Source organism: Flavobacterium sp. CAU 1735, from assembly GCF_039888695.1.
Lineage (GTDB): Bacteria > Bacteroidota > Bacteroidia > Flavobacteriales > Flavobacteriaceae > Flavobacterium.
The window spans coordinates 1-115,343 of record NZ_JBDQQQ010000006.1 but is presented as its reverse complement, the minus strand read 5'-3'; the positions used below and the strand labels follow the sequence as shown (position 1 = coordinate 115,343).

Below are 115,343 nucleotides of genomic sequence, written 5' to 3'. Positions count from 1 at the left end.
ACAGTGCGCACAATTGATATCGATATAAGAGCGTACGCGTAATTCCAATGGTTTTGAGGTGTCTTGCCAGTTGATGGTACTGGTAATATTGGCTGGATAACCGGCTTGTAACATTCCGCGTTCCATCCATTTTGTTAACTGATTTTTAGCGCCATCGGTATAGTTGTAAACAAAGTTGAGGTTTTGCGGTTTCGGTCCTATTGGAATCGCTTTTTCATCTTTTTTATGACAGGTAAGGCATTCTACGGATGATGGAATTCGGTAATTAGTTGACTTGGTTTGACCGTTTTCCGTCCAGGTTAGCGAACGGTAACTGCCATTCATGTCAAGGACAGCATCTGTTTGAGAGTCATTCCAGATATAATTGGCAAAGATCCACTGGTCGACACCTTCACTGTCGACACCTTTTTTGATCATTAATCGGGTTTCAATAATCTGCGTTTTATTTTCCGGTTGAACATTATCGTAATAGAAAGTTTTGATCAAAACTGTCCCAATCGGAAAGGTTACTACTTTTCCATCGCCATTATATACTGCTTTGGTATTTTCAGGCATCCATACAAAACGTTTTTTATGAGCATAATCTGTAAAAAGACCGCTGGCAATTTCATAGGGTAATACGCGATCATTTGGGGTATTATTTTTTAGTGCACCGGTAAAAAAATGATAGTCCGAGAGTTTTGGATAAGGCACTTGTGACAAATCAGCCGAAACAGGTGTACCTGTCGGAGTAGGTGTTGGGGTAATTTCTGTATAATCATCGTTGTCAGACTGACAGGAAAATAATACAAAAAGTCCCATTAATAGTAGTAGTGTAGGGGGAAAGTAGTTTTTTTTCATACAATTGTTAATCAAATGTTTATGTTTTGCCTAACAAATATAGCAGAATTAGCTATTTAATTTTTAATTAACAATAATTTTAAAAAATATTAATTTTTTTGTTAAAAATATTTTTTATTAGGTTGGCATGTTGTTTAATATATGGAATGTTCGTTTTTCTGTTTAGTCAAGAAGCGATACATTGTGATGTCTGTATATAATGCCATATTTATTTTTCAATGTTCGCTTTTTGTAATACTCTTTCATGGCTGATGAATAGGGCTGTGTTGTCTGTTTTGGTTATGGAATTGTCTCTTCTTGTGAGATTAGGTTTTTTTAACTTAGCCATGATTGATTTGTAAAATATTGAGTATGAGAAGAAAAATGATAATGAAAAAATACCTGTCACTACTGTTTTATGGTTTAACGATTACTTATGGGCTGAAATGCCAGGGACAGGAAGTGCTATTTTCAACATTGGATGCGGTTAGGAAACCAGCGCCACTTGACCCAAACTTATCATCAATTACGAATACAGGGGAATTGATTATAATGGATGATTTTAAATTGTCAAAAAAGAGTCAGATCACCCAGTTTACTTTTATCGGACAACTCGGGAAACCAACACCCGAAAACATAGCATTAATTAAAGGAGTACGGTTGTATATTCTTAGGGCATTTACGACGAGTCAGCCATTATCTGAAGCAACCAGTTTGAATTATTTTGAGCTGATACGGGAATACACTCCGGGATTGAAAATAACGCAGCAAGGAGATCAGGTTACTATTGGTATCGATATAAAATCGCTCGGATTTGATATGATACTTGAAGCGGGAACATATGGGATTGCCTTTGCGCCAATAATTGCTACAGAGGAGATGCCGCCCGATAAAGTATGGTACTGGTATCAGGGAACCGATTACGGAGCCGAAGCAGTAATATGGGATAATGGCGGTTGGTCGTCAACAAGTTTTGGATCCGTAGCTTTTAGTATTGAAGGTAAAGAAGTAACGTTGGGAATTTCAAAATCGGATATACAAACCGTTACTGCAAAGGTGAGTCCCAATCCTTCGTATGATGTTTTTAAAATTAGTACACCAAAAGAGATTGTTTCTGTTGTGGTGTATAATGGAAACGGGCAGTTGGTGTTACAAAACAAATCGAAGACTATTGATCTGTCTGCTTTTCCAAAAGGGATTTATTGGATAACAGTGATCTGTAACGATGGGGGGCAACTTCGTGAAAAATTAATTAAAACATAAAGTAAAATGAAAATAAAAAAAGTAAAAAATTGGGTAGTACTTTGTTGTAGTTTGTTTGTGGTAAATTTATTAAGTGCTCAGGAAGAGGTAATATTTTCAAGATTAGATGATATGAGAAAACTTGATGATTTTGCCGCCAGTATCTCAACAGTTAGTAATACCCAAAAAAGAATACTGACGGATAATTTTGATATTGAACATAAAAGTAAAATCACCCGATTTAATTTTGTGGGACAAATCGGTTTAATTGCTCCAGGGGATATGTCGCAGATTAAAGGGGTACATGTATTTATTTTTAAAAATATATTTGAGGAGGTCGATGGGAAATATCAAGAAATTCCGTTTTCAGGAACTTCTTTGGCACATTTTTATTTGGATAATGCCAACGCAGGTTTATTAAAAAAAGTTGAGAGAGAGAAAGTTCTTGTTTCGGTTGATTTGGATCTGGCTGGAAAAGAACTGATTTTGGAATCAGGTTCTTATTGGATAGCGTTTGCTCCGGTTATGGCTACTGATGGTTTGCCGGCTGATAGCGTCTGGTATTGGTATGAAGGAGATGGTGCTAGTTATTATGTTAGAAAATGGAATAATGGTGATACAGAATGGAGTCCTATTAGAAGTGGTAGCCCGAGGTCGATGGCTTTTAGTATCGAAGGTAAAGAAGTGGTATTAGGAATTTCTGAATTAGATATGCAAACAACTGTAATAACGGTATATCCCAATCCGTCTTGCAATATCTTTAAAATTAATACACCAAAAGAGATTGTTTCTGTTGCGGTGTATAATGGAAACGGGCAATTGGTGTTGCAGGACCGGTTGGAAACTGTTGATTTGTCGGCTTCTCCTAAAGGGGTTTATTTATTGACTGTGAGTTGTAATGATGGTACACAGGTTTTTGAAAAATTAATTAAAGTCTAAAATAAAATGAAAAAGATAAGATGTCGATTGTTGTTCTGTTGTATACTGTTTGCTACGGCGCTGTTGGAAGCACAAGAAGAGGAAGTGTTGGTTTCAACATTTTTAAGATTTCCTGCTGCTAAGCCGGATCGTTTAGTTGATAATATTTCAACAGTTACGAATACCGAAAAAAAAATCCTGGCAGATAATTTTAATCTTGAAAATAAAAGTAAAATCACCCGATTTAATTTTGTAGGACAAATAGGTAAAACGGCTCCCGGAGATATGTCCCTGATAAAAGGGGGACATGTATTTGTTATCAAAAGAGATCTTCATTGGGATATGTTTAAAATTCCGTTTTCGGGAACTTCTTTAGCTCATTTTTATCTGGATAATACCAACCCGGGTTTGTTAAAAAGGATTGAAGATGAGAAGATTATTATATCAGTTGATCTGAATCTGGCTGAAAAAGAATTGATCTTGGAATCAGGAGGTTACTGGCTAGCTTTTGCTCCGGTTGTAGCTACCGATGGTTTGTCGGAAGATAAAGTTTGGTATTGGTACGATGGTGATGGTAGCGGATTTGATACGCTGGTATGGCAAAACGGAGATACAGAATGGCATTTCGGTGATGTATCTGCTACAGCGTATAGTATCGAAGGTAAAAAAGTGACGTTGGGAATTTTAAAATCGGATATAGAAACCGTTACTGCAAAGGTGTGTCCGAATCCCTCGTATGATGTTTTTAAAATTAGTACACCAAAAGAGATTGTTTCTGTTGCGGTGTATAATGGAAACGGGCAATTGGTGTTGCAGAACCGGTCGGAAACTGTTGATTTGTCGGCTTCTCCTAAAGGGGTTTATTTATTGACAGTGACTTGTAATGATGGTACACAGGTTTTTGAAAAACTAATTAAAGTCTAAAATAAAATGAAAAAGATAAGATATCGATTGTTGTTTTGTTGTATGCTGTTTGCTACGACGCTGTTGTATGCACAAGAAGGAGAAGTGTTGTTTTCAACGTTTTTAAACCATCCTGCTACTAAGCCGGATCGTTTAGTTGATAATATTTCAACAGTCACGAATACCGAAAAGAAAATCCTGGCGGATAATTTTGATATTAAAAATAAAAGTAAAATCACCCGATTTAATTTTGTAGGACAAATAGGTAAAACGGCTCCCGGAGATATTTCCCTGATACAAGGGGTGCATGTATTTGTTTTCAAAGATGATGTTTATGGCAATAAGTTTAAAATTCCATTTTCGGGAACTTCTTTAGCTCATTTTTATCTGGATAATGCCAATCCGGGGCTGTTAAAAAGAATCGAAGATGAGAAGATTATTATATCAGTTGATTTGAATCTGGCTGGTAAAGAATTAGTTTTGGAAGCAGATTCTTATTGGTTGGCTTTTGCTCCGGTTGTAGCTACCGATGGTTTGCCGGAAGATAAAATCTGGTATTGGTACGATGGTCATGGTTTCGGATATGACATGCTGGTATGGCAAAGCGGAGATACAGAATGGGGTTACAGGGGTGATTTGCGTTCTACAGCGTTTAGTATTGAAGGTACAAAAGTGACGTTGGGTACTTCGGTATTGGATTCGCACGCTGTAGCGGCGATTTATCCTAATCCGACTGGTGGTGTTTTTACGATTACTCCGGGGCAAGGGATTGTTTTGACCGAAGTCTATAACATAACCGGGCAATTACTATTAAAAGGAAATTCGGATACAATAGATTTGTCAACTTACCCTAAGGGAATTTATTTAGTAGTTATTACGCATAAGGATGGCCATAAATCCAATACAAAACTAATTAAAGAATAAGATATCGGGATGTATAAACAAGAGTGTTTATTATTAGAGATACTAAAAAATATATAAGCCATGATAAAAAAAATATTAGTACTGACCCTTTTATTGCCACTATTTTCATTTGCACAACAGTTGCAATTACCGAAGTTTACCTATCAAGTTAACGAAGAAATCATTCTACACTATAAAAATTTTCCAGAAGCGGGAACGGATTGGATTGTATTTGGTAGAAAAGATACCGGGGAGGAGTTAAGAACTAGCGAGTTTCTGACTGGAAATGGAACGTGGTCCAATAGTGCCGGTGAACCGGGAACGTATTATTTTGGAGTGCAAAAACTTCGGGACGGTTCCCGTAATCTGGATGAAGTATATGATTTTGTTGTTGTAGCGGATTCCTCAGCCGAAGAATCGATAATATTTCAACGGAATGTTGATCCCGATGATATTTCGACGGGGTTTAAAGCAAGTATAACAAAGAGTGATCATGATAGTGTCTTTACTGACAGTTTTCAGACTTCGGAATCTTTTGATTTGTCAAGTATTACCTTTTATGGGTTTCAGGTGCAGGATTTTTCATTTAATTCCGGTTTAGGGGTATCTATATATAAAGACAAAGATGGATCTCCTTCTGGGAAACCAACGGTGGAAGGTGAGGATGTAGTCATGGATCTTTTGCTTCATGAGGATTCTAAAGCTATTTACCAACATCTGACTTTAATAAGTGATAATCCTGACAATCGTAAAGAACTTAATGATTATACTGTCGATGTGAAACGTGCACTTGAGTTGGATGGAGCGCCGGCAGTGACTTTGGAAAAAAATGTAAGATACTGGGTATCTTTTGCGCCGTTATTTTCAGATGGTTTGTCAGCAGAATGGTTTTGGAGATCATTAAAAACTGAAGCCGGTCCGTATGCAAAAAGATTTGATTTTGGATTAGACGATTGGGTTGCTTTAAAGGCTGTTAATTTCGCCTTTACGGTAAGAGGTGTTAAAAGTAAAAAACTTAAAAACGAAGATTTTGTCTTAAGTCAGATGAGGGAAATTAAGATACTACCGAATCCGTCCGAAGGTTTATTTACGGTATTGTCAGATCAGAATATACGCTCGTTAAAAGGGTATGATGTAATGGGAAGGTTAATTACCCGGTCGGAGACAAATCAGGTAGATCTTACTTCGAATGAAAAAGGAATGTATCTGCTAATTGTCGAAGACGACGAAGGAATGCAAACAACGAAAAAAATCATAAAAAAATAAGAGAGATATACAGACATATATTAGGCTTAAAACATACGATTTAAAATATAAATTAAACTGCACCCAAAAGTCAGACGCTATCTTTGGGTGCGGTTTATTCCTAAATATCATTTATCTTTTTAATGCCAGTGTAACGCCATAATCAGAAAGTCTGTCTAATGCTTCCTGGCTGGTGTGGTCAAAATTATTGGTGTGTTCAGCGTGTTCTTTCTTGGTCTTTATTCGTCGAAGGGAATCATAAAAACGACGCACTTCGTCCAAAGTGGATAATATCGGTTTGGGTACGGCAATACTATTACCATTATCATCTTGGGCTACCATCGTAAAATAAGAGGAATTGCTGTGTTTTATTTTTCCGGTCTGGATGTTTTGTGAAACAACCCGAATACCAACAACCATAGAGCTTCGGCCTACATAATTGACACAAGCTTTTAAGGTAACCAATTCGCCTACTTCAATCGGATTTAGGAAATCGACTGTATCAACTGATGCTGTTACACAATAGCGACCCGAATATTTCGAAGCACAGGCAAACGCAATCTGATCCATTAACGAGAGGAGATAACCTCCGTGTATTTTTCCGCTAAAATTGGAATGCGAAGGCAGCATCAGTTCGGAAATACTGATCCGCGAAGAGCTGATTTTCTTAGGTTCGGTACTCATTTTTATTCGGTTAGATCGTTGTTATTAGCACGGTTTAGGATGCTTTCGGGTAATGCCTTTTTGGCTTTGGCGCCCATCTTTTTTAATTTTTCTACACTGGTGATCAAGTTTCCTTTTCCGTCAACCAGTTTGTTCATGGCGCCCTGGTATTCGGTTTTGGCTTCGTCCATTTTTTTACCAATCTTGATCAGATCGTTTACAAAGCCTTCAAATTTGTCGTATAAAGCACCAGCCTGACGTGCAATTTCATAAGCGTTTTCCTGTTGCTTCTGATTGGTCCACATACTGTCAATGGTACGCAAAGTTGCCAATAAGGTCGACGGAGTAACGATCACAATATTTTTTTCAAAAGCCTTGTTGTATAAGGTAGCATCTTCATTTAAAGCGATTGCAAAAGCAGGTTCCATCGGGATAAATAACAATACAAAATCCGGACTTTCCATCTGATACAGATCATGATAGTTTTTACCGCCCAGTTGTTCAACATGACGTTTTATCGAGTTAACATGTTCTTTCAGGTAGTGAATTCGAGTCGTTTCGTCGTCTTCATTCACATAACGCTCGTAAGCGGTAAGGGATACTTTGGAATCGACGATCATTTTTTTACCGTCCGGTAAGTTGATCACAACGTCCGGCTGTACACGATTGCCTTCTTCAGTTACAAAACTTTGCTGTACTTCATATTCGCGCCCTTTTTCCAATCCTGATTTTTCCAGTACTTTTTCCAAAATCAACTCACCCCAGTTTCCTTGCATTTTGGTGTCGCCTTTTAACGCCTTGGTTAGGTTTAGCGTTTCTTTGCTCATCTGCTCGTTTGTTTCCCGCAGATTTAGAATTTGCTGACGTAAAGCAGCGTGATAGTCGATACTCTCTTTATGGGTGTCTTCAACTTTCTTTTCAAATAAGTGAATACGCTCCTGTAATGGGGATAGTATGTTTTTTAAGTTTTCCTTGTTTTGTTCGGTAAACTTATTGGTTTTTTCCTCAAGGATCTTATTGGCCAGATTTTCGAATTCTTTGGTGAATTTTTCTTGTAGCTGGTTTACTTCCTCTTTTTGTTCTTTGTTGCGTTCCCAAAGGTTTTCAAAGTCGACTTCTTTTTTGGAAAGCTGTATGGCTAATGCTTCTTTTTCGTTACGGATGTTTTCCTTTTCAGTCTGAACCAATGCCAGCTGTCGCTCAAACTGACTGCGTTCCTGTAAAAACTGTTGTTTGAGTTGTTCCTGTTGTGCTAACAGACCGTTAATGCGCTCTTCCAATCCCGATTTTTCCGATTGTGAACGCGCGCTGAATAAGGCTTTTCCAAGATAGATTCCGATAGCCAGTGCTAAAATAAATGCGGCGAGTAAAACTAGAGTTTGTAACATCGTTTGTTTTGTTATGTAATGGTTCTGTAAAAATAGCTATTTGTTTTTTAGGAATGCAAAAAAAGAAGTCCCGTTCTAACGGGATAAAATTGATCAAAATAAGATAAGATACCGGTACGGAAATCCGTATAAAAAAGGAAAGTGTTTTTAAGATATTGGGAGAGAGCAATAAGAATCCAATAAAAGTAACCTGTTACGGTAGTAGCTTTTTGGTTTCCAGTCCGTGTTTTAATAAAGCAATCAGTTCGTCTTTTTCCTGCAGGCGTTTTTCGTATTGTTCGATTAGCTTTTGGTACACTTCGTCCAGAGCGATCAAAGTATCCCGCAATTGTAGTTTATCCTTTTGTTTTTTAGCAGGAGAACCCTCTTTTTGTTTAGACAAAAAACTCTTAGGCTTTACCTCAAAAATCGTACTTAGCTGTTCAATATGCGAAGCCCACGATTGACTTTCTCCGTTTTCGATACGGGCATAAGCCGATTGTGAGATGTTGAGTTTTTCGGCAACTTCTTCTTGTGAATAACCGCGTGTTTTTCTCAAATGGCGAATTTTTGCTCCTACAGTCCGATTCATCTAATTACTCTTTTTTTAGGTCTTAAAAATATAAAAAATAAATATTATCCTATAAAAAACGGGTAAAATTACCCTTAAAACGAATAAGAACCTATTTTTTTACTTCCTAAATTTGAAAAAAACAAGATTTTTGGTCGTATCAAATGCGATTCGTTAGAAATTTTAATGGTTCAAAATGCATTGTTTTTTTAGGGTTGTTACCAGGTCGAAGATAACATTTTCGAAGCGGTAAAACCATTTTAAATACCGCAACCAATCAAATTTATTATACAATGAAACGATTAAATTTAAAAAAGAAAGTAGTTTCCGTTTTAACGGATAAGGAAAAAGCAAACATCCAGGGTGGTGGAACAAACGAAACATGTGCCAGCTTCGCAACGGAAGTAAAATGGACAGATCCGGAGCCTTGTGGTGTAAAATTAACAAGAAGGGATTGTGTAAGTATACAAATCGAATGTGTGACACATCACTATTGTCCGACCTATACTTGGGAAGAGATGTAAAAAGAGCATCGTAGCATAAATAGCGATTGCACACCATCGCATTTATAATTGTATAAATGCATTGTAATATGCAATAGTGTAAAATTGTGCTATTTAAACCGTTGGAGAATACCGGTTCTTCAACGGTTTTGCATTTAATAATGACCTTGAACCTACTTTTGTTTATGAATTTTGATAGTTATAAGGAACTGAATACAATAGCGGCGTATCTGCAAAATGAAACATTGCTTTTTCGTGATAATAAAGTCGCCCAAATCGCATTACATACCGGCTTACCCGGGATTATTCTTACGCTGACAGCTATCCGGAAGCAATTTCCGGAACTAGTAGATCCTGTCATTCTCACAAAATATATTGATAAAGTATATACTATACTTTCGGAAAGTGAAGCGTTTTATCCGTCTTTTAGCGGTGGTTTGGCTGGTTATGCATTCCTTTTGTACCAGTTAGCAGCAGAGAAACATATCGATATTGCCGATTATAAAGAAGTTATCGAAGAAATTGACGAAATTATCGCAGAGCATCTGGATGATAATCTCGATGAAGATCATGTGGATATACTACATGGTGCGATGGGAATGGCACTTTATTTTATTGAAAAAGGACAGGCGGATTATGCTGAAAAGGTAATCGACCGTCTGAATGTCACCGCTAAAAGAGAAGAAAATCGCTGTTATTGGAGTACGTTCGATTTTTTTAAAACAAAAACCTATAAAATTGATTTCGGATTGGCACACGGAAATGCCGGAATCCAATACTTTTTAGGTAAATGTATCAAACACAATATCCAAACGGATACCTGTAGAAAATTGCTGGAAGAAAGTCTGAATTTTTACCGCCACAATACGCAGGAATTAGGAACTATAAAATCGTATTATCCGACGATGTTGTTGGAAGAGGATTATCGAAACGGGACGACAAAACCGGAAACATCGAGAGTAGCCTGGTGTTACGGTGATCTTGGGATTTTATATACGCATTTATTATTGGCGGATGTCTTACAGGATGAGGCTTTACAGGCGGAAACGATAACAAAATTAAAACAGGTAGCCGGTCGGAGATTGATCGCTGAAACGATGCACCACGACGCCGGATTGTGTCACGGAACGGCCGGATTGGCATTGCTGTTTAAAAACAGTTACGACCGTACCGGCGAAATAATGTTCCGGGAAACCGCGGACTACTGGCTGCAAAAAACATACGATTATAAAACAGGAACCGATTCCGAAATAGGATATTGCCTTTATGATGGAGGCGAACGTAAGGAAAACGACAGTTCGTTGCTCGAAGGGCTTTCGGGAGTCGCTACGGCCTATCTGGCAACACTTTCTCCAATGGGAGCGCCTTTGGTTGACAAAGCGGTATTCCTTAGTTTGTAACGATTCAACACAATGTACATGGAACAAAAATCGCCCTATATAAACTTTGATAATTACGTCTTAAGAACACCTTTACTTCCAGTTGATCATTTTCTAAAACTGACTGCCGGAAAAGAGGTATCGGACGAAAACATAAAAAAACAATTTGAAAACCCGGTTGTAAAAGAAGCCGTTTTTCTGGCTTCGCCGGTTTTATACCGCGAAATAGAAAAATGGGTGTCGGGAAATAGTAAGGATCCAAAAGAGATCCAAAAAATTCGTCTCTCTTTCCTGAAATACCTGACCCGAATGGCTTCCCGATCGACTCCTTTTGGGCTTTTTGCCGGTTGTGGATTAGGAACTTTTGCAGAAGAAAGTGCTATCCGAAATACCGATTATACACAAAATAAACGCCATACCCGTTTGGATATGAATTTTGTGGGAGCGTTAAATCAATCGTTTACAACCAATCCGTCGATCCGGGAACAACTGCGGTATTATCCGAATTCCAGTCTCTATTTTATAGGTGATCATATCCGCTATGTGGAATGTCTGTATAAAAACGGAAACCGCATCCATCATCTGATCGAGATTGAAGGCTCGGATTATATTCGGGATTGTCTAAAACTGGCGCAAGCGGGTGTTTTAAAAGCGACACTGGCTGAGGCATTGGTTTCCGATGAAATTACCCAAGCGGAAGCAACGGAATTTATCGACGAGTTAATCGATAATCAGATATTGGTTAGTGAAATGGAACTTTCGGTTTCGGGCACGGAATTTATCGGACAAACGCTTAACATTCTTAAAAAAATAAAAGGAGCGGAAGCACAGGTGGCGTTATTGGAAGAAGTAGCTGTAAAAATAGACGCACTTGATCATACTTTAGGGAACGATCCGGAACGCTATCATGATCTGATCGAAACACTACGCCGGTTTGAAATCCCTTTTGATGAAAAGTTTATTTTTCAAACGGATATGTTTCTGAACGCCAGTCGGAATGTGTTGGCACAGGATTTAACGGTTCCACTACAAAAGGCGATCACCGTATTAAATCGGATAACGCCCAAAAATGAAAATCCGCAATTACAGCAATTTATCGAAAAATTCCGGCAACGTTACGAAGACCGGGAGGTTCCGTTATCGTTGGTATTGGATAATGAATTGGGTATTGGTTATCCGGTAAATAATTACAAAGGAGGAATCAATACGCTGTTGCATAATATCCGTGTGCCGAATGTTGGAACACAAAAACGAAAAGAAGTACGCTGGACGGCACTCGATAGTATTTTATATCGGAAAATGCAGGAAGCCCGGGAAAATAAAAGCAACGTAATCCGGATCGAGGAAGCCGATTTAAAAGGAACCGAAGCCGGATGGAACGATCTTCCGGATACCTTTTCGATCGTTGCTGAAGTGGTAAAAGGGGAAACCTCGGAGCAGTTGGTGATTCGATCGGTAGGCGGATCGGGCGCGGCCAATCTGATGGGACGTTTCTGTTTGGGCGATCCGGAAATGGACAAACATGCACGGACTATTATTCGGGCGGAAGAAGAACTAAATCCGGATAAATTAGTATCGGAAATCATTCACCTACCCGAAAACAGAGTTGGAAATGTGCTGATGCGACCGGATTTCAGACAATTTGAAATTCCGTATCTGGCAACTTCGGGTAAACCCTTAGAAAATCAGCTTCCGATAACCGATTTAAGCGTTTCGGTAAAAAGCGGCCGGATCGTATTGCGTTCCCGTAAGCACAATAAAGAAGTTTTACCGCGACTCACAAATGCGCATAATTACAGTTATAACGCATTGCCGGTTTATCATTTCCTATGCGATTTACAGGCGCAGGGTAAAAGAGGCGGTTTGTATCTGAACTGGGGCGTTCACCGCGACGAATCGAATTTTCTGCCACGAGTGGAATATGATACCATTATCCTGTCGAAAGCCAAATGGAAAGTATTGGGCAAAGAATTTGAAAAACTAAAAGAAATCGATACCATCTCCGGTTTGGCGGAAGTTACCCAATGGCGGGACGAACGAAAAATTCCGCAATATGTCTTTTTGGTTGAAGGGGATAATAAGTTATTATTAAATCTGGAAAACCTGACGTCCTTTCAGATGTTGGTTTCGGCTGTTGCGAAAAAAAGCGTGTTCGAGCTGGAAGAATTTCTGGGAACCGATGTGACGCTGGTAGGTGGAAACGAAACGGAGTATTTTGCCAATGAGTTTATCTTTTCTTTTTTTAAAACCGGATCTTAAAAAGAAACAAAATGGAGAACAATGTTAAAGCCTCGTTTCTTATAGGGGAAGAATGGCTGTATTATAAGATTTATACCGGTTTTGCAACAACCGATTCGGTGTTGTACAACCATTTTTATACGGTGGTAACCGGTTTGTTACGCGACGGATTAATCGACAAATGGTTTTTTATCCGCTATGCCGATCCGGAACATCACCTGCGATTGCGATTGCATCTTACGCAACCGGAGCATATCGGAATGGTAATTCTCGCTTTTCGGGATACCTTTCGTCATTTATCAGATCAGCATACGATCTGGAAAATCCAAACCGAAACCTACGAACGGGAATTAAGCCGCTATGGGGAAATGGTAATGGAAGAAACCGAAACACTCTTTTTTCACGATAGCGAATGCATTGTGAAACTGCTTACGGTATTGGAGCTTACCGATAATGATAATGAAAGATGGATGGTCGGAATGGCGGCAATCGATTCGTTTCTGGACGTGTTTGGTTATGATAGGGAAGCGCGGAAAAACCTGGTCGAACATCTTAGAGCAGGATTTTTTAAGGAATTCCAGGTAAATGCGGCGACTAAAAAAGACCTGAGTACCAAATACCGGAATCATAAAAATGAAATCGATCGTTTTATGAAAAGCGATCCCGATTCAAACGACCTAAAAGCATTGCTTCAGGAAAGAGATCATACGATTTTGGTTGCGGCGAATAAAATACGGGAAGCGTTGGAACCGGAACGTTTGGACGATGTGTTGGGTAGTCATATTCATATGATGATGAATCGTTTGTTTGATTCCAATAACCGTCAGTGTGAAATGATATTATACGACCTGTTGTGTAGTTATTACACCTCGGTATTGGCACGCGAAAAGAAAGCACAGTTAACGATTTCCGGCTAATCGATACGATTAAAAAAGTGTATTTTTGCCGCAAATACCACTGTTATGGCACACCATCATTTCCTGATCCACAAACCGCATGGCTATCTGAGTCAGTTTATTTATGAAAAGAAACGACATAAAAAACTACTGGGTGAACTCCATGCTTTTCCGGAAGGAACAATGGCTATTGGACGACTGGATGAAGATTCGGAGGGCTTATTGCTCCTCACAACCGACGGTATGATGAGTGAACGAGTGCGTAGCAAAACCGTAGCCAAAGAATACTATGCTCAGGTAGACGGAATCATCACGGCCGAAGCAGTCGAAGCCTTGCAAAAGGGCGTCGAAATCGGGGTAAAAGGAACGCGGTACACTACAAAAAACTGTGAAGCGAGGGGTATAACCGAATTACCGGATTATATAGGAGTGGGACGAAGAATCCGCGACGAACGACACGGACCAACCAGTTGGGTTTCGATAACGTTAACCGAAGGGAAATTCCGTCAGGTACGAAAAATGACAGCGGCTGTGGGCTTTCCAACGTTACGTCTCGTTCGCGTGCGAATTGGAACTATAACACTACAAAATCTCGAAGCCGGAGCAGTGCGCGAAGTAGCACATTTTGAATTGCCGGAATCACTATAATAGCGCATTTTTTTTACTAAAAAATCACCAGTTGATCATCCTAAAAAATAACGAGCAGTTTACGCGTCGGATTTGAATATTGGCTACATTTGAGGTTCCAAACAAAAAACAACAAAAAACAACAAAATTATGGCAAATGTAAATCCTTATCTAACATTCAACGGTACCTGTGAGGCGGCGTTTGATTTTTACCAATCGGTATTTGGTGGTGAATTCCAATACAAAGGGAAGTTTAAAGATATGCCTTCCGAACAACCTATTCCGGAATCGGAACAAGAAAAAATCATGCACGTAAGTCTTCCAATTGGCGGAACGGTATTAATGGGAAGTGATACATCTGAAGGTTGCGGCGGACATGCTGTTACAGCCGGGGATAATATTTCGATCTCAATCAATGCTGATTCGGAAGCGGATGCAAAACGTATTTTCGAAGGACTTTCAGCCGGAGGAAAAGTAACCATGCCTTTGGAAAAAACATTCTGGGGGGCTTTATTCGGAATGTTTACCGATAAATTCGGAATCCACTGGATGGTGAACTACGATTACGAACAAAAGGGATAATAAAACCTTGATCATTCTATAAAAAAAGACCTGTCAGGTTTCTAAAACCTGACAGGTCTTCGTATTAATTATAACCAGTCAGGTTTCCAAAACCGGACAGGTTTTTTTGTACTTTATTTAAAAATCTCATCAAAAAAGTCAAGCATGGCTTTCCAGGAACGCTTGGCTGCTTTTTCGTTATAGGCTACGCCTTTACTGTTATCGCTTCCGGCATCTTTATGCGTAAAACCGTGAACGGAATTGGCATAATACACCATCTGCCAGTCGGCTTTGGCATCGCGCATTTCCTGTTGAAAACTTTTAATGTCGCTTTCCGGTACATACGGATCATCGGCACCGTGAAGGATCAGTACTTTTGGTTGGATCAATCCGGTTTTTTCACCCTGTTCTTTTCCTAATCCACCGTGAAAAGAGACAATACCTTTTACCGGGAAATTTGCCCGTGCAGCTTCAATGGCTCCGGTTCCGCCAAAACAATACCCTATTACGGCCAGTTCTTTCGGATTGGCACCTTGTTTTACCAGTTCGTCCATGGCCAATCGGATGCGTTTTTGATATTCCGACGGATTCTTTTTGTAAAAACCGGCGCGTTCTCCGGCCTGTTTGGTATTTTCCGGTTTGTTGCCCACACCGTAAATATCGGCTACAAAAGCGTAGTAACCCAGTTTTTCCAATTCCTGAGCGCTTTCTTTTGCATTGGCATCAATGCCCATCCATGCAGGTAAAATCAGGACACCCGGTTTATTGGCTTTTGCTTTTTTAGGAGTGGCCATCAAACCCTGAAGGGCTTGTTTACCATCGGAATAATCGATTGTTTTGAGTTGCGCCTGAGCAATACTGCTGGTTAGCATTAATATCAGAGCAGTGGTTGGGGTTTTCCAGTTCATGATAATTTTTTTTGTTCGGTTAAAATTACAAAACCGAATTGGATTTAGCGAATGATAAACTTCCCTTTTTCGCTGTCGAATACAATGTTTTCGTCTTTAAAAAGCTGATCAAATATCTGATTCGCAATTAGGTTACACGGCGTATCCTGTAAAACGGTTCCCGGTAACATCACAATCATTTCATCGCTAAGTTGTATGGCCAGGTCGATATCGTGAGTGGAAAACAAAATACATTTTCCGGTTTCGTGTGCCAGTCGTTTTAAAAGTTGAAACAAGGTTACTTTGTGTAAAAGATCCAGATGGGTAGTCGGTTCATCCAGAATGATCAACGGCGTATCCTGAGCCAGCGCACGGGCTACGAGTACTTTTTGTAATTGTCCGTCGCTAATCTCATAATGTCTTTTATCGGACAGATGTGAGATCTGGGTGAGTTCCAAAGCTTTTTTAACCTGAGCGATGTCGTCATCAGAAAGCGTACCAAGCCAGTTGGTATACGGTTGCCGACCCAGTGCTACCAGTTCGAAAACACTAAGGTTACTCGGCGGTAGTTTTTCGGTAAGTACCAGGCTTAGATGTTGCGCCAGTTCAAGCGGATCGTAAGCGCTAATATTTTTATCGTTAAGTAAAACGGTTCCTTCCAACGGTTTCTGAATCCCGGTAAGGGTGCGTAATAAGGTCGATTTTCCAATACCATTACTACCGATTAACGTGATGAGTTTCCCTAATGGTAATTCCAGTTGCAGTTGTTCGGCGATAACGGTGGTGGCCTTTTTGGTTTTGTAACCAATGGTCAGACCGGAAGCTGTTAGGATGTTGTTTTGTAGGGTCTCCATTAGTTGATCATTTTGCGTTTTCGGAGTAATAACCAGATCACCACCGGAGCACCGATCAGTGACGTGATGGCGTTAATCGGTAAGGTCATTTCACTACCCGGCATTTGCGAAAGCGTATCGCATAAAAGCATAATCGCCGCGCCTAATACTAAAGTCGCCCAAAATAATATGGCATGATTGCTGGTTTGGAACAACAATTTGGCCATATGTGGCACGGCTAGTCCGACAAAAGCAATAGGTCCGGCAAAAGCGGTAATGCTTCCGGCCAATAAACTCGTGGCTATGATAATGATAAAACGGATTCTTCCAAAGTTGATCCCAAGGCTACGGGCATAATTTTCACCTAAAAGCAACGCATTTAAGGGCTTGATACTGATAAGACTTAACAGCATACCGATAAACACGGTGGTACAAAGTATTGTGATCGAAGTCCACGACAGGTTTCCAAGGCTTCCCAACGACCAGAATGTAAATTTTTGCAATTGTTCGGCGGTGCTGAAATACGTTAGTACGCCAACAATGGCCGAGGCAAAGTTTCCAAACATCAAACCAACGATCAGTATCGCCATCGTATCTCGTAACTGACGTGATACAAACAGAACGGCCATTAAAACCAAAAAGCTACCCAATGTAGAAGCGATTACGATGCCGTAGGAGGAAACCAGCAGATCGCGTAAAAAAACCGGTAAAATTCCAGCGCCCAAGATGACAAACGCCACTCCCAAACTCGCTCCCGAACTTAATCCGAGAACATAAGGTCCGGCCAGCGGATTGCGGAATAAGGTCTGCATTAGCAAACCGCTAATCGATAAGCCCATTCCGGCCAATATAGCGGTGAAGGCTTTGGGTAGACGGTAATTCAGGATAATATATTCCCACGATTTTTTACTGACTTCATTACCGGTGAGACTGTTTAGGATTTCCTTTAAAGGTACGGAAACAGAACCCGTTCCGATATTGATCAGAAAAAGTACGATCAGGGTAATTCCCAGTAATCCGAATAACAGTTTATGGCGGTTGGTAGCGATCAAATTACTTTAATTTTTGGAAAAAATACAGTTGGTAATCCGGTAGTAATTCCGGATGTACAATACGGATCATATCTTTTAAAACCAGATCCGGACGGGTTGGTGCCAGTTCAAAATACATAAAACCGCCTTTTGGACCTCTTTTTAAAGCAAATGAATAAACTTGTTTGTTTTTTAGTGCATTGAATTGTGCATAATGCGGATTGGCATCTAATAATTCTTTAATCGATGAATAATCGCCCGGCGCAATCCAGAAATCGGCATTCTGAGCCTTGTCAAAAACAGCTTCAAACGAAACGGAAGCACTTCCGGTTCCTTTGGAGTCTTTCCATAAATAATTGGCATTGGCATCTTTTAGGAAAACGGCCGCCCAACTGTCGCCTTGCGGTAAATACCAGGTATCCTGATACATCGCGCCGCTAAATACGGTAGGTTGTTTTGTGGTGTTTTTGGCTATGGCCTGTGCTTCGGTATAGTCTTTTTTGATGTTGTTAAACAGAGTTTCGGCTTCTTTGTTTTTTCCGAATAAAGCACCAATTAGTTTGATCCATTCGGCTTTCCCTAATGGGGTTTGCTCGGTCCAGTCGCCGTTATATACTACTTTTAAACCGGCTTTTTCCAGTGCGGAATACGTTTTATTATTACTGTCGATACTAAAACCAACGACAACACCCGGATCGAGGTCGATCATCACTTCGGTATTCAGACTTTCGTTTTTACCGACTTCTTTTACTTTTTTCGCATCGATACGCGCTCGTGTTTTTTCGGAAGAAATATAATCCGTATTCGGGAAACCAACCAGTTTGTCTTCCACGCCTAATAATTCCAATGCTGGGATATGAGTGGTTGAGGTTACCACAACCGATTGTACCGGTACTGCAATCGTGGTATATTTCTGAAGACTGTCCGGAATAATTCCACCTTTTTCCTGTAAAATATAGGTAAAACCTTCTTTTGCATCCGGCCACGGATTGGTCACTTTTACCACGCTGTATCCTTCGTACTGATAAAGGGAAAGTCCTTTGGCATATTCGATACTGTTGGTTCCGGTAGCCACTGTTTTTTCGGAAGTTTGTGGTTCTTTTTTACAGCTGGTTGCGGTTAGTAATCCCAGAGAAAGTAAAGCTAAAAGCGCTATTTTTTTCATAATATGGCGGTTGCGGTTTCTGCAAAAATAAATTTATTTTCGATGTATTTTTGTAGGATATGCAAAAAAAAGGTTTTAGGATTAGATAATTTCAATCTTACGACTATCTTTGCAACGTATTATGGTTATACTTAAGCGATTCGCTGAGTATATTAAAAGGGAATCAAGTGCCGTCCGGATTTATGGATATAATCTTGAGCTGTACCCGCAACTGTGAGCTTTGTTCTTCCGAAAAACCGGAGAATGCCTGTTGTTATGCTTCGACCACTGTAACGTATCGTTACGGGAAGGTGAACCACAGGACGCAAGCCAGGAGACCTGCCTTAGTAAATAATAATTAAAAGCTTTCGGGAAAAAAGGCTTGTTAAGACTATGAGATTAAAACTACTTTTCGCATTTCTGTTTTTGAGTCAGTTGCTATTGGCCCAAAACGATACTATTAACCTGAATGAAGTGATCGTTTCGGACGTTCAGCTACGTGATAATAATGTGTCGCAAACCGTTTTAAAACTAAACGATTCGATTATACAACAAAATCAACCGGCTTTAACTTCACTTTTAAATTATAATTCCGTGATCTATTTTAAAGAAAACGGATACGGAATGGTGTCGTCGGCTTCATTTAGAGGAACTACGGCGCAACAAACGGCCGTGTTGTGGAACGGAATCAATATCAATTCCCAGCTATTGGGTCAGACGGATTTTAATACGGTAACCACGCGCGATTTTAACTCCATTTCGGTAAAATCGGGTGGGGGAAGTGTGGTCTACGGAAGTGGTGCCATCGGAGGAACGGTTCACTTAAATACCGACTTCCGATTCCGCGAAGCCTTTCAGAATGAATTGTACCTGGGTTATGGTAGTTTTAATACGATCAATACACAGTACCGTCTGAATGCCGGAACTAAAAAATGGAATACGCAAATCAGTTTTAGTCGCAACAGTTCGGACAACGATTATCCTTTTGTCGGATCGGACGAAAAAAATACCAATGGCGAATACTATAATGCGACGGTCAATGCCAATATCGGTTATAAGATCAACGATAAAAACATCCTGAAACTATACAGTCAGTTTTACGAAGACGAACGGCATTTTTCCATTACTTCCGAAAATGCGATCCGAACCAAATACCGCAATGCCAACAGTCGGAATTTGTTGGTGTGGACCAATAGCGCAGGACAATTTACCTCGAATGTGAAAGCGGCTTTTCTAAAAGAACGTTATCAATATTACGACAATATCCAAAGTGATAACTTTTCGTTTGGGGAAGTGCAGACCTTTATCGCCAAATACGATGTGGTATATGCCATCACCGAAAACATAAAACTAAACGCCATTATCGATTATACGATCAATGATGGAGAAGGTGAAGGTATTGGTGAAGCCAAACGCAAAATTGGTTCCGGAGTAGTGTTGTTTAAGCATAAGGTATCCGATGCGTTTACCTACGAAGTAAGCGGACGAAAAGAAATTACCGATGCGTATCAAAGTCCGTTTTTGTTTTCGGCCGGAGCGACCTATGCCGTTACCAATTGGTATAAAGTAAAACTAAACGGTTCCCATAATTTCCGTATTCCGACGTTTAATGACCTCTATTGGAAACCGGGCGGAAACCTGAATCTTCGACCGGAAAGTGCCTATCAGGCTGACTTCGGACAAGAGTTTACTTTTGGTGGATTGCAGTTGACGGCTACCGCTTATTATATGAAAATAAAAGACATGTTGCGTTGGCTTCCTACGAGTGAAGGCTATTGGGCGCCGGTAAACACCGACAGAGTGCAGTCGTACGGAGCGGAAGTTTTATTGGATTACACCCATAAACTCGGATTGCATGAGTTGGGATTAAAAGGAACCTATGGCTATACGGTTTCGGAAGATGAAAATACGAATAAGCAGCTTATTTATGTACCCTATCATAAACTGACCGGAGCGGTATCGTATGCCTTTAAAAATTTTGGAGCCTATTACCAGACATTATATAATGGCGAGGTATTTACCTTATCGGACAACGATCCGAAATACATGGTAAAAGACTATCTGGTGTCCAATTTTGGGATTGATTACCGTATCGGAAAGAAAAACACCTACCGCCTTGGTGCGCAGGTTCGAAACCTGACCAATGAAAAATATGAAAGTGTTGCCAGTCGCTTAATGCCGGGCAGAAACTATAATGTAACCCTAACTTTAATTTTTTAAAACAAATGAAAATCAACAAATTACTTGGTTTAGGCCTTTTAACAGCTGTATTTTTTGCCTCTTGTACCGATGAGGAAATCGTTTACAAAGAAGCACCGGCTGCCGTGTCTAAAGGTGCCTACGAAAAAGGTGTCCTGGTAGTGAACGAAGGAAATTTCGGTTCCCCGAATGCAGAAATAAGTTATATCTCATCTGAATTCCCAACCTTATTCCAGAATAGTATTTTCAATACCGTTAACCCAACAAAAGTTTTGGGAAATACAGCACAGAGTATTGGATTTAACGGAGACCTGGCGTATATCGTTTTAAACGGAAGCAACAAAATTGAAGTGGTGAACCGTTATACTTTCGAAAGTGTGGCAACCATCCAAACCGGATTACAAAACCCAAGATATATCGCTTTTGCCAATGGAAAAGGATATGTAACCAACTGGGGAGATGCCGGAGTAACTACTGATGATTATGTGGCAATCGTAAACCTTACAACCAATCAGATTACAGGAAATATTGCTGTAGTGGAAGGACCGGAGCAAATCGTAGCCTATAATAACGCTTTATATGTAGCACATAAAGGAGGCTATAGTTTTAATGATAAAATTTCGTTGATCAATAGTTCTGATGTAGTGCAGACTACAATTACCGTAGGTGATGTGCCGTCTGTTATGGAAATAAACAATAACGAATTATATGTATTATGTTCCGGAAAACCGGCTTGGTCGGGTACCGAAACAAGTGCAAAACTGGTAACAGTAAACCTGGCGACCAATGCTTTGGCGCAGTCGCTTACTTTTGCTGCGGGTGAGCATCCAGCTCTTATGGATATCGAAGCAGGAAGCATTTACTTTATGAAAGGTAAAGGAGTGTATAAAAAAGATCTAGGTGCTGCGGCTTTACCAACAACACCGGTTTTCACTGCAACAGCAACTACTGTTTACGGTTTTGCAGCACAAAACAGTAAATTCTACGTAGGTGATGCTATCGATTATGTAGCAAACGGAAAAGTAACCGTTTACGACATGGCCGGAACACTTCAGAGAACGTATACCGTAGGGGTAATGCCAAACGGTTTCTATTTCAATAACTAATACGAATAACATCCGGTGATGAAAGGGTATAAAATAAAATGGAGCAGTAGTATAGCACTACTCCTTTTGTATTTCACTTTTGCTGCGTGTAGCAAAAGCGAAGACATTGTGGTGGAAACACCTTTGGAGGCCTATGATAACGGTGTTTTTATGCTGAACGAAGGTAACTTTATGACGCCAAATGCTTCGGTATCGTTCCTGTCGAATAACTTCCAGGACTTTCAGGCGAGTATTTTTCCAGCGGTTAATCCGGGTAAAATTTTAGGAGATGTAGCGCAGAGCATGGCGCTTTATGGTGATAAGGCTTTTATTGTGATCAACAATTCAAATAAAATTGAAGTAGTCAACCGTCATACATTTGCTTCTTTGGGAATGATTACCGACGGATTGAGTCAGCCGCGTTATGGTGCTGCTATCAACGGGAAACTCTATGTGACCAATGCTGTTTCGAAAAATGTGACAGTATACGATACGGAAACGTTTGCAAAATTAGCTACGATTCCGGTAAATAAAACGGTTGAAAAAGTAGTGGCTGTTAACGGAAAAGTATACCTTCAAAACGCTTCTTTCGGAACCGGAAATGAAATCACAGTGATCGATGCTGCTACGAATACCATTAGCACCACGTTAACAGTGGTTGATGGTTTGAATTCTATCGAAGCCAAAGGAACACAGTTATATGCGTTATGCGGAAATACTACCGAAACCAAATTATATGCAATTAATACGGCGAATAATCAGATTGTTGGAACCAGTACGTTTCCGGTTTCTCTGGCAAATGCCCGTAATATGGATATCGATGGAGAAGTGGTCTATTTTACCAAAGGTAATGGCGTGTACCGTGTAGGATTGAATGAAACGACAGTAAGTGAAACGCCAATTTTTACGGTTGCGGATAACGACTTTTCGACATTCTATGGTTTTGCAGCGATTAACGGACGAATTTATGTTTCGGACGCCAAAGGTTTTGTAGCCAGAAGTCAGGTTACTGTTTTTAGTACTACGGGAGCGATATTAGTACAAAAAGAGACCGGTATAGGAACAAATGGTTTCTATCTCAATAATTAAAACTGAAATTATAAAAGTAGGCTACCTTATATAGGTAGCTTATTTTTTAGGTGCATTGCATCGAAAATCAAAAAATAAATACAAAACAATGAAAAAAATACTACTTATCGCCTCGCTGGGGTTAACAGCAATTAGTAATGCACAATCCTATGCGCCACCGGCGGGACAGGAAGGATCAACGGCAATTGCGGCCGGTAGTTCTCAGTTTGTTGCATGGGCTACTGCGGCTACTGTGGTTCGCGGGCCACAAGATATCATTAATCCAAGCGGACCATTGGCAACTATCGGTTCCGCAGAATTGGCTACAGGCGCTGCCGACGGTAGTGGAATCGTAAGCTTAGGTGATGGTGGTAGTGCGGTATTGACATTTGCACAACCCATTGCCAACGGACCGGGATTTGATTTTGCCGTTTTTGAAAATAGTTTTTCGGATACTTTTTTAGAATTGGCTTTTGTAGAAGTGAGTTCGGATGGCGTAAATTTTTTCCGTTTCCCGGCACATAGCGAAACACAAACCGATACACAGGTAAATGGATTCGGAAATATAGACTGTCGTTATATCAATAATCTGGCCGGTAAATACAGAGCCAATTTTGGTACGCCATTCGATTTGTCGGATATCCCGAATAATCCGTTGTTGAATAAAGATCGAATTACACATGTTAAAGTAATTGACGTAGTGGGAACGATCGATCCGCAATATGCAACCCGCGACAGCTTCGGAAATATAGTGAACGATCCGTATCCAACACCGTTTGGTTCCGGTGGTTTCGACCTAGATGCAGTTGGTGTGATCAATCAGGCAACACTGGATACAAAAGATTTTACTAACGAGCTGTTTGCAATTTATCCGAACCCGACCAGTGAAATCGTAAACATTCGTTCCGAAAAAGAAACAACAATTGTGATTTACGATCTATACGGACGTATGGTAAAACAACTACAAAAAGGAGACCATAAACAGATTTCCGTGTCCGATTTAACAACAGGTACGTATCTGATTGTTTTGGAAAATGAAACACAAAAAGAAAGTAAAAAACTGATTATACGATAATCTGTTTATAAATGATCTAAAAGCCGGTGAACAATTCGTTTTACCGGCTTTTTTTATGATAATTTCAGACCGGATTTATAATTAGCAACAATAAAATAGGATCAACCGGAAAAATTGAAAACGGACAGTTAGACGATAGCAGCTTTAAAGATCGTAGTCAGTTTGTACAAGTGGATTTCTATTTTTTTAAATCGTCATAAATACTTGGAATTGTATCAAACTCCCAATCGGATCGAATAAAAGCGACGATACAAACAAATCGGAAAACTATAGACAAAAGATGTCGAAAAAAGGACAATGAGGTTTGGTGTAATTCTAAAGTGCTTATAGATAGTTTGTTATGGTTATTTTTGCTTAAAAACGTACTGCTAATACAAAAAGTAAACGTCTATAAAAGACAAATTCTGAATAAACCAGCCCCACGAAAGTCTTTTAAACGTTCAAAAGAAGATTTTGAGGAACGACAATTTAATAGTAACGAATAATTAATTATTGATCATGAAAAAAATAATTTTTGTTTTTGCTGTACAACTAATTTCTATTATTGGATTTGCGCAGTGCATACAACAAGTTAAAACGGGGAAGCATCATGTTGTTGTACTCGATGATAAAGGGTATCTGTGGACAGGCGGAAGTAACGATGGCGGAGAATTAGGTGATGGAACGGTAGAAAATAAAAAAAAATTCCATAAGATAGGAGATATGACATGGAAGCAGATTTTTGTTAGAGAGGATATAAATCTTGCAATACGATCTGATGGAACTTTATGGGGATGGGGAACTAATTTCTCAGGACAACTTGGTGATGGAACTAAGACATCGCGATTAAGCCCGGTTCAGATTGGAACCGATAACAACTGGAAATCGATTTCAATAGGACTCTATCATTGCATGGGATTAAAAACAGATGGAACTTTATGGGGATGGGGATTAAATAAAGACAAACAACTCGGATCCTGGATAACGAATTTTGAAGAGTTGTCGCCGGTTCAAATAGGAACAGATTCAACATGGACGAGTGTTTTTGCCGGAATAAAAGGTAATAGGGCTGTAAAAGAAGATGGATCGCTATGGAAGTGGGGATTAGTAGGAGAACCGGATCTGAAAAAGGTACTTGTTGATGGAATCAAACAGGTTGGAACGGAATACAATTGGAAACGTATTACGGGAACTGAAAGATATTTTTTTGGGTATAAAACAGATGGAACTTTATGGCGATGGGGAAGTAATGAAATTTCTTATCTGGGAGGTGAAAATGGAAACCTGATAAAGTTGAATGATACAAAACTTTGGGTGGAATTAGCTTACAGTGACTATGACGATCACGCTTTAATGATTAAAGAAGACGGTAGTTTATGGAGTGTCGGAGATAATGATTTTGGACAATTAGGCGATGGCACTACTGAAAGGAGAGAACATTTTATCCAGATTGGAAATGAGCATAAATGGAAAGCAGTTGCTGTTGGTGAAAATTTTTCGGCAGCTATTAGTGAAGATAACCGACTTTTTACCTGGGGAGCTAACGATTATGGACAATTGCTCGATGGTAAAGAATCTAATGATTTCTCGGCAATTTTTGATGAAGAAGCAGATAGAGTGTTGCCAAATCAAGTAGGTACAGAAGTATGTCTGCTAGGTACTCATGATAGCAATTTGAAAAAGAAGATAATGGTCTATCCGAATCCAACCCATCGCGATATAACTATCGACTTTGGAGAGGTACTATTTGAAGCCGCCACCGCTACGGTATATAACAGCCTCGGCCAAATCGTATCGCAAAAAATAATTCAGAAACCAACTGAAATAGTACCTATAGAAGGAACTTCGGGCGTTTATTTTGTTAAAATCAATTTTCCTAACGGGGAAACAATAAACCATACTGTTTTGAAAAAATAAATACTATAAACATATAAAACTAAAATAAAGTGCAATAAAGAAACAATTAGAGGTTGGTTTTAAGTGTTTTTTTATTGTAAAGCATGAAAAAATAGAAAGTTAATTGTGAATCACTCATAATTGATTTTGCTTCTGAAGCAGGTGGGAATCGTCTTTTCCACCTGTTTTTTTATTATTTTTAATAAATTTAAAAAACGGTTGTAACAAAACAAATCCGTGTTCGTCTTCATTATATAAACCAAAACTAACCAACCCCAAATTATGAATCAACAGGAGTTTATCAGAGTAATTTCTCCTTTTAAAGACAAACTGTTCCGGATGGCGAAACGTTTGCTTGTGAGTACTGAAGAAGCGGAAGACGCGACTCAGGAAGTTTTGGTGAAATTATGGAAAAATAACCACGTACTGTCGAATTATAATAGTGTAGAGGCTTTTGCAATGACAATGACTAAAAATTATTGTCTGGATCAGTTAAAATCGAAAAGAGCATCCAATTTGCAAATTGTCCACAATAACTATTCCGATGGTACGGCAAGTGCTCAGAAGCAACTGGAAGATAAAGATAGCTGGAATTGGGTCGAAAAAATGATGGAAGACCTCCCGGAACAACAACGGTTAATTCTCCAGTTACGAGATGTGGAAGAATATGAATTCTCGGAAATCGCTAAAATTATGGACATGAACGAAACAGCAGTCCGGGTAGCATTATCGAGAGCAAGAAAAATAATAAGAGAACAATTGGTTAAAAAACACAATTATGGAATTCAATTCAATGGATAGGTTAATCGAAAAATACTTTTCAGGTGAAACCAGTATTGCCGAAGAAAAAGAGTTGAAAAATTACTTTTCGCAACCGGATGTGGCGCCACATCACGAGCAGTATCGCGCAATGTTTGGCTATTTCGCCCAGGCAAAAGACGAACAGTTTACAAAAACAGTTCCACTAAAACCAGGAAAACGCAAATATGTGGCGTGGATTTCTGTAGCTGCGAGCGTCGCGCTTTTGTTTGGACTTTTCACCTTTCTGAACCAAAAACCTCAGGAACAGGACCTCGGATCATTTGAAAACCCGGAAGTGGCTTATAAGGAAACGCAAAAAGCACTCGAAATGGTGTCGCAAAATGTTAATCTCGGCGTAAAAGGTATGGGGTACATGAAAGAATACGAAAAAACCACCAAAACAATTTTTAAATAAAAACAACAAGTAACAAAAACAGTATGAAAACAATAGTTAAAAAAATAGTAGTAGCGATCGCCTTAATAATCATGCCAAGTATGGTATTTGCACAATCGCCTTTTGAAAAATTTGCCGATCAGGACGATGTCACGTCTGTAGTGGTAAATAAGAAAATGTTCGAAATGATGAGTAAAGTAAAAATGGATGCCTCCGACAAACAAACGCAGGTGTACATTAACTTACTAAAAAAACTGGACAACCTGAAAGTGTATACAACCACTAGTGCCAAACCCGCTTCGGAAATGAAAAGCAGTGTGACGGCCTATTTGAAAGCGAATCCGTTGGAAGAACTGATGCGGGTTAATGATAACGGTAAAAACGTAAAAATCTACGTAAAATCAGGAGCAACCAGCAGTCAGATTAAAGAGTTGTTAATGTATATCGAAGGCGGAAGCGGAAAAGGAAATGAAACCGTATTGATGTCATTAACCGGTAACTTCGATTTGGATGAAATTTCAGCCTTAACCGAAAAAATGAAACTTCCTGGCGGAGAGTCATTAAAAAAAGCATCACAGAAATAATATAAATCAAAATTCCTGTTCATCTTTGGTGAACAGGTTTTTTTAACATTAATACGGATATTATGAAAAGAATAGGAGCCTTATTGGTCGTACTTTCATTAGCACTGACCGGTTGTGAAACCAAACCGAGTTTACAGAAATATTTTGTAGAAAATACGGATAATAAAGAATTTTTAGCGGTTGATATTTCTCCGAGCATTATCAATGTGGATAAAGTGGCACTTTCGGCGGAGGAGAAAAAAGCGCTGGAATCCTTCAAAAAAATGAATGTACTGGCCTTTAAAGCCGATGGTAAAAACCAACAGGAATTTGATGTGGAACGCAGTAAAGTAAAAGAAATTTTAAAAGATCCGACGTATCAGGAATTGGTAAAAGCCGGAAATGGAAAAGATGGTGCTGCGATCTATTTCGTTGGCGATACCGACCATATCAGCGAATTTGTACTGTACGGATGTAAGAGCGATAACGGATTTGCCGTAGCGCGCATCATCGGAGATAATATGAATCCAAACGATGTAATGGCCTTATTCGGATTGATGAAAAAAGGAAACATCGATATGGAGCAGTTAAAACCATTACAACAGTTAATGGGAAAACCTTAAAAATAAAAAAAGCCCGTTAGGGCTTTTTTTATTTCTTTTTAAAATTTCTTCCATACCAGATTAAAAATCCGGTTACCGGGAGCATACCGCAAATAAAACAGGCAATAAAAGCCAGTATTTTTCCGGGAATTCCCAAAATCGCCCCCACGTGAATATCATAGTTGGCGGTGATGAGTTTCTCTCCAAAATTTTTAGCACTGTGATCCCGTTGTGATAACAGTTTACCGGTATACTGATCAACTTGTAAATTATGATTGATATAATATGCACCGTCTACTTGTTGTACATATACGTTGATCACATCTGTTGCACCGGCTGGTTTTCCATAATTATAGGCGCTTGCCGAGGGGTATTTTTCCCGACAGATTAGCAGTGTTGTATCCAATGCCGAAATTGTTCCCGGTTTTGTTACGACCGATTTTTCGGTTTTAACATCAGGTGGTGCGGTCGTTCCCGAACCGGCAACATAAACGATCGCCTGAAACCAGGTAAAAGCCCATACCATTCCGGTAAACGCAATTATAATCGCTATCGAAGCAATATAAAAACCCAGAATATTGTGCAGATCGTAATTTTTACGTTTCCATTGTGTAGTGGCTTTCCACTGAAACCAAACCCGCTGTTTACGAGCGGCTTTGTTTTTGGGCCACCATAAAATGATACCGGTAATCAGCATGATTACAAAAGTAAAAGTACCCCAACCGATAATGGGTTGTCCAATTTCCGTTTCCAATAGTAAGCTCCAGTGGAGCATTTTTACAATATTGAAAAAGTCAGTGGTTTCATCATAAACACCCAAAACCTTCCCGGTATACGGATTCACATAAACCGTCTGGTAATATTCGATATTCCCAAAATGAAAAATCGAATCGGGCTTGTCTTTTCGTTTATAACTGCGAAAGGTCCAGGCTTTATCCGGATCGTTATAGACAACAATCGATGCGTCTTTAATGCGTTCTCCAAGTTGCTGTTGAGTAGTTTCCCATAGCTGACTAACCGGAAGTGTCTTTTCGGCTTTTTCGGTTACATATAGTACATCTTTCCGAAGCCAATTGGAAATTTCTTCGTTAAATACAAAAATGCAGCCGGTTACGGAAAGAAAAAGTACAATGATGCCGGAAGCCAGTCCCAGCCACAAATGCATTTTTCCAATCCAATATTTAAAGTCACTTTTCTTCTTCTTTTTAGTCATCCTGGAAAACGTTTTTTAGCAATTAGTTTGGTAAGGTATAAACAGCACTATGCCAGATAAACTGATACTCTTTGCCTTCATAATTTCCGGGTGTTTCTTCTTTTTGAGTAGCTTCCACCACATATTGCGTTTTATACGGCGTTTTAAACGTTAACGTTCCGTTTTTGTCGGTTTTGATTTTTCGGGACCATTGATCCGGGATAAACAAATCGATTTCCTTTTCGGCAAACGGTTCGTTTTTATAGGTGATTTTTAGTGTTACTTCCCCTGCTTTTTTAGAAATGTCGGCTATCGATAAACCCGATGGATTTTGAGAAACACTATCCGTAAAACCATTTCCTACGGTTGTTTTGGCCGTAGCATGGTAATGGGTTTTAAAAATTCCGAAATTGTATTTGGTAAAATCAATAACCTCGATTTTATCGTTATCCAGAATAAAAGTATAGGTTCCGTTTGTTTTTGGCGTAAAGGAAGCCTTGTAAAAAAGATCGGAAGGTGTTACGTCCAGTTTTGTTTTGTCACCGTTTGGTGCGATTGCCCAAAGCGTGAAACGTTTCATTTTATTAAAAGTATCACTGCCTACTTTTTCGCGAACATCATGTCCGTATTCGCCAAAATAAACCCGCACTTCCTGTGGCGTATTGATTTTTCCTTTTGCGGTGGTTTCGATCCACATAAAATGGGCAAAGCTTTTGGTAGCACCCAGAATAAAAAGTGTAAAAATTAAAAACAGATTTCTCATAACATACGAGTTTAACGGTTAAAATAGAAAGGAGCCGACTCAAAGGAGTAGCTCTTTTTATGGGAAACCTGCCAAATCAGAAATCTGGCAGGTTATAGGATATGGCATTTTAAAAACACCCTGTATAACTAACTAAAAACAATTAGAATTTATAGGTCAATCCAGCCGTAATCGAACGCAATGTTTGTGGACTAACGGTTGACCATCCTGAATAATATTTTTCATTCGAAATATTATTCATTTTCAAAATGATATTGAATCGGTCGGCAGTATAGGATAAAGCCGTGTTAATTACCGTATAGCTCGGAAGAACAAAAGTTCCGATGTCCGCACGGTTTAATGTTTTTTGATCACTGGCATAATTTCCACCAAAACCAAAACCAAATCCTTTAATGCTACCTTCGGTAAACGTATAATTAGCCCAAAGGTTTACCATTGTTTCCGGACCGGCACTTTCGGGGCGCAATCCTAAATATCCTGATGTTTCAAGGTCTTTTGTTACTTCGGCATTGTTGGTGCTAAAACCGGCAATAATGTTTAATCCTTCTACCGGATTGGCCACTACGCTCACTTCAAGACCTTTACTTTTAATTTCGCCTCCCTGTGTATAGGTTGCCGGACCATTACCTACATTCATTACGATATTGCTCACCGTAATGTTGTAATAACTAACCGTAGCACTTAGTTTATTGTTGAAAAAGCTGGATTTAACACCAAACTCATATTGGTTTGCTTTTTCCGGATCGAAAGTACGGTAGCCTTCGCGCTCATTGGTTACCGAGTTGGTGATAGCTTGAGGTAATACGTTTTTAAATCCGTTCATATAATTGGCAAAAACGGATAATTTGTCCTGAATCGGTTGGTATAATAAACCGAATTTTGGTGAAAAAGCGGTTTGTCCTTTCTTTTCGTCTCCGACTTCCCCTATAAAATGATCCACACGCAAACTTCCCATAGCCGATAATGCAGGTGTAATATTGATCACATCCGAAATATAAGCGGCATAGGTTTCGGTTTCGGCATTCGATCGTGTAAAGTCGGTAGTTGCTAATGCGGTATCAGCAGCCAATTGTGTCAGGTTTCCGGTGTCTTGGCTATTGGATAAGGTTACCACACCCAAAGCGGCCCATCCGGCACCGTTGTCTTTTTGAATACCATTATAATAATCCAAACCTACGACCATACGGTTGCGTAAACCGGCAATTTTAAAATCGCCAATAAAGTTTTGCTGGATATCGGTACTATTGGTTTGTGCGTTTGCTTTGGTAATATAGCGGGTAAACGAATCGTCTGTTCCGCTGCTGTATAAATAGGAATAATAACCGTCAGATTTGGCTGTACTTCTGGAAATAGCCGTTTGTGAAGTCCATGAATCCGATAGTTTATATAGCATTTGCGCTTGTAAACTAAAGCTTGGATTGCTAATGGATAGTGCGTTTGACGTAAATGAATTTTTATAATTTTTGTCAAACAGTTTAATGTCGGTAAACGGAAGTGGTGAATTTCTATTTAGAAACAACATCGGTGCATACGATCCTTCCGAATTTAAAAATTCTGTATTGATCATAAATGTTAAACGATCCGAGGCTTTATAGGTTAGCGATGGTGCGATAAAAAACGATTTACTATAACCGGAATCCTGGAAAGTGTCTCCGTTTTGGTAAGCGGCATTAACACGTAAAAAGACATCGTTGTTTTTACCCAGTGGGGTATTTACATCGGCGGTTACACGGTTAAGTCCGTAGGTTCCGGCCTGATAGGACAATTCGCCTCCAAAGGTTTCATATGGTTTTTTGGTTACGACGTTGATCAAACCACCATAGGAAATCAGGCTGCTTCCGTATAACGTCCCGGATGGTCCTTTGATCACTTCAATGCTTTCGATATTTGAAAAATCAATTTTACCATTGTTGATATACGGTAAACCGTTTAACATGGTTGGTTGTACCGAAAAACCACGCATGGAAAAATATTCGGCACCGTCGCCACCACGTCCGGTCGATTCCCATAAACGGGTGATACCGGTTGCGTTTTTTAGCGCATCGTTAAAGTTGGTCACAACCTGTTCTTTTAATAATTCTGCCGGAATGGATACATAAACCTGCGGGTTTTCGATATCTTTTAACGGCATTTTCGATACGGTTGTACTGCTTCGTTTCGTGAATTTGTTTGTTTTTTTCTCGTTGATCACAACATCGTCCAATTCGTTTACGGCTTCTTTTAGAATGATGTTGGGTAGTGAGGTTTGTGCTGCGTTTAGGGTAACTTTTGTTTCGGTTCTTTTATAACCTACCATGGTTACGCGTAGGGTATAGGTTCCGTAATTCAGATTGGAAATGGTGTACTGACCTTCGTAATTGGTCGACGTTCCGATGGAGGTTTTCAGTACGCTTATACTGGCATTTGGAAGTGCTACTCCGGATTCATTTTGAACAACCCCTTTTATAGTTCCTTTGTTTTGGGCAAATGTTACTAGAGAAAATAGACTCCATAATAACACTAGGATTTGTCTGTTCATCTGACTATTTATTTAGATTCATTAAATTTTATTGCAAAATTAAAAGGCAAGCTCGGAATAGGCAAATTAATTTAGAATAAATAAATTATAATGTGTAAGTTGTTGTTTGTTAATTATTTGTGTTTTTTGTTGCGTGAATTTGCGTAAAAAATTATAAGATTTTTTTTCTAAAAATTGTAGTGTGAATTTTTGAAGTTGTGACGACAGTCTTCTTTTTTGTCGAGTGATGTTACTTTATTGGATTTATTAGGGTAGGAAAAAACTTTAAAAATAATTTGTTTTATAGGGTAGTTGTCTTTATATCACTTATTTGTGAAATAATTTTAAACTTTCAGTTTTGATATGAGTGCTAAAAAATAGCAGCATTATAAATGATAATTCCCTTATTTTTTTAGGGTGTTTACTTTATTTTCGGATATCAATCGGGATCGTAATAAATAAAATTGTAATTCATAAAAAAAATATACATTTGTAAAAAATAAATACTTGACAACTCAAATATATTTCAATGATAAATGAAGATTTGAATTTCTTACTTAACATGGCTAAAGTGCAATCGATAGTATCCCGAAAATTCGATTCGCTGAGTGTTCATGGTATCGGGTTTAGCGATTTTATGATACTCTATGTGCTATATAATGCACCCGGACAACGGATGCGCCGAATTGACCTGGCCGAAAGAATCGGATTAACGGCTTCCGGTGTAACCCGTTTGCTTGCTCCGCTGGAAAAAATCGGACTGGTGGGACGGGAAGTCAACGAACGGGATGCGCGGGTGAGTTATGTCGTGATTACCGAAAATGGTGAAAAGCTATTCGAAGAAGCAAAAGTAACCGCCGAACAAATTGCCAATACTTTACTACCGGCTAAAAAAGGAAAATCCATACAATTGATGGCGGAGTTGCTGGCCGAACTGGGAGGGAATCTGTAATCGGGTTTTAGCTAAAAAATAAAATGATAGAAAAGTTTATACTAATATGCATACAATTTCAATACATAATGTCGAATTGTGTTACACCGTTTTAGGTGAAAATAATCCGGAAAGTATCGTGTTGATTCCTGGTCTGGGTAGTCAGTTAATTCGTTGGGACGAGGCTTTTTGCCAGTTATTGGTTCAAAAGGGGTTTCAGGTAATCCGTTTGGATAACCGGGATTCGGGCGCTTCCGTTTATAAACCCGATTCTAAAAATGATTATGACGGTGATCTTGAAAAAGCGTTTGAAAAAGTGAAAAGGGAAGGGCCTCCGTATTCGTTAAACGATATGGCAGCCGATGTGATTGCCTTATTGGATCATCTGAAAATCGATAAAGCACATATAGCAGGACGCTCGATGGGCGGCATTATCGGGCAATTACTGGGAGCCAATTATCCGGAAAGAGTACGGTCGTTAACCATCATTATGTCAACATCTTTAAATCCGAATTTGCCACCGGTCGCACCGGATGTTATGGCTATGATGACAAAACCGGCGGTCGATGCATCCGTAGATCGCGAAGCCTATATTACGCATGCACTGACTTTTGCAAAGCGTATTGCAGGAACTGCTTTTCCATTGGATGAAGAACAGGAACGCAAGATGATTGAAACCGAATTAAAACGTTCCAAACCCGGGAATAGTGTTTTAAGGCAATTGCTGGCCATGGGTTCCTGGAGTTATCAGGAAGCGATTTTAAACAAAATAATGGTACCCACACAAATTATTCACGGTACGGAAGATCCGATTTTTCATCCGGAATGCGCAAGGGATTTAGTCCGTTCTATTCCGGATGCCAAACTTGAGTTGATAGAAGGAATGGGACATGCCATTCCACCGGAATGCTATACTGTTGTGACTGAATTAATTGTCGCGAATACTAAACGCCAAAAGCAATAGTCGTCTAAAACAAACGGCTGCAGACTATCTGTGTCTATAAAAATAAGTTTTTCTGTATCTGTAACTATTGGTAGTGCCTTTATAGCTTTGTCTTAGTAAATCAAATGTTATGAACCGTATCGTTACCGACAAAGCAGCGTGGAGTATAGCGGAAGTATATGCCACGGATATAAGACAATTAAAAGATTCCTTTAATGAATGGAACGGCCGGCCACAGGATACGTCGGTTGGAACGTCGTTCGGAATTCCGTTTTTACAACTGAAAAATAATACCAAGCCAATTGCTTTTGCTAGTCTGATCGTAAATGAAAATGGAGAAATAGGATATAAAATATATCAGAAATCTTCCGAAAATCCGAAAATACAAACAGAATGGGAACAGCAGGTTGCCATGGAATTTCTGGAAAAAAGAGTTGCTTTTAAAGATGCCGCTTCGTTACAATCGGGCATTTTATGCCTTTTAAACTGGCTGGATTATAGCTGTAATTAAAGAGTTTAACAATACATTTGTGAAAAGTAGTCCGATGAAAACAGAAGCGTTGTACCAAAAAATAGCCAGAACCATAGCCGAACAGATTCAAAGTGAAACCTTACAACAAGGTGATAAATTACCGTCGATCCGAAGTGCGCAAAAGCTGTATAATGTAAGTATTAATACGGTTAAACTGGCCTATCTGGAGTTGGAAAGTCATTCATTGATCGAACCAAGACCCAAATCGGGCTACTTTGTGAGTCAGACGTCACAGCGAAAACTGGCATTACCGAGTGTCACCCGAATTAAAGCTACGGAAAAGAAAGAAACCGCTCAGGATTTAGTCGACAAAGTTTTCGGAACGATAGCCAATGAAGACGTAACACAGTTTGCTCTGGGTATTCCGGGAAAGAATTTCCTTCCGCTGGCAAAACTAAACAAGGCGATTATCAAAGCGGTAAAAGATCGGGACGATAGCGCGACATCCTACGAACCCGTTCAGGGAAGCGAACATTTGCGTCGGGAAATTGCAAAATGGGCATTGGTATTGGAAGGCAAAATTACCGAAGAGGATCTGGTGATTACTTCCGGTGCGATCAACGCGATTTATAATGGTCTGATGGCTGTTACCAAACCGGGCGATGCTGTGGCGATCGAAACGCCGGCTTATTTTGGAGTGCTTCGGGCGATTCAGCTTTTGGGGTTACGGGCGATCGAAGTACCAACACATCCGGTTTTGGGTGTCGATCTCGATGCGCTAAAAGAAATCCTGCCACAGGTAGCCGCCTGTTGTTTTGTGACCAATTTTAATAATCCGATGGGATTCCAGATGCCGGATGAAAATAAAAAAGAACTGGTTCGATTGATCACTCACTATAATGTACCGTTGATTGAGGATGATATCTATGGCAATCTCTTTTTCGGAGCGGAACGTCCCAAGCCGTGTAAATACTACGACGAAGCCGGATTGGTAATGTGGTGCGGTTCGGTTTCCAAAACAATGGCACCGGGTTATCGGGTCGGATGGGTAGCACCGGGACAGTTTAAAGATAAAATTATCCGCCAGAAAATCGGACAAACGGTTTGTTCTCCTTCATTGTTTCCGGATGTTATCGCGCATTTTTTGGAACACGGACGATATGATCATCATTTAAGAACCTTCCGACAAAAATTGTATGCCAATTATCTGCAGATTCAGCGTGCGGTTGAAACGTATTTTCCGGATAATACCAAAATTTCGCAGCCAAAAGGCGGTTTTATGCTTTGGTTGGAACTGGACAAGCGGATTTGTACGGAAGATTTGTACGAGCAGGCTTTAAAGCAAAAAATGAATTTTGCACCGGGAAGAATGTTTTCGCAATACAATCAGTATAACAATTGTATGCGCCTCAATTATGCGATGGAATGGACCGATCGCGTTGAAAACGATTTAAAAAAACTGGGCACTATGGTTAAAAACAGTATTTAATAGCGGTGTCTTAGTTTCGTAAAATTTTCTCCATTGCTTTTCCTTTGGCGAGCTCGTCAATTAGTTTGTCGAGATAACGAACTTTCTGCATAAGCGGATCTTCAATAGTTTCGACCCGGTAACCACAGATCACGCCGGTAATTTTGGAAACATTCGGATTTAAAAGCGGTGCTCGTGCAAAGAAGGTTTCAAAATCGGTTTTGTTGTCGAGAAGCTGTTGTAAACTTTGCGGATCATATCCGGTAAGCCAGAATATAATTGTATCGACTTCGTCTTTTGTACGACCTTTTTTCTCCGCTTTCTGGATATAATGCGGATAAACACTCGCAAATGCCATTTTGTATACTCTTGAATTATCCATTGGAGTAATTTTTTTATTGCGTTTGTAAATATCGGACTTCATCGGGACAATTCTTTAAAAAAACTTTCGAAACCTTTATATAATTTTTGAGATAAAGTAAGATTGTTTTTGTCATTTTCCGAATTGTTAAAGCGACCGAAGATGTCGCTATCAAATTTTGAAACAATCAGAATTTCATTCACGGGTATGATTATACCTAGTTTTTCATCAATTTCCTTTTTTCGATTACTCTTGATATACTCTTTAATAACGTCGGTATATATTGTTGTAATATCGATTCTTAAATTATCTTTATTCCGATAGCCACTAAAGTTTGGGATTATCCGAATATGACTTTCTCCTAAAGGTTCTGAAATTTTAGTTACATATCCGATATAAACTTTATTGCTTTTTGTAGTGATCATTAAAAGTTTATTTTCGTCTTTTTTCTCCGTAATTGAAAACCAAAATATTCGATCCAATTGATTTCCCCATTTTTGAATGGTATAATCAAAAGCATATTTTCGATGAAAAATAATATTTAGAAATTTTCCTAAAGGATAGGACGCCAGAAAAATTAAGATGAAATGTTTTAATCCGAATACAATATTGTTTTTTCCAAGGACATTATCGATGAATTCACTGGTATTCTTTCTGTATTGTGGAAATGATTGAAGCGAAGCGAAAGAATAATAGTTCTGTAAAATGATATAATCAAATAAAAATGCAGTAATTGTTAGAATAACACTGACTATTAGTGAATTAAAAATTAAACGTTGTTTGTCAACTCTAATATTATAGTATTTTGTTAAATTAAAGGTACAAAGGAATATATATCCTGCAATTAAGGGTAAAATGATTAAATCGAGACGTGGCATTAATCAGAATGTGAAAAGTATTTTTTATTGACACTTTTATAATTTTTCACAGATTTATCCAATTTATCTAATAAGGCTAAAGCTTCTGCATCATCATTAAATAAATCCTCGCTTTTCATATAAAAAGCACCGGAAGAAGTTACTGTAACTTTTTCAATGTCAGAGTTTTTTTTTCTTTTAATCCATTCTGATACGATATTTTTGAAAATGCTCATATGCCTTGAATTTTAATTTACGTAAATATAAGGTATTAAAAAGTTTTATGCAATAAATTATTCAATAGGTTCACGCAATAAAAGCTGAACAAACCGGCTAAAGTCCAAATTTGTCCTGCTTTTACTTTTCCAAATATTAATGACTATTAAATAATTCCAACATAGTGGTTAATGCTTTATCAGAATGCATATGTTCACCGTTTTCAAGGGATTCCTGAGCGGCTTTGGCGGCTCTTTTCCGCATATTGGTTTCATAGGCGGCTATCGCTTCCTGTATGCTGTCGTATTCATTTGAAGTCAGGCATTCGCTTAATTCCAGCGCATCGAGCATCGCCATATTGGCACCTTCACCGGCAAATGGCGGCATGACATGAGCCGCATCGCCAAGAAGCGTCAGATTGGATTGCGCTTCCCAGGTCTGATCCAAAGGCATACAATAAATAGGACGCGGGATAACCGTAGCAGGACTTTCAAACAATTCGTTCCATTTGGAGTCCCATTCGATATATTCCGTTTGAAACCATTCCTGTAATTGTGCCGTATCGGAATAATCCAAACCATTGGTGGTCGCCCAGTTTTCCGGAACTTTAAGACTGGCGTAAAAGGTTAATTCACCATTGCCTTTCATCCCCATTAGCAGGCATTTTTCTTTTCCAAAAGCCATGATTTTGCCATCATTTAGTAAAGTATGTATAGTCGGAACCGCTTTTTCGGCATTTGGAATCGTAAATTCCACCATGGTAATACCGGAGTAAAAAGCCTTGATATCCGTAAGGTACGGACGTATTTTCGAATTGGCACCATCACCGGCAACAACAAGATCGGCATAGGCAGTCGCACCATTGTTAAAATACAATAGCCAGCCTTCGTGTTGTTTTTCCATTCGGATAAAATGACGATCCCAGATCACGGTTCCCGGTTGTAACGAATCCAAAAGCATGTTGCGTAGCGGACCGCGGTCGATCTCCGGTCGGAAATGGGCATGGCCAAAGTTTTCTTCCGGTTTGGCATCGTGATCACTATAGGCGATTTCGGCCTTTTCGTTCATGATCAGTTTTTTGTCGGCTCCGGGGCGGAAATTCTGTTTAAAGGCCTCGAATAAACCGGCTTTGTATACGGCTGCAAGACCCGATCCTTCGTGTAAGTCTAAAGGAGAACCCTGTAAACGGGCTTCCTGATTATAATCGCGTTCGTATACGGTGACGTTTGCGCCCTGAAGTTGTAACAGTCGGGCTAATGTTAGTCCTCCGGGACCACCGCCTATGATGGCGATTTGTTTATGTGCTAGTTTCATATCCTACATTTAATGTGGATACAAAGCTATCGCTGTTTTAAAACGGATAATAGTATAAATCGGTCGTTTTGATTTTTGGACAGTTCACTTGGAACAACACCCGAAAATTTTTTGATTTCCTTTATAAAATGATTCTGATCGGTAAAGTTTAATTCCGGGAATAACTTGCCTTGGGCGATATGTTCCAAAGAGGCTCTGAAGCGTAAAATGGTACAAAAGGCTTTTAGCGACAGTCCGAATTGCTGGTTAAAATAACGATTAATCTGCCGACTGTTCCATGCGGTTTTTTCCGAAAGTTCCGCGACACTCATTTCGCCTTTGGAAGTATAGATTAGCTCAAAAAGCTGGCGTTTTCGGTCGTCTGTTTTTGAAGGTAAATGCGCGGTTAATTGCTGAGTCGCTTTTTTATGAAAAGTTTCAAAATCGAGTAAGTCATCGGTGTCGAAATCCCAAAAACCATTCGGAAGATCTGTAGCGGTGTTCAGTAATGACGCTATGGATTGCTGTAGGATATATTCAACACCCAAAGGCTTAAAGCTAATTACAAAAGTACGGGTTTGCGGCGGAACGCTTCTTTGTTCGGGATAAGTCTCCAGTCCGAGGAGTAACGTCTGGATGGTTCCGGTTCCTGTTTGCGAAAAAAACAGATCAACCCGGCCATCGGGCATTACAACGACCTCTTTTTCCTGATCGGATGGATTGGAAAACATCCCGATGCTTTCGATATAATCGGTGAGAGCAGGCTCCGGTTCTCGGAATTGATACTGGAAATCCTTGTCCATGGCTTTTGTTCGGTGTTAGGATACAGGTTTAAAAGTAGCAAATTATCAATTATAATAAATCGCCCGAACAAAATTTGATCAAATGAAAATACGTCGATGAAAAAAAAATGACCTTGGAACGTTTCGTCTTGTACAAGGAGTAAGCTCCTTATTTTTAGTAGCATGATCTATTTTTGTAATAATAAAAAGGGAGGAAATGAAATTAGAAAAACTAAATAGGGTTGTACTTAGTGATTTGGAAATGAAAAGTATAGAAGGAGGCCGAATACCTTGGGGTAAACTGTATAAATGGGCAGAAAAAGCCGGTGTTTTTATAGCGCTTGCAGATGCTGCAGATCGGTTCGTTGAGGGGTGGAATGCAGTTGAATGTGATTGTAAATAAAAAAAGCACGCTATTTATTGCGATTTTTTGCATTCATATTTCCTTTATTGTCGTTATAGAATTGGCTATACGTTATTTTAATATTGATTGTGTTCAGTCAGATCGTCTTATGGCTTATTTGGAGTCGCCATTGGAATTACTGTTTGTAGTAACTGTTTTGGCTCCCATAGTAGAGGAAATCGCTTTTAGATATGCGTTAGTAAAAAGTAACTATTTTTATTTAGGACTCCTATTTGGAGTTATTTTTGCCTTTGTCGCGAATTTTAATTCGTATTTACTCGTTTTGATGATTCTGTTAAACGTTTTGGCTTTTATTGTATTTCGTTTTTCAAATAAGAAAATACTCCCTAAAATTTTTCTTGTAAGCTATGTTTTAATTTTTGGAATTTCACATAGTTCTAATTATACTGTAGCCTCACTCCAAGAACTTCCGGTATATGCATTGGTAATTCAGTTTTTTCCTCAAATGATACTGGGAACGGTATTAACCTATGTTCGGTTGTCTTCAAACATATTTTTAAATGTAATTATTTATCATGCATTATATAATCTGGTTTTTGTTGGGTTAGCACTAATGCAGCTTTAAAAAAATAGAAATGGAAAATTTTAAGGAGTTGTCGATACAGGAGTTAAAAACAATTAGAGGAGGGGATTGGATTCGGGATTTTGGAAGCAGTTGCCATAAGTTATGGTGCATGTGTAAAGATGGTTTGGGCTATTTAAATGAAGTTGGTAAGGGAGGAAAAATGCATTCCGCAGGGTAAAGAGAGTTTGGTAGAATGGGCTAGTTTGCTTGAATGGTGCTAAAATAGTATTTGATGATAGATTTTTTTAGAACACTTTCATATTACGAAAGTTAGCCGGATACGAAATAAAAGTAAGAGGTTTGATACTGCTTTAAGATGTTCGAATAGTTATAACGCAATAAATTTTTTAAAATAGTAATGAAAACTTAACACTAATTTAAAATAATAGTATAAAATATGTTTTTGTAATAAAATTTAACATTTTTATGAATTTTTATTTTGTAGTAAAATTTTGGCATGAATTTTATTACTATACTTTTGGCACACTTTTACAAACAGCAATGAATAGGTTCATCCCTTTACTTTTATTTTTCTCCGGATGCGTTTTTTCGCAATCGGATTCGTTATCAATACTTAACAAACGTTTTGAAAACCGAAAAACGCAAACATATACCATTGATGCAAATACCGAAAGAATTTACTATCAACCCAAATGGCACGAACCGGTAACCAATCTGTGGCACGATTTTAAAGATACCAACAGGGATTTTATTGCCGATGATCACGCTTGGTATTTAGGTGGCGCTTTGGCGGCTACGGCAGTTATGGTTCCATTTGATCAGGATATTATCGATGAATCCCGAAGATTTGCAGATCAATTGGGATTGTCGCCCGATAATAAATACGGGAGTTTGGGACCGCTGAGTAATATTCCTCAGAATACCGGTGCGGCATTTTATCTGGTGGGTAACGGAACTACGGTATTGTTGCTGTCGGCTGGTTTTATGACGCATGCGCTTTTTACAAATGATTACCGGGCCTATGCCACTGCTTCGGGTATGCTCGAAAGTATGGCACTTTCGGGATTTTATATTCAGGTACTCAAACGAACTACCGGAAGGGAAAGCCCTTTTATCGCTCGTGAAAACGGTAATCCGGGTGGCGATTGGAATCCGTTTCCTTCTTTTACAGCATATGGTGAAAATACGCCTACTTACGACGCCTTTCCATCCGGTCACCTTGCTACTATCATGTCGGCATTTACGGTGATTACCACAAATTATCCGGAAGTGAAATGGCTTAAACCGGTTGGTTATTCGGCCATTGGACTTTTGAGTTTCCAAATGGTTCAAAGTGAAGTACACTGGATATCCGACTATCCTTTGGCTTTGATCATCGGATATTTTAGCGGTAAAAATATTGCCCGAAACCGTTTTGTTGACCGCAAAAAAAACGGACAGGCCAACCTTCAAAAAAAATACGACCTCCGCGTTACCGGAAACTACCACCGCTATGGCTTTCAAACCCTAGGCCTTAAAATGACATTCTAATGACAAAAATCCACCATTTACTGTGCTGTTTTGTAGCAGTACTATGCCTTCCTGTTTCGGGCTTTTCGGAAACAGTATCCGATACTTTGGTAAAATCCAAAATGTTGATCAAGTCCGATACCCTGGTAAAACAGGACTGTTTTTCGTACAAAAAGCTTATCATTCCGTCGGCACTTATTATAGGTGGTACCTTGCTTCGGCATTCTGCAGTTAACAACAATGTAAAAGAGTTTAGAGATCGAAATTTCGGATCGTTTCAAACCTCATTCGACGATTATTTTCAATACAGTTCGGTTGCATTGATGTTTGGTGGGAATTATATGGGATTCAAATCAGAGCATAGCAATGCCCGTATGCTTTCGAATCTGTTGGTTTCGAAATTACTGTTAACCGCGATTACCTTACCACTAAAGAATAATATTGGCGATTTACGACCGGATAACTCGGCGTGTAATGCTTTTCCATCCGGTCATACGGCAGCCGCTTTTACCTGTGCAACCTTACATTTTTTAGAATATAGAAATAGTAATATATGGTTTGCCAGCACTGGATTTATGATTGCAACAACTACCGGAGCACTACGGGTAATGAACAACCGCCATTGGGTGAGCGATATCACCGCCGGTGCCGGAATTGGGATGACTACGGCTATTTTAACCTATTATTTTAATCCGCTAACGTTTGAGGTAAAAAAGGATAACAGAGTGTGTTTTAGTCCGACGTATATCGATAATAAAGCCGGATTGGCATTGAACTATAATTTTAAATAAATCGTTTTGCTATAGTTCAAAAAGAACAGGATAAAAAGAAGTTGCTTTTGAGAACGGTATTCCAGAATCACTACAGTTTTGCATCGTAGTATTGCTGCTGTAACGAATACACCTCAAATTTCAAACGCTTTTTATAATGCGCATACAAACAACCATAACAAAAACACTTTTCCTGTTTTTTGCAGTCAATATGGGATCGCTTCATACGATCCAGGCACAATTAAGTCCGCCCGGATTGGGGAAAACAAAAACTGCTTTTTGGTCGGCGGTTGGTGTAAAACGCAAGCTGGATTCCGTTGGAAAAAAAGAAAGCATGACCTATATCGGACTGGGACGAAAGAGTAATCCGGATCATTCCGGATTACTCGAAAATCAGGCAATTTTGGTTTTGAACCACGAAATCTATCGCAATTTTGCTCCGAATCAGCAGTATAGTTATGCGGTGAGTTATCGCCGACAGGATAATTACGAAACAAAAGCACCTTATCGTTTTGAAGACGTCGAACAGGAATTCCGAATATACGGACGTTATGTTTATACGTTGCATTTGAGTGATCAGTGGCAATGGAAAAACACCGCCCGTCAGGAATTTCGAAAGTTTTATACCGCCGATTTTAATAAAGCAGCTGAGAATTTTCAGTTCAGAAGCCGACTCAAAACACAGCTAGCCTATAATTTTCCTACCAAAACAAAACAGGCACTTACTTTAAGTGCTGAAGGTCTCTTTGCGGTCAGTCGTTATAATGGGGACGATAAAAAGTGGTCGAAATTTACGTATAAAGAAGCGCGATTGGGTTTGTATTATCTGTTACAGATTCCCAAAACACCGCTTACAGTGGATATTGGTTATGTGAATAATCTGATCAAAGGATATCGTGCCGCAAAATCCGGGGTGCATTACCTGGCGGTCGATCTTATCTGGACGATTCCGTATTCGTGACACTATCATTTTTGTAGACCACAAAAAAACGTTCACATTTTCCAAATGTTGTGTCAGCGATCCTTTTAGTACAAAAATCAGAAAGTTAAAATGTATTGTTAGGTAAGGTAATTTTCTTAGTTGTACGACTAATTTTTACCGTAAAATTTTAATTTACAATCGTATCGAAATACTATTGTAAAAGAGCCGTTTTTTTATATAGATTTGTTGTTTACAGTAAAAAAATAATCTTTTTAACAGCAATTAATGAAAAAAGTAAAGATAATTATCTGTTTTCTTATCGTTATTCTGATTACCGCGTATTTTGTTTTTATTAAAACAGATTTTTACATGCCGGAATCAAAACGAATTGCGAATGAAAAGGGATTAGCGGCATCAATTGTAAATGAAGTTGCAAAAATTGCGACTACTAAGGATACTCTGTTTTTGATTGTTTATAACCCTTTTCTTATTTGCGGAAGCGAAATACATTCGAGATCACCATTTAATGAGAAAATGGAGGCATTAAAATATGCGATCAAATCACAATATTACTTTGATCAAATGACAAGTTTTCCGCCCGTTTATAAAAACAACGACATAACAATTGTAACCGGAACAAGCTCAACGGGCTACGAAGGTTGTGGTTGTTTTAGATCGGCCATTGTAAATTTTGAGCATGAAAATATGAGTGAAAAGAATGTGTATGAAGTCCAGTACAATGCGATCGGTAAAGATAAAGTTGAAATTGCGATCACAAATTTTAATACTCGTGAAGAACTACAAGTAATGGACTTTGTTCTAAATGCGAACAATTGGATTTTGAAATAAGATGTCAAAAATACTATCGTGTATTATCGTAATGTTACTGTACCAGTTTTCTTTTGGTCAACAAACCCATACCGTTACCGAAGGACAATTGTACTGCATTGCTCCGGGAAAAGGAATAGTGATCCAAAAAGGAGCCGACTATTATCATTTACAAATTGAAGTCCGTTTTGAAGGAAAGCAACAAAAAATAAAATCGGTTGTAAGTCCTATAAAAAAAGAGGAAGCCGAGACACTATTCAAACAGGAAAATGCTATTTCATATGACAAAATAGACGGGAGTTATAATTTTAAAAAACTTCAGGAACTACAATTCACCTATACGGATGATGATACGGATAAGGAGCATTATGAGATTCGTAAACTATGCCAGTTCAATCCGAATTATTTTGCGATTTTTTCCGATAAGCATCAGAATGATAACGTATACACAAATATAGAAGAATTCCTGCCCTATATTTTTATTCAATTTGATCAAAAACGGATACTATATACGTATGATAACGAACCGTTATACCTGATTCCCGTTCAGAATAAAATACTTCTCTTTGGACTTTTCGATACGTATGTTCCCGAATTAAAAGTTGAAAAAAAGAGTTTGACCAACCGTGAAATTTATACGTTTTCAAATCATGCTTTTTATGACCTGAAAGAGGATTATTTTAAAATAGATACCTTATCCAATAAAAAGGTACAGTTGAAAAATTGTTATAACGAAACGCTAATCCGTAAAACCTATGATACTATTACTTTGGGTAAGATTATAATAGGGTATGCAGGAAAATCGATAGATATATATAATTTAACCTTTAAAAAACTAAACCAACACAAGGTTAAAGCGGTAAAGGTCAATCCGGGTTTCCTGCAGCTAATCGAAAAGAACAACCTTAAATCAATTGACTGGACCGGACAGGAGTTGAAAACAAAGGTTAGTTATATGGTTGATCATATTTATGAACCTATACCTAGAGAGTACTTTTATGAAATAGCATTAAGTAAAAAGAATACGGATTTTAGGCTTACAATGCGAAATCTGAACGATTTCGGTTTCGAAGATCAATATACAGTTTCTGACAGTATTGTTTTACAAAACACAACTGGAATTCAGGAAATCTATTTAAAAAATGCTATAAAGGATACGATAAAACATGGTGTGGATTTTGGACGTTATAGTGCGTTTAATAAAAAAGAAAGGATGAGTAAGCATGTTGCTTTTGACAATGTTATCGTTACTTTTTTAAGAAAAGACGGAACATTTGGAATGAATTATCTTCACTATTTTCTTAAACCGGAAGACAAAGCGGACTATTTTATTGACAACAATGCTTTTACGAATTATCAAAACCTACAATCGGTAGTGTACAAAGCACCTTTTTACAAAATAAAAAAGAATGATTTGTTTTTACTATTTCCTTTGCAAAAGCAATTTCGGTATAAAAATATAGGTGATTTTCAAGGGTATTTTGCCCGTTTTGAGCTCGGAAACGGACAAAAAGGCTGGTTGGATTTAAAAGGAAATGAATATAACGATGACTAAAAGCGAGCAAATAGATAACACTATAAAAGTAACGAGATGAAACTCTATATCCACAACAAAAAATCCGAACATCTTCCCTATGAAGAAATCAGGGAGGCATTTAAAGCCTTTCTTTTTACGCAAGATGAATACATCGGTATTGGGAATTGTCTGCGACAGACAGTTGAGAAGTATGCGGTAGTGCATATCCGGATGCTAAAAGAGTCCGGTACTTTTGTCTGGGATGTTCCGGAAAGCAAAATTCCGATTGAATATATGGATGCCATTTTATCGACGATAAAAAATATTATAAATATTCCAATGGGAATGGCGCCGTTTAGCAGTTATAATTTTAGTTATCAGATTATTGACGGTTCCTGGAGTCCAACCGATTCGAGCACCAAGACTTTTGAAATCGCTACTTTTATGGCGATTGCCGATATCATTGGATTTGATCATGAAAAGATACAGGTTTATAAAAGAAATAAATCATAAGCAAGACATTTGTTTCCCTGAAAAAAAAACAAAAAATAAGAATTGCAATACGATTTTGCCCCGTACGGCTCTTGTGTTGATTTTTGAAACCTATTTAATACTATGAAAAAAATTATTGTTTCCGTACTGATGACTTTGGCACTAACATCGTGCCTGCCAAAAAAGGATTCTGTTTCTATGAATAAAGAAGCCGAAGTCTATAGAAGATTGGAAAAAATTCCGGATAGCGTTAGAGTAGGGGAAATAACAATTCTGAATCTTTTTAAAAATCAGATTTTAGCACATAAAACAGCAATATACGACAGTTTGAGAATTGTTGAAAACGTGTATAAACCACATAAAGGTTTATGGGATGATTGCTATGGAGCAATATTTGGCGAAGAAAATGCATCAAAATTTAACACGCCCGAAGGAATGATCAAATGGAATAAAACCTTTTATAAAGAAAATAAAATCTTTATTGATCAACGTGTTTTGGAAATGCTACAAATAGATATGGAACAGGTGTTCAAAGAGCGTTTACTAAAATTTGAACAAATGGTTCCGTATGTGCCAAAAGCACGGATCAGCATTCTTTTTACACCCATTACAGGAATTGGTTTCGGAGGCTGTAATGCGGAGCAATTCGCCTTTGAATTAAATAATAATACGCTCGATGTACGGTATTCTTTAGAAAAGGGTTTGCCTCACGAATTGAATCATTTGGTTTATGAAAAATTCAGAGGGGATGATGTCGATAGTAATTCGGCTTTAAGTCAGACAATAGATGAAGGTTTTGCGTGCTATTTTACCTATGTTTTTTTCAACAAAAAAATTACCGAACACGAGGCTGTCGAAAATATGTCAAAAGCCGATTGGGATTGGTTTTTAAAACACGAAAAAGAAATTTTTACAAAAGTAGAGCCTTATTTTTCCGACAAATCGGGAGACAATCCGTTATTGCGGAACGACAAACTAAAATTGTTTCCGGAGGCACCCAAAACGCTAAATTATTGGTTGGGTTTTCGAATCATTTCAAAATATGTGGAAAAGCATGGTGAAAATTCCTGGCGCGATATTTATACTTTAAAAGCTACAGAAGTACTCGAAAAAAGCGGATACGAAAATTACATTCAAAAGTTATAATAGCGTTGGGAATCTAGATAGCTAACGTTTAAAAGTTTTTCGGATACTGTCATCCACTCATTTTGTGTATCCGATCCAGTTGCATTTGTTGATTAGATAATACTGGAATTAAAATCGGTAAAAAATACGATATAGTACTGTCGTTGCGAAATACTTCGATCGATGGCTCAATTTTACAACCGAATTTCATCCAACTGAAAAGCCATGTAACCTCTTCCCATTTGCTTTCCGATTCTATCAGGAAGGCATTTTTTTTTTAAGCAGACTGGTATAGTGTATTTGTAAGAGTCTGTCATAAACAGTGCTACAACTTCCATAAAGGGCGCTGTACTCATTTCTGTCTTTTTTGAACAACTGAGTCAAAATCCTTTCTACTGCAAAGACAGAATCCAAGAGCCTTATAAATAGTCAGATAACCTTACTTCTGATAATTTTGAGCCTAGAAAATATAAATTTTAAAACCTGTTTTAGAGAAATAAAACCAAGTTGAAAAAGACCATTCTCAAGGGATGTTTGCTTATTCAATAGTGTGTTGTATCAATGTCCTGTTATAGGTGTTGAATGGCATACGATGGCCTATTTCTTTAAAGAGTACAATCAAAAAATATGACCCATTCGACCCTTCCAACCGAAAGTATTCAGAAAAAATACGTAGAAAAAGAGGTACTCACGATTAAAAAAAGTGAGCGTGCTACGACAAAAATAAAGGCTGTAAGTCATGATTCTCTGAATAAAGAAATGGAATGGCTCGAAGCTTTAATAGCGATGCGTTGTCAGGAACTGTTTTTAAAAGGGAAAGCAACGTCCGAAGCCATTGAAAAAATCCCGGAGTTACCTGTAGTGGATCATGAATCTCCTTATGGCAGTATAATCAATACGTATAAACTTCAGGAGATGGATCGGGTTTTATTGATTTTAGGCGTTGCTTCGGCACATTATCCATCGTTATTCAAATCGTTTATCCAAATTGAAGAAACGAATAGTGCAATGGCAATAGAGGTTGGAGGCGAATATAACCGAGGCAGCCGGACTTTTAAACCGACTTTCCAAACCGCTCTTTTTTTACTCGCTGGTACTGATTTATCATTATGGTCTTATTATAATGCACAACTGATCGAAGGAAGTGTGGTCGTACAAAATGATATTATTTACAATCGTACGACAACCGATTTTATTCACGGACAGATTGAATTGGACATTGCGTATTCCGGTTATTTTTTATCGGGCAAAAAACCACGACTGGATCATGGTAGTTATTTCCCGGGAAGTTTATATGAGTCGGATCTGACCTTAGACGATATTGTTTTAGAACCGATGGTACGGGAACAAATAAAACCCATCGGACAATATATTAAAGCTTTGGAAAGTGGTTTTTTTAAAAACGGAAACCACCGTTTTAAATCCGGATTTATGGCCTTGTTTTATGGTCCGCCGGGAACCGGAAAAACAATGTTGGCCGGAATACTTGCGAATACATATGGTATTGATATGTACCATGTTGACCTTTCTCAGGTGGTGAGTAAATACATTGGAGAAACGGAAAAAAATCTGGAGGTACTTTTTAATCGGTTACAGGGTAAAAACTGTATGCTTTTCTTTGACGAAGCCGATTCTTTATTCGGAAAGCGTTCCGATGTAAACGATGCCCACGATCGGTATGCGAATCAGGAAGTATCGTATTTGCTGCAACGTATCGAAAAATTTGACGGGCTTACGATTTTGGCATCCAATTTTGAAAACAATATGGATGATGCTTTTAAACGACGTATCGATTTATCTATAAATGTAATACGACCAACAGAAGCAACCCGTGAAGCACTTTGGAAACAATACCTGCCTAAAAATGTCATGTTCGAAAGCGAACTGCTTTTAAAACACCTGTCTAAAGAATATTCCTATACCGGTTCCAATATTAAGAACATCATGAAAAATGTTGCCATAGCATTACATAGTATGGGAGATACAATTATTACGCATGAATTGATAAGCCCGTTTTTGGCCATCGAAAGCGAAAAATCTTTCGGGAAAAATCAAGCCCGGGTACACCCATTTATACGGAAAACAGAATAGAACCTACCAAAATCTTTTGTAACGATACAGTTATACACCAATTAGCAACTTATGACCAGAAAAAAAACATTTGCGCCCAGGACAAAAAAAGATGAGGAGCAATCAAGCACATATTCACAAGCGGGCAACAAAACAAAAGTGAAAATCACGGATCAGGATGCCGCGATACGATTAAAAGAAAATGAAGTTACCAAACTAACCTACGACGGGTTTAAAAACCAGGCATTTAGTAAAATTGAAAAAGGCATTTCCACTCTGGAATTTTCTGAAAGCGGATATGCCGTTTTGGAAGTGAACAAAGCATTACACTTATTGGGTTACAGTATATCCGAAAAACAAGTCTCTTTTTCTCAAAATACACAAAATGCGCTAATCGCTTTTCAGATAAGTCAACGAATTACGCCTAATGGCGTTTTTGATATGATCACTTTATTCAAAATGGATCAGGCACTGAATGCCCTTCAGGAAGGTGAAGATGGCGGTCTTACGATTCCGGAACGGGCACAAATGTTATATGAAGGATTTACCCATAGAACGTTTTATCTTCTTTGGGGTACCGATGAAGACAAAATTTTTAGTGCTTTAGAAAAACTTTCATCAGATGATCGAATACGACTTATTGCCTATTATGATAAAGAATATAGTTCCAAAAGAAAAAAAGGATTAGTAAAAGAATTATATGACGAACTAGGTGACAGAGATCTCTATAAAGCGATAAATCTATTGTATGCCGATTATGAAGAACCGCAGACCGAACAACCGCAGGAGCAACAACAATCGGAAAGTACGACTACAACCGAAATGGCTGATCTGGAACTTAAGACAATTGATTTAGCTCCGGTTATTGTTAATGCTTTGCACCCATGGATTAAATCGAAAACAAAATATACCATTGAAGGCTCAAAAATTGAGTTTGATTGTGTCTTCGATTACCCAACGGGATCATTTCGCTCGCTGGACGAAAAATTCGTATTGCCACGAGTAGTCCGCAAAGTACTGGTTCAAAAAAATAATAGGGTTTACGATCTTTTTGCGACGCCCTATTTTCGTACCGCCAATAGTACTTATCAAGATGGAAGGGTTATTAATAGCTTTTCGATAGGTGCCTACGATCCGGGAGTCTATACGTTTATGTTTATTATTGAAGATACGGAGAAAAAAGCATTCAGCGCCTATACCACAACGCATCAGGTTAAAACCCTTGCCGATGCGGCAACAGATGAGTTGTCTTCGAATGAAACGCAAAATTATAATGACTTCAGACAACAAGTAGCCTTTGTAGAGCAGAATTTATCGAAAAGTGCCGATAATGACCAGAAAACCGACCCTAATTTTTATATACAGGCGAAAAGTTTTACCGAGAATCCGGCTAGAATGGCAAGTGAAAGTGGAAGCTATGTTCCGCAATTATATTATTCCTTACAAGGAAAAATTAACACGAATGGCAACCACTATTTTTGGTTTGCAGAAATTACAACTCCAAAAGAAATGGCCAGTGGTGCCAGTGCATTGTTAGGTGTTAATTATAGTAATGATGCCGTTGTACATGGTTATAAAAGAGGAGAGTACTACGGTAAGGATGGTTGGAACATGAATTCGTCACAACCAGCCGCCACGTTTTTAGGAACGATGTCCGGTATTTTTGTAATTCATTGTATAGAATTAGACAAAAATAACAAACCAACCGAGCGCTATGCGTCCTACCGACAAGTGGTGTTACCAAGTCAGGATTATGAAGCACTTCAAAAGTTTAAAAAATATAAAGCAGCTATTGATACCAGCTTTAATGCGATTAAACCGGGAACTGAAGTAGAAGTAAATGCGATCGCTATAGAAACCAAAACAACTAAATCGCTAGCGCTTAATTTATTTTTAGGTAAAAGTAAAAACAATCCGGGAAATTATATTTTGGCCGACCTTACGCCGGGAGTAGAACATAAACGTACATACGAAGGAAAAAACATAAAAGAATTATTTGAAAGTTTTGATGATAAAAATACCTATCCGGATGGAATGCTGGCCTATGAAATCCCGGCAAACGATTTTGGCTATCCTACTTTAAAAGGGAATTTCACTACAGACGGGGCTTCGTTTTGGGAAACCGTTTCGTCGGGAGCCGGCTGGGCGTCTTTAGGATTGGCATTAGTAGGAATTGTAGCTTCTTTTACTCCGGCAGCACCAATTGCGCCTTTCTTGTTTGTGGCTTCCGGAGTAACTGGAACGACTTCCGGAGCAGCTAGTATTAAGGATAAAATGGAAAAAGGTACCCTTACCTCCGAAACTTTAGCCTTAGATACCATCATGATTGCGTCAAGCTTTTTGGCTATAGGAGGAGCCATGTCCCGAATCGTTTATAAAGGGCTACCAATTGTTAAAATCTCGGCAACGGGATTGCGTTATATTGTTATAACCGACTTTGCCTTAAACGGTACGGCGGGTCTTATGATTACAGTCGACGGTTTGGAAAGTATAAAAGCGATTAATGCCAATGATCAACTAACGACTGCCCAAAAAATTGATGAAACGGTTAAGATAATAGCGCAATTAACCTTAACTACGGGATTGTTGGTGTTGAGTAGTAAAAACTTAAAAGGAGCAGAAATAGAACAGCTTCCGGTTGAAAAAAAGAAAACGGCAAACCAACCGTACAATCCGGAACAACACGCTGAATTTATTGATACTCCTGAAAATTTACCAAAAGGAAATTCACCAAAAATTACTAATTTTAGAGAAAAATCTAAAGCTCCCGAAAAAAATATCGTAGCAGAAAGAGAAGCTTTTTGGAAAGAAATTAAAGAAAAGTATTTTCCGGAAAACGATTGGAGTAAAACGGATTTTGTTACGGAAGGAATAGATTTTGAGCAGTTTAAATTAAATCACCCTAATTTGTTTGAAGAAATGGCTTCTAAATATGGCTCAATGGATGTTGCAAGTAGGTTTCTTCCTGGATTGATAGAATCGGGAAGCACCACACCTGTTAAAGTTACATTTAATAAAGGAGATGAACTATTTAAAATTGTTCCAAAAGGAGGAAATATAGATGGACCTTCACCTTATTATTTAACGAAGTCAGAATTAGATTTTGTAAAACAAAATCCACAACAATTAGAGCAGGTTTTAGGACTTCCATTATCTAGTACAACAGGTGAATATGATGTTTTTAAAATGGTAGCAAAGCAAGACAATATTTCAGGATTTGAATCGATAATTGCTCAAACGAAACAATCTGCTAAATCAAATCCGAATGATTTTTATAAGACTACAGGAGGCAAAAAACAAACGCTAATTATTGATAATACGAACACAGACATTTGGGAAAAAATAAGTTCTCCAGTCGAAACAATATCACCTAAATCGCTGCCAAAAATTGATTAAAATAAAGAATATGAAAAAAATATTAGAAAAGAAAGAGTGGGAATATTATGTTTTTGAAGAAAACAATAATATCGAATTATCTATCCCTATCGCGAAACCAAATCCTGGATTTGATATTATATATACTCTGAATGAGTCTGAAAAAGAAAATTATTTAAATGTAGGTATTAAAGCCATTGAAGAAAGGATAGAAGATATGAAAATAAACTTTTCAAATTATAAAATGAATTCATGGAGATAATAATGTTTTATATGCGTTTTGTAATGAGTATCAGTACAAAACGCTACTAACTTAAAATTTGCATAGTAGAGAAACTAACCGACTAAGGTATAACGTCTACAAATGAAATAAAAACCACAACACAAAAAGTTGTGGTTTTTGTTTTTTTATAACTTTTGTTAGGTTTAAAACAGGAAAGTACATAAATGATAATATTACGGCTGTAATTTTAAGATACAAAATAGATTGTATTTAAAAACTTTGAGTATTTTTATGACATTCAAAATAGCGGTAAATACTTACAAACCGCAAGCGATGATTAAAGAGTCTAAATGAGCTTTAAGGAATAACTCTTTAAAATGTAATGGAATAATTCCGGAGCAATTTTACAGTAATTACAGTCAACCAAATACCTAAATATGGATTTTCAACAAGAACTCAATGAAATTTTTGAGCTTATAAAAGACACGCTGCCCGCCGGTGTAGAATTCACAACTTATAATATTCCATCATATTCCGGTAACGGTTCTAGCGGTAAATCCTACTTTACCCTTGTTGACGGAAAAATAAACAGGGATGCAATACCCGAAGCACTTAAAGACAGTTCCGAATACCGCAATATTGCGATAAACCGACGTATTAGCGATATCGAATTCGATATTACCGTTGCTCAGGAACCGGGACGTTTTGTTGTCTTTTCGATTTCGAAAGAAAACGGATATAGCTACAGAATCGCCACTCCGGAAGAGTTGGTACAACTCACAAAATTACATCTGATAACAATTGTCGATCCGGGAATGCGTAAGGAGGTTTTTGCCGAAGTCGCTCCGGATAAAAAAACAGGAAAACCGGATGTCGTAGGAAGACAAATACTCTATTACGCAAACGGAGAAGTAAAGGAATATACGGGCGTACCGGCTTCCGATTTCGCAAGAGCGGCTTTTCATGCACTCGACGGAAAACTCAAATTTGTATATGTAATGATTTCCGAAACGGATGTGATCATCAAAACAATGCCTGCAATTCCGGGCGTGACGGAATTATATGAAATCAACGAAGACCTAACGTTGGACGTATCCAAAATCGAAAATATTTACGAATTCCTGGAGTCATTCAGCGAAGCCAAAATCGAAAAAGGGATCGAAGCACTTCAGGCAAATCCGGAATTTAAGGCAAAAGCCGAAAAACGCTATGGGCAATTGATCAAAAATAGAGTCGGAAAAGACGCAGGTCTCGAAAGTTTCGAAAAAGCCGCCTTGTCGCGCAAGGAAGTCGAGCTGTTTAGCGATTGGCATTTTGCCGAAAATGTGATTTCGCTGGCGCGTCTGGATGAAGACGAATGCCGGACTGTTGTCGATTTTATCGGAAGTCTGGTGATGAGTCATCTGGACATTCACGAGTTTAAAGCACAAATGGAAGCTACCGAAAACGAAATGGAGCTGCGCGAGGTATATCATTCCGCTGCCCAAAAAGTCAAAGCCGGAATGTTGGTCGAAGCGAAGGTGTATGGTGGCAGTTGGTTCGGAGAAATAAGCACTTTGCTCGCGAATCATAAGTGTGAAAAACTGATGTTCGAAAAAACACATTTCAAACTCGAAAGAAGCGATGCACTTAAGGCGTTTATGTTCTATCTGAATCTTAATAATGGAATCAGTATTTATTTTGACATCTTCCAATCGTATCTCTACGACCTTACAGAATTTTTCTGGTTCTCACCAACTATAGCCAGAACAGCTTGGGGCGAAACCGATTTTGTGTTACCGGAATTTACCCTGAAATTCAGAAGAAAAGTATTTTACAGAATCAACGACGACGGCGAATGGCTTCGAAAAAGTCCAAAACCGGCTGGCGTTGAATAAACGATAAAACAATCTCATTTCCGAATTATTTTCGGAGGACTTAACCAACCCAATTACCATGGCTACACAAATGTACGAGGTGCAGTGGAACGACGCTGTTCCGGAAAAACCAATATTGACCAAACAAGAAATAAGCGACTATTGCCGTCATTTTGGACAGGCGACACCGGAACTTAATGAATTCCTGACGCGTTTCGATTTCGACGAATGGAAATGCATGCGAATTGCTTTTGATTATGTTTACGGCAAACATTCCGACAAAAATGGTGCTGTGGGCAGTGATGCCGTAGCCTATCTCGGGCTTATTGCAACAACCTTCCTTTCGAAAGAAGGTGAAGCAAAACTACAGGAATATGTCGGTAAGGAACGTTTTATGTATCCGGAAAACAATCGCCCGTCATTTCAGGTTTTCGACGATTGTCCGCTTTGGATTATCCAGATCGTGAAAAAGGAAAAACAATATGCAGACTGTCTGTTTTTTATGCCTGCCGTTTTCTGGAAAGATGCACAGATGCGTGACGATTCCTATGGATATGAGAAATACACCGTTAGTGATCATCACAAATGGTATGGTGACTTTACAACAAGCCAGCGCCCAATTCGCTATTGGCGTAATAGAATCGGTTCGTATACCCCGAATTTTATCGAACGCGAAGGAACCAAAATTGATTTTGGATTAGGACTTCCCGTTTTCGATAAATGGCATAACCGCATCGTGTATTACGATATCAGAGCGTCCGAAAACATGTATTTCCACGATCTTGCCAATCCTGAAATCCGACACGAAGCAAAAGGTTATCTGATGGATTCGCATAATGGTTATTTTTTGATCACACCGGAGGAATACCATTTCGGACAAAAAGGAAGTCTGTTGATTACCGACAAGCAATTCAAGAAAATTTCCAAGACAAAAACCAACGTTTATAATTCGTTTGAAAACGATTACTGGAGTGTTTTTCTCGATACAAAAGGTATCGTGATGACCCGGAAAGAGACAAATGAAGAAAGACGTTTTAAATACAGCGAAGTCAACTTAAGCAATAATATTGGCGGGAATAACAGTACCGAGCTTTCGATTTGGGCAACAGACGATAACACTGTTTGTTTTTTTGAAAGTCGTAATTTTATTACGATCGACAAAGATTTCAACGCCACTACCATTTCACCGAGCAAACATTTCAAAAAAGAAATCCCGGCCTATTTTTATGATTGTTTCATTAGAAACAAATCGCTCGAACTTTCCAAAAACCGACGCCTGTTCTTTACACACGAAGGTGTCATGATGGTAAATGCCAACGGAACACTCGAATATTTTAATCCGAAGCTTACTGAAATCACAGGTGAAGCGATTTTTTACAATGGTATTTATGATGAAGCATTAGGTGGAATCTGGTTTGTCACAGCCAATGACCGACTGGTTTTTACGGATGAAAATTTCGAAAAAGGCTATGTGTTTAATTTTACCGAACAATTTTCCGATCCGCATCGAAGCGATAATTATTATGCACAACTCTATTTCGATAACGAACAAAATCTATGGACTTCGTTCTATCGCAATACACTTTATAAAATCAACCGAAAGGAATTAGAAAACAAGCTGAAAACGGCGGTTGCCTATGCTCCAAAACAACTTCAAATACTCTAAAAAAACATGGCTACACAAATTTACGAACTGGATTGGGACAATACGCCCGCGGGAAAGTTTATCGTATCCAAACCGGAAATTGTCGCGTATGTTCGGCATTTCGGACAAGACACCAACGAACTGCACGAATTTTTGTCGCGTTTTGACTTTGATGAGTGGGTTTGCATGGAACTTTTTGTGGACTACATCTACGGAAAATCGACTAAAAGCGGTGAAGTGGGAAGTGATGCCGTGCAATATCTAAGTATCGTTTCGAGCACTTTTTTTACCGAAGAAGCCGAACTCGCGCTTCATAATTATGTCGGATACAACAAGAATAGATTTGAATACAACTACGACGAATCGCCTACATTTGCAACGTTCCCGGATTGTCCGCTTTGGATTATCCAGATTACAAGTCAGGAAAAACAGTCGTCGAGTGCAATTTTCTTTATGCCGGCAATTTGGTGGAAAGATGCAAATATGACCAGCGAATCGTATGCCGACAATCATTTTACCGTGAATTCGCCATGGAACCAATGGTATAATGATCCTTTCGGGAAAAACCAGCATCAGAATATGTATTGGCGAAACCGAATTGGAAGTTATTCCCCGAATTTTATCGCGCGCGAAAACGGTGCAACGATTCCGTTCAACCAAGGTGTCATTCATTTCGATCCCTTTAGAAATCGACTGCTGATACAAAAAATGCGAACAGAAGAGATGTGTTATTACGATTTGTCGGATTTTAAAACCGAACATACAACGCAGAATTTCCTTAAAGATAGCGCAAACGGATTTATCGAAAGTTCGGCTGACGGGTACCGTTTTTATACCGAAACAAAACTGTTGATCACTGATGCGGATTTTAACGTGATTTCAGAATCGGCTTCCAAAGTGGTCAATATTTACGAAGACGATTTCTGGAAAGTAGTGCTCGATAACAAAGGTGTTTTGATGACAAAAAAAGAATCGGGAGATGAAAAGCGTTTTAAATATAGCGAACTTAAACTAACGACGTCGGCCTTTTCGAACAATCCGGATGACTTGACGATTTATGTAAATGCGAACCGTTCGGTAATTTTCTTCGGAAGCCAAAATCTGCTTTCCATTGTCGACACTTCGTTTACGGTTACGAACATGAATTTGGACCGTTTGTTTAAAAAAGAAATCGCGCCCTATTATTACGATAATGGCCAAAAAAGACAACTTTTTGCGCTTTCTGCCGAAAGACAATTACTACTGACCAACAACGGGGTTTTCGAGCTTGGAAAAGACGAAAAACCAAAAATGATCAGCCAAAAACTGAAGGAAATCACCGGTGAAGTTTTGTTTTACAGTGCGCTAAAAGACGACGCTTTAAACGGAATCTGGTTTGTTGCCGGTATAGATCGTTTGGTTTTTACCGACATGAATTTCGAAAAAGGTTATGTGTTTAATTTTACCGAACAAGACCTTGCATACAAGTACTTCAATGATTACCGTTGGAGCGAGCTCTTTTTGGATCGGGATGGGAATTTATGGTATTCGCTTTTTGGATCGGAACTTAAAAAAATCGCCAGAAAGGAACTCGAATCGAAATTAAAAACGGCAGTTGCCTATGCTCCAAAACAACATAAAACGCACTAAAAAATAATGGCTACACAAATTTTTGACGTTCAGTGGAACGATACACCTGCCGGAAAACCGATACTTTCAAAACCGGAAATTGTCGAGTATGTTCGGCATTTCGGACAAGACACCAAAGAACTACACGAATTCCTGACGCGCTTCGATTTTGAAGAATGGGTTTGCATGGAACTTTTTGTGGATTACGTCTACGGACGAGTAGACAAAAATGGTGGCGTAGGAAGTGACGCGGTAGAATATCTAAACATCGTTTCGGGTACTTTTTTTACCGATGAAGCCGAACTGGCACTTCATAATTACGTCGGATTCAACAACAATAAATTTGAATACAACTACGACGGATCGCCACCATTCGCGACGTTCCCGGATTGCCCGCTTTGGATTGTCCAGGTGACAAGTCAGAAAAAATATGAGTCGAGTGCGATTTTCTTTATGCCGGCAATTTGGTGGAAAGATGCGAATATGACCAGCGAATCGTATGCCTATAGTCATTTTACCGTCAATTCAAGATGGAACAAGTGGTATAGTGGCTCTTTCGATAAAAACCAGGATAAGTGTATCTATTGGCGAAATCGAATCGGAAGTTATGCGCCGAATTTTATCGCGCGTGAAAGCGGATCAACGATTCCGTTCGTCCACCGTACAATCCATCTCGATACCTTTAGAAATCGGGTGTTTATACCGCAATCACGATCGGAAGAAATGTATTATTATGATTTGTCGGATTTTAAAACCGAGCATAAAACGCAGAATTTCCTTAAAGATAGTGAGCTCGGATTTATCGAAAGTTCGGCCGAAGGGTATCGTTTTTATACCGACAAAAAACTGTTGATCACCGATGCGGACTTTAACGTGATTTCAGAATCCGCTTCCAAAATCGTTAATATTTACGAAGACGATTTCTGGAAAGTAGTGCTCGATAACAAAGGTGTTTTGATGACGAAAAAAGAATCGGCAGAAGAAAAACGTTTTAAATATAGTGAGCTTAAACTGACAACTTCGATCTATTCGAATAACCCGGGTAGTTTGAAAATTTATGTAAATGCGAACCGTTCGGTAATTTTCTTCGGAAGCCAAAATCTGCTTTCCATTGTCGACACTTCGTTTACGGTCACGAACATGAGTCTGGACCGTCTGTTTAAAAAAGAAATCGCGCCGTATTATTATAATAACCGCCAGGTAAGAAAGTTTTTCGCGCTTTCTGCCGAAAGACAATTACTATTAACGGATAGCGGCGTTTTCGAATTGGGAAGCGACGAAAAACCAAAAATGATCAGCCAAAAGCTAAAGGAAATCACAGGTGAAGTTTTGTTCTATAACGCAATAAAAGACGACGCTTTAAACGGAATCTGGTTTGTTGCCGGTATGGATCGTTTGGTTTTTACCGACGTGAATTTCGAAAAAGGCTATGTGTTTAATTTCACCGAACAAGACCTTTCGGACGAACACGTCAATACCTACCGTAGTAGCGAGCTCTTTTTTGATCAGGACGGGAATTTATGGTATTCGCTTTTTGGACCGATGCTTAAAAAAATCGCCAGAAAGGAACTCGAATCGAAATTAAAAACAGCTATCGCCTTCGGAAAATAAAAGTTATGGAGACACAGGAATTACCACAGGCTTTTCAAAAAGGACTTTGCTGATACTATTACCAGATTTTATACAATCCGACCAACCAAAAACAAAATATTATGGAAAAAATGACGCTTAAAGAAGCCAAATCCATTCTTAAAAAACACAATCTAGAAGCCGACGGAAAACACCTTTTTGATGCTTTTGGGAATATGGAATTATTGGAAGCGTTACTGGTGGCGGGAGCAGACGCAAACTACGTTGAGACCCAGTTCAACGTTCCGGTACTTTCACTGGCCTATAGCCGACAAGAATATACAAATTTCGGATTGCTTCTGGAATATGGTGCGAATCCCGATGTACCTTCAAGCGTGTTTACGAATCGAGAACCGATTATTTTTGAAATTGCGAGTCCACAAACAGGGGTTGACGGCTTTCTTTACCTGATGATCAAAGCCGGAATCGACTTGAATCAAATGCATCCGGAATCGGGATATACCTTGTTGCAACACGCCGCAAGCCGGTATTTTGTTTCGCTTGAAAACCTGGAGCATCTGATTGCGAAAGGTGCTGATCCGAATCTGCCGAACCGTGACGGACAGACACTTTACCACTTAATTGACAGCGAAAAGATCAAACTTGATAAACCGGTTTTACTTGCCTTAAAGAAACACCAAACGGGTTATATCGACCGTCCGATAGCATTTCAGATTGTTGCACCAATCCAAAAACCGGAATGGGACACTCATTTTTCGTGTCCCCGTGGTTCGTTCCGGGTTGTAAAAGTGCTTGATAAAACAGATGATACCCTTACTGTTAGAATGTATCGTACCGAACGACACGACATCGATTTCCCGAGAACACATACTGATTCGTTGAACATTATTTTTGCACTTCTGGAACATTCAAAAACACCGTCGGAATGGAAAGATGCGGTTTCTGTGTTCCATTTCACGGGTAATCATGCTGTTTTGGCACGTCATTATATAAAATCGCATATTGTTTCGGATTTCAATCTGACTATGCACGCCGAGATATGGGAGGATAAAAATTATAAACCTTTCGACGATATGTCTGAAGAAACGCGTGAAAAATTACAGCAAGCTACAATGACGATTACCGTAACCGAACCGGAAATGCTCAAAACGATCGAAGTAGGAAGCTGGGCTAAAATCCCGGGATTCAACGTTGCGCCGCTTTGGTATCTCGAAAACAAGACAACTTCACAGTATTACTTTTTTTATATCAGTGGTGGTGGCAGATGGATCGCAAAAGAAGGCGAAATCGGAGCGGAAGCGAAAGGTAAAGTCATCGGTGGCATTGCCAGCGGCGGGTATTATAAAGAAGAATACATTCGGGCGGAAGCGTTCGTTTCAAAGAAATTTGAGGAAGGATTTGAGCTCATCTATAAAAATTTTGATACGGCTTACAACCTTGAAGAAGGAATTGAGGAGGCAGCAAGGGAAGCGAAAATCAACGAAAATAAAAATCAGGATTACAGCGAAGCAGCATTTGAAGCGTTAAAACAGAAAGATGTTGAAAAACTGGCCGAGATACTCAAAACCGGGGTTCATCCGGATACACTGAAAGACAATTATGGAAACAGCATGCTTGAAGCTACCGGAGGGGCCTACTATCCGGAAGCGTTTCATCTCGAAATGCTTAAGCTTTTGCTGGCTTCCGGAGCGAATCCTGATACGGCCAATTATAATGTACCGCTTATCCATAAAATAGCCATACGTTCCAAGAACGAAATTACCGATGAAATGGTGCGACGTCTTGTGGAAGCCGGTGCCGATGTGAACGTTATTTCATCGAGAGAAGCGCAATCGACATTACAGTGCGCTTGTCGCGGAGGAATGCTTTGGTTTGTACAATACTTGCTCGAAAACGGAGCCGATCCGAATTATAAAGATAATGACGAAGAAAGATCCGCGTTGCAGTATGCTTTGGAGGCACAAAGAAATGCTACTGCCATAATCGATTTGTTGCTTCAGTACGGAGCCGACAAGAATTCGCTTTATGCCTTTTATCGTTACGACAACGCATTTGAAAGGGCTGGAACCCTGGAGACCGTTGAAAAGCTGATCGAAATGGGATTCGATATCAATATGCTGAATGGTCACAAATACCCGGCACTATTTAAAATCGCCGAATACGGTTCGGTGAAAATGTTTGAGGCTTTCCTAAAACGGGGTGCAACTTTCGAACTGCATCAGATTTTGTATAATATCACGGTACGATTCAGGATGAATGATAAAGCGGTCATCGAAAACCAGATTCAAAAACTGCGTATTCTGTATGACCTGGGATACGCGTTGATTTCGATTACGGACAACAATCCGCTCCAAACACTGGTTGAAGATAATCTTATCCGACGTAAGAAAATTGCCAAATGGGAAGAAAAAGCCCTGCTTGATCTTTGGGAAATGGATTGTGCTCCAAGGCGTATGTATAAACTCAACGAATTATACGAGTATGTGACAAAAGTGAATTGCAAGCCAATGATGGAGAAATGCCAGGAGCGCATTGCAACCATTCAAGCCGCGTTAAATTAACAACTGAAACGATCCAAAACTTTATACAATTCGACCACAAAAGACAAAATATTATGGAAAAAATGACGCTTAAAGAAGCCAAGTCCATTCTTACAAAACACAATCTAGAAGCCGACGGAAAACACCTTTTTGATGCTTTTGGGAATCTCGAGGTATTCGAAGCCCTTTTGGCCGCCGGTGTCGATGCGAATCATTTTAACACCTATTTTAATGTTCCGATTCTTTCGTTAGCGTATAGTCGGAATGAATATTCAAACTTTAAATTGCTTCTGGAATATGGCGCGAATCCGGACATCCCTTCAAGTGTGTTTGAGAATCGCGAACCGATTATTTTCGAGATTGCTTCTCCGCAAAAAGGAGTTGATAGCTACCTTCGACCGATGATCAAAGCCGGAATTGATTTGAATCAATGGCATCCGGAATCGGGATATACCTTGTTACAACACGCCGCAAGCCGTTATTATGTGTCGCTTGAAAACCTCGAATATCTGATTGAAAACGGTGCTGATCCGAATCTGCCAAACCGGGATGGAGTAACGCTTTATGATTTGATGGACAGCGAGAAAATCAATCTTCGGAAACCGATGGTACTCGCTTTGAAAAAACATCAAACGGGATATGTCGAGCGTCCAATCGAATTGCAAATTGTTCCGCCGCCACAAATACCAAAACTGGATACACATTTTTATCATTCACTGGGTTTGTTCCGTGGGGTAAAAGTGCTGGATAAGACCGATGATACGCTTACCGTAAGAATGTATCGAACCAAACAATACGACCTCGATTTCCCGAGAACACATACCGATTCACTGAATATCATTTTTTCACTTTTGGAGCATTCGGAAACACCATCAGCCTGGAAAGATGCGGCTACTGTATTCGATTTCTGGAAGGATCACGCTGCCGTGGCACGTCATTATATCAAATCGCATATCGTTTCGGATTTCGATTTAACGTCTCACGCCGACCTTTGGGAGGAAAGTGGATATATGGCTTTCGACGAGATATCGGAAGAAACGCGTGGAAAATTGCGACAGGCTACGATGACTATTACCGTAAACGAACCGGAAATGCTCAAAACGATCGAAGTAGGGAGTTTGGCTAAAATTCCCGAGTTTAACGTTGCACCGCTTTGGTATCTCGAAAACAAGGCAACGTCACAGTACTATTTCTTTTATATGAGTGAAGGCGGCAGATGGATGGCAAAAGAAGGCACAATCGGCACGGAAGCAAAAGGAAAAGTTATTGGCGGTATTAGCAAAGGCTACCATAAAGAACAAAACAATAGGGCGGAAGCGTTCGTTTTTAAAAAATTAGAGGAAGGTTTTATGCTCGTCTATAAAAATTTTGACACGGCGTATAACCTCGAAGAAGGAATAACGGAAGCAGCGCGGGAAGTCAAAAACAACGAAAATAAAAATCAGGATTATAGTGAAGCTGCCATTAATGCGATCAAAAAGAAAGATGTGGCCAAGCTTGCGGAAATTCTGAAAAAAGGTGTTCATCCGGATACGCTAAAAGAAGAATATGGAAAACTGGCACTCGAACGTATCGCCAACGAATATATTCCGCAGCAAGCCCATCTTGACATGCTTAAATTGATGCTCGAAAACGGAGCCGATCCGAATCATGAGTTGTATGAACACGAACCTTTGTTACAGAAAGTGTGCCGACACGCGAAAAATGAATTTGCGGATGAAATGGTACGCGCATTACTTGATGCCGGAGCGGATATTTCGACTGTTGGATCTGAATTGTACCAATTTACTTCGAACCTGCAAGCCGCTTGTCAGGGCGGTATGTTGTGGTACATTGAGTACCTTCTGGAAAAGGGTGCCGATGTGCATTATAAAGATGAGAATGGCCTTTCGGCATTGAATTATGCCGTGAGAGCGGAACGAAATGGGGTTGAAGCCATCGATTTACTATTCAAAAATGGAGCGGATAAAAACGATCTGAATCTGTTTTACTATTCCGAAAATGTGTTTGAATATGCCGAAACTCCTGAAGTCGTGTATAAGCTTGTCGATTTAGGATTTGACATCAACATGCCACGCTATAACTGCGATTATCCCGCGATCCTTACTGTTGCCAAAAGAGGCTCCGTGACCATGTTCGACACCTTCCTGAAATTGGGCGGAATGGACGAAATGCACCGCATTCTGGATGGTCTGTATGATCGTCTGGACCAAAATAGTCAATCTACAATCGAGGAACAAATCGAAAAGATGCGATTGTTGCATAAACTGGGATATTCGTTGATTTCGGTTAGGGATGACAATCCAATCGAGCGGCTTGTCGACAAGAATCTTAAAAGGCGCAAAAAAATTACCAAATGGGAAGAAAAAGCCTTGCTAGATCTTTGGGAAATGGATTGCGCACCAAGACGTCTGGGTGAGCTTAACAAACTATACGAATACCTAACAAAAGTGGATTGTAAGCCGATGATCGAAAAATGTGGAAACTATATTACCGAGATTCAAGCGGCCTTAAACTAATACCTGAAAAACATTCAAATGGAAAACTATTACGCTAAAGTCGTCGACATATTTGAAAGGCAATTCGATGTCCCTGTTACCGAAGACGGTACGGTTCAGATATCGAGTGCGCTTAAAATAAAAGCACTGGAAACCAATGCGCTCAAGGTTTTTTGTCGCAATAACGAACTCCGGACGCTTATTGCTCCCAATGCGATTTCGGTTGGATGTAATAAAAATAAGCTGACATCGCTGCATCTCGAAAATGCCGAAAGTGTGCATTGCGGTGAAAATAAAATCACGGAATTGTATGCACCAAAAGCTACGGTCGTGAAATGTTATATCAACCAATTGACAGAATTACGGCTTGACAGCGCAGTCGAAATTGAGTGTTATGGGAACAACGATTTGAGGGTGATTTATGCTCCGAATTTACGTAAGATCGATAAATTTGAAAATCTGGTGCAAACCGAGAATTTTGCTTCGCGTAAAGAAATTGATATCACGCTTAAAAATCATTTCGATCGCAGAAATCCGGAAGGCTACACAACGGAAACGTTTGATCTTGAAATAGCACTCGATCTGGACAAACCCAGAACAATCGATACGGTTAAATTCGTGATATCGATTTACGATCCGGCGGTTCAATTTGAGGTTTTCCTGATGGAATTAAAGGATCAATTCGGTCAGCAGGATAGTATTGCAAAACAAATTGAACTTCCATTTGAAGTAGTCAAACCGATGCATTTTGCCTTTTCCGTTCCTATCCGATCCTACAATACGGGGACAAAAAACCTGCTGGATATCATTCGGGAAGCACCAGAAAGTGAGCGTTTGTACGAAAGGGAATTCCATATTGACGTGACGTGCTATCTCGAATCCCAAAACACGCAGGATAAAATCTTTACCAGGACGTTTGTAATCGATAATCCGTTTTACGGACGTTATCAATGGGAATCGGATACGTTTACCGAACCGGCTACCATTGCGCAGGATGAAAAATACCTGCCGGAAGCGCTTGCAAACGTTTCGGATGATCTTGAAGACGCTTTGTTGGAACTTTTCGGATTACACAACGACGAAATTGCAGAAATCGCGGAATTCGTGGATGGGATTTCCTACGATATCCTGCCACACGAACGCTATGCGGCTATTTCCTTCAGGACTGCTGAAGACGAGGAAAAATACAGCCCGGCCGATTGGGAAAACTACAGTTTGTTGGAGTACAGGAATTGTAAGTCAGAGAAATTTAAGGTGTTTTCGAAAAGGCTATTTCAATTGTTTTTTGAAATCCAGTCGAGTTCCGATGATTTTGAAGACATAGAAGCGCGCATCAACGATTTGTTGCTAACGGCGATTGCCAAAGCGGTTTTACGTCCGTCGGTTGTTGAAAAACTACGAGATTGCGGGATTTCAAACGCACCAATACTTACGGACACTTTTGATAAAACCGTGGAATATATTGTTTCCGTTTCGGAATACGGAGAAGATCCGTTTAATTACTGTGAATCGGTAATTTCGGATACCGAAACGAAACCTACGGATAAACGCATCCGCCTTGATAAATTCTAATTTATGAAACAACTTAAAACCCGCGAACTGCTTTACGATGGCATGGAAGGCGAATCGCTTTATAACGAAAGTCACTACTTTTTCGGGCGAAATTTTACAATGACGGAAATCTTGCGAAATCCATTCGCCAGACTCAAAAGAAAAATCGAAATCGAAAACGAAGCCTACGAGCAAATTATTTCGGATGCCGGGTTTACAAGTGTACGCTCGTTTTTTAAACATTTGGAAGAAACCGGCGAAGTAGCGTATCGTTCCCAAAACGGATTGTCTTTGTATTATGTGACGCACCTGCATATGCTATTTGTTTTTTCATTTGGCGAAACCCAGCCGGCACGTTATCAACTGTATTGCGAAGGCGTTTGGGAAATGTATGTGAATCGTTGGGAAGATACACCCTAAGTTATGATAAAGAAAAAGCCTGTACTAGTAGTACAGGCTTTTATTTGACTTAATTATTCGGGATTGTTATCGCTTAATCATTTTTTTGGTAAAGGAAATACCATCAGGAGTCGTTATTTTTAAAATGTAAGTTCCAGCAGCTAGATCGGCAATATTTAATAAATTGCTATGGCTGGATGTCCCAACAAATCGTCCATTTAGGTCAAATATATCTACGTGTTTTATTTCTTTATCGAAATGTACCGTTGTGGTAGCCGGGTTAGGGTAGAAGTTAAAATTAGAAGTAGTTGGATCGTTAAGACTTAAAACGTTTTCCACGCTAACTACATTTTTAAAAGTAGAACCCCAAAGTCCCTGATTGTCTTTTAATCGAATATTAAAAACATACAACCCTACGGAACCCGGAACCGGAACGCCATTGGCACGGAATTTTTCGAAGGCACTATTGAAATTTCCATCAGTGGCTGCGATAGGTGTTCCGTTTCCATAACCGGGATCGGTACCCCAAAAATATTCCCCTTGTATAATCTCAACAAGTCCTTCAGTTACCGAAGCTTCGACATTAACAACACTAGAAAAAGTGGAGCCCCATAGATTCTGGTTGTCTTTAAAACGGATGTTGAATTTGTGTAAACCAACACTCGGCAGGTTGATGCCCGAAGCGGCAATTTTTTCGAAAGCACTGTTAAAGTTACCATCGGCGGCGGCAATTACGATACCATTGCCTAATCCCGGATCAGTATCCCAAAAATATTCGGCTTGTGTTATGGAAACTTGTCCCTGAACAAAGTTGGCCGCAAAAAAAGCTATCAATATATAAAGTCGTTTTTTCATCTCTTTTTATCGATACATTATTTCGAAAAACCAGAACCTGATACATTTAACGGGGTACCGGTTGTAATTCTTCTGGGTATGTTTAAATAATTTATTTGTGCTCGGTTACCACTGTCGGCTGGCCAATAATTGCTCCAACTGTTGGAACCACCTCCGTTACCGGCATCATTACGTGTCAAATCCAAATCGGTGTATTCCACTGCCGGAGAACCAGCATTTACATTGGCACCGCTAACACTTTGACTGTTGGGATTAATGGTAAAATTCCCGGAAGTATTCGATCCCTGATTGGCAACATTATTTAAAACAAAAGAAGATTGCGACATGTTATAGAAAGCCGAAACCGTTGCATTTGAGTTGTAATTGTAGATCAGAAAATCACCGCCAAGTGCCAATACATTATTGTATACCGAAATGTTTCCGGTATTTCCAGTTGACAGATTGATTGTAATACATTCCCCATATTGACCTCCGCCGCTGGTTCGTGTATCGGCAACATTATTGGTGATTTCATTGGTACTTCCGTTTTTTACACCCCAAATACTGATGGAACTTTGCGGAAGGAAGTTGTTTAAAATTTTAAAAGCATAGTTTCTTTGGTAATTGGTAATCCCGTAACTCGCAATATTGGCGATGATTTCAACGTCATCCGTAGCCAAACTGGTATCATCCGTTTGGGTTACAAACAGCGATCCTACAGCATTACCGGTACATCTTCCATGCGATATAATTGTTTCACTATCTACTGTACATCCGGAAATATTGGTAGTGGCATTTACCTGACCGGCATCTAAGAAACTCAAAACAGAATTGAAGACGTTTAAAGTGGTTCGGCCACCGGTTGTAGCACCGGAAATGGTAACACTATTTGCAATGGCATTGTGAAGGGTAACCACTCTTCCTGCCAATGGCGTTATGACAACGGTTCCCTGCAGTTTGTATTTTTGATAATTGGTTTCCGAAACAAAAGTCAACGACTTATTGATCGTTATATTTTCAATATAGGCGGCATTTGCATTTTTGGGTTTGATAATGATTCGGTCCCCGTTTGTTGCGGCTGTAATGGCGGCACTTACGGTTGCGTAAGCACCATTGGCTCCGTTTTCCCGAACATATAAATCGGCAGCTGAGGTTATCGAGGTAAACAGACAGGCGATGGCACTAAAAAGTACTATTTTTTTCATTGCGCTTTTTTAGGAATTGAATTTTAGTTGAAGGGTAATCGGTTTGTAAAAAGGGTACCATTATTTTTTCACGGATTCAAGTGAATGGTGAAAAAATAATGGTAAAGGGTATTGTTTTTATTTTTCCAGTTTCATCCAGAAATAATCGTTCCAACCTTCGATCAGTCTTGTTGGATCGGTATTTTTAGTTCTGTCCTGCTCCGGACTTTGTACGATTCTTTTATCTTTTACAGCAAAGCTATATTTTCTCGGTTTTGCTTCTCCTTCAATAGACAGTTCCACTTTATAAGCACCGTCAGTAAGGTTGGCAAATTTGAATTCTCCCGGTTTGTCTACCAGTTTTAAAGCACATCGGTATTCATTCCATTTAGCTTGCTCTACCTGAGCCACATTTGGAGCTCCCGTTCCGTATTGTTGTGCAAATGGCTTGTTGTCTTTTAGAACTTTCACGCTCCATTTTACACTTTTATTGGTTTTTCGGCTGTTGGCCGGATCGGGCTTGAATTCTTCGTGATTAAGATAATATCCAAAAACCAGATTACCGGATTCATCATAATTCATATAGGCATAATCATTCCACGGACCGCGTGTTACGTACATTTCGTTCATGGCAGAGTAGGCGTCGGGATTCGTTAGTTTTTGAATTTCGAAATTAAACGAATAGTACATTTTATCACCTGCGATAAAATCAAGTCGGTATTCGCCGGTACCCCATTTTTTAACATCAATTTCAGTTCCACCAACCCATTCGCCATCGCGTTTGTATCGGCTGTCAGGAGTATTGTACTTTATTTTTTTGCCATCGTCAAATTGTTGGAATCCGTCATATTCGAAGTAGGTGATGTATTGATCCCCTTTATATACTTTAATTTTTAGAAATTCGGCTTGGTCATGAACGGTGTTTACGGTAGCACCACTAGCTGTTTTGTTTGGAACAAAAGTAGCCGTATACCCGGAAAATCGGGTTAGACCACCTGTTCCTATTGATGTTCCGTACAATAAGGAATTAAAAGTAACTGCCGGCGTTTGTTTGTACATATTCCAGTCCAGTTTTAAGGAAGAAGTTCCGCTGGAAGCACCGCCTTTATTTTTTACCTTTTTGGCAACTTTTTCACCTGTATCAACAGCTTCTTCGGCTTTTTTTACCGTTTCGACTGCGTTATTGGCTTGATTTGCAGTATTTCGGATTTTACCTAAAAGCTGCGCATTGGAGCTGGTAATCGAACCAAGCAATAGTCCAATGATTACTAATTTTTGTTTCATTTTTTTTCTGATTATTGGTTGAATGCAAGACCTTTATTCGGAATTACGATGCAATAATAAATCAAAGAAAAATGAGAATTTTGACTAATGAATATCTGTTTGTTTTTGGAAGATATTCGTAGAAATTGGACGAAAATTCGTTTTAGTGCTATTTATACATGAAGGTTTTCAAGCAAAACCAGAAACTCCTCTTTTTTGCGTACGGAAAGCGGAATGGATGTCTTGTTTTTCATGACAACCGTATTACCGCCATCCGATTTAATAAAATGGTCGAAATAGGCCATATTGATCAAATGCGATTGGTGCGTTCTGAAGAAATTGTGAGGCGCCAACATCGTTTCGTATTCTTTCAGATTGGTTGAAACAATGAGTTTTGGCGCATTAATAAAATTAAAAGTAGTGTAATTTTTATCCGATTCGCAATGCACGATATCCTGAATATTGACCGAATAAATGCGATCGACTGTTTTAAGAACCAATTTTTGCAAATTTTTTGGTCGTTCCAGATTGCTAAATAAGTTATTGAGCTTTATATCAAAAACTTCCTTGCTAATTGATTCTTCTGCTTTTTTAACGGCTTCCACCAAATCGGTCGAATCCAAAGGTTTTAGCAGGTAATCAATAGCTGAAAAACGAAAAGCCCGGATGGCAAAGTCTTCGTAACCAGTAATGAAGATTACTTTAAAATTAATAGGTTGTAGCTTTTGAAGCAAATCAAAACCGGTTCCGTCGGGCATTTCCACGTCGAGAAAAACAATATCCGGGGCCAATTGTTTGATAAGACTTACTCCTGATGTTACCGAATCGGCTTGGCCAATAATAGCAATATTGGGACAGTTTGATTTTATGGTGGCGATATTTTTCTTTCGGATGGTTTCAATATCGTCGATGACAACAGCTTTTAACATAGGTAATTAATTTTCGTAAATGTAAGGGATTTCAAAGGAAACTTTAGCACCCACAATATTGGTATGCTGATCCATAATATTATCGGTTTGTACCAGAAAATCCTGATTTTTGGTATAGCCAATCAAACGTTCTTTGGTAATGGTCATCGCCAATGATTTGTGATTGGTTGTTTTTTTGTCGGTTTCAAATCCTTTTCCGTTATCGGTGACTTCAAAGAATAATTTGGCTTCCTTCAGATAAAAATGAATGGAAATCATACCTTCTTCCGATTTATTGCTTAAACCGTGCTTGATCGCATTTTCAATAAACGGCTGCGTTAGCATTGGCGGTAAAAAGATGGTTTCCGAATCAATTGCGTCTTCGATAGAAATGGTATAGTTGAATTTATTGTTGTATAAAAGTTGCTGAATCGCCAGATAATTCTGTGTCATTTCGACTTCTTCCGACAGCGAAATATAGTTTTCGTTAGAGTTTTCAAGAATCTGACGTGTCAGTTTTGAAAATTTACTCAGGTAATCGACTGCTTCTTTGTCTTGTTTATCCTGAATTAATCCCTGAATGTTATCGATAGAATTAAAAATAAAATGCGGATTCATTTGTGTAACCAATAGTTTCTGTTTGATCTGGTCTTTTTCGAGCACCGTAATCGCTTGTTTTTGTTTGGTATTTCGGTAATAAAAGTAACCTCCCAAAAGAAACAATAAAAGCGCGCCCGAAAGTCCGATGAGCCAGTTGTTTTTAACGGCCGTTTTCTTTTCGCCTTCGAGTTTAATGGCGGCTACTTTTTTGCCCTGAACTAATTTCTGGTTTAGTGTCTTTTTCTCAAAATCGTATTTCAGCCGTTGTTGTGCCAGTTTGTTTCGGGATGTTTCCAGTGCCGATTTCTTTTCGTTTTCCAGCTTGATGACCGATAAATGCTTTTGTTGTTCTAATTTAACAGCGGTTAATTTCTGTTGCTGCAGGATTTTTTGCTGCAGTTCTTTTCTTTCAAAATCGTATTTCAGCCGTTGTTGCGCCAACTCGTTTTTTGAGGCTTCCGTATTACTCGAATCTTTTAGAACGATCCAGGCTTCATACATTTTAAGTGCCTTGTCATATTGTCCACTTTCCTTATAGATCTTATATAACAAATTACTCATACCGGTTCTGGCACCAATGTTTTTTAACTTTAATCCCAGCGCATAAGACTTTTCGCCATATTCAGCCGCTTTGTCATATTTTTTAGATTTGTTATAAACTCTGGCAGCATTTCCATATACGCCCTGTCTGGAAAGGTCATCTTTACATAAAGCCAACGCCTGATCGAGGTAGATTTGTGCCTGAGCACTATCTCCCATGTCGCTACTGGAATTCGCCAACTGTACCAATACCAGCGATTCTGCCTGTGGATCTTTGTTTGGTTTTATGATTTCATAAGCTCTTAGGTAACTTTTGTGCGCTTCCGGAAATTTTTTAAGTCGCGTGTAGGCAACTCCTATGTTGTTATTGATAACTGCAATTTCATGTCGGTCGCTTTTCCATAATTCCGATTCCGGAACGTCATAATAAACCAGGGATTTTTTTAAGTAAACAATTGCTTTTTCCCAATCTTGTTGTGCTATACAGGTTGTTCCGATTTCCTGATTCACATGGGATATACCGGATTCGTTTTTGATGCTTTCGTAGTATTTAAGCGCTTCAAAAAAGTTTTCAAAGGTTTTGGGCCAATCGGCCAATTTTCGATAGTAGGTGCCTTTGCCAATCATAGCCGAGGCCATGGTTTTATAATCTTTTGTTTCTTTCCAATATTTTATGGCCAGATCATAATGTTCCGGTGCTTTATCACTACCATCAATGGTTTCTTTTTTGGCGACATTATAGTAATAGGCTCCGGCCGCATACAGATATTCTTTTTTCATCTTTGGAGTAAGATTATCCATTTTGAGCCCTTTAGAAAAAACAGGAAGCAATTGGTTGTAATAAGCAATGTGTTGTTTGCTCCAGCCAATTGAGTTACTCATCCCCGCATAAATAGTATTTAAGCGTACCATATCACTGGTTTTAGGATTGGCGAGAATAGTATTTATGGAGTCAATTGTCTTATCCTGAGCATAACCAGTCGAAGAAATGAAGAAAAATACAATTACAGTGGCTAGCCAAGTAGTTTTAAACATAACGGAATTTTGGAGGTTATAAATTCGACGTTAAATGTAAGTAATAAAAAAATAACTTTTTTAGAAATAAAGCACCAAATTCACTGCTTTACTGTTACGTATTTGTACGTAAAATTTTAAATAATTATGCTGTTTTCGAGATGTTAATTTCAATAAAAAGAGATTCATTTTTTTGTTGTTAATCTTGTGAAAAAAAGAATGTAGCGCTACGAATTTTCATTGTGATGCAACTAAATTGTTATAAATGGCTACAAATTTTCATTTGTCCTTTTTATTGTAAGATTAAACTTTATCTTTAGCATATATACTTATAACCTTAATCTTATATCCCTTTATAATGGATGCTAAAAAACTTGAACTGATGCGCACCATAGGCGAAGCCTATAGCCCTTATCTTGAAACCGGTAAATCGTATCATAAAGATGTAACCAAAAGTACCTACGGCGCTCAAAGCAGTGGTATATTTTATACCAAAGACGGTATAAAATACAATCATAATACAAATCTTCCTGAAAAAGAAAGAAAGAAGTTAAATAAAGAACTACGCGAATTAGGAGATAAAATAAGTGAGTTGCGTGGCATTGCCGACCTTAATGAGCTTTACAACGACCTGCCCGGAAATACGCAGATTCGGTTTACTTTTATTAAAGATGAACCTGTAGCCATGCAGATATATGGTGTGGCAGAACTTATTTCGGGTATCAAAGAAGAACTTCTTGAAAAGACTATGGGTGTTACCGATCAGGGCGCCTTTAAGAAAGCTGCGGGTATTGGGGATTTTGTAGAGCAAGCGGACAAGATTAATATTGCAGGGAACTATAGCGTTGAATTTGAAAACAAGACGTTTTCACGGACGTCTTTTTACGGACTTGGAATTGATTTGTTGAATACTGCGCTAGGAGATCAGCTGCAACGTATCTGGTTCCATCTGGAGGATGATAAACTTACAGTACAAACCGAGCCGGCATTCCCCGAACATGGTCTGCATGCTATTGAAGATGCTTCTGTGGACCTGGACCCGGCTTTCGCCAAAAGAAAAGAAGCAACTGCCGAAGCCATTCGCCTGCGTCATGAGTTTTTCAGGTCGGTTGGAACCTTGCATGACGAAATACTATACCTGAACATTGGAGGTTTCCGGGATCATAACTGGCCGGGATATACTTCGGGAACGATTGCCGCGAAATTCCGTGTGATTTATACCGAAAATACAACTATTGTAATAACCGACGGTCTTTCGGATATTTATGCTAAAGAACAAGAGGATAAGGAATTGGCTTATAATGGAACAGGAGCAGAGTACTATCTGGAATTTGACAGTATTGTACCGTTCTACAAAGTAAGAGATCATTATGCGCTGGCTTTACTGAACAGTGTGACGCAAGTGGCTTTGAGACATGGTAAGTTTAAGGAGCTGATCGAAAAATTTGAATCGCTTACCTTGCAGTTTAACACTGCCGATGTGGAGACCTGGGTGATTAGGGACAATGATGCCAATAATGAACCGACTACATTCTTTAACAGTACGCAGTACGATGCTAAGAAACCTTTTGGTACGTTGCTGACCCTTGGATCGAAAAGCCTTCCGAAACATATCCGTTTGAATATTGAAGAAATAGCACTGATAAGCGTGAAGCCATTTGGAAAAGAGTGGTTTGGTAAGGATAAGCTCTCCAATTCGGATGAAGCGGTAAAAACAGCTACCCGTATGAACATGATCAAAGCATTCGAAGCGGATGGATCATTTCATACCATACCGGTTTCGTACGTATAACACTTTAATAAACAAAATTGAGCTATAATACATTGTGCATATGCAACAGGAACCTTTATTTATAACGGATATCACCATTGGAGGCGAAATCCATACGGCAAAAATCTTCGGAAATGTCGATAAAACGACCAATTTTATTTATTATACCTTTCAATTGAGTGATGGAAAGCGTATTATGATTTCTAAATTTGACGGTGATAAATGGCAGATCACGAATAGTAATGACGGTACTAACGACCTGGCAGAGCAGTTGGGAAGAATAATTGATACCGAATAGCCTTTATTAATTCTGATTTTATATAAAAAAAACGCCCGTATATAACGGGCGTTTCTATTGTGTTTTACTATTGCTTTAGTAAGGCAATATTCTTGATGTGGAAAAGGCTTGTAAATTTACTGGCATCATGTCCCCATTCGTTCGGTTTGGAGAAGGTAATGGAAATAGAATCCACGGTAATACTTCTCCAAAGATCCGGATTACTGAAATCCAGATTTCGATGTCCGTTAATGTGTTCAATCTTAAATAGACCTACTCTAGGATTGTCAAAAATAATGTCTTTCAGACGTACCACTTTTCCGTGCATCTGACCCAGACTGTATAGTGCAAGCACTTCCATGCCATCCAACGAGTATTCGATCTCGTAATCGTCCGAAAGGATCAGTTTGCGTTGCTCCGGTGTAAACGTAATTTCATCATCGTCATCGTCTTCTTCCAATGCAATGACGGTATTATAAATACTATCGCTAAAGTTGTCTTCCTCCTGGTATTCCGGTTGTTGTTTGATTTCGTTGTGATAAACCTCAACTTCCTGTGTCAGGGTAGGGTCGAATAAATCTAAAGTTTCCTTTACATCCACTTCTCCTTCAATAAAAAAGGTGATACCATTTGCTTTGGCACTGGCGGGCGTTTCGCCACCCCACTCGGCCAACGCGGCAGGTACGTCCATATCGTTGATGAAAAATGTGAAAGAAACTTCACCTTCGGCTTCTAAAGCACATGGGAATTCATCGACAAACACACCGTTGCGTTGTGTACTAGCACAATTTTCAGGGTTACTGATGTCGGTTCCCAATACGATTTTTTCTTCCACACCTTTTACGGTACGTTTGGCATAAAAAGTACCTTTTGTACCGATAATGGTCACGGCATCTTTACCAGCCTTTACATTTATAGTAGCTTTGATCATCGGGTCAAAGTACGGCCATGGGCTCTCTACCCGTGTATATTCCAGTTTTACGCCGGTGACACCCACCATGCTTTTAATTTTGTCAAAAAATCCCATAATTATTTTTAGTGTTTAATTTCTTTTTGGTTATCTGAATCTTTAAATTTTCTGAATAATCAGCTGTCTGTTTACGCTTTATACCGACCTTTATTTAAGAATCCGTATAATGGTATAGTACTTGCCTTTATGGAGCATAACAAGCTAAAATAACAATAAAAATTATTTCTACAATACCGTGATAAAAAAGTTATCGCTAATTTCTTAATTTAATAAAGAATTCGTAATTTAAAAATGTGATGTATAGCGGGATATTATATCAATCCATAGTGTATGATAAATTTTTCTGTTTCGAATCGTTCCGACAACTGTTACTTTTTGTATCGGATTCTCTTCTCTGAAATCGTAAACTTTTAGACTCTAAACCCTTTTATAAGGGTGGAGTCTATGGTTTGGATATCCCGTTATAGTGTGCAAATTACGACTTAATAAGATGTCTGTATTTGTAAATGATTATTCGTAGTTGTTTATTGAAAGTTTGTAGGCGATTGTAATAAAAGCGTCCTATTAGTCATCGGTAACGTACTGTATTTCCAACTGTGTCATTACACCGACCGTGCCATCTTCGAGGGTTATATTTTTTACGGTTACCGGAGCCTCAAGCCTTTCTGCGGTTATGCTTATATCCCGCAATTCCAAAATACGTTGTTGCTCACCGGGTTGTAACGGTCCGCCGGAGTCGCTTACGCAAATCAACAGCTTGTTGTCTTTTAACAGTAATTGTACGGCAATCGAATGTTGGTTGGAACCTGTTATTCTTTTTATGGCATTGGTAAGCAACGGCTGCGTGAGCATTGGTGGAAGGTAAATGGCCTCGGTATCCATACCGTCGTCATCAACCGTAAAATTAAAGCCGCCGGGATAAAGCAACTGCTGAACCGTGAGATAGTTGGTTATCATGGCGATCTCTTCATCCAGCGAAATAGAGTCGCCCGTACTGCTTTCCAGTATCTGTCGGGTCAGACGGGTGAATTTGGAAAGATAGGAGGCGGCTATATCCGGCTTGTCTTCCCGGATGAGGTTTTGTATGCTCTCGATCGATGACGTTATAAAATGGGGACTCATTTGTGTGAGTAGTAATTGCTGGCGTAACGTAGCGCTCTTTTTGGATAGCAGTAGATTTTTTCTTTTGTTAAACCGGTACAATACCAATGTAACGGTAACCAGAAAAAGCGTTACAGCTACCGAAATGCCTATTTTTACGTTATTGCGGAAGCTTACTTGTTCCTGTTTTACCCGTTGTAGTTCGCGCTGCTGTTTAAGGAGCTTGTTTAGCGTTTCGACTCTTCCGGTTTTAAAGTTAAAGGCCATCTTATCGGTCGTAATTTTTTTCTGCGCGGCATCGTACCGTTCTTCAAGCAATTCGTGTTCCTTCAGATAACGGGAAGCGGTTTGAAAACGGTTCATCGCAAAATACAGCTCACCAAGGCAAAAGGCAGCTACCGAAAGCCGATCGTTGTTATTGGCGGCTAAGGCATCGCGGTACACGAGCTTTAATTGATGTTCTGCTTCTTTGTACTTTTCGTTAACGATGCATATTTTTCCGTATTGGATACGGTTATCGTTCACATCCACTTTGTCATACTGTAACGCAGCCTGCAAAGCCATCCGGAAATAGTGTTCGGCAATTTCGGTGTTATATACTGTAGTATAGGGTTCGATATAGCATTGCCCCAACGAATTGTAAATGTTATCCAGGTTGTACAACTCCGGTATTCTTTGTGCCAAAACCAACGCTTCTTTCAGCATGGGTATAGCCCGCGCGGTATTTATTTTTCGATATACTTCTCCTTGTCGCCAAAGCGCCAGTTCCAGTAGGGTATCTTTTTTTAAAGGTCTTAAAGCTTTTACAGCACTGTCGGCATAGATCATCCCGTTGATAAACATTCCACTCTTTCGCCAACATGTTTCAAGGTTCATCAGACTTTTGGCAACGGTCTCCTTATCGTCTTGTTTCTGGAGGACTTCCACACATTCTTCGCCAAGTTTTATCGCGGTTTCGTAATTAGCGGTTTCGGTATACAGTGATGAAAGGTTATACAGACTCTGACCTAGTTTTTTGTCGAACTTGTGCACTCGGCAAAGGGCTATGGCTTTCTGAAACAGCGATTCGGCTTTTTCAAAATTTCCTTTTTCATTGTAGGTCGTTCCCAAACGATTCAGAATGTCGACCTGCATTTCGGGCGAAGTTTTCCCGTTATTATGTTGTGCAATCACTGTCTGCGGTAAAAACAACAGGAAACAGGAAACGAAGTATACAATACAGAATTGCTTCATGCAAGGTTGTTCTTTATTTTGTACGGAATCGCAAAACGGCTAACGGTGCCTTTTACAATGCCGTTATCAATGATGTTGGCGATTTCAATCGTCTCCTGTGTGGCATTGAGCCTTTCGGATGTAATTTTTGTAGCCATAGACCGGTGACCTTCTCTTGTTTCTCCGCTAAGGCCTTTTCCGTTATCTGTTACTTCAAAATAAAGCTTGTTGCGCTTTTTATAGAATCGGATTTGTAAGCTGCCGTCTGATTTTTTTCCGGCGATTCCGTGTTTTACAGCATTTTCGATAAATGGTTGCGTGAGCATCGGAGGAATGAAGGTTGTTTCGGTATCAATCCCGTCTTCTGCGATGATTTTATAATCGAAATTATTATAAAGCAGTTGTTGTATCGTCAGGTAGTTCACCGTCATGTTGATTTCTTCTTTGAGACTGATGTATTGTAGCGAAGAGTTCTCCAGTATCTGAAGGGTAAGTTGTGAAAATTTCGAGAGATAAGCAACAGCTTCGTCATTTTTATCTTCGTAAATAAGGTTTTGTATGGTATCGACTGAGTTGAAGATAAAATGCGGATTCATTTGTGTAAGCAGTAATTGCTGTTTCAGTTCGTTGTTTCTGTTGGCCGCGATGGCTCTTTTCTGTCTGAAGTAAAAATATAAAAATATCAGAAGAGTGATCAACACGATAATGGTAAATATAAAACCGAACAGGAATACGTTCTTTTTTGCATTCGCCTGTTGAGCTTCAATTTTTTGTGTTTCGGTGGTAGCCTGAAGAAGGCTGTTTTGCAGTGCCAGTTGTTCGGTATCGAATTTTACCGAACGGGCTTCGGTATTGGTAAGGATTGCCTCACTCATCAATCCCATTTTGGCTTGTACCGCTTCTATTCTGTAACGATACGCCTGTTCGTAGTTGCTTTGTTTTTCATATAATTCTGCCAATAGCCGGTTGGCCATAACATAATCTTCGCTTTCCTCGTCTAAGGGTTTTAACGCAATGCATTGCTCCAAAAAAGACTTCGCTTTTGGAATGTCGTTACCGGAAAGATAGCATTCTCCCAAATGCTTTAAAATGCGCATCCGGATATCGACATATCGATTTGTTTTTTCATGGGCCAATGCCGCGCGGTAATACTGTTTTGCCTTTTGGGAATTGCCGAGCATGGCATGGCAAAAGCCCAATTGATCCATTATGTAAGCTTTAGCATTATAAAAACCGGTGCCGGTTGTTACGGCAAGCGCTTCAGATAGTGGTTGTAATGCTTCTGCATATTTCTTCTGACTGATAAAAAAAATGGCATAAAGTACCTTGGCCGTAGCCGTGTTTTCTTTTTGATGCGCGTTTCTTTTGAGAATATTTAGTGCTTTATGGTGATAACCGGCTGCTTTGGTGTAATCTTTTTTAAATCCGAAGATCTGACCCATTACGCTGTAGCAATAGGCAATACCAATGGAGTCGTTAGACAGGCACATTCCTTCAAATGCTCTGGTAACCTGATAAAAGGCTTCGTCATATTTCCGGGATCTGACATAGGCTTGTGCGGTGCGATAGGCCGACCTGTCCCGAAGTGGCCTGTCGGCTACCATAAAGGCGACATCTACATCCAATTGCGCAATGGCAGCCTTGTAGTTCTGTCCGGCTCTGCTGTAGGTATCGGCTACATATTGTAGTGAGTCGATGCGTTTATAATCCTGGGCATAAAGGAGGCCGGCCGCATTGAAAAGAATGCAGTAAAATATATATAACCACTTGATTTTAAAGTTTTTCATTGTTTCCGGCGCTTCGGGTTTTTACGGCTCATGCAATTAAAACTATAGCCGGGTAATACTGTTATTAGGTAGTATTACCCGGCTATAGCAATGATGTCGTTTTACAGTTCCAATGAATACCCTCTGTCCTGTAACTCTTCAATTTCTTCGTCGGTCATTACGGCTCCTTTTTCTTTAAGTTGGGCAAAGAAATCTTTATTGTTGTAGTAAGCCATTCCCAGTATGCTTCTTTCGTTGAGTCCTATAAAATCGTCACTTTCAACAACGAGGTTCAGGTTTGATCCGGCGTCGATGAGCTTTTGGATAATAGTAGGGGATACTCCATGTTTGTTTATTGTATATGCAAGTGCGCTCCATCCCAAATGATCAGTTTTATTCGCATCTGCGCCGCCGTTAAGCAACGATTCAACGATTCGGGCATAGATAGCTGTAGCATTATGACAGGCTTCGGCAATCATAGTAAGCGGTGTTTTGCCGTCTTTGGTTTCATTAAGGTCTACGAATTGGTTATGAGCCATACTGTCTATTATTCGGTCATAACCTTTTTCAGGAAACCAGGAATCTTCAAAATTAAGCGCCAGATAAATAGAAGGGGCATTATCTTTAGTAACGGCACTCATTAGTGTCTGTATTTCATTAAAATCCCGATCGTCTATCGCCGATGTTAACGCATCATGCATTTGCTCGCGCGAAATAGAAGCGGAAGGATTTTCGGAAGTGCTTTTTTCTTTTTTCGGCTCGGCCTGATTGTTTTTTTTGAAAAAATTAAATAAACCCATAATTAACACGTTGAATTAGTTTGTTCTTGTATATCCTTTACCCAGCTTTTCGTTGATCAGCTTGTCGCGCTCCTTTTCGGCTTTTTGCACGGAATCCAATTCTTTTACGTTTTTTTGACCGGCGGTTCCTGTTTTTCCGTAGGTAATATTTAATGTGGCACCATTCTGTATAATCTGCCAGAACTTATCGCTTTTGGCATCTTTATAGTGAAGTAGTACTGCTTCGCCTTCTGCCACTTTTATTTCCGATTTATAATAGGAGGAAAGGTTCCATGCCGCGGTCTCATAACGCATTTTTTCTCTAAGGTGATACAGGTATTCCGCATCGGCAACTTCAAACTCCAGTGTGTACAGATCCTTTTCAAGCTTCCGCTTTACAGGTTTCGATAGTATTACCTTGTTGGCAACATCGATTACCTTTAATGGCTCGTTATCGAATTGTACATAATATTGACCGTTCGACATTCCGCTGGCTGAAACTTTTTTGCCATATTGTAACGCCAGTTCTTCGTTGTGTTTTTGCGAATATTCACGATCATTTCTTTTTTGTCCTTCCTCCGGTGTGATGTCGAGCTTCATACCGTCGTTATACTGATGCATAACATCGTATTCGTCTTTTCGCGGATGTTCGGTTACCAGTTTTTTCCATTCTTCCATTGGAATCGGAAGTTTATTGAAATAAGGTCTTTCAATATGTCCCGTTTCAAGTAATATTTGCAAAGCAAAGTCTTTAGAACCGATATCGCTTCCCGCATCGGGATGGTCTACGCGAACTTCTGCTGTTACTTTGGTTGCTTCAATGCTTTTTACCGTAATTGTATATAGTGTTGCCATTTTAAATTATTTGTAGCGCTAAGGTATAGAAATATCCTGCGCTACAATTTGTTAATGAAGATTCGTTGGGAACAAATGTATATTTGTTTCTGAAAAATTACATTCCGTCCATTTGACGTAAAAATGCCTCGCGTTGTTCGTCTTCCAGTTTTTCGTAGGCTTCGGCTTTTGCCTCGTCCTGCGGTACGCCTTCACCATAGCGATACATCAGACCCAGGGTTTCTGTTGCCCGTACATTTCCAAGCTGCGAAGCTTTGTCATACCAGGTTATCGCTTTTTCCATATCCTGCGGCATGTTGTTTCCTGTGGCATAAAAAGTACCCATATTATAGCACGCTCTGTCACTGCCCGCATTGGCCGATTTCAGGTTCCAGTTTGTTGCCGTTTCTGCATCGATTTCGGTTCCGATACCGGTGGCGTAATAGACGTACAGTTCAAACATGGCATCGGCATTGCCTAACGCAGCCGATTTTTGATGGTAGTCGAACGATACGGCATAATCCGGAGACAACCAGGATTCGCCGTTGTAATACAGCAGTCCCAGTTCGTACAACGCAGGACTATAGTCTTTTTCGCCTAGCTCTTTGTAGATGTCAATATATATACCGAGCGTTTCTTCCCCAAAGAAGGGCATTGATTTCATCGATTCGAAATAATATTTTGTATCTCTGAATAGTTGTTCGTGAGTGTATTTGCTAAAAGCATCATTGCTGATTATCGCTTTTAATTCGTCGTGATCAATACGTTCCATATTTTTTTGATTGGATTATTATTTTAACGCTTCGAAATTTTTTAGCAGCTTGTTGTAGTCTTTCCTGTCAGACGGAGACGCTATCAGTGCTTCAATTTTTGGAAGCTGTACTCCGGCATCGGCTTTACGCTTGTGGTAAACCAGGAAATCGCCGTAATTCCAGTTGTTAAGGAAATACGATTTAATGGCAATACTTTCTTTGTAATTGGCTTCAGCATTGGCCAGATCTTTATTCATAAGGTAGCACGAAGCCAATTGATCATGCAGGAACGCTTTGTCGGTATCATCCCACTCTTCGTTGAGTGCGTTCCGATATACATCGATTGCGTCCTGGTATTTGCGACTCATGATCAGCTTTCCGGCTGTATTGATATAGGGTGTTGTTCTGCTACTGGTTTCCGGAAATGACGAACTGTCTGAAGTAGTAGCATCCGATATGGAAATCTCACCGTTAAAAACAGATTTTTTCAGATAGTTAACCAGCTTTTCATCAGTATTGGTTTGATCAAAGAAATTTTGTAGTTGTTTGTAGTTCCCTTCGTTGAGAACCACATTGGCATTAACAGAATTGCTAAGCTTGTCATAAAGCGGATCGATAAGTTTGCTGCCCGAAATATTCATCTCGGCAAATACCTTTCTCAACAGATCCAAGACCGCGATAAGGTGAATTTTCTGTTCGGGTTTTACGTGGTTGTCATAAGGGATTACAAATGCTTCCCCTAAAGCTCTTAAGGAAGCATTGATTTCGCCGTCGTCAAATTTTTTCTTTGCGTCGATTAGTTTTTCAGGTGCTTTTTTCAGGTTCTTTTTTGAAGAGAACAACGAATAAATAATAAGGAGCACTACTGCGCCTCCTCCGATGTAAAAATAATTCATAGTTAATTTAAGTCAAAGTGGTTATTTGGATTGCAAAGTACCACTTTAATGAATAGCTTGTATTTGTAAATGATTATTCGTGGTGATGTATTGGAAATTTGTACCGGATTGGAAGAAATTCGTTATACCAGTCATCCATAATGTAGATGCTTCCAATAATAGCATTGTGTAGCTATGCAGACGGTACTGTTTTTACACCTTATTTTTTACTGTTGTCTATGACAATGGTTTGTACTAATGCTTTTCGCTCCAAATATTTCCTGATCAATATCATCGAAAAAGCCAGCAAACCGAATACCAACGTTAGCCATGGTGTGTATTGAACACCTCTTGTGGCTATAATCCATCCGCCTATCGTAGTACCTACTGTAACGCCCATATTGCCAAAGGAAGTCGCAAGGCTGTTGGCAAATTCCAACGATTGCGGTGCCGATGAAATCATATAAGTAGAAGCATTTAGAAAACTCGGGGAATACAAAAATCCCCAAAGTAGTATCACCAAAAACACCGCTATGGTATTCGTACCCGAAAAATGTAACAATACCGGAATGAGAATGGTTCCCGACAAAAATAAGGCAGTGGTATTCGTTATATTTTTGTTGAGCATTTTTCCCGAAATACGGTTGGCTATAATTCCGATACAACCAAAGGCAAAAAGCATATAGCTCACCATGGTGTTATCCATGCTTTTTGCTTTGTTGAGGTATTCGGCAAAGTAACTATAGGTGGAAAACCATCCGGAGATCATAAAAAAATTCATGGCCGTACTAACGATAAATATAGGTTGAGTGAGTATTTTCAACTGACTTCCGTATGATTTTTTCGCGATAACCGGCATATTGGGCAGAAAGCTATAGATCACCAACAGCGCAATAGCGCTAACAATAGTTTGAACGATAAAAGAATATTCCCATGAAAGTTTACTCGCTAACCAGGTTGCAAACGGAACGGTAGAAACCATCGCAATGGCTACACCGCTAAAAACAATACTCATCAATTCGTTTTCATGTTTTTTATCTCCTTTTGAAACCGCAACCGACAAAGCCGTAGCAATATATACCGGCTGTAGCAATGCAGGAAGCATCCGAACCACCATCAACAGCCAGAAAGGAGGGGAAAAGGAGGATATGATTCCCGTAAAAAGAAAGATAAGGATCGCTGAGGCCATTATTTTTTTGCGGTCAAAGCCTGACGTTAATAAGGTCATAAAAGGACCGGTCAATGCGATTACTAATGCAAAAGCACTAAGTAGCATTCCAGCTTTGTCGATGCTTATTTTGTAATGTTCGGCTATTTGAGGGAGTATGCCAATAACACCAAACTCGGTAGTAATGACAGCGATAAAACCCAAACATCCGATGTAGGCGTATTTTTTCATTTTGAAGTACTGTTTCTGTTTGTAAAATCGATCAAATCCTGCATTAACGTTTTTGCATCTTTAATAAAGCCACCCATTTGAAAGAAACCGTGGGTAGTTCCCTCGTATAGTTTCAGCTCTATAGATACTCCTTTTGCTTTTAGTTTTTCGGCATATTGGATGGCTTCGTCTTTTAAGGGATCGTACTCGGCAATGGCTATAAATGTTGGTGGTAACTCCTCCAGGTCGTCTGCTAATAAAGGAATCGCATCGGGATTATTCCGGTCGTCTGTTTTTTGCAAATACCAATCCCAGGCCTGAATGCCTCCTTTTAAATCCAACAGCGGTCCATTCTGAAATTCAATCCAGGAAGGGGTGTTCAGCGTGTTGTCTGTAACCGGGTAGATGAGTAGTTGCGCACTCACTTTTTTTCGGAATTTTCGCGTAACAGTTGCTGCCAAAGCACCACCGGCACTATCTCCGGCTATGGTTATTCTGTTTGGGTCGATATGGAGTACGGACGCATTTTCAATAACCCATTCCACAGCAAGTTCGCAATCATTTAAACCAGCGGGAAAAGGATGTTCCGGTGCCAGCCTATAATCGACACTAATAATAGTTGCTTGTGCTACATTCGCTAGCTGTCGTAATGGCGTATCGTGTGTTTCAAGGCTTCCGGCATTAAACCAGCCTCCGTGAAAATAAATAATGACAGGTGATTGATCATTATCATTCGGGCGATAGACTCGCAACGGAACGGAATGATCCTCTTTTACTGCAGTTTGCGCTTCGATTTGAAAAACGGCCTCTTTTTCGCCGGCCAAAGGGATAAATTTTTCATAAAAAGCCCTACCGGTTTCCCACGGATTTAGATCTGTTGGTACTTCAATATTTTGAGTAGGCCAAGGCATCTTGTGTTTGTTCTACTAGTATCATATTACTTTCTTTTACGTTAGTCGACAAAATTATCGGGTAATAACTATATTTGTATAGTACGCATCTAATTGTATGATACTAACAAATTTGTAAGCAATGGGAAAAAGAAAAGAAAATTCAACCAATATGTTGAATGAGAATTATATAGTAGAAAGCTGTAATCTAACCTATGCCGTATGTAAAATAGGAGGTCGGTGGAAATTATTGATCCTTTGTAAACTGGAAAACGGAAAATTGCGTTTCAGCGAATTGCGCAACCAAATTGTAGGAATTACAGAGCGTATGCTTACGCTACAACTTCGTGAACTGGAAAAAGAGGGGCTGGTCAAAAGAACCGTTTATGCAGAAGTTCCGCCACGAGTGGATTATGAGTTAACCGATATTGCTCAGGAATTGGTGCCTATATGGAATCAATTGAGCCAATGGGGGGCAAAGCATAAAGAATTAGTTGTCGAAAAGGAGGTTGATAAGGGTTTTTAATTCTCTTAAAAAGAGAAAAGGAAGAATTTCTTCAAATATAAATTTAATAAAGATGACCATAACATTTTATCTCGAACAATAGCAGGAGCAGGAGTGGAGTGATAGCATTTGTTTATCGCTCAATTATTTTTACCTTATAAAATACATATTCATTTCCGGTTTCTTTATATTCTGTAACCAGCCCGAAATAGAGCGTAGTATCATCTGTCCAGAATTCTTTTTCTATATAACAAAGCCATTCTCCTGTTTTATCTTTAAAAAGTTTATTTAAGTCGACTATTTTTTGAAATTTACCGTTTTGCTTTTTCTGGATAAAATGTTCATAACATTCTTGTCCTTCATATATCTTGTTCAACCGGTATTTGCTGTTTGGGGATTCCGTTGCTAGCTCAGGATTACCGGCATCTTCCGTTTCCTGACCCGTTCCTAAATCAAAACTTACATCCGACATATGACCGCCTTCTAATAAAAGAATGTCATCGGTAGGAAAATAGGCGACGAAGGAGCAATAATTACACTCTCCATCGTTTTCAAGTATGGTGCCGTTTCTGAAATGGATCTTGTTGATATACAGTGTGCTGTCTCCTTCTTTGCGAAAATCAACAATTCCGGATAATTGTTTTTGCACGATAGTGAGATCCGTGATCTTTTCTATCGGTTTGCTTACTTTCTTATACTGCATAGCGGAATAGAACTGATTGCTACTTATTTGTTCGATCGCTATAGTTATAGCGTGTGGATCATGTTTAACAACAGTTTTCTCTTCTTCCGTGTTTAATTTGGTGATTGCTGTTGGTTGTTTGCTTTGTTTGCTTTGATTGTTTTGATTGTTTTTCTCCTTCTGATCACAAGAAACCAGACCGATTAGTAGTAGCAATACTAAAAATGAGCGTTTTATAAAAAATTTTCTTTTCATTTTTGGTAGAATATTCTTTGTTGCAGTTCTTATATTTTTGCTTAATTTGTGGGAATATACAACAAAATAAAGCAGTTGCGCCAATACGATCCTGTTTTATTTGGTAATCCTGTTAAATCGATTTATTGACTAACATGGAAACAGGATTTAGTGTACTTACATTTGTGTCATAGTAACACAATGTATATATTTGGTTTTAGATGTCATTCAATAAATAATAAGCCTGGATAATGAAGTTAAAAATACTATTTCCGTTTTTATGCTTAGTGACTAATTTTAGTTGTGGACAGCATAAACCATTGTTCGATAAAACGTTAAAAAAAGATAGTATCGTTTCCGAATTTACACAATTATATAACCTGACAAATACGATTCATCCGGGACAGTTTATGTTTTGTTCGAAAAAAGAATTTGACAAGACCTATTTGGACTTAAAGCATTCGATCAAAGGTGATCTTTCCATTGTAGATTATTACAAGCTCACAGCCACACTAATGGCAAAAATAAAGGATGGGCATACAACCGTTGACAGAGGGCAAATTACGACATTGTTACAAGAAGAACCCGTTTTTCCATTCCGTATTTATCAGATTAAAAATAATTATTATTTTGATAATTCAATAAAGGAAAACAAGATTTATACAGGTTTGCAGATTCTTAAAATAAATGGAGAAAGTATTGATGCAATAGTAAAGAATGTCGAAAAGTATATTCATCTTGAAGGTAGAAATGAAACAGGATTAAATACGAAATTTAAGAATTTCCCTTTTTATTATTTTATATACAACCAAAGTGAAAAATTTGAAGTTGAATTTATAGACAATAACAACCAAAAGCAGAAAGCAGTAGTAAAAGGAATTACTTTTGATAACTTTACAAAAAGTACTACCGAAAACATTCAGCCTTTAACAACTGAAATTAGAAACGATAAAATTGCTGTTCTCAAGTTTTATTCCTTTGCAAATGGTTATAATGAAGCCGATAGAAAGATTGCGCAACATCAATTAGATGTTTTTTTTACAAAGCTTGACAGTCTGAAAACTAAAAATCTAATTATTGATTTGCGCGATAACAGCGGTGGTGCTGCGGAAATAGCCAATTATTTGTTTTCGTATCTAATAGATAAGCCCTATTACTATTTTGATTATGTGGGTGCCAAGTACAATAGTGTAAAAAACTGGAAGCATTATGCGCAATATCCTGAAAGTATTGAAGAAATAAATGTAGCGGAAACAACGCCAATAAACGGACTAAATTGCACCACAGCGACTGGTAGTGCAGATGATGATTGGTGGTTTAAAAAACAGCAAAATAAATCGAATTTTTACAAAGGACAGATTAGTGTTTTGATCAATGGTGGTTGTTTTTCCACGACGGGACATTTATTGGCCTTACTTCGGGAATATAAAATTGGAAAATTTTATGGCGAATATTCACAAGGAAGTAATTATAGTAATGCCGGTGGTCGGGCATTTGTTTTGCCTTATTCCAAAACACTGGTATGGATACCTACTTTTCAGTATAAAATGAAAACTCCAAATTTTAAAAATGACCCCAAAGGTATAAAACCTGACGTCGAAATACCGCTTCTGGCGGATGATTTAAAAACGGGCTTTGACAGACAAATGGATTTTATACTTAATACACTTTCAAGAGCAAAATAGAAACGAAAAAAGCACACTATTAGTGTGCTTTTTCTGTCAATTTGTGACCCGGCTGGGATTCGAACCCAGGACCCCATCATTAAAAGTGATGTGCTCTACCAGCTGAGCTACCGAGTCTATAATATAAAGTTTGTTTTGTTTCTTTTTGATCAGTGAAACCGGAAGTTTTAAAGCTTCCTACTGAATTTCAACAGTCCGATATTTAGATATCTTTTGTTGTTTTTAACGGGTGCAAAGAAAGGGATTTTTATCCGTATGAACTAATAAAATTTGCTTTTTTTGACTTTAATTTTTGAAAAAAAATGTGAAGGATAATGTTGCGGGTTGTTAATCGATTCAATATTAAAGAACTACTGCGACAGGAGAGGAAGATGTTTTTTTGATATTTTTAAAATAGGATACATTTAAAAATACAAATGCGCATTCAAAATGAACAAATATGGGCTTATTTTTTATTTATCGACTTCAGGAATAACCTGTCAGATACCAAATTTCGAATAGTTGCGTCAAAAACGGTAGGGGATTGCTATTCTGAAATTTCAGCGAGTACCTGATTGCTGCGATTCGATAATGTACCGTTTACTTCAATCGCGGCTATCCCGAAATCCTCAATCCATTCATGGAGTAAATCGTTAACCTGACTCCGAAGTTTTGGGAAATCTGTTTGATGTCCGGATATCAGATCCGGCTTTTCAATAGGGACAAATACAAAAAGGTCGATTTCGGAGATTAGTGCTTGAACGGTTTTAAAATGAGATTGAATATTTCTACGTGGATCAAGAACATGAATATAGGCTAATAGGTCAAGGACGCATCTGTCAAATAGTACATCGTCTTCGCTTTTTGGAATCCGTTTGGCCGAATAATTAAATTGTTCAATAAAATCATCGGCTGTAGGTTTTTCTGAAAATTCATAGCCTGAAGATTCCAACTGATGGTATGGCTCCATTTCAAGTGTGTATCCGGGAAGATGCTTTAGAAGTTCTTCCGCCAATGTTGTTTTGCCAACGTTGTGAGCGCCAAATATCGCAATTCTCATAGTACAATCAATTTTTAGTCTCTTGTTTTTTTCTTAAAAGTCCGAAAATTAAAACGATAGCATAGGCAAACATTAGCCAGGAAGCAAACGTTTTACTATAGATTTCGGGCATATTGGGAAATAGTTTTTCAAAAAACTGTATGCATACGGTATCCAGTAGCATACCGGGTAAAACCATAATGGCTGCCGATTTTATGCTTTCAAGGTTGTCCAACTTACATTTAGTAAAGACCGCGGTTGAAATAAAGCCTAAGGCCGGTATCAGGATGATATACAGAGCGATCATTATGAATGGATTGTCGACAATAAAAAAATGTTGTCCTGCAATCCGAAACAACAGCGTGGCTACTAGCCAAACTAAAAAGCCAACAATAAAACTAATAAGGGGGTAATTCTCTTTATGTGTTTTCATTACGAATTGATAAATCTTTATGATGTTTAAATATAAGTGGTCAGGATGTCCTTGTCCAGTTGTCCAAATTTCAATCGGGTTTACAAGTGAATGCTTTCTAACCAACACAGGAATGCTTGTGGGATTCAATCGAACTGCCTTACAGATTTTTCCGAGTATAAATATAAGAATTTTCTAACCGTAAAAGTAGTCCTCGATAGTGATTCTTGATCTTTGATGTGGTAATCAAAAGAAAGATATTGGGTTTGGTTTACCCTGAAAAAGTGACGTTTGACGGTTTAGCTTTTCGAACCATTAGGGTAAATGAAGTTTTGCTTCTTGTGTTGTTGATCAACAAACAATTAAGAAATAAAAAAATGGTACAGATGTAGCGGATCCACATTTGTACCATTTGGTGAACCCGTTGGTACGGAATTCGAACCCGTTGTTGGAAGATTTAAAAATTTTAAAAGCTGTTTAATCTAATATCTAAATCATATTTCAGTAAGGCTTTAGTTTAAATATCCAGATATAATTTTAAAAATAATTTATTCTAAAATTAAATTGCAATCCATTAGCTGTAAATGAAAATGAGACTATAAAGGACAATTTCATAAATTTGAATTTAGAAGTTTCTAATCTTATTGGAATTTACATTTTTTAATTTTCACAGTAATTTTATCGGTATGTAAATATCTATAATATGGTGATTTTCAGGATGTAATTTAGGGTTGTTTAAGTGGCTTAAAAAGAAATTTCTATTATCGGGTTGATAACCATTTTCTTCAAACCATATTTCATAAATGTAATTCCATGTTTTAAAACATTCAGACATTGGTGCTTCTTTATGGAAAACAGCATATAATCCTCCGCTTATTTTGGTACTGCCAATTATTCCTTCTCCTGCTATATTATCAGGAACAGACAAACATACATCTGCTTGAAGCATTCCGGACAAATTAGCATTGCTTCTATAAACTGTTAATGCTTTCGTTTCAGGAAAATTAACTAGTTTTCTGGGAGTAGCCCAGCTAAAAAGTTGCTCAAACATTTTACCAAATGTTTCACTATCATGATTGTGGATATTGAGGTTTCTGATATAAATAACATTAAATTCCTCCATTGTTTTGATTTCAAAATCAAGTTTTACAATTTCACTCATTTCAATTTTTTTTAAATTATTTAATTTGAGTGCAAGGTAGTTTTCGATTTCGGACTGCATTTTTTCAATATTGCTATCAGTTATACCAATATTGCTATTTTTATGGTGCTTTCGCCATTCGGTTGGTGTCAAATGTTTTACTTCGCGAAAAGTTCTTGAAAAAGATGAAGTACTTAAAAAACCACATTCAAAGGCAATTTCACTAATTGTTTTTGATGGATTATTCATTAAGAAAAACAAAGCTCTCTCTATTTTTGCTTTTTTTATAAATTCATTGATTGTCGTTCCGGTTACAGATTTAAAAATTCTATGGAAATGAAATTTTGAAAAATTAGAAAGACTGGCCAGTTTTTCTAAAGAAAGTTCTTCATGAAGGTTTTCTTTAATATAATCGATACTTCTATTGATTCTAAAGTAATACTCTTTAATAGACTCTTCCTTTGTCATAATGGTTGTTTCTTTAACTAATATTTAAAATAAGCACACGAATGCAAAGGGTAAAGGTAAAGATGTATTAGAAAAATCTTTTGTTTTAAAACAATTTTTCAAAGTAAAAATATTCTGTCATAATTTAAAGCCCTTGATGGTGTTCGAACCTAAATCTTCTTTAAATATTTGATGTTTTTAAAAACCGGAAGAAATTTTAAAAGTTTTCGAACCACAAAAAAAAGCCTGAGAATCTAGATTCTCAGGCTTTTTTTTCTGTAGTGACCACGATGGGATTCGAACCCATACGTCTTGCGACACCACCCCCTCAAGATGGCGAGTCTACCAATTTCTCCACGTGGCCATAAACTAAAAAAGTCAAACATTAGTTTGACTTTTTTTGTGACCCGGCTGGGATTCGAACCCAGGACCCCATCATTAAAAGTGATGTGCTCTACCAGCTGAGCTACCGAGTCTGTGCTTTCAAGAAATAAATTTCAGGTCATTTTTGTGACCCGGCTGGGATTCGAACCCAGGACCCCATCATTAAAAGTGATGTGCTCTACCAGCTGAGCTACCGAGTCTGTAATCATTTCCTGATTGCGGGTGCAAATATAAGGCCTATTTTTTATTATACAAGACTTTTTTGGTTTAAATTTGTGTTTTTTTTAAAGCCTGTTTTTAAGTTTCTGTTAACGAGACATTTATTATTATGCATAAAATTATTCTTATAGGTTATATGGGATCGGGGAAGTCAACAATTGGGGAATTATTGTCTCAAAAGACTTCGATTCCGGCCTTCGATCTGGATCAAATTATTGAAGAAGCAACGCAAAAAACCATTACGGAATTATTTTCCGAATCCGGAGAAATCAAGTTTCGTAAACTGGAACACGAAAAACTGAAATCGTTTATCGCCGAAAACGACAATTATATACTAAGTCTTGGAGGAGGCGCTCCTTGTTATGCCAATAATCACGAGTTTCTAAAATTGGATGGAATTACATCGGTTTATCTGAAAGCTTCCATAAAAGAGCTGTTGGCGCGTTTGGAAAATGAACGCCACAACCGACCGTTATTGGCCGGATTAAATGATGAAGAAGTTGAGGAGTTTATTGCAAAGCACCTTTTCGACAGGAGTTATTTTTACCATCAGGCGAAACATGTCGTATCGGTCGATGGTAAAAATCCTGACGCTATTGTGAATGAGATAAAAGGGCTTTTAGCTTAAATAAGCATATTCTTCCGACTCTTCGAAAACCACTTGTATGTGTTCCAATAGGGAAGTAGATAAGGATAATCCTTTAAAATCGGCTTTTACCGGGTATTTTTTGTGATTTCGGTCGACCAGTACCGCAGTTTTGAATTTCTTTAACGGTACGTCAAGGAAATGCTTTACACCGTAGATCAAAGTGGTGCCGGAGTTTAGTACGTCGTCGATCAATACCAGGTTTTTGTTGGTATATTCTTCCGGAGTTAACGAAGTCTGAATGGCTTGCTGCGGTTGTGTTTTGTTAATTTTAACCTCACACAGTACAATGTTAAGATCGGAAATCTGCTTTAGTTCGCGGGCTATTTTCTGAGCAAAAATATAACCGTTGGCGGCAATTCCGGCCAAAACTACCTCTTGTTCGTCAGCAAAGGTTTCGTAGATCTGATAAGCGATTCGCTTGGTTTTATGATTGATTTCCTGTTGTGTCAGAATGATATTCTTCATGGCTGTTGTGTTGTTGTTGTGTTATTTTTTTTCAAAGATAAAAAACAGTTCCCGATCCTGTCTCGGTTTTATCGAATTGTGGGCGCGTTCCAGTGTTTTAATTACAAAAGTATCCGAAAATAGCTTACGGTATTCGGTTTCACTTCCGCCAAACGGAGGTCCGACTTCGGTTAGCGGAAAGTCAAATAATAAACCGGCTATTTTGCCACCCGGATTTAGAATGTTGTGCATCTTGGATGCGTATTGGGGGCGTAATTCCGGCGACAAAGCGCAGAAAAAGGTTTGTTCTAATACGAGATCAAAAGTGTGTTTTAATTCGAAAAAGTCTCCCTGAATTAATTGCGCATCCGGAAAATCGGGATTTCGCAATTTGATATTTTCTAATGGTGTCGGAGCCAGATCAATCACATATACATTATGAAAACCCTGCGAAAAAAGATAATCCAGCTCATGGGCATTACCGGCACCCGGAATTAAGATCTTCAGGTTTTTATTTGTTATTTGATCAATATAGGATTTCATCGGAGCGGTTACCGAACCGGTGTCCCAGGGTGCTTCGTCGTTTTGGTAACGATTTTCCCAATAGTCTTTGTTAAATGTTGTCATCTTCAAAATCAATAGAAGGTTCGTCGGTATAATCGTCAATGTCCCGGCGGTCTTTTTTAGTAGGTCTTCCGGTACCTTTGGCTCTATAGTGTTCTTTGGAAAGTCGGAGTAATTCCAGATGTTCAAAAGCTTCTGCCGGTGTCTCGTCTTTACGGTAAATATCGACCAGTTTGGCGCCAACCCGGTTGTCTGGAATATCCAAAACGGTTAAAATATAGTTAATCTGATCTCTGCGTAAGGTAATTTTGTCGGTAGGAAAAACTTCACGTGAAGGTTTGGCAGCCTGCCCATTTACGGTGATATGTCCTTTTTTACATGCCTCAGTAGCAATGTTTCGTGTTTTGTAGTAACGGACACACCACAAATATTTATCCACTCTCATATGAAAATTCAAAATTCGATGTTAATATTAAAACAAAAATAAAGGAAAATTGTATCTTGCACCGTTAAATTTTATTAATAATGAATAGATTCTTTAAGATAGTGGGAAGCGCATTACTAATGGCAACTCTTTTTGCTTGTGATGATAAAGCTGGTTCCACTGTTGAAATCCGGGATTACGGTCAACAATATGCTTCCGATATCGTCGCTATTGAAAATTATTTGAAAACACACTATATTGAGGTAACTCATAATGCGAATGGTGATGTGGATGAAACAACGATCACTGCTATTCCTGATGGCGGTTCACAGGTTTCGATTTGGGATCAGACGACCTATCCATTGCAATCTAAAATTGTAAAACTACATAATATAGAATATAAGGTATATTATCTGAAACTTGCAGCAGGTACGGGTGATGCACCTTGCGGTATTGATAAAGTATATACTTCTTACCGAGGCTTATTGCTAACGGATGGTCAGTTTGACTATGCGCCTAATGCAACCGAAATTAGTCTTCTTGGTGCTATTAAAGGATGGGAATATACTTTTCCGGAATTTAAAAGAGGTGTAGCTGTTGAAAATCCGGATGGAACCTTAGGTTACAAAGATTACGGAGCCGGTGTGATATTCCTGCCTTCCGGTTTAGGATATTATTCCAGCTATGTGGGAAGTATTCCGGAATATTCGCCATTGGTGTTTACGTTTAAGTTGTTCGATATCCAGTTCCTGGATCAGGATGGTGATGGTGTATTGTCGCGATACGAATACGGTTTTGACGCTAATGGTGCCTTAATCGATACGGATGGTGATGGTGTAGCTGATGTTTTTGATATCGATGATGATAACGATGGTGTTTTAACAAAAGACGAAATCCGTATACCGGGATCAACAACAGGAGCGCAATATGCTTTTGATCAGATTCCGCTTTGTCCATCAAATAGCAATGGTAAAAAAGTACATTTGGATCCCGGATGTCAGGGGCCTAATTTATAACGAAGAAAAAGAAATAAGTAAATAAAAAAGCGTTCCAATTGGAACGCTTTTTTTATGCTTGATCGTAATTATTTTCGCTTTACAACTTTTTCAGCGGCCGCTGTGATCGCTTCGTTGTTTAGCTTGTATTTTTCCATTAACTGATCCGGTGTTCCGCTTTCGCCAAAACTATCCTGAACGGCAACATATTCCTGTGGTGCAGGGTTGTGTAACGATAACGTACGGGCAACGCTTTCGCCTAAACCACCAAGCATGTTATGCTCTTCGGCTGTTACGACACATCCGGTTTTAGCAACCGATTTCAGAATTGCTTCTTCATCCAGTGGCTTAATCGTGTGAATGTTGATTACTTCAGCACTGATACCTTTTGCTTCCAAAGCTTCGGCGGCAATTAACGCTTCCCATACTAAATGTCCGGTAGCAATAATGGTTACATCGGTACCTTCGTTTAATAAAACGGCTTTTCCAATTTCGAAAGTTCCGTTTTCAGGTGTGAAGTTTGGAACCGACGGACGGCCAAAACGCAAATATACCGGACCGTGATGATCGGCAATAGCTAAAGTGGCTGCTTTCGTCTGGTTGTAATCGCAAGTGTTGATTACCGTCATTCCCGGTAACATTTTCATCAAACCGATGTCTTCCAGAATTTGGTGTGTGGCACCGTCTTCTCCTAACGTTAAACCAGCGTGTGAAGCACAGATTTTTACGTTTTTATCCGAATAGGCAACCGATTGACGAATCTGATCGTAAACTCTTCCGGTAGAGAAATTGGCAAAAGTTCCGGTAAATGGAATCTTACCACCAATAGTCATTCCTGCTGCGATTCCAATCATGTTTGCTTCGGCAATTCCGATCTGGAAAAAACGCTCCGGATGGTTCTTTTTAAAATCATCCATCTTTAACGATCCGATCAAATCGGCGCAAAGAGCAACTACATTTTCATTCTTTTGTCCTAATTCGGTTAATCCTGCTCCGAAACCGGAACGGGTGTCTTTATTTCCTGTGTTGGTATATTTTTTCATTGTCGACTTTAAATTAAATAAGGGTGTAACGGAACGGCGGCTTAATAATCGCCTAAAGTTTCTGGGTTTTGTGCCAATGCGCTTTCCAGTTGCGCATCGTTAGGTGCTTTTCCGTGCCAAGCGTGCGTGTGCATCATAAAATCAACGCCGTTACCCATTTCGGTGTGTAGTAATACACAAACCGGTTTTCCTTTTCCGGTTCTCGATTTGGCTTCTGTCATTCCTGAAATGATCGCTTCGATGTTATTTCCATCTTTAATTTCCAAAACATCCCATCCAAAAGCAGTGAACTTTGCATTCAAATCACCTAATGATAAAACTTCTTCGGTAGTACCGTCAATTTGCTTTCCGTTAAGGTCGACAGTAGCAATGTAGTTGTCTACTTTTTTAGCAGAAGCATACATTGCAGCTTCCCAGATCTGACCTTCTTGTAATTCACCGTCACCGTGTAAACTATAAACAATATGATTGTCTCCGTTTAATTTTTTGGTTAAGGCAGCACCAATAGCTACCGACATTCCCTGTCCTAACGATCCGGATGCTACGCGAATACCCGGTAGTCCTTCATGTGTCGTTGGGTGTCCCTGTAAACGGGAATTGATTAGACGGAAAGTAGCCAGTTCCGATACCGGAAAATAACCGCTTCGCGCCAATACGCTGTAAAATACAGGTGAAATATGTCCGTTAGAAAGGAAGAACAAATCTTCTCCAATACCATCCATGTCAAAACCTTCTTTGCGGTCCATTAGGTGTTGGTATAAGGTTACAAGGAATTCCGTACATCCAAGAGAACCTCCCGGGTGACCTGAATTTACAGCATGAACCATACGAAGGATATCTCTTCTAACCTGAATTGTTAAGTCGTTTAATTGTTGAGTGTTAGGCTTCATTTTTTATGTAAAAGTTATACTATGGCAAAAATAGCTTTATTTTAAAGATGTACCAAACTCTTTTTCTCTTTATAAATGTAGACTAATAATAAATAGGGGATAGTGATGCGCAGTCTGAACGAAATGTAGTACTTTTAGTAACTCTTTTTAACATTCTATTTCCTGTCAACAAAATGAAACGATTTTTAACGATCTATCTGGATTCGTACCGGGGATTGTCGCGTCCGGCCTGGATGCTGGCTTTGGTTATTTTTATCAACAGAAGTGGTGCTATGGTGCTGCCTTTTCTTGGTATTTATATGACGCAGGCCTTGCATTTTTCGATGAAAGAAGCCGGAACGGTATTAAGTTGTTTTGGGTTAGGCGCCGTTACCGGATCCTGGTTGGGTGGTTGGCTAACTGACAAAATCGGACATTTTAAAGTGCAAACAACCAGCTTGTTGTTGTCGGTTCCGATGTTTTGTATCTTACCGTTTTTTAAAACAGTGGAAACACTGGCGGTCGGAATTTTTATTTTAAGTGTGATTACCGATTCTTTTCGTCCGGCAAATTCCGTTTCGGTGGCCTATTATGCCAAACCGGAAAATATTACCCGCGCTTTTTCGTTAAACCGAATGGCGATAAATCTGGGCTTTTCCATTGGTCCGGCACTCGGAGGATTGTTGGCACTTATTTCCTACGACTGGCTTTTCTACGGAAATGCTATCGGTGCGATTGTAGCGGGAACCTTGTTTTTCTTCTATTTCCGAAACCGAAAAGGGAATGAAAACGTACTCAAAAAAGAAGCACATGATACCGAAAAGGAGATCTCACCTTATAAAGACAAGCCGTTTATTTTGTTTAATATATTAACGGCCTTATATGCGATTTGTTTCTTTCAGTTGCTCAGTACGTTGCCGTTGTTTTATAAAGAAATCCATAAATTAACGGAAGCCGATATCGGAATGTTACTGGCTTATAGTGGTATAGTGGTTTTTGCGTTGGAAATGTTATTGGTACATTTAGCCGAACGAAAAATGACATCGGCTCAGGTGATCATCATGGGAACCCTTTTATGCGGATTGTCTTTTTCGATGCTGGTGTTACCGGGTAAATTTACATTGCTATACATTTCCATGTTTGTTTTGTGTATTTCGGAAATATTGGTCATGCCTTTTGTGGCTACCGTAACAGTACAACGTTCCGGAGTCTCAAACCGCGGTGCCTATATGGGATTTGGAGCCTTGGCCTATGCGGTGGCACATATCGTTTCACCTTATTGCGGAACACGTCTGGCGTCGGCGCATGGATTCGATACGCTTTGGCTGGTAACTGGAGGGATAACGATTCTTACGGCTATAGGCTTTTATGTTGTGATGAAAAAAATGGAATAAAACAGTAGTAGTACGCCCGATGGCAGATGAAATAATCGTTAATATTTTCTAAGTAACCTCCTGTTCAATTGTCGAATTCGATTATCTTTGCCGATTGTAAAAAGTAATTATGAAGTTCGATTTAGTACAGAAAGACCCGTTGTCCAAAGCAAGAGCGGGAAGTATAACTACCGATCACGGTGTAATTGAAACACCAATATTTATGCCAGTAGGAACGGTGGCTTCCGTAAAAGGAGTACACCAGCGTGAATTGAAAAACGATATTAATCCCGATATTATTTTAGGAAATACCTATCATTTATACCTGCGCCCGCAAACGGAAATTCTTGAAAAAGCCGGCGGTTTGCATAAATTCATGAACTGGGATCGCAATATTCTTACGGATAGTGGCGGTTATCAGGTGTATTCGCTTTCTTCCAATCGTAAAATCAAAGAAGAAGGAGTGAAGTTCAAATCGCATATCGATGGTTCGTATCACTTCTTTTCACCCGAAAATGTAATGGAAATCCAACGTACAATCGGTGCCGACATCATCATGGCTTTTGATGAATGTACACCGTATCCGTGCGATTACCGTTATGCCAAACGTTCGATGCATATGACCCACCGTTGGTTGGATCGTTGTATTGCACATTTGGATAAATTACCGTTTAAATACGGCTACGAACAAACATTTTTCCCGATTGTTCAGGGAAGTACTTATAAAGATTTACGCCAGCAGTCGGCAGAATATATCGCCAGTGTTGGCGCACAAGGAAATGCCATCGGCGGACTTTCTGTTGGAGAACCGGCAGAAGAAATGTATGCTATGACCGAAGTCGTAACGGCTATTTTGCCGGAAGACAAACCGCGGTACCTGATGGGTGTTGGAACTCCAATTAATATCTTGGAAAACATCGCATTGGGAATCGATATGTTCGACTGTGTAATGCCAACCCGTAATGCCCGTAACGGAATGCTGTTTACGGCTAACGGTTCCATCAATATCAAAAACAAAAAATGGGAAGCCGATTTCTCTCCAATCGATGAAATGGGAATCACCTTTGTAGATACGGAATATTCAAAAGCCTATTTACGCCATTTGTTTGCCGCTAACGAATATTTAGGGAAACAGATTGCGACGATTCACAACCTTGGTTTCTATATGTGGTTGGTACGCGAAGCCAGAAAACATATCTTAGCCGGTGATTTCTATCAGTGGAAAGAAAAAATGGTAAAACAAATGAGCCAACGTTTATAATCCGAACGACAACTTTAATTTTCGATAACCCGGATGAGAATAATTGACAAATATATTTTAAAACGTTACCTGGTAACATTTTCGGTAATGTTATTGATGTTTATCCCGATCGGGATTGTAATCGACGTTTCCGAAAAGATCAATAAAATGCTGGCGAACAAAGTTCCGCTAACAGCGATTTTAAAATACTATTACGACTTTACAATATATTTTGCCAACCTGCTTTTTCCGATATTCCTGTTTTTATCGGTAATCTGGTTTACGTCCAAACTGGCCAATAATACCGAAATTATAGCCATTTTAAGTTCCGGAATTTCCTTTACCCGCTTTTTGCGACCCTATATTATCGGAGCAACCCTTGTATCGTTGTTTTCGCTCGTAATGGGCTTCTTTCTGGTGCCTAAAGCCAGTCAGGGATTTAATGATTTTCGTTACAATTACCTCTCCAATAGTCCTACCGTCAGGGAAAACCAGGACGTTTACCGGCAAATCAGTAAAAATGAGTTTATCTATGTGAGTAATTTTAATTACGAATCAAAGGTGGCTTTCAACTTTACGCTGGAGAAATTCAAAGGAAATCAATTGGAGTATAAAATTAATGCCAGTCGGATTAAATGGAATCCGAAGGACAGTACGTATACCTTGTACAATTATTCCAAACGAACTATAGGAGAGCTGAATGATATACTCGAAAAACGCGATCATAAGGAAATGAAAATGGACTTCGATCTGGAGGATCTTACTCCGGTAGTATATGTGGCCGAAACCATGAATCTGGGCGAGTTAAACCGTTTTATTGAAAAAGAAAAACAACGCGGGTCGCCCAATATTAACACCTATCTGGTCGTAAAATATAAAAAATACAGTATCCCGGTTTCGGCTTTTATCCTTACGATTATTGCCGTTTCTGTTTCTTCGATGAAAAGAAGAGGTGGAATGGGAGTGAACCTGGCATTGGGTATTGCAATTGCCTTTACCTTTATTTTCTTCGATAAGATTTTTGCGACACTGGCCGAAAAATCCAGCGTGCCGCCGTTGGTAGCCGTATGGTTTTCCAATGTCGTATTCGGAATCTTAGCTATTTATCTCCTTAGAAATGCCAAACGATAATATTAAAAGTTACCTACATCTCCATTTAATTGTTTTTATCTGGGGATTCACTGCTATTTTAGGCGGACTGATTTCATTGGATGCGCTACCATTGGTATGGTATCGGATGATGATCGCTTTGCTGCTGGTTTTCCTGTTTTTGCTGGTTCGGAAAAGACCCATCGGAGCCTCGGGAAAAATACTGGCGGGTTTTCTGCTTGGCGGACTCGTTATTGCCTTGCACTGGCTTACATTTTTTATGGCGATTAAAGTCTCCAATATCTCTGTAACGCTGGCTTGCCTATCTACCGGTGCCTTTTTTGCCTCCTTTCTGGAACCGATCTTCTACGGTCGGAAAATGATCTGGTATGAGGTATTATTCGGTCTTGTCGTAATTGTTGGACTGGGGATTATCTTTAATGTCGAAGGCGACCATGTACAGGGGATTATGCTGGCATTGACATCCGCTTTTTTATCGGCATTATTTTCAGTGATCAACGGAAAATTCGCCCAAAAACACGAAGCCTCCGTGATTACGTTTTACGAATTGTTAGGCGGCGTTGGATTTTTAACCCTCTATATGTTGTTTAGAGGTTATTTTACACCGTCGTTTTTTTCGCTCTCGTTATCCGATTGTATCTGGCTTTTGGTATTGGGATCGATCTGTACGGCCTATGCCTTTCTGGCTTCGGTAAAAGTGATGAAATACCTGAGTCCGTATACGGTGATGTTAACGATCAATCTGGAACCGATTTATGGGATAATCCTGGCGGTTCTGGTCTTTCAGGATAAAGAAAAAATGAGCCCGTCGTTTTATGTCGGAGCAGCTATAATCCTGCTTACAGTAATCCTGAACGGCGTAGCCAAGAACTATAAAAAAATAAAAACAAATTAATAAATTGTTACTACAATATAAAATGATAATTTATCTTTGTAGGCAAACTAAACCCAAAAAGGTATAAAAAAATGGAATATTTAGATTTTGAACTTCCTATTAAAGAACTTGAAGATCAACTGGATAAATGCCAGATCATCGGCCTTGAATCGGATGTTGACGTATCAAATACTTGCAAGCAAATCGAGAAAAAATTAGAAGAAACCAAAAGGAATATCTATAAAAATCTAACGGCATGGCAACGCGTTCAGTTGTCCAGACATCCAAGCAGACCTTATACTATGGATCACGTTAGAGCCCTTTGTGGGGACACTTTTCTGGAACTTTTCGGAGACAGAGGAGTAAAAGACGATAAAGCGATGATCGGTGGTTTGGGTAAAATCGGTGGTCAGTCGTTTATGATTGTCGGACAACAAAAAGGATACAATACCAAAACCAGACAATACCGTAACTTCGGTATGGCCAATCCGGAAGGATATCGTAAAGCGCTTCGTTTGATGAAAATGGCTGAGAAGTTCGGAATCCCTGTAGTTACTTTAGTGGATACTCCGGGTGCATACCCAGGATTGGAAGCGGAAGAAAGAGGACAAGGGGAAGCCATTGCCAGAAATATTTTCGAAATGATCCGTCTTAAAGTGCCAATCATCACCGTTATTGTTGGTGAAGGTGCTTCCGGTGGTGCTTTGGGAATTGGTGTGGGTGATAAAGTATACATGTTGGAAAACACCTGGTACTCGGTTATCTCTCCGGAATCCTGTTCGTCTATCCTATGGAGAAGCTGGGAATACAAAGAGCAGGCTGCTGAAGCATTAAAACTGACATCGTATGATATGAAAAAACAAAAACTTATCGACGATATTATCCCGGAACCGCTTGGCGGCGCACATTACGACCGTGATACAACTTTCAAAACCGTTGAACAATATATCCTGAAAGGATATAATGAGTTAAAAGACTTATCAACAGAAGAATTGATTGAACAGCGTATGGATAAATACAGCAAAATGGGTGAGTTCAAAGAATAAATTCAATTACTTACAAATACAATCATCCGAAGTCTTACAACTTCGGATTTTTTTTTGGCTTATCAACATTTTTAGATGGGTTATAAACATTCATTGCTCACAATTCAAATTAGTATTACCTAAAAAATGGCTACCTTAGCAGTATGGAAAACCTCAAAAACATAAATCCTATTCGCGTTGACAAAACAACCATCATTAACCTCGAAAAAGGAAAATTGCCACCTCAGGCATTAGACCTGGAAGAAGCGGTTTTGGGCGCGATGATGATCGATAAAAAAGGTGTGGATGAGGTTATTGACATCCTTCAACCCGATGCTTTTTATAAAGATGCACACAAATACATCTTTGAGGCGATTGTTGAACTTTTTAACGACACACAGCCGATTGACTTATTAACGGTATCGGCGCAGTTAAAGAAAAACGCAAAACTGGAGTTATCCGGTGGTGATTTCTACCTGATTCAATTAACCCAGAAAATTTCATCTTCGGCACACATCGAATTTCACTCGCGTATTATTCTGCAAAAATACATCCAGCGAAGTCTGATCAAAATCTCAAATGAGATTATCGAAGAAAGTTACGACGAAACGACCGATGTATTCGATTTGCTGGACAAAGCCGAGTCAAAACTGTATGAAGTAACACAGGGAAATATCAAACGTAGTTCCGAAACGGCGCAGAGTTTGGTAATTCAGGCGAAAAAACGAATCGAGGAAATTTCCAATAAAGAAGGATTAAGTGGAATCCCAACTGGGTTTCACGATCTGGATAAACTAACATCCGGTTGGCAGCCATCGGATTTGATCATTATTGCAGCACGTCCGGGTATGGGTAAAACGGCTTTCGTACTTTCGATGGCGCGTAATATGGCTATCGACGCCGGTGCGCCCGTGGCTTTATTCTCTCTGGAGATGTCATCCGTACAGTTGATCACCCGTTTGATCTCTTCCGAAACCGGTTTATCTTCGGAAAAATTGCGTACCGGTAAACTTGAAAAACACGAATGGGAACAGCTTTCCATCAAGGTGAAGAACCTCGAAAAAGCACCTTTATATATTGATGATACCCCGTCACTTTCCATTTTTGACCTTCGGGCCAAGGCGAGACGTCTGGCTTCGCAATATGGAATTAAAATGATCGTTATCGATTACCTTCAGTTAATGACTGCCGGTGGTGGTGGTAAAGGCGGCGGAAACAGGGAGCAGGAGATTTCGACGATTTCCCGAAACTTAAAAGCCCTCGCAAAAGAGTTAAATGTACCGGTAATCGCCCTGTCGCAGTTATCGCGTGCCGTAGAAACCCGTGGTGCCAGTAAACGTCCGTTACTTTCCGACTTAAGGGAGTCCGGAGCGATCGAGCAGGATGCCGATATCGTATCGTTTATTTACCGACCGGAATATTATAAAATTGACGAGTGGGACGACGAAGAGCGTTCACCAACACAAGGTCAGGCCGAGTTTATCGTTGCAAAACACCGTAACGGGGGATTGGATAATATCCGTTTGAAATTTATCGGAAATCTCGGTAAATTCGACAACCTGGATGACTTTAGCTCGCCTTTCGACGAATTGCCTTCCCGTATGAATATGGATGAAACGGCATTTATCACCAAAAACCTGCCATCGGCCAACGAAGCATTTGGTAGTAATATGAATAATTTCGACGACGACAGTGATGTGCCGTTCTAAAAATAGTATAAGGTCTGCTCTGGCAGGCCTTTTTTTATGCCCTTTTGTTTTTGAAATAGTTTATCTTTGAAAATAAAAATACAGGAATGCGTCTTCGAAATACCCTATATATCATAGCACTAATGTTGGTTTCTTTGTCGGCAAAAGCGGCTTTTATTTTATTGCCGATGGAAGCCGAAGGACAGCAAAATCATCTGAAAGCCTACGGAATTACGTATTGGGCATTGGACAAACATTATAAAGTGAGTTGGTTACTCAATTATCGTGGCGGTTCGTTTTTATTGCCGGATGCGTCGGAAATCCGAAAAGAATGCCAGATCCGCGGGGTTACTTTTGAAGTGCTTTCCGACGGGCAAACCAATGGTATTTTGGAAGATATCAGTTCACCTTCTCAGAATATGGAAACCGTGGTACTTGAAAAAGCACCCAAAATAGCGGTGTATACGCCAAAGGGAAAACAACCGTGGGATGATGCCGTGACCTTGGTGCTCACCTATGCCGAGATTCCGTTTACCGCCATTTATGACGAAGAAGTATTAAGCGATGCTTTATTGCTATACGATTGGTTGCATTTGCATCACGAGGACTTTACCGGACAATATGGTAAATTTTTTGGAGCCTATCGCAACGCACCCTGGTATATTGAACAGAAAAGAGATGCCGAAGCACTGGCTAAGAAACTGGGTTTTAGTAAAGTTTCACAGGAAAAACTGGCCGTAGCCAATAAAATCCGCGATTTTGTGATTGGTGGTGGTTTTATGTTTGCGATGTGTTCGGCAACCGATAGTTTCGATATTGCTTTGTCAGCCGAAGGTGTGGATATTTGCGAACCAATGTTCGATGGCGACGATAGTGATGCTAATTACCAATCGCGGATCGATTATAATAAAAGTTTTGCCTTTAAAGATTTTATCCTGGAAAGAAATCCGATGGTTTATGAGTTTTCGGATATCGATATGTCGCGCAAACGAAAAGTACTACCGGATAACGATTATTTTTCACTGATGGAATATTCGGCCAAATGGGATCCGATTCCAAGTATGCTGTGCCAGAATCATACACAATTGATCAAAGGTTTTATGGGACAAACAACCGCATTCGATAGCGAACGAATCAAATCGAGCGTGTTGGTGATGGGTGAAAATAAGGCCAATGGTGAAGCGCGTTACATTCACGGTACAAGAGGAAAAGGAATGTTTACATTTTACGGTGGCCATGATCCGGAAGATTATGAGCACCGCGTAGGGGATGCGCCTACGGTTTTGGATTTGCATCCGAATTCTCCGGGTTATCGCCTGATTTTAAATAATGTATTATTTCCGGCGGCCAGAAAGAAAAAACTAAAAACCTAGCTTTTTGATAGGTCTGCTTTTAGCATATACCGATATAAAGTCTTCCTAAACCGGAAGGCTTTTTTTTGCACAATTTGTATAACATTTTTTTCTTAAATGTTTGATTTTTTACTATTTATTTATGATTTGATTACTTTTGTATAACAAAGTGTGATAAATTGCGATTATTTTTAACGGAATCATTGAAAATAAAAATTAATAGTATTATTTTTACACGGAACTTAATCACTTATATATGGCAAAAAATACGATTACTTTGGACACTGCTCAGGAGTGGGCCGACAGATGGAAGAAAAAAAAAGGTGACTATGTAGGGCACCATAAATTAAAGGCATTTTTAGTCCCGGGAATTGACTTTACAGAGGTAATGAGCGAATGTGGCGTTGTCAATGTAAGAGCCTATTTGGGAGTCGACGAAGACCATGTGGAAAAACTAATGATCGTTGGAGTCGATGCCGATGGTAATGATATGATCGATGAAAACAAAGGTTTTTATATTTATGATTTTTCAGAACCTTGCCCAAGTATGTGTAATAAAAAAGCTCCCTTTATCAGTGGAGAATAAAAAACGCTGCTTTTGATTAATTATATCATTTATTTAGGGTATCTGTTTTCGGGAATCAATCTGCTGTTGTATTTGAAAAATTACCGGAAGGAAGAAAAAGCCTATAAAATAGTTACCCTTTATTTGCTGGTTATCGCAATAATCCAGTTTTTTACCAGCTTGCTTAAAAACAACGGAATTCATAATTTGTTCCTGTCGCATTTCTATTTTATCCTGCAAATGGTGTTTTTAAGTTTCTTTTATCTGGAAATTCTGGAGCAGAAAGTGCAACGACGAATCGTACGAACTTGTTTAATGACGTGTTTATGCGTTCTCGGAATACAATATCTAACCGATAAAGAGCTGTTTTTTCGCTTTAATCTATTCGAAATTTTTATTACATCATATTTGATCATTATTTATTCGATGTTTCATTTTTATAACCTGTTAAATAAGGAAAAGCGCTATTACTATATCAATACCGGTATATTGGTGTATTTGTTCGGAAGCACGGTGTTGTTTCTTTCCGGAAATCTGATCAACACCTTACAACTCGAATCCCGAAATGTGGTCTGGTTGTTAAATGCAACTCTTGTGGTAATCTATCAACTGTTTATCTTTATCGAATGGCGAAAGCGTTCCCTGAAAAAAAACGAAGTCTATGAATAATCTCAATCCAAAAGATATGGAAATAATCAGTGCGGTAATCTATACGTTTATCGCGTTTGTCCTGATGATTATCGCCGTATTGTTTTTTGTGTATTATTCCCGGAAAAAAATCATCCAGAAGGAACTCGAAAAGAAAGATCTTGAAATCGATTACCAGAAAAAACTGTTGCAGGCTACCATTCTTACACAGGAAAAGGAACGGGAGCGAATTGCTCAGGATTTGCACGACGATATCAGTTCCAAGCTTAATATTATTACGCTAAACAGCCATTTGCTAACTTCAGCTGATTTATCGCCTGCCGAAGTACAAGAAATAACCGGAAATATTATTTCCACCACGGGTGTCGTATTGGAAAGTTCCCGTACGATCGCCCATAATTTATTACCGCCAATATTAGACAAATTCGGATTACATGCGGCCATCGACGAACTTTGTCAGCAAAGTAGTGGCGGTGCCATACAAATTGAATATAGTAACGATGCAAAACAACGGACTTTTGATACGCTTCCGGTCGAACAGCACTTGCATATTTTTAGAATTTTACAAGAATTGATCAACAATTCACTGCGGCATGGAAAAGCATCCCGGATTGCGATTGTTTTTACGAAGGATAATAATGGTTTTTATTGCAATTATTCCGATAACGGTAGCGGTTTTGATACCAGCGATATTAAAAAACTGGCTGGCTTGGGAATGAAAAATATCGAAAGTCGGGTTGCAATGTTGGAAGGAGAACTACGCGTAGAAAGCGAAATTAATAAGGGAATTCATGTCACAATAAATTTTTAGCACCTATGATCAAAATTATTTTAGTCGACGATGAAGCCTTATTCCGAAAAGGAATAGCTTTTATCCTGCAACGGGAAAAAAACTTCGAAATACTTTTTGAAGCGTCCAATGGCGGGGAACTGATAGATTACCTAAATCTGAACGAGCAACGTTTGCCCGATATTATTTTGATGGATCTTAAAATGCCTATGGTAAACGGTGTCGAAGCGACCAAATTCATTCATCGCCGGTATCCGCAAATCAAAATTATCGCGCTCACCAGTTACGATTCCAAACCGTTTATTGCCAATATGGTTCAGGTTGGTGCGGCATCCTATCTGGTTAAAAATGCGTCACCAATCGAAATGCTGTTTACCATTAATGAGGTGATGGATAAAGGTTTTTACTACAACGATTTTGTGATGCAGGTAGTGAATGAGAACATGATTCTTGAACAGAAAAAATCCAAAACCAATCTGGATGAAGATTATCTGACGAATCGGGAAATCGAAATTCTCCGACTGATCTGTGGTCAGATGAATACAAACGAGATCGCCGAAAAATTGTTTATTAGTCCAAGAACTGTAGAAGGGCATCGTAACAATCTGTTGTTGAAGACCGATTCTAAAAATGTGGCCGGATTGGTGGTTTATGCCATCCAGAACAAGATTGTCAGTCTCGATAGTTTGTCGTTTCAATAACGACAGTTTTTAGGAAAAAGCATATTTTTGTGGTTCAATTAAAGCGAACGCATGAATTATACGGCCATTCTTCAGGAAATATACCAACAAATAAAACGATTACCGGTGACCGGAACTGTTACGGAAACCATTCCCGAATTGGCTAAAATTGATCCCGATAAGTTCGGAATGCACCTTACAACACTCAATGGTGATGATTTTGGTATTGGGAATAGTGACGAAAAATTCTCCATTCAGAGTATTTCCAAAACACTAACGGTTGCGATGGCATTTTCGTTATTGGGCGAGCGTATGTGGGAACGGGTAGGAGTAGAACCTTCCGGGAATCCGTTTAATTCGCTTGTTCAGTTGGAATACGAAAAAGGAATACCGCGCAATCCGTTTATTAATGCCGGAGCGATTGTGGTGGCCGATATGCTGGTGTCGCAATTAAAAGATCCTAAAAAAGAATTTCTGGATTTTGTTCGAACTTTGTCCGGAAGTCCGAATATTGACTTTAACCGTAGTGTGGCCGAATCAGAAAAACAAACCGGATTTCGGAATGTGGCTTTGGCCAATTTTATCAAATCATTTGGCAATATCGAAAACGATGTAGACACCGTTTTGGATTTTTACTTTTTTCAGTGTTCTATTGAAATGAGCTGTAAAGAACTGGCACATGCTTTTTTCTTTTTTGCCAATGGCGGAATCACCAAAAGCGGTCAGCAGGTGCTTACACAAAGTCAGGCAAAACGATTAAACGCACTGATGCAAATGTGTGGTTTTTACGACGAATCCGGCGAGTTTACTTATAAAGTAGGATTGCCGGGTAAAAGCGGAATCGGTGGTGGTATTGCGGCATTATATCCTAAAAATTTTACCGTTACAACCTGGAGTCCGCGATTAAACGAAAAAGGAAATTCGGAACTGGGGATGAATGCGCTTGAGCTACTCACAACCAAAACCGGTATGTCGATCTTTTAAAACTGGATTATACTTCTATTTCGAACTGTTGAATCGATCGGCGCTCCAATTTTTTTGTCGGTTTTCGTCCTGAAACGACCAAACCAGGATACGCGTTACTTTATTTCCCTGTTCCATATTGACAGTCTTTACCGTTACGGCTTTGACTTTCTTTAAAACGGAATACAACGCTTTTAGATTTTCATTTTTGGAAACCAAAGTCGAAAACCACAGGCATTGCGATTGGAAGTGTACGCTTTCATAAATCATGTTTGTGATAAACGCGCGTTCGCCGCCTTCACACCATAATTCGTTATTTTGTCCGCTAAAGTTAAGCACTGGTTTTCCGGCTGTATTTTTTCCGAGGTTTTTGAGCTTTCGTTCGGTTCCTTTTGTAGCTGCTTCTCTCGAATCGTGGAATGGCGGATTGCAAATCGTAAAATCGAATTGTTCTGTTTCACCAATGATATTTTTAAAAACCTGACGCTTGCTGGGTTGTAAACGAAGGAGAATCTCATTTTTAAGATTCGGATTTTTTAAAACGATCGTTTCGGCTGTATTCTTAGCTGGTTTGTCTACTTCTGTCCCAATAAATGACCATCCATATTCCTGATGACCAATGATCGGATAAATACAACTGGCACCGGTTCCGATATCGAGGATACGTACCGTATTCCCGGTTGGGATTTTTCCGGAATTGTTTTCGGCTAAAATATCCGCGATATAATGGATATAATCGGCACGTCCCGGGATAGGAGGACAAAGGTTGGTTTTGGGAAGTTCCCAGTAATCGATCGCGTAATACGCCTTTAAAAGACCTTTATTAAGCATTCTAACGGCATCGGGATTGGCAAAATCAATACTCGTATCACCAAACGGAGTAGTGGTGGTATAGGCTTCCAGTTCGGGATAGACCGAAATCAGGAAATCAAAATCGTAACGACTGTTGTGTTGGTTACGCGGATGTAAGGTTTTGGCAGTGCCGGAAGAAATATCTTTTTTCATTTGAATACAATAGGCGACAAAGGTAGTACAATTATAAAGAAACCGAAATGTTTCTGACGTTCACTAAAACAAAAAACCCATTCGTAAGAATGGGCTTTGTAATAAGTAAGATAAATATGTTTAACAAACGTTTTTTATTTAATTTTAGTTACGATAGCTGCGAAAGCCTCAGGGTGGTTCATTGCTAAATCGGCAAGAACTTTACGGTTCAATTCGATGTTGTTAGCTTTGATTTTACCCATGAATTGAGAATAACTCATTCCGTGTAAACGTGCACCAGCGTTAATACGCATAATCCATAATGCACGGAAATTTCTCTTTTTTTGCTTTCTTCCACGGTAAGCATATTGCATTGCTTTTTCAACCGCGTTTTTCGCTACTGTCCAAACGTTTTTACGTCTTCCAAAGAATCCTTTGGCTTGCTTCAATACTCTTTTTCTTCTAGCTCTTGAAGCAACTGAATTTACTGATCTTGGCATAATTCTTAAATTGTTTTTGTAGCAGGCGACCTTTTCAGGTTCTTGTAGAATACTAGGATTCCAGGCACTGCTCCAGGGTTATTAAATTGTTTTAACCGAAAGAACGATTAGATAATTCTTAATTGTTCTTTTACACTCTTCACGTCAGATGGGTGAACCAAAGCCGCGTGAGTTAAAGCTAATTTACGCTTTTTAGATTTTTTAGTCAAAATGTGACTTTTAAAAGCGTGCTTTCTCTTGATTTTTCCAGAGCCAGTAACTTTAAAACGTTTCTTAGCACTAGATTTAGTTTTCATTTTAGGCATTTTCTTCCTAGGTATTAGATTTATCTTACTTATTATTTTGATTACAATCTGAAAAAACAAACTGCAATACTATATCAGGGACTCTAAAAGCCCGTTGATTAAAATGGTAAAAAGAAGTCGCTTATTGCTTTTTCTTTTTAGGTGCAATGAACATAATCATACGCTTACCTTCAAGTACCGGAAGTGCTTCCACTTTTCCGAATTCTTCAAGATCCTGAGCAAGACGTAATAATAAAATCTGTCCTTGCTCTTTATAGATGATCGAACGTCCTTTAAAGAATACGAACGCTTTTAATTTTGATCCTTCTTTCAGGAATTTTTCAGCGTTCTTTTTCTTGAACTCATAATCGTGTTCATCTGTCTGAGGTCCAAAGCGAATCTCTTTTACAACAATTTGCGAAGATTTAGCTTTTAGCATTTTATCCCGCTTCTTTTGTTCGTAAAGAAACTTTTTGTAATCCATTATTTTACAAACCGGAGGAGCGGCATTGGGAGAGATTTCAACCAAATCCAATTCTTGCTCTTCTGCCATTTGTAAGGCCTGAGATGTTTTGTAAACACCTGGCTCGATGTTCTCTCCTACAAGGCGAACCTCAGGAACACGGATAGCATTGTTTGTTCTGTGCGGATCCTTTTTTTCTACTCTGGGCTGAAAGCCCCTGTTGTTTCTAATTGCTATGGCTCTAAAAATTTAAGTTAAACTTAGAATGATTTTAATGTCTTATTAATTTCTTCTTGTACTAAAGAAGCAAATTGTTCAATTGTCATGGTCTGATTTGATTTTCCGGAATCGCCGTGACGACGAACCGAAATCGTACCGTTCTTTTCTTCTTCTTCTCCAACAATCAGCATAAACGGTAATTTCTGAACTTCAGCTTCCCGGATTTTCTTACCAATCGTTTCGTTACGATTATCAATTAGGGCGCGAATTTCGTGATTTTCTAGCAAATCTAAAACTTTTTTGGCATAATTTTCATATTTCTCGCTCAAAGACAGGATTATAGCCTGCTCCGGCATTAGCCAAAGTGGGAAATTTCCTCCAGTATGCTCTAGTAAAATCGCGATAAAACGCTCCATCGATCCGAATGGTGCACGGTGAATCATTACCGGGCGATGTAGCTCATTATCAGAACCTTTATACGTCAAATCGAAACGCTCCGGTAAGTTGTAATCCACCTGAATAGTTCCTAATTGCCAGCTTCTTCCCAAAGCATCTTTTACCATAAAGTCCAGTTTCGGACCGTAGAAAGCGGCTTCTCCGTATTCTACTGTCGTATTCAGTCCTTTTTCTTTGGCGGCATTGATAATCGCGTTCTCGGCTTTATCCCAGTTGTCATCCGATCCAATATATTTTTCCGGTTTTTCCGGATCACGTAATGAAATCTGAGCGGTAAAGTTTTCAAAACCCAAAGAACCAAATACGTAAAGTACCAGGTCAATTACGTTTTTAAACTCAGCATCCAATTGTTCCGGCGTACAGAAAATGTGCGCATCATCCTGAGTAAATCCGCGAACACGGGTTAATCCATGTAATTCACCACTTTGTTCGTAACGGTATACGGTTCCGAATTCAGCATAACGCTTCGGAAGGTCTTTATAACTCCACGGTTTTGCATTATAGATTTCACAGTGATGCGGACAGTTCATTGGTTTTAATAAAAATTCCTCTCCTTCAGCCGGTGTATGAATCGGCTGGAAACTGTCGGCTCCATATTTAGCGTAGTGTCCGGAAGTCACATAAAGTTCTTTTTGTCCGATATGTGGCGAAACAACTTGTTCGTATCCGGCTTTTTTCTGCGCTTTTTTAAGGAATTGCTCCAAACGATCGCGTAAAGCGGCTCCTTTTGGCAACCATAATGGAAGACCTTGTCCTACACGTTGGGAGAAATGGAATAATTCCAGTTCTTTTCCAAGTTTTCTGTGGTCACGACGTTTGGCTTCTTCCAGTAATTCCAAATAATCGGTTAGATCTTTTTGTTTTGGGAATGAAATACCGTAAACACGGGTTAACTGCTTGTTTTTTTCATCACCTCTCCAATAGGCTCCGGCAACCGATAATATTTTCATGGCTTTGATGATTCCGGTATTCGGAATATGACCACCACGACATAAGTCGGTAAACGTAGCATGATCACAGAAAGTAATCGTTCCATCTTCCAGGTTCTCGATTAATTCTGTTTTATACGGATTGTTTTCTTTTGCGTAAAATTCCAATGCCTCGGCTTTTGTTGCAGAACGCATTTTAAATTCGTGTTTTTCTTTTGAAATGGCAAGAACACGATCTTCAATAGCTTTAAAGTCGGCGTCGGTAATTCTTTGATCACCAAAATCGACGTCATAGTAAAAACCATTGTCAATAGCCGGACCAATTGTTAGTTTAACACCCGGATACATTTCCTGTAAAGCTTGCGCCATTACGTGTGAAGTGGAATGCCAGAACGCTTTTTTACCTTCTTTATCATTCCAGGTATACAATACAAGAGCACCGTCCGTGGTTAATTCGGTCGTGGTTTCAACTGTTGTACCATTAAAAGAAGCCGAAATAACATTTCGAGCCAATCCTTCACTAATGCTTTTGGCAACATCCATCGGAGTTACACCTTGTGCAAACTCCTTTACCGAACCATCGGGTAATGTAATCTTTATCATATATTAAATTTATAAAGCGCAAATATAAAAGTTTAGAGAAAGACATACAATATATATAGGTAGTATAATTCAAATATTTTACATTGATTTAAATTAGGCTTTTTTGATGATATTTCCATTCGACAAGTTTTTAGAGTTTAAAGATTACCGGAATTATACTATATATAGGTATGCTTTTACTAATTTGTGATGACCTGACGGGTTTTTGTAACCTGTCAGGTCTGGTATTTCAGAAATAAAACATGCGAAAACCCCAGTAAAACCGCGTAATCACACCAAAGACACCAAATAAAGCTAAAA

The 115,343-nt window shown here is 39.0% G+C and carries 107 protein-coding genes, 4 tRNA genes and 1 riboswitch (1 of these 112 running past the window's edge); of the genes, 63 read left to right on the top strand and 48 right to left on the bottom strand.

Annotation, left to right across the window (positions count from 1 at the left end; translation table 11 throughout):
* Positions 1 to 840, bottom strand: partial view of a hypothetical protein gene (locus AAFN64_RS13690; protein ID WP_347760837.1) — the 5' portion only. Its footprint begins 285 nt before the window's first position; the window shows 840 of its 1,125 coding nt (coding positions 1-840); the start codon lies at positions 838 to 840; its stop codon lies off the left edge, out of view.
* A 351-nt stretch (positions 841 to 1,191) separates the two neighbouring features.
* Here AAFN64_RS13690 and AAFN64_RS13685 point away from each other — a divergent pair, with 351 nt between their 5' ends.
* Genes AAFN64_RS13685 through AAFN64_RS13665 form a run of 5 tightly spaced genes read left to right on the top strand, consistent with a single transcriptional unit; the run spans position 1,192 to position 6,051 of the window.
* On the top strand, positions 1,192 to 2,082 hold the full coding sequence (locus AAFN64_RS13685) for a T9SS type A sorting domain-containing protein (RefSeq protein ID WP_347760835.1): 891 nt from the start codon (positions 1,192 to 1,194) through the stop codon (positions 2,080 to 2,082).
* Between the two features lie 6 nt (positions 2,083 to 2,088).
* On the top strand, positions 2,089 to 3,000 hold the full coding sequence (locus AAFN64_RS13680) for a T9SS type A sorting domain-containing protein (RefSeq protein WP_347760833.1): 912 nt from the start codon (positions 2,089 to 2,091) through the stop codon (positions 2,998 to 3,000).
* Positions 3,001 to 3,006: 6 nt separating this feature from the next.
* Positions 3,007 to 3,903 carry a T9SS type A sorting domain-containing protein gene (locus tag AAFN64_RS13675; protein ID WP_347760831.1) on the top strand — a complete coding sequence of 299 codons (897 nt, stop codon included), beginning with the start codon at positions 3,007 to 3,009 and terminating at the stop codon, positions 3,901 to 3,903.
* A 6-nt stretch (positions 3,904 to 3,909) separates the two neighbouring features.
* Positions 3,910 to 4,806 (top strand): T9SS type A sorting domain-containing protein, encoded by an 897-nt coding sequence (locus tag AAFN64_RS13670; protein WP_347760830.1) that lies wholly within the window; start codon positions 3,910 to 3,912, stop codon positions 4,804 to 4,806.
* A gap of 60 nt (positions 4,807 to 4,866) precedes the next feature.
* Positions 4,867 to 6,051 carry a T9SS type A sorting domain-containing protein gene (locus AAFN64_RS13665; RefSeq protein ID WP_347760829.1) on the top strand — a complete coding sequence of 395 codons (1,185 nt, stop codon included), beginning with the start codon at positions 4,867 to 4,869 and terminating at the stop codon, positions 6,049 to 6,051.
* Between the two features lie 111 nt (positions 6,052 to 6,162).
* On the opposite strand, the gene AAFN64_RS13660 is transcribed toward AAFN64_RS13665, so the two are convergent.
* From AAFN64_RS13660 to AAFN64_RS13650, 3 genes are all read right to left on the bottom strand, one after another.
* Complete coding sequence (locus tag AAFN64_RS13660; protein WP_300489593.1) at positions 6,163 to 6,714, bottom strand: acyl-CoA thioesterase; 552 nt, start codon at positions 6,712 to 6,714, stop codon at positions 6,163 to 6,165.
* A 2-nt stretch (positions 6,715 to 6,716) separates the two neighbouring features.
* A complete protein-coding gene (gene rmuC, locus AAFN64_RS13655) occupies positions 6,717 to 8,081 on the bottom strand; it encodes a DNA recombination protein RmuC (RefSeq protein WP_347760828.1) in 1,365 nt (454 codons plus the stop codon).
* A gap of 193 nt (positions 8,082 to 8,274) precedes the next feature.
* The gene (locus AAFN64_RS13650; RefSeq protein ID WP_300489587.1) at positions 8,275 to 8,652 is read right to left on the bottom strand and encodes a helix-turn-helix domain-containing protein; all 378 of its coding nucleotides are present in this window, start codon (positions 8,650 to 8,652) and stop codon (positions 8,275 to 8,277) included.
* Positions 8,653 to 8,924: 272 nt separating this feature from the next.
* Here AAFN64_RS13650 and AAFN64_RS13645 point away from each other — a divergent pair, with 272 nt between their 5' ends.
* The 6 genes from AAFN64_RS13645 (at position 8,925) to AAFN64_RS13620 (ending at position 14,856) form a co-directional block, all read left to right on the top strand.
* Entirely contained in the window at positions 8,925 to 9,155 is a 231-nt protein-coding gene (locus tag AAFN64_RS13645) for a hypothetical protein (protein WP_300489584.1), read from the top strand.
* A 164-nt stretch (positions 9,156 to 9,319) separates the two neighbouring features.
* The gene (locus AAFN64_RS13640) at positions 9,320 to 10,534 is read left to right on the top strand and encodes a lanthionine synthetase LanC family protein (protein WP_347760827.1); all 1,215 of its coding nucleotides are present in this window, start codon (positions 9,320 to 9,322) and stop codon (positions 10,532 to 10,534) included.
* 18 nt (positions 10,535 to 10,552) lie between these two features.
* Positions 10,553 to 12,772: a lantibiotic dehydratase family protein gene (locus tag AAFN64_RS13635; protein WP_347760826.1), complete on the top strand. Its 2,220-nt coding sequence runs from the start codon at positions 10,553 to 10,555 to the stop codon at positions 12,770 to 12,772.
* 11 nt (positions 12,773 to 12,783) lie between these two features.
* On the top strand, positions 12,784 to 13,668 hold the full coding sequence (locus tag AAFN64_RS13630; RefSeq protein ID WP_347760825.1) for a thiopeptide-type bacteriocin biosynthesis protein: 885 nt from the start codon (positions 12,784 to 12,786) through the stop codon (positions 13,666 to 13,668).
* A 45-nt stretch (positions 13,669 to 13,713) separates the two neighbouring features.
* The gene (locus tag AAFN64_RS13625) at positions 13,714 to 14,295 is read left to right on the top strand and encodes a pseudouridine synthase (RefSeq protein WP_300489572.1); all 582 of its coding nucleotides are present in this window, start codon (positions 13,714 to 13,716) and stop codon (positions 14,293 to 14,295) included.
* A 129-nt stretch (positions 14,296 to 14,424) separates the two neighbouring features.
* Complete coding sequence (locus AAFN64_RS13620; RefSeq protein WP_347760824.1) at positions 14,425 to 14,856, top strand: VOC family protein; 432 nt, start codon at positions 14,425 to 14,427, stop codon at positions 14,854 to 14,856.
* 113 nt (positions 14,857 to 14,969) lie between these two features.
* Here the strand turns inward: AAFN64_RS13620 and AAFN64_RS13615 are convergent, their stop codons facing one another.
* Genes AAFN64_RS13615 through AAFN64_RS13600 form a run of 4 tightly spaced genes read right to left on the bottom strand, consistent with a single transcriptional unit; the run spans position 14,970 to position 18,751 of the window.
* Positions 14,970 to 15,743 carry a dienelactone hydrolase family protein gene (locus tag AAFN64_RS13615; RefSeq protein ID WP_347760823.1) on the bottom strand — a complete coding sequence of 258 codons (774 nt, stop codon included), beginning with the start codon at positions 15,741 to 15,743 and terminating at the stop codon, positions 14,970 to 14,972.
* Positions 15,744 to 15,787: 44 nt separating this feature from the next.
* On the bottom strand, positions 15,788 to 16,576 hold the full coding sequence (locus AAFN64_RS13610) for an ABC transporter ATP-binding protein (RefSeq protein WP_347760822.1): 789 nt from the start codon (positions 16,574 to 16,576) through the stop codon (positions 15,788 to 15,790).
* The gene (locus tag AAFN64_RS13605; RefSeq protein ID WP_300489561.1) at positions 16,576 to 17,607 is read right to left on the bottom strand and encodes an iron ABC transporter permease; all 1,032 of its coding nucleotides are present in this window, start codon (positions 17,605 to 17,607) and stop codon (positions 16,576 to 16,578) included. Before AAFN64_RS13605 ends, AAFN64_RS13610 begins: the two co-directional genes overlap by 1 nt.
* A gap of 1 nt (position 17,608) precedes the next feature.
* A complete protein-coding gene (locus AAFN64_RS13600; RefSeq protein ID WP_347760821.1) occupies positions 17,609 to 18,751 on the bottom strand; it encodes an ABC transporter substrate-binding protein in 1,143 nt (380 codons plus the stop codon).
* Between the two features lie 105 nt (positions 18,752 to 18,856).
* A riboswitch (cobalamin riboswitch) is annotated at positions 18,857 to 19,092 on the top strand.
* A 31-nt stretch (positions 19,093 to 19,123) separates the two neighbouring features.
* Here AAFN64_RS13600 and AAFN64_RS13595 point away from each other — a divergent pair.
* From AAFN64_RS13595 to AAFN64_RS13555, 9 genes are all read left to right on the top strand, one after another.
* Complete coding sequence (locus tag AAFN64_RS13595; RefSeq protein WP_347760820.1) at positions 19,124 to 20,950, top strand: TonB-dependent receptor; 1,827 nt, start codon at positions 19,124 to 19,126, stop codon at positions 20,948 to 20,950.
* A 5-nt stretch (positions 20,951 to 20,955) separates the two neighbouring features.
* Positions 20,956 to 22,035, top strand: a complete 1,080-nt coding sequence (locus AAFN64_RS13590; protein WP_347760818.1) for a DUF5074 domain-containing protein — start codon at positions 20,956 to 20,958, stop codon at positions 22,033 to 22,035.
* Between the two features lie 18 nt (positions 22,036 to 22,053).
* Positions 22,054 to 23,103 carry a DUF5074 domain-containing protein gene (locus AAFN64_RS13585; RefSeq protein ID WP_300489549.1) on the top strand — a complete coding sequence of 350 codons (1,050 nt, stop codon included), beginning with the start codon at positions 22,054 to 22,056 and terminating at the stop codon, positions 23,101 to 23,103.
* An 88-nt stretch (positions 23,104 to 23,191) separates the two neighbouring features.
* Positions 23,192 to 24,157, top strand: a complete 966-nt coding sequence (locus AAFN64_RS13580; RefSeq protein WP_347760817.1) for a T9SS type A sorting domain-containing protein — start codon at positions 23,192 to 23,194, stop codon at positions 24,155 to 24,157.
* 498 nt (positions 24,158 to 24,655) lie between these two features.
* Positions 24,656 to 26,053: a T9SS type A sorting domain-containing protein gene (locus AAFN64_RS13575; protein ID WP_347760816.1), complete on the top strand. Its 1,398-nt coding sequence runs from the start codon at positions 24,656 to 24,658 to the stop codon at positions 26,051 to 26,053.
* 261 nt (positions 26,054 to 26,314) lie between these two features.
* Positions 26,315 to 26,833 carry an RNA polymerase sigma factor gene (locus AAFN64_RS13570; RefSeq protein WP_300489542.1) on the top strand — a complete coding sequence of 173 codons (519 nt, stop codon included), beginning with the start codon at positions 26,315 to 26,317 and terminating at the stop codon, positions 26,831 to 26,833.
* Positions 26,811 to 27,248 (top strand): hypothetical protein, encoded by a 438-nt coding sequence (locus AAFN64_RS13565; protein WP_300489540.1) that lies wholly within the window; start codon positions 26,811 to 26,813, stop codon positions 27,246 to 27,248. The genes AAFN64_RS13570 and AAFN64_RS13565 overlap by 23 nt, the downstream gene beginning before the upstream one ends.
* Positions 27,249 to 27,271: 23 nt before the next feature.
* Positions 27,272 to 27,811, top strand: coding sequence for a DUF4252 domain-containing protein (locus AAFN64_RS13560; RefSeq protein ID WP_300489538.1), 540 nt, complete (start codon positions 27,272 to 27,274; stop codon positions 27,809 to 27,811).
* A gap of 62 nt (positions 27,812 to 27,873) precedes the next feature.
* Complete coding sequence (locus AAFN64_RS13555; RefSeq protein ID WP_347760815.1) at positions 27,874 to 28,413, top strand: DUF4252 domain-containing protein; 540 nt, start codon at positions 27,874 to 27,876, stop codon at positions 28,411 to 28,413.
* A 28-nt stretch (positions 28,414 to 28,441) separates the two neighbouring features.
* Here the strand turns inward: AAFN64_RS13555 and AAFN64_RS13550 are convergent, their stop codons facing one another.
* The 3 genes from AAFN64_RS13550 to AAFN64_RS13540 all read right to left on the bottom strand — a co-directional run bounded on the left by AAFN64_RS13550 (position 28,442) and on the right by AAFN64_RS13540 (position 32,865).
* Positions 28,442 to 29,605, bottom strand: a complete 1,164-nt coding sequence (locus AAFN64_RS13550) for a PepSY-associated TM helix domain-containing protein (RefSeq protein WP_347760814.1) — start codon at positions 29,603 to 29,605, stop codon at positions 28,442 to 28,444.
* A gap of 22 nt (positions 29,606 to 29,627) precedes the next feature.
* Complete coding sequence (locus AAFN64_RS13545; protein ID WP_347760813.1) at positions 29,628 to 30,347, bottom strand: DUF4198 domain-containing protein; 720 nt, start codon at positions 30,345 to 30,347, stop codon at positions 29,628 to 29,630.
* Between the two features lie 142 nt (positions 30,348 to 30,489).
* A complete protein-coding gene (locus AAFN64_RS13540; RefSeq protein ID WP_347760812.1) occupies positions 30,490 to 32,865 on the bottom strand; it encodes a TonB-dependent receptor in 2,376 nt (791 codons plus the stop codon).
* Between the two features lie 508 nt (positions 32,866 to 33,373).
* Here AAFN64_RS13540 and AAFN64_RS13535 point away from each other — a divergent pair.
* The 4 genes from AAFN64_RS13535 to AAFN64_RS13520 all read left to right on the top strand — a co-directional run bounded on the left by AAFN64_RS13535 (position 33,374) and on the right by AAFN64_RS13520 (position 36,679).
* Positions 33,374 to 33,796 carry a MarR family transcriptional regulator gene (locus AAFN64_RS13535; RefSeq protein ID WP_347760811.1) on the top strand — a complete coding sequence of 141 codons (423 nt, stop codon included), beginning with the start codon at positions 33,374 to 33,376 and terminating at the stop codon, positions 33,794 to 33,796.
* 46 nt (positions 33,797 to 33,842) lie between these two features.
* A complete protein-coding gene (locus AAFN64_RS13530; protein WP_300489519.1) occupies positions 33,843 to 34,739 on the top strand; it encodes an alpha/beta hydrolase in 897 nt (298 codons plus the stop codon).
* Positions 34,740 to 34,848: 109 nt separating this feature from the next.
* Positions 34,849 to 35,229, top strand: a complete 381-nt coding sequence (locus AAFN64_RS13525; protein WP_300489516.1) for a hypothetical protein — start codon at positions 34,849 to 34,851, stop codon at positions 35,227 to 35,229.
* 34 nt (positions 35,230 to 35,263) lie between these two features.
* Positions 35,264 to 36,679, top strand: a complete 1,416-nt coding sequence (locus AAFN64_RS13520; protein ID WP_300489513.1) for a PLP-dependent aminotransferase family protein — start codon at positions 35,264 to 35,266, stop codon at positions 36,677 to 36,679.
* 10 nt (positions 36,680 to 36,689) lie between these two features.
* Here AAFN64_RS13520 and AAFN64_RS13515 read toward each other — a convergent pair whose 3' ends face one another.
* The 5 genes from AAFN64_RS13515 to AAFN64_RS13495 all read right to left on the bottom strand — a co-directional run bounded on the left by AAFN64_RS13515 (position 36,690) and on the right by AAFN64_RS13495 (position 40,188).
* On the bottom strand, positions 36,690 to 37,040 hold the full coding sequence (locus AAFN64_RS13515) for a DUF2200 domain-containing protein (RefSeq protein WP_347760971.1): 351 nt from the start codon (positions 37,038 to 37,040) through the stop codon (positions 36,690 to 36,692).
* A 38-nt stretch (positions 37,041 to 37,078) separates the two neighbouring features.
* Entirely contained in the window at positions 37,079 to 37,444 is a 366-nt protein-coding gene (locus AAFN64_RS13510; protein WP_347760810.1) for a hypothetical protein, read from the bottom strand.
* Between the two features lie 452 nt (positions 37,445 to 37,896).
* Complete coding sequence (locus AAFN64_RS13505; RefSeq protein ID WP_347760809.1) at positions 37,897 to 38,112, bottom strand: hypothetical protein; 216 nt, start codon at positions 38,110 to 38,112, stop codon at positions 37,897 to 37,899.
* Between the two features lie 136 nt (positions 38,113 to 38,248).
* A complete protein-coding gene (locus AAFN64_RS13500; protein ID WP_347760807.1) occupies positions 38,249 to 39,406 on the bottom strand; it encodes an NAD(P)/FAD-dependent oxidoreductase in 1,158 nt (385 codons plus the stop codon).
* A gap of 26 nt (positions 39,407 to 39,432) precedes the next feature.
* On the bottom strand, positions 39,433 to 40,188 hold the full coding sequence (locus AAFN64_RS13495) for an AraC family transcriptional regulator (protein ID WP_347760806.1): 756 nt from the start codon (positions 40,186 to 40,188) through the stop codon (positions 39,433 to 39,435).
* Between the two features lie 196 nt (positions 40,189 to 40,384).
* Here AAFN64_RS13495 and AAFN64_RS13490 point away from each other — a divergent pair, with 196 nt between their 5' ends.
* From AAFN64_RS13490 to AAFN64_RS13390, 21 genes are all read left to right on the top strand, one after another.
* Positions 40,385 to 40,570, top strand: coding sequence for a hypothetical protein (locus tag AAFN64_RS13490; RefSeq protein WP_347760805.1), 186 nt, complete (start codon positions 40,385 to 40,387; stop codon positions 40,568 to 40,570).
* Entirely contained in the window at positions 40,515 to 41,156 is a 642-nt protein-coding gene (locus AAFN64_RS13485; protein WP_347760803.1) for a hypothetical protein, read from the top strand. The genes AAFN64_RS13490 and AAFN64_RS13485 overlap by 56 nt, the downstream gene beginning before the upstream one ends.
* Before the next feature lie 10 nt (positions 41,157 to 41,166).
* Positions 41,167 to 41,334: a bacteriocin gene (locus tag AAFN64_RS13480; protein ID WP_300489492.1), complete on the top strand. Its 168-nt coding sequence runs from the start codon at positions 41,167 to 41,169 to the stop codon at positions 41,332 to 41,334.
* Between the two features lie 323 nt (positions 41,335 to 41,657).
* On the top strand, positions 41,658 to 42,647 hold the full coding sequence (locus tag AAFN64_RS13475; RefSeq protein ID WP_300489489.1) for a phosphatase PAP2 family protein: 990 nt from the start codon (positions 41,658 to 41,660) through the stop codon (positions 42,645 to 42,647).
* Entirely contained in the window at positions 42,647 to 43,417 is a 771-nt protein-coding gene (locus tag AAFN64_RS13470) for a phosphatase PAP2 family protein (RefSeq protein WP_347760800.1), read from the top strand. The genes AAFN64_RS13475 and AAFN64_RS13470 overlap by 1 nt, the downstream gene beginning before the upstream one ends.
* Positions 43,418 to 43,553: 136 nt before the next feature.
* Entirely contained in the window at positions 43,554 to 44,357 is an 804-nt protein-coding gene (locus AAFN64_RS13465; protein WP_347760798.1) for a hypothetical protein, read from the top strand.
* A 330-nt stretch (positions 44,358 to 44,687) separates the two neighbouring features.
* Entirely contained in the window at positions 44,688 to 45,167 is a 480-nt protein-coding gene (locus AAFN64_RS13460; protein WP_347760797.1) for a hypothetical protein, read from the top strand.
* Position 45,168: 1 nt separating this feature from the next.
* Positions 45,169 to 46,701, top strand: coding sequence for a hypothetical protein (locus tag AAFN64_RS13455; protein ID WP_347760795.1), 1,533 nt, complete (start codon positions 45,169 to 45,171; stop codon positions 46,699 to 46,701).
* A 36-nt stretch (positions 46,702 to 46,737) separates the two neighbouring features.
* Entirely contained in the window at positions 46,738 to 47,175 is a 438-nt protein-coding gene (locus tag AAFN64_RS13450) for a hypothetical protein (protein ID WP_347760794.1), read from the top strand.
* Between the two features lie 102 nt (positions 47,176 to 47,277).
* Complete coding sequence (locus AAFN64_RS13445) at positions 47,278 to 48,300, top strand: DUF2268 domain-containing putative Zn-dependent protease (protein WP_347760793.1); 1,023 nt, start codon at positions 47,278 to 47,280, stop codon at positions 48,298 to 48,300.
* A 606-nt stretch (positions 48,301 to 48,906) separates the two neighbouring features.
* On the top strand, positions 48,907 to 50,370 hold the full coding sequence (locus tag AAFN64_RS13440) for an ATP-binding protein (RefSeq protein WP_347760791.1): 1,464 nt from the start codon (positions 48,907 to 48,909) through the stop codon (positions 50,368 to 50,370).
* Positions 50,371 to 50,508: 138 nt separating this feature from the next.
* Positions 50,509 to 53,745, top strand: coding sequence for a peptidoglycan-binding domain-containing protein (locus AAFN64_RS13435; protein ID WP_347760789.1), 3,237 nt, complete (start codon positions 50,509 to 50,511; stop codon positions 53,743 to 53,745).
* 10 nt (positions 53,746 to 53,755) lie between these two features.
* Complete coding sequence (locus tag AAFN64_RS13430) at positions 53,756 to 53,986, top strand: hypothetical protein (protein WP_347760788.1); 231 nt, start codon at positions 53,756 to 53,758, stop codon at positions 53,984 to 53,986.
* Between the two features lie 398 nt (positions 53,987 to 54,384).
* Positions 54,385 to 55,824: a hypothetical protein gene (locus AAFN64_RS13425; RefSeq protein ID WP_347760787.1), complete on the top strand. Its 1,440-nt coding sequence runs from the start codon at positions 54,385 to 54,387 to the stop codon at positions 55,822 to 55,824.
* Between the two features lie 58 nt (positions 55,825 to 55,882).
* Entirely contained in the window at positions 55,883 to 57,469 is a 1,587-nt protein-coding gene (locus AAFN64_RS13420) for a hypothetical protein (protein WP_347760785.1), read from the top strand.
* A gap of 6 nt (positions 57,470 to 57,475) precedes the next feature.
* Positions 57,476 to 59,077 carry a hypothetical protein gene (locus AAFN64_RS13415; protein ID WP_347760783.1) on the top strand — a complete coding sequence of 534 codons (1,602 nt, stop codon included), beginning with the start codon at positions 57,476 to 57,478 and terminating at the stop codon, positions 59,075 to 59,077.
* Positions 59,078 to 59,083: 6 nt separating this feature from the next.
* Positions 59,084 to 60,667 (top strand): hypothetical protein, encoded by a 1,584-nt coding sequence (locus AAFN64_RS13410; protein WP_347760782.1) that lies wholly within the window; start codon positions 59,084 to 59,086, stop codon positions 60,665 to 60,667.
* A 101-nt stretch (positions 60,668 to 60,768) separates the two neighbouring features.
* A complete protein-coding gene (locus tag AAFN64_RS13405; RefSeq protein WP_347760781.1) occupies positions 60,769 to 63,207 on the top strand; it encodes an ankyrin repeat domain-containing protein in 2,439 nt (812 codons plus the stop codon).
* A gap of 53 nt (positions 63,208 to 63,260) precedes the next feature.
* Positions 63,261 to 65,705 carry an ankyrin repeat domain-containing protein gene (locus AAFN64_RS13400; RefSeq protein ID WP_347760780.1) on the top strand — a complete coding sequence of 815 codons (2,445 nt, stop codon included), beginning with the start codon at positions 63,261 to 63,263 and terminating at the stop codon, positions 65,703 to 65,705.
* Positions 65,706 to 65,723: 18 nt separating this feature from the next.
* The gene (locus AAFN64_RS13395) at positions 65,724 to 67,256 is read left to right on the top strand and encodes a hypothetical protein (protein WP_347760779.1); all 1,533 of its coding nucleotides are present in this window, start codon (positions 65,724 to 65,726) and stop codon (positions 67,254 to 67,256) included.
* Positions 67,257 to 67,259: 3 nt separating this feature from the next.
* Positions 67,260 to 67,655 carry a hypothetical protein gene (locus AAFN64_RS13390; protein WP_347760778.1) on the top strand — a complete coding sequence of 132 codons (396 nt, stop codon included), beginning with the start codon at positions 67,260 to 67,262 and terminating at the stop codon, positions 67,653 to 67,655.
* A gap of 66 nt (positions 67,656 to 67,721) precedes the next feature.
* On the opposite strand, the gene AAFN64_RS13385 is transcribed toward AAFN64_RS13390, so the two are convergent.
* The 5 genes from AAFN64_RS13385 to AAFN64_RS13365 all read right to left on the bottom strand — a co-directional run bounded on the left by AAFN64_RS13385 (position 67,722) and on the right by AAFN64_RS13365 (position 73,998).
* Positions 67,722 to 68,489: a T9SS type A sorting domain-containing protein gene (locus AAFN64_RS13385; RefSeq protein ID WP_347760777.1), complete on the bottom strand. Its 768-nt coding sequence runs from the start codon at positions 68,487 to 68,489 to the stop codon at positions 67,722 to 67,724.
* A 17-nt stretch (positions 68,490 to 68,506) separates the two neighbouring features.
* Positions 68,507 to 69,673 (bottom strand): hypothetical protein, encoded by a 1,167-nt coding sequence (locus AAFN64_RS13380; protein WP_347760776.1) that lies wholly within the window; start codon positions 69,671 to 69,673, stop codon positions 68,507 to 68,509.
* A 117-nt stretch (positions 69,674 to 69,790) separates the two neighbouring features.
* Positions 69,791 to 70,936: a hypothetical protein gene (locus AAFN64_RS13375; RefSeq protein ID WP_347760775.1), complete on the bottom strand. Its 1,146-nt coding sequence runs from the start codon at positions 70,934 to 70,936 to the stop codon at positions 69,791 to 69,793.
* 152 nt (positions 70,937 to 71,088) lie between these two features.
* Positions 71,089 to 71,844, bottom strand: a complete 756-nt coding sequence (locus AAFN64_RS13370) for a LytTR family DNA-binding domain-containing protein (RefSeq protein ID WP_347760774.1) — start codon at positions 71,842 to 71,844, stop codon at positions 71,089 to 71,091.
* A gap of 6 nt (positions 71,845 to 71,850) precedes the next feature.
* A complete protein-coding gene (locus tag AAFN64_RS13365) occupies positions 71,851 to 73,998 on the bottom strand; it encodes a histidine kinase (protein ID WP_347760773.1) in 2,148 nt (715 codons plus the stop codon).
* Positions 73,999 to 74,335: 337 nt separating this feature from the next.
* Between AAFN64_RS13365 and AAFN64_RS13360 the strand changes: the two genes are divergently transcribed.
* Together AAFN64_RS13360 and AAFN64_RS13355 are read left to right on the top strand one after the other, a co-directional pair.
* A complete protein-coding gene (locus AAFN64_RS13360; RefSeq protein WP_347760772.1) occupies positions 74,336 to 75,769 on the top strand; it encodes a hypothetical protein in 1,434 nt (477 codons plus the stop codon).
* Positions 75,770 to 75,809: 40 nt separating this feature from the next.
* Positions 75,810 to 76,046 (top strand): hypothetical protein, encoded by a 237-nt coding sequence (locus AAFN64_RS13355; RefSeq protein WP_347760771.1) that lies wholly within the window; start codon positions 75,810 to 75,812, stop codon positions 76,044 to 76,046.
* 67 nt (positions 76,047 to 76,113) lie between these two features.
* On the opposite strand, the gene AAFN64_RS13350 is transcribed toward AAFN64_RS13355, so the two are convergent.
* The 9 genes from AAFN64_RS13350 to AAFN64_RS13310 all read right to left on the bottom strand — a co-directional run bounded on the left by AAFN64_RS13350 (position 76,114) and on the right by AAFN64_RS13310 (position 86,603).
* Entirely contained in the window at positions 76,114 to 77,052 is a 939-nt protein-coding gene (locus tag AAFN64_RS13350; protein ID WP_347760770.1) for a hypothetical protein, read from the bottom strand.
* A gap of 507 nt (positions 77,053 to 77,559) precedes the next feature.
* Positions 77,560 to 79,329 carry a tetratricopeptide repeat protein gene (locus AAFN64_RS13345; RefSeq protein ID WP_347760769.1) on the bottom strand — a complete coding sequence of 590 codons (1,770 nt, stop codon included), beginning with the start codon at positions 79,327 to 79,329 and terminating at the stop codon, positions 77,560 to 77,562.
* On the bottom strand, positions 79,326 to 81,095 hold the full coding sequence (locus AAFN64_RS13340) for a tetratricopeptide repeat protein (protein WP_347760768.1): 1,770 nt from the start codon (positions 81,093 to 81,095) through the stop codon (positions 79,326 to 79,328). The genes AAFN64_RS13345 and AAFN64_RS13340 overlap by 4 nt, the downstream gene beginning before the upstream one ends.
* 101 nt (positions 81,096 to 81,196) lie before the next feature.
* Positions 81,197 to 81,874 (bottom strand): hypothetical protein, encoded by a 678-nt coding sequence (locus AAFN64_RS13335; RefSeq protein ID WP_300490082.1) that lies wholly within the window; start codon positions 81,872 to 81,874, stop codon positions 81,197 to 81,199.
* A gap of 15 nt (positions 81,875 to 81,889) precedes the next feature.
* Positions 81,890 to 82,708 (bottom strand): WGR domain-containing protein, encoded by an 819-nt coding sequence (locus AAFN64_RS13330; protein ID WP_300490085.1) that lies wholly within the window; start codon positions 82,706 to 82,708, stop codon positions 81,890 to 81,892.
* A gap of 97 nt (positions 82,709 to 82,805) precedes the next feature.
* Positions 82,806 to 83,459: a tetratricopeptide repeat protein gene (locus AAFN64_RS13325; RefSeq protein ID WP_347760767.1), complete on the bottom strand. Its 654-nt coding sequence runs from the start codon at positions 83,457 to 83,459 to the stop codon at positions 82,806 to 82,808.
* An 18-nt stretch (positions 83,460 to 83,477) separates the two neighbouring features.
* On the bottom strand, positions 83,478 to 84,335 hold the full coding sequence (locus AAFN64_RS13320; RefSeq protein ID WP_347760766.1) for a tetratricopeptide repeat protein: 858 nt from the start codon (positions 84,333 to 84,335) through the stop codon (positions 83,478 to 83,480).
* 199 nt (positions 84,336 to 84,534) lie between these two features.
* Positions 84,535 to 85,713, bottom strand: a complete 1,179-nt coding sequence (locus tag AAFN64_RS13315) for an MFS transporter (RefSeq protein WP_347760765.1) — start codon at positions 85,711 to 85,713, stop codon at positions 84,535 to 84,537.
* Positions 85,710 to 86,603 (bottom strand): alpha/beta hydrolase, encoded by an 894-nt coding sequence (locus AAFN64_RS13310; protein WP_347760764.1) that lies wholly within the window; start codon positions 86,601 to 86,603, stop codon positions 85,710 to 85,712. Before AAFN64_RS13310 ends, AAFN64_RS13315 begins: the two co-directional genes overlap by 4 nt.
* 121 nt (positions 86,604 to 86,724) lie before the next feature.
* Between AAFN64_RS13310 and AAFN64_RS13305 the strand changes: the two genes are divergently transcribed.
* Positions 86,725 to 87,108: a helix-turn-helix domain-containing protein gene (locus tag AAFN64_RS13305; RefSeq protein ID WP_347760763.1), complete on the top strand. Its 384-nt coding sequence runs from the start codon at positions 86,725 to 86,727 to the stop codon at positions 87,106 to 87,108.
* Positions 87,109 to 87,220: 112 nt separating this feature from the next.
* On the opposite strand, the gene AAFN64_RS13300 is transcribed toward AAFN64_RS13305, so the two are convergent.
* Complete coding sequence (locus AAFN64_RS13300) at positions 87,221 to 88,024, bottom strand: hypothetical protein (protein WP_347760762.1); 804 nt, start codon at positions 88,022 to 88,024, stop codon at positions 87,221 to 87,223.
* A gap of 494 nt (positions 88,025 to 88,518) precedes the next feature.
* Between AAFN64_RS13300 and AAFN64_RS13295 the strand changes: the two genes are divergently transcribed.
* Positions 88,519 to 89,688, top strand: a complete 1,170-nt coding sequence (locus tag AAFN64_RS13295) for a S41 family peptidase (protein WP_347760761.1) — start codon at positions 88,519 to 88,521, stop codon at positions 89,686 to 89,688.
* 44 nt (positions 89,689 to 89,732) lie between these two features.
* Here the strand turns inward: AAFN64_RS13295 and AAFN64_RS13290 are convergent.
* The 7 genes from AAFN64_RS13290 to AAFN64_RS13260 all read right to left on the bottom strand — a co-directional run bounded on the left by AAFN64_RS13290 (position 89,733) and on the right by AAFN64_RS13260 (position 93,290).
* A tRNA-Lys gene (locus AAFN64_RS13290) sits at positions 89,733 to 89,805 on the bottom strand.
* Positions 89,806 to 90,214: 409 nt separating this feature from the next.
* The gene (locus tag AAFN64_RS13285; protein ID WP_347760760.1) at positions 90,215 to 90,727 is read right to left on the bottom strand and encodes an AAA family ATPase; all 513 of its coding nucleotides are present in this window, start codon (positions 90,725 to 90,727) and stop codon (positions 90,215 to 90,217) included.
* A gap of 7 nt (positions 90,728 to 90,734) precedes the next feature.
* The gene (locus AAFN64_RS13280; RefSeq protein WP_347760759.1) at positions 90,735 to 91,139 is read right to left on the bottom strand and encodes a DUF5367 domain-containing protein; all 405 of its coding nucleotides are present in this window, start codon (positions 91,137 to 91,139) and stop codon (positions 90,735 to 90,737) included.
* A gap of 646 nt (positions 91,140 to 91,785) precedes the next feature.
* On the bottom strand, positions 91,786 to 92,727 hold the full coding sequence (locus AAFN64_RS13275; RefSeq protein ID WP_347760758.1) for an AraC family transcriptional regulator: 942 nt from the start codon (positions 92,725 to 92,727) through the stop codon (positions 91,786 to 91,788).
* Between the two features lie 261 nt (positions 92,728 to 92,988).
* Positions 92,989 to 93,070 (bottom strand) — tRNA-Leu (locus AAFN64_RS13270).
* Between the two features lie 39 nt (positions 93,071 to 93,109).
* Positions 93,110 to 93,182 (bottom strand) — tRNA-Lys (locus AAFN64_RS13265).
* Between the two features lie 35 nt (positions 93,183 to 93,217).
* Positions 93,218 to 93,290: transfer RNA gene (locus AAFN64_RS13260), tRNA-Lys, on the bottom strand.
* Between the two features lie 128 nt (positions 93,291 to 93,418).
* On the opposite strand from AAFN64_RS13260, the gene AAFN64_RS13255 reads away from it, so the two are divergent.
* Positions 93,419 to 93,937: a shikimate kinase gene (locus AAFN64_RS13255; protein WP_347760757.1), complete on the top strand. Its 519-nt coding sequence runs from the start codon at positions 93,419 to 93,421 to the stop codon at positions 93,935 to 93,937.
* Here AAFN64_RS13255 and AAFN64_RS13250 read toward each other — a convergent pair.
* Genes AAFN64_RS13250 through AAFN64_RS13240 form a run of 3 tightly spaced genes read right to left on the bottom strand, consistent with a single transcriptional unit; the run spans position 93,929 to position 95,411 of the window.
* Positions 93,929 to 94,423 (bottom strand): phosphoribosyltransferase family protein, encoded by a 495-nt coding sequence (locus AAFN64_RS13250; protein ID WP_300488508.1) that lies wholly within the window; start codon positions 94,421 to 94,423, stop codon positions 93,929 to 93,931. The two genes, AAFN64_RS13255 and AAFN64_RS13250, sit on opposite strands and share 9 nt — an antisense overlap.
* Before the next feature lie 21 nt (positions 94,424 to 94,444).
* Positions 94,445 to 95,029, bottom strand: a complete 585-nt coding sequence (locus tag AAFN64_RS13245) for a methyltransferase domain-containing protein (protein ID WP_347760756.1) — start codon at positions 95,027 to 95,029, stop codon at positions 94,445 to 94,447.
* Positions 95,016 to 95,411 (bottom strand): RNA-binding S4 domain-containing protein, encoded by a 396-nt coding sequence (locus AAFN64_RS13240; protein WP_136403208.1) that lies wholly within the window; start codon positions 95,409 to 95,411, stop codon positions 95,016 to 95,018. The genes AAFN64_RS13245 and AAFN64_RS13240 overlap by 14 nt, the downstream gene beginning before the upstream one ends.
* An 80-nt stretch (positions 95,412 to 95,491) precedes the next feature.
* Here AAFN64_RS13240 and AAFN64_RS13235 point away from each other — a divergent pair, with 80 nt between their 5' ends.
* Positions 95,492 to 96,406: an FKBP-type peptidylprolyl isomerase gene (locus tag AAFN64_RS13235; protein WP_347760755.1), complete on the top strand. Its 915-nt coding sequence runs from the start codon at positions 95,492 to 95,494 to the stop codon at positions 96,404 to 96,406.
* 68 nt (positions 96,407 to 96,474) lie between these two features.
* Here the strand turns inward: AAFN64_RS13235 and AAFN64_RS13230 are convergent, their stop codons facing one another.
* Positions 96,475 to 97,428: a transketolase C-terminal domain-containing protein gene (locus AAFN64_RS13230; RefSeq protein WP_300488498.1), complete on the bottom strand. Its 954-nt coding sequence runs from the start codon at positions 97,426 to 97,428 to the stop codon at positions 96,475 to 96,477.
* A gap of 41 nt (positions 97,429 to 97,469) precedes the next feature.
* Positions 97,470 to 98,318 (bottom strand): transketolase, encoded by an 849-nt coding sequence (locus AAFN64_RS13225; RefSeq protein ID WP_300488495.1) that lies wholly within the window; start codon positions 98,316 to 98,318, stop codon positions 97,470 to 97,472.
* A 173-nt stretch (positions 98,319 to 98,491) separates the two neighbouring features.
* Here AAFN64_RS13225 and AAFN64_RS13220 point away from each other — a divergent pair, with 173 nt between their 5' ends.
* The 12 genes from AAFN64_RS13220 to AAFN64_RS13165 all read left to right on the top strand — a co-directional run bounded on the left by AAFN64_RS13220 (position 98,492) and on the right by AAFN64_RS13165 (position 110,626).
* A complete protein-coding gene (locus AAFN64_RS13220) occupies positions 98,492 to 99,691 on the top strand; it encodes an MFS transporter (RefSeq protein WP_300488492.1) in 1,200 nt (399 codons plus the stop codon).
* Positions 99,692 to 99,800: 109 nt separating this feature from the next.
* A complete protein-coding gene (gene tgt, locus AAFN64_RS13215) occupies positions 99,801 to 100,931 on the top strand; it encodes a tRNA guanosine(34) transglycosylase Tgt (protein ID WP_300488489.1) in 1,131 nt (376 codons plus the stop codon).
* Between the two features lie 33 nt (positions 100,932 to 100,964).
* Positions 100,965 to 102,041, top strand: a complete 1,077-nt coding sequence (locus tag AAFN64_RS13210) for an LptF/LptG family permease (protein ID WP_300488486.1) — start codon at positions 100,965 to 100,967, stop codon at positions 102,039 to 102,041.
* Positions 102,028 to 102,915 (top strand): DMT family transporter, encoded by an 888-nt coding sequence (locus tag AAFN64_RS13205; protein WP_347760754.1) that lies wholly within the window; start codon positions 102,028 to 102,030, stop codon positions 102,913 to 102,915. The genes AAFN64_RS13210 and AAFN64_RS13205 overlap by 14 nt, the downstream gene beginning before the upstream one ends.
* 71 nt (positions 102,916 to 102,986) lie before the next feature.
* Positions 102,987 to 103,940, top strand: a complete 954-nt coding sequence (locus AAFN64_RS13200; RefSeq protein ID WP_300488481.1) for an acetyl-CoA carboxylase carboxyltransferase subunit alpha — start codon at positions 102,987 to 102,989, stop codon at positions 103,938 to 103,940.
* 143 nt (positions 103,941 to 104,083) lie between these two features.
* A complete protein-coding gene (gene dnaB, locus AAFN64_RS13195) occupies positions 104,084 to 105,628 on the top strand; it encodes a replicative DNA helicase (RefSeq protein WP_300488479.1) in 1,545 nt (514 codons plus the stop codon).
* 86 nt (positions 105,629 to 105,714) lie between these two features.
* On the top strand, positions 105,715 to 106,980 hold the full coding sequence (locus AAFN64_RS13190) for an asparagine synthetase B (protein WP_300488477.1): 1,266 nt from the start codon (positions 105,715 to 105,717) through the stop codon (positions 106,978 to 106,980).
* A gap of 235 nt (positions 106,981 to 107,215) precedes the next feature.
* Positions 107,216 to 107,545, top strand: a complete 330-nt coding sequence (locus AAFN64_RS13185; protein ID WP_300488474.1) for a hypothetical protein — start codon at positions 107,216 to 107,218, stop codon at positions 107,543 to 107,545.
* A 12-nt stretch (positions 107,546 to 107,557) separates the two neighbouring features.
* Positions 107,558 to 108,193 (top strand): hypothetical protein, encoded by a 636-nt coding sequence (locus tag AAFN64_RS13180; RefSeq protein WP_300488471.1) that lies wholly within the window; start codon positions 107,558 to 107,560, stop codon positions 108,191 to 108,193.
* Positions 108,186 to 108,983, top strand: coding sequence for an ATP-binding protein (locus tag AAFN64_RS13175; RefSeq protein ID WP_300488468.1), 798 nt, complete (start codon positions 108,186 to 108,188; stop codon positions 108,981 to 108,983). Before AAFN64_RS13180 ends, AAFN64_RS13175 begins: the two co-directional genes overlap by 8 nt.
* Before the next feature lie 5 nt (positions 108,984 to 108,988).
* The gene (locus AAFN64_RS13170) at positions 108,989 to 109,663 is read left to right on the top strand and encodes a response regulator transcription factor (RefSeq protein WP_300488465.1); all 675 of its coding nucleotides are present in this window, start codon (positions 108,989 to 108,991) and stop codon (positions 109,661 to 109,663) included.
* A 51-nt stretch (positions 109,664 to 109,714) separates the two neighbouring features.
* Positions 109,715 to 110,626, top strand: a complete 912-nt coding sequence (locus AAFN64_RS13165; protein WP_347760753.1) for a glutaminase — start codon at positions 109,715 to 109,717, stop codon at positions 110,624 to 110,626.
* 15 nt (positions 110,627 to 110,641) lie between these two features.
* Here AAFN64_RS13165 and rlmF read toward each other — a convergent pair whose 3' ends face one another.
* The 5 genes from rlmF to thrS form a co-directional block, all read right to left on the bottom strand.
* Complete coding sequence (gene rlmF / locus AAFN64_RS13160) at positions 110,642 to 111,610, bottom strand: 23S rRNA (adenine(1618)-N(6))-methyltransferase RlmF (protein ID WP_347760752.1); 969 nt, start codon at positions 111,608 to 111,610, stop codon at positions 110,642 to 110,644.
* A 134-nt stretch (positions 111,611 to 111,744) separates the two neighbouring features.
* Positions 111,745 to 112,089 carry a 50S ribosomal protein L20 gene (rplT, locus tag AAFN64_RS13155; RefSeq protein ID WP_136403191.1) on the bottom strand — a complete coding sequence of 115 codons (345 nt, stop codon included), beginning with the start codon at positions 112,087 to 112,089 and terminating at the stop codon, positions 111,745 to 111,747.
* A 107-nt stretch (positions 112,090 to 112,196) separates the two neighbouring features.
* Positions 112,197 to 112,394: a 50S ribosomal protein L35 gene (rpmI, locus tag AAFN64_RS13150; protein ID WP_136403190.1), complete on the bottom strand. Its 198-nt coding sequence runs from the start codon at positions 112,392 to 112,394 to the stop codon at positions 112,197 to 112,199.
* A 121-nt stretch (positions 112,395 to 112,515) separates the two neighbouring features.
* Positions 112,516 to 113,067: a translation initiation factor IF-3 gene (gene infC, locus AAFN64_RS13145; RefSeq protein ID WP_300491419.1), complete on the bottom strand. Its 552-nt coding sequence runs from the start codon at positions 113,065 to 113,067 to the stop codon at positions 112,516 to 112,518.
* Between the two features lie 29 nt (positions 113,068 to 113,096).
* Positions 113,097 to 115,043 carry a threonine--tRNA ligase gene (thrS, locus tag AAFN64_RS13140; protein ID WP_300491417.1) on the bottom strand — a complete coding sequence of 649 codons (1,947 nt, stop codon included), beginning with the start codon at positions 115,041 to 115,043 and terminating at the stop codon, positions 113,097 to 113,099.
* Positions 115,044 to 115,343 lie beyond the last annotated feature (300 nt).

Coding starts and splice junctions, on each gene's coding strand:
- AAFN64_RS13685 (WP_347760835.1), top strand. CDS start 1,192: ATGAGAAGAAAAATGATAATGAAAAAATACCTGTCACTACTGTTTTAT.
- AAFN64_RS13680 (WP_347760833.1), top strand. CDS start 2,089: ATGAAAATAAAAAAAGTAAAAAATTGGGTAGTACTTTGTTGTAGTTTG.
- AAFN64_RS13675 (WP_347760831.1), top strand. CDS start 3,007: ATGAAAAAGATAAGATGTCGATTGTTGTTCTGTTGTATACTGTTTGCT.
- AAFN64_RS13670 (WP_347760830.1), top strand. CDS start 3,910: ATGAAAAAGATAAGATATCGATTGTTGTTTTGTTGTATGCTGTTTGCT.
- AAFN64_RS13665 (WP_347760829.1), top strand. CDS start 4,867: ATGATAAAAAAAATATTAGTACTGACCCTTTTATTGCCACTATTTTCA.
- AAFN64_RS13660 (WP_300489593.1), bottom strand. CDS start 6,714: ATGAGTACCGAACCTAAGAAAATCAGCTCTTCGCGGATCAGTATTTCC.
- rmuC (WP_347760828.1), bottom strand. CDS start 8,081: ATGTTACAAACTCTAGTTTTACTCGCCGCATTTATTTTAGCACTGGCT.
- AAFN64_RS13650 (WP_300489587.1), bottom strand. CDS start 8,652: ATGAATCGGACTGTAGGAGCAAAAATTCGCCATTTGAGAAAAACACGC.
- AAFN64_RS13645 (WP_300489584.1), top strand. CDS start 8,925: ATGAAACGATTAAATTTAAAAAAGAAAGTAGTTTCCGTTTTAACGGAT.
- AAFN64_RS13640 (WP_347760827.1), top strand. CDS start 9,320: ATGAATTTTGATAGTTATAAGGAACTGAATACAATAGCGGCGTATCTG.
- AAFN64_RS13635 (WP_347760826.1), top strand. CDS start 10,553: ATGGAACAAAAATCGCCCTATATAAACTTTGATAATTACGTCTTAAGA.
- AAFN64_RS13630 (WP_347760825.1), top strand. CDS start 12,784: ATGGAGAACAATGTTAAAGCCTCGTTTCTTATAGGGGAAGAATGGCTG.
- AAFN64_RS13625 (WP_300489572.1), top strand. CDS start 13,714: ATGGCACACCATCATTTCCTGATCCACAAACCGCATGGCTATCTGAGT.
- AAFN64_RS13620 (WP_347760824.1), top strand. CDS start 14,425: ATGGCAAATGTAAATCCTTATCTAACATTCAACGGTACCTGTGAGGCG.
- AAFN64_RS13615 (WP_347760823.1), bottom strand. CDS start 15,743: ATGAACTGGAAAACCCCAACCACTGCTCTGATATTAATGCTAACCAGC.
- AAFN64_RS13610 (WP_347760822.1), bottom strand. CDS start 16,576: ATGGAGACCCTACAAAACAACATCCTAACAGCTTCCGGTCTGACCATT.
- AAFN64_RS13600 (WP_347760821.1), bottom strand. CDS start 18,751: ATGAAAAAAATAGCGCTTTTAGCTTTACTTTCTCTGGGATTACTAACC.
- AAFN64_RS13595 (WP_347760820.1), top strand. CDS start 19,124: ATGAGATTAAAACTACTTTTCGCATTTCTGTTTTTGAGTCAGTTGCTA.
- AAFN64_RS13590 (WP_347760818.1), top strand. CDS start 20,956: ATGAAAATCAACAAATTACTTGGTTTAGGCCTTTTAACAGCTGTATTT.
- AAFN64_RS13585 (WP_300489549.1), top strand. CDS start 22,054: ATGAAAGGGTATAAAATAAAATGGAGCAGTAGTATAGCACTACTCCTT.
- AAFN64_RS13580 (WP_347760817.1), top strand. CDS start 23,192: ATGAAAAAAATACTACTTATCGCCTCGCTGGGGTTAACAGCAATTAGT.
- AAFN64_RS13575 (WP_347760816.1), top strand. CDS start 24,656: ATGAAAAAAATAATTTTTGTTTTTGCTGTACAACTAATTTCTATTATT.
- AAFN64_RS13570 (WP_300489542.1), top strand. CDS start 26,315: ATGAATCAACAGGAGTTTATCAGAGTAATTTCTCCTTTTAAAGACAAA.
- AAFN64_RS13565 (WP_300489540.1), top strand. CDS start 26,811: ATGGAATTCAATTCAATGGATAGGTTAATCGAAAAATACTTTTCAGGT.
- AAFN64_RS13560 (WP_300489538.1), top strand. CDS start 27,272: ATGAAAACAATAGTTAAAAAAATAGTAGTAGCGATCGCCTTAATAATC.
- AAFN64_RS13555 (WP_347760815.1), top strand. CDS start 27,874: ATGAAAAGAATAGGAGCCTTATTGGTCGTACTTTCATTAGCACTGACC.
- AAFN64_RS13550 (WP_347760814.1), bottom strand. CDS start 29,605: ATGACTAAAAAGAAGAAGAAAAGTGACTTTAAATATTGGATTGGAAAA.
- AAFN64_RS13545 (WP_347760813.1), bottom strand. CDS start 30,347: ATGAGAAATCTGTTTTTAATTTTTACACTTTTTATTCTGGGTGCTACC.
- AAFN64_RS13540 (WP_347760812.1), bottom strand. CDS start 32,865: ATGAACAGACAAATCCTAGTGTTATTATGGAGTCTATTTTCTCTAGTA.
- AAFN64_RS13535 (WP_347760811.1), top strand. CDS start 33,374: ATGATAAATGAAGATTTGAATTTCTTACTTAACATGGCTAAAGTGCAA.
- AAFN64_RS13530 (WP_300489519.1), top strand. CDS start 33,843: ATGCATACAATTTCAATACATAATGTCGAATTGTGTTACACCGTTTTA.
- AAFN64_RS13525 (WP_300489516.1), top strand. CDS start 34,849: ATGAACCGTATCGTTACCGACAAAGCAGCGTGGAGTATAGCGGAAGTA.
- AAFN64_RS13520 (WP_300489513.1), top strand. CDS start 35,264: ATGAAAACAGAAGCGTTGTACCAAAAAATAGCCAGAACCATAGCCGAA.
- AAFN64_RS13515 (WP_347760971.1), bottom strand. CDS start 37,040: ATGGATAATTCAAGAGTATACAAAATGGCATTTGCGAGTGTTTATCCG.
- AAFN64_RS13510 (WP_347760810.1), bottom strand. CDS start 37,444: ATGATCACTACAAAAAGCAATAAAGTTTATATCGGATATGTAACTAAA.
- AAFN64_RS13505 (WP_347760809.1), bottom strand. CDS start 38,112: ATGAGCATTTTCAAAAATATCGTATCAGAATGGATTAAAAGAAAAAAA.
- AAFN64_RS13500 (WP_347760807.1), bottom strand. CDS start 39,406: ATGAAACTAGCACATAAACAAATCGCCATCATAGGCGGTGGTCCCGGA.
- AAFN64_RS13495 (WP_347760806.1), bottom strand. CDS start 40,188: ATGGACAAGGATTTCCAGTATCAATTCCGAGAACCGGAGCCTGCTCTC.
- AAFN64_RS13490 (WP_347760805.1), top strand. CDS start 40,385: ATGAAATTAGAAAAACTAAATAGGGTTGTACTTAGTGATTTGGAAATG.
- AAFN64_RS13485 (WP_347760803.1), top strand. CDS start 40,515: ATGCTGCAGATCGGTTCGTTGAGGGGTGGAATGCAGTTGAATGTGATT.
- AAFN64_RS13480 (WP_300489492.1), top strand. CDS start 41,167: ATGGAAAATTTTAAGGAGTTGTCGATACAGGAGTTAAAAACAATTAGA.
- AAFN64_RS13475 (WP_300489489.1), top strand. CDS start 41,658: ATGAATAGGTTCATCCCTTTACTTTTATTTTTCTCCGGATGCGTTTTT.
- AAFN64_RS13470 (WP_347760800.1), top strand. CDS start 42,647: ATGACAAAAATCCACCATTTACTGTGCTGTTTTGTAGCAGTACTATGC.
- AAFN64_RS13465 (WP_347760798.1), top strand. CDS start 43,554: ATGCGCATACAAACAACCATAACAAAAACACTTTTCCTGTTTTTTGCA.
- AAFN64_RS13460 (WP_347760797.1), top strand. CDS start 44,688: ATGCCGGAATCAAAACGAATTGCGAATGAAAAGGGATTAGCGGCATCA.
- AAFN64_RS13455 (WP_347760795.1), top strand. CDS start 45,169: ATGTCAAAAATACTATCGTGTATTATCGTAATGTTACTGTACCAGTTT.
- AAFN64_RS13450 (WP_347760794.1), top strand. CDS start 46,738: ATGAAACTCTATATCCACAACAAAAAATCCGAACATCTTCCCTATGAA.
- AAFN64_RS13445 (WP_347760793.1), top strand. CDS start 47,278: ATGAAAAAAATTATTGTTTCCGTACTGATGACTTTGGCACTAACATCG.
- AAFN64_RS13440 (WP_347760791.1), top strand. CDS start 48,907: ATGACCCATTCGACCCTTCCAACCGAAAGTATTCAGAAAAAATACGTA.
- AAFN64_RS13430 (WP_347760788.1), top strand. CDS start 53,756: ATGAAAAAAATATTAGAAAAGAAAGAGTGGGAATATTATGTTTTTGAA.
- AAFN64_RS13425 (WP_347760787.1), top strand. CDS start 54,385: ATGGATTTTCAACAAGAACTCAATGAAATTTTTGAGCTTATAAAAGAC.
- AAFN64_RS13420 (WP_347760785.1), top strand. CDS start 55,883: ATGGCTACACAAATGTACGAGGTGCAGTGGAACGACGCTGTTCCGGAA.
- AAFN64_RS13415 (WP_347760783.1), top strand. CDS start 57,476: ATGGCTACACAAATTTACGAACTGGATTGGGACAATACGCCCGCGGGA.
- AAFN64_RS13410 (WP_347760782.1), top strand. CDS start 59,084: ATGGCTACACAAATTTTTGACGTTCAGTGGAACGATACACCTGCCGGA.
- AAFN64_RS13405 (WP_347760781.1), top strand. CDS start 60,769: ATGGAAAAAATGACGCTTAAAGAAGCCAAATCCATTCTTAAAAAACAC.
- AAFN64_RS13400 (WP_347760780.1), top strand. CDS start 63,261: ATGGAAAAAATGACGCTTAAAGAAGCCAAGTCCATTCTTACAAAACAC.
- AAFN64_RS13395 (WP_347760779.1), top strand. CDS start 65,724: ATGGAAAACTATTACGCTAAAGTCGTCGACATATTTGAAAGGCAATTC.
- AAFN64_RS13390 (WP_347760778.1), top strand. CDS start 67,260: ATGAAACAACTTAAAACCCGCGAACTGCTTTACGATGGCATGGAAGGC.
- AAFN64_RS13385 (WP_347760777.1), bottom strand. CDS start 68,489: ATGAAAAAACGACTTTATATATTGATAGCTTTTTTTGCGGCCAACTTT.
- AAFN64_RS13380 (WP_347760776.1), bottom strand. CDS start 69,673: ATGAAAAAAATAGTACTTTTTAGTGCCATCGCCTGTCTGTTTACCTCG.
- AAFN64_RS13375 (WP_347760775.1), bottom strand. CDS start 70,936: ATGAAACAAAAATTAGTAATCATTGGACTATTGCTTGGTTCGATTACC.
- AAFN64_RS13370 (WP_347760774.1), bottom strand. CDS start 71,844: ATGTTAAAAGCTGTTGTCATCGACGATATTGAAACCATCCGAAAGAAA.
- AAFN64_RS13365 (WP_347760773.1), bottom strand. CDS start 73,998: ATGTTTAAAACTACTTGGCTAGCCACTGTAATTGTATTTTTCTTCATT.
- AAFN64_RS13360 (WP_347760772.1), top strand. CDS start 74,336: ATGGATGCTAAAAAACTTGAACTGATGCGCACCATAGGCGAAGCCTAT.
- AAFN64_RS13355 (WP_347760771.1), top strand. CDS start 75,810: ATGCAACAGGAACCTTTATTTATAACGGATATCACCATTGGAGGCGAA.
- AAFN64_RS13350 (WP_347760770.1), bottom strand. CDS start 77,052: ATGGGATTTTTTGACAAAATTAAAAGCATGGTGGGTGTCACCGGCGTA.
- AAFN64_RS13345 (WP_347760769.1), bottom strand. CDS start 79,329: ATGAAGCAATTCTGTATTGTATACTTCGTTTCCTGTTTCCTGTTGTTT.
- AAFN64_RS13340 (WP_347760768.1), bottom strand. CDS start 81,095: ATGAAAAACTTTAAAATCAAGTGGTTATATATATTTTACTGCATTCTT.
- AAFN64_RS13335 (WP_300490082.1), bottom strand. CDS start 81,874: ATGGGTTTATTTAATTTTTTCAAAAAAAACAATCAGGCCGAGCCGAAA.
- AAFN64_RS13330 (WP_300490085.1), bottom strand. CDS start 82,708: ATGGCAACACTATATACAATTACGGTAAAAAGCATTGAAGCAACCAAA.
- AAFN64_RS13325 (WP_347760767.1), bottom strand. CDS start 83,459: ATGGAACGTATTGATCACGACGAATTAAAAGCGATAATCAGCAATGAT.
- AAFN64_RS13320 (WP_347760766.1), bottom strand. CDS start 84,335: ATGAATTATTTTTACATCGGAGGAGGCGCAGTAGTGCTCCTTATTATT.
- AAFN64_RS13315 (WP_347760765.1), bottom strand. CDS start 85,713: ATGAAAAAATACGCCTACATCGGATGTTTGGGTTTTATCGCTGTCATT.
- AAFN64_RS13310 (WP_347760764.1), bottom strand. CDS start 86,603: ATGCCTTGGCCTACTCAAAATATTGAAGTACCAACAGATCTAAATCCG.
- AAFN64_RS13305 (WP_347760763.1), top strand. CDS start 86,725: ATGGGAAAAAGAAAAGAAAATTCAACCAATATGTTGAATGAGAATTAT.
- AAFN64_RS13300 (WP_347760762.1), bottom strand. CDS start 88,024: ATGAAAAGAAAATTTTTTATAAAACGCTCATTTTTAGTATTGCTACTA.
- AAFN64_RS13295 (WP_347760761.1), top strand. CDS start 88,519: ATGGCAAAAATAAAGGATGGGCATACAACCGTTGACAGAGGGCAAATT.
- AAFN64_RS13285 (WP_347760760.1), bottom strand. CDS start 90,727: ATGAGAATTGCGATATTTGGCGCTCACAACGTTGGCAAAACAACATTG.
- AAFN64_RS13280 (WP_347760759.1), bottom strand. CDS start 91,139: ATGAAAACACATAAAGAGAATTACCCCCTTATTAGTTTTATTGTTGGC.
- AAFN64_RS13275 (WP_347760758.1), bottom strand. CDS start 92,727: ATGACAAAGGAAGAGTCTATTAAAGAGTATTACTTTAGAATCAATAGA.
- AAFN64_RS13255 (WP_347760757.1), top strand. CDS start 93,419: ATGCATAAAATTATTCTTATAGGTTATATGGGATCGGGGAAGTCAACA.
- AAFN64_RS13250 (WP_300488508.1), bottom strand. CDS start 94,423: ATGAAGAATATCATTCTGACACAACAGGAAATCAATCATAAAACCAAG.
- AAFN64_RS13245 (WP_347760756.1), bottom strand. CDS start 95,029: ATGACAACATTTAACAAAGACTATTGGGAAAATCGTTACCAAAACGAC.
- AAFN64_RS13240 (WP_136403208.1), bottom strand. CDS start 95,411: ATGAGAGTGGATAAATATTTGTGGTGTGTCCGTTACTACAAAACACGA.
- AAFN64_RS13235 (WP_347760755.1), top strand. CDS start 95,492: ATGAATAGATTCTTTAAGATAGTGGGAAGCGCATTACTAATGGCAACT.
- AAFN64_RS13230 (WP_300488498.1), bottom strand. CDS start 97,428: ATGAAAAAATATACCAACACAGGAAATAAAGACACCCGTTCCGGTTTC.
- AAFN64_RS13225 (WP_300488495.1), bottom strand. CDS start 98,318: ATGAAGCCTAACACTCAACAATTAAACGACTTAACAATTCAGGTTAGA.
- AAFN64_RS13220 (WP_300488492.1), top strand. CDS start 98,492: ATGAAACGATTTTTAACGATCTATCTGGATTCGTACCGGGGATTGTCG.
- tgt (WP_300488489.1), top strand. CDS start 99,801: ATGAAGTTCGATTTAGTACAGAAAGACCCGTTGTCCAAAGCAAGAGCG.
- AAFN64_RS13210 (WP_300488486.1), top strand. CDS start 100,965: ATGAGAATAATTGACAAATATATTTTAAAACGTTACCTGGTAACATTT.
- AAFN64_RS13205 (WP_347760754.1), top strand. CDS start 102,028: ATGCCAAACGATAATATTAAAAGTTACCTACATCTCCATTTAATTGTT.
- AAFN64_RS13200 (WP_300488481.1), top strand. CDS start 102,987: ATGGAATATTTAGATTTTGAACTTCCTATTAAAGAACTTGAAGATCAA.
- dnaB (WP_300488479.1), top strand. CDS start 104,084: ATGGAAAACCTCAAAAACATAAATCCTATTCGCGTTGACAAAACAACC.
- AAFN64_RS13190 (WP_300488477.1), top strand. CDS start 105,715: ATGCGTCTTCGAAATACCCTATATATCATAGCACTAATGTTGGTTTCT.
- AAFN64_RS13185 (WP_300488474.1), top strand. CDS start 107,216: ATGGCAAAAAATACGATTACTTTGGACACTGCTCAGGAGTGGGCCGAC.
- AAFN64_RS13175 (WP_300488468.1), top strand. CDS start 108,186: ATGAATAATCTCAATCCAAAAGATATGGAAATAATCAGTGCGGTAATC.
- AAFN64_RS13170 (WP_300488465.1), top strand. CDS start 108,989: ATGATCAAAATTATTTTAGTCGACGATGAAGCCTTATTCCGAAAAGGA.
- AAFN64_RS13165 (WP_347760753.1), top strand. CDS start 109,715: ATGAATTATACGGCCATTCTTCAGGAAATATACCAACAAATAAAACGA.
- rlmF (WP_347760752.1), bottom strand. CDS start 111,610: ATGAAAAAAGATATTTCTTCCGGCACTGCCAAAACCTTACATCCGCGT.
- rplT (WP_136403191.1), bottom strand. CDS start 112,089: ATGCCAAGATCAGTAAATTCAGTTGCTTCAAGAGCTAGAAGAAAAAGA.
- rpmI (WP_136403190.1), bottom strand. CDS start 112,394: ATGCCTAAAATGAAAACTAAATCTAGTGCTAAGAAACGTTTTAAAGTT.
- thrS (WP_300491417.1), bottom strand. CDS start 115,043: ATGATAAAGATTACATTACCCGATGGTTCGGTAAAGGAGTTTGCACAA.